The organism is Erwinia sp. Leaf53 (assembly GCF_001422605.1).
GTDB lineage: Bacteria > Pseudomonadota > Gammaproteobacteria > Enterobacterales > Enterobacteriaceae > Erwinia.
The window spans coordinates 340,863-456,205 of sequence record NZ_LMLK01000012.1 but is presented as its reverse complement, the minus strand read 5'-3'; the positions used below and the strand labels follow the sequence as shown (position 1 = coordinate 456,205).

Genomic DNA, 115,343 nt, shown 5'->3' with positions numbered 1-115,343 from the left:
GTGATGGAAGTCGGCTTCCCGGTCTCTTCGCCGGGCGACTTCGAATCGGTGCAGACCATCGCCCGCCAGATTAAAAACAGCCGGGTGTGTGGCCTGGCACGCTGTGTGGAAAAAGATATCGACGCCGCCTATGAAGCGCTGCGCGTGGCGGAGGCTTACCGCATCCACACTTTCCTGGCGACCTCGCCGATGCATATCGCCACCAAACTGCGCAGCACCCTGCCCGAGGTAATCGAGCGTGCCGTGAAGATGGTAAAACGCGCGCGTAACTACACTGACGATGTGGAGTTCTCCTGCGAAGACGGCGGCCGTACCCCGATTGACGATCTGTGCCGCGTCGTGGAAGCGGCGATCAACGCCGGTGCCACCACCATCAATATCCCTGATACCGTCGGTTATACCCTGCCTTACGAGTACGCCAACATCTTCAGCGCCCTGCGCGACCGCGTGCCGAACATCGATAAAGCGATTCTGTCCGTGCATACCCATGATGACCTGGGCATGGCGGTTGGTAACGCGCTGGCCGCGGTCAACGCCGGTGCCCGCCAGATTGAAGGGGCAATGAACGGTCTGGGCGAGCGCGCCGGTAACTGTGCGCTGGAAGAGACCATCATGGCGATTAAAACCCGTGGTCAGCTGATGAACGTGCACACCCGCATTAACCATCAGGAGATCTACCGCACCTGCCAGACCGTCAGCCAGATCTGCAATATGCCTATCCCGGCGCACAAGGCGATTATCGGCTCCAACGCTTTCGCACACTCTTCCGGTATCCACCAGGACGGCGTGCTGAAGAACCGTGAAAACTACGAAATCCTGACCCCGGAATCGATCGGCCTGAAGCAGGTGCAGCTGAACCTGACCTCCCGCTCCGGCCGTGCGGCGGTAAAACACCGTATGGAAGAGATGGGCTACGACGAGTCTGAATACAATATGGACGCGCTGTATGAGGCGTTCAAAGCGCTGGCCGACAAGAAAGGCCAGGTGTTTGATTATGACCTGGAAGCGCTGGCCTTTATCAACAAACAGTCGGAAGAGCCGGAATACTTCAAGCTGGACACCTTTAACGTGCAGTCCGGCTCCAGCGTCATCGCCACCGCCACCGTTCAGCTGGGCTGCGGCGATGAGCAGAAAACCGAAGCCGCCACCGGTAACGGCCCGGTCGACGCCGTCTACCAGGCGATCAACCGCATCACCGACTTTGACGCCGAGCTGGTCAGCTATCAGCTGACGGCCAAAGGCCACGGTAAAGACGCGCTGGGCCAGGTCGATATCGTGGTGCAGTACAACGACCGTAAGTTCCACGGCGTAGGTCTGGCGACCGATATCGTCGAATCCTCGGCTAAAGCCATGGTTCACGCACTGAACAATATCTGGCGCGCACGTCAGGTCGAGCAGGAACTGCAGCGTAAATCGACTCAACAGGATCAGAAGGAAGCGGTGGAATAATGTCCAGGACTTATCATCTCGCAGTATTACCCGGTGACGGCATCGGCCCGGAAGTGATGGCGCAGGCCAGTAAAGTACTGGACGCGGTTCGCCAGCGCTTCGGTATGCGCATCTCCACCAGCGAATATGACGTTGGCGGCATCGCCATCGACCGTCACGGCGAGCCGCTGCCGGCAGCCACCGTTAAGGGCTGTGAGCAGGCAGATGCAATTCTGTTTGGTTCCGTCGGTGGCCCGAAGTGGGAACACCTGCCGCCGGCAGAGCAGCCGGAGCGCGGCGCGCTGCTGCCGCTGCGTAAGCACTTCCAGCTGTTCAGCAACCTGCGCCCGGCCAGCCTGTATAAAGGGCTGGAAGATTTCTGCCCGCTGCGCCGCGATATCGCCGATAAGGGCTTCGATATCCTGGTGGTGCGTGAACTGACCGGCGGCATCTACTTCGGCCAGCCGAAGGGCCGTGAAGGCAGCGGCATGCACGAGCGCGCCTTCGACACCGAGGTCTATCACCGTTTTGAGATCGAGCGGATTGCGCGTATCGCCTTTGAGTCGGCACGCAAGCGCCGCAATAAAGTGACCTCGATCGATAAAGCCAACGTGCTGCAATCCTCGATCCTCTGGCGTCAGATCGTCACCGAAATCGCGAAGGATTACCCGGACGTGGCGCTGGAGCATATGTATATCGACAACGCCACCATGCAGATGATCAAGGCACCGTCGCAGTTTGACGTGGTGCTGTGCTCGAACCTGTTTGGTGACATTCTGTCTGACGAGTGTGCGATGATCACCGGCTCGATGGGCATGCTGCCGTCTGCAAGCCTGAACGAGCAGGGCTTTGGCCTGTTCGAACCGGCAGGTGGCTCCGCGCCAGATATCGCCGGTAAAAATATCGCTAACCCGATTGCCCAGATCCTGTCGCTGGCACTGCTGCTGCGCTACAGCCTGAATGCTGCCGACGCCGCGGACGCCATTGAGCAGGCGATTAACCGCGCGCTGGCAGAGGGCTACCGTACCGGCGATCTGGCCGGCGGTGGCACGGCGATCGGCACCGATGAAATGGGCGATGTGATTGCCCGGTTTATTCGCGAAGCATAATTATGAAAACACTGTACGAGAAGCTGTTTGACGCGCATGTCGTGCACGAAGCACCCAGTGAAACGCCGCTGATTTATATCGATCGTCACCTCGTTCATGAGGTGACTTCAGCACAGGCGTTTGACGGCCTGCGCGCGCACGGACGCCCGGTGCGTCAGCCGTCTAAAACCTTTGCCACCATGGATCACAACGTCTCCACCCAGTCGCGGGATATCAACGCCAGCGGCGAGATGGCGCGGATCCAGATGTCGATGCTGATCAAAAACTGCGAGGCCTTTGGCGTACAGCTGTTTGACCTCAGCCATCAGTTTCAGGGCATCGTCCACGTAATGGGCCCCGAACAGGGGCTGTCACTGCCCGGCATGACCATCGTCTGCGGCGATTCCCACACCTCGACCCACGGCGCGCTGGGCGCGCTGGCGTTCGGCATCGGCACCTCGGAAGTGGAGCACGTGCTGGCCACCCAGACGCTGAAACAGGCGCGGGCGAAAACCATGAAGGTGGAAGTGCGCGGACAAACGGCGCCCGGCATCACCGCGAAAGATATCGCGCTGGCGATTATCGGCAAAACCGGCAGCGGCGGCGGCAACGGCCACGTGGTCGAATTCTGCGGTGAGGCGGTGGCCGCCCTGAGCATGGAAGGCCGCATGACGCTGTGCAATATGGCGATTGAGCTGGGCGCGAAGGCGGGCCTGGTGGCGCCGGATGACACCACCTTTAACTATGTTAAAGGACGTCGTTTTGCGCCGAAAGAGACGGAGTGGGAGCAGGCGGTGGCGTACTGGCGTACGCTCAGGACCGACGAGGGTGCAACGTTTGATAAGGTGGTCACGCTGGATGCCGCCGGCATCGCGCCGCAGGTTACCTGGGGTACTAATCCAGGCCAGGTGATCGCCGTCAGCGATCCGATCCCCGATCCGGCCTCGTTCAGCGATCCGGTGGAACGCGCTTCCGCTGAGAAGGCGCTGGCCTATATGGATCTGCAGCCCGGCGTGCGCCTGACCGAAGTGAAGATCGATAAGGTCTTTATCGGATCCTGCACTAACTCACGCATTGAAGATCTGCGCGCCGCGGCGGCGGTGGTCAAAGGACATAAGATCGCCGGCGGCGTTCAGGGTTACGTGGTGCCGGGTTCCGGCCCGGTAAAAGCGCAGGCGGAAGCCGAAGGGCTGGATAAGATCTTTATCGACGCCGGCTTTGAGTGGCGTCTGCCGGGCTGCTCAATGTGCCTGGCGATGAACAACGATCGCCTCAATCCGGGCGAGCGTTGCGCCTCCACCAGCAACCGCAACTTTGAAGGACGCCAGGGGCGCGGCGGCCGTACTCATCTGGTCAGCCCGGCGATGGCCGCGGCAGCAGCGGTGGCCGGCCACTTTGCTGATATTCGCGAACTGGCGTAAGGACAAAACATGGCGAAAAAATTTACTCAGCACACCGGCGTGGTGCTGCCGATGGACCTGGCCAACGTTGATACCGACGCGATTATCCCCAAGCAGTTTCTGCAGATGGTGACCCGCACCGGCTTTGGCCGCAACCTGTTCTTTGACTGGCGCTACAGCGATGCCGAAGGCCAGGTGCCCAACCCGGACTTCATTCTGAACCAGCCGGCGTTCAGCGGTGCCAGCATCATGCTGACCCGCGAAAACTTTGGCTGCGGATCGTCACGCGAACACGCGCCCTGGGCGCTGACCGACTACGGCATTCAGGCGATCGTCGGTTCTGGCTTTGCCGATATCTTTGCCAACAACTCGTTCAATAACCAGCTGCTGCTGGTGACGCTGAGCGAAGCCGAGGTCGACGAACTGTTTCAGATGGTTGCCGCGCAGCCGGGCGTACAGTTTACCGTCGACCTGGAAAACCAGCAGGTGCTGGCCGGTGACAGGGCTTATCGCTTTGAAATCGACAGCTTCCGCCGCCACTGCCTGCTGCACGGGCTGGATGCAATTGGCCTGACGCTGCAGCACGATGATGCCATCGCCCGCTACGAGCAAAACCAGCCGGCGTTTCTGCGTTAAGTCCGCCCGTTGCTCTGCCGCCCGCCCCGGGCAGCAGATTGCGCCATAAAAAAGCCAGCGGGCCGTCAGGCCCGCTGGCTGGTGAAAAGCACCATACTCAGAAAAAACCCGATTCCTGCTGCAGGCCGGTACCGGGCGATCTAGCGGATGTCAGAGCGCCATTCATCAGAATGCCTCCCGCTCTTCCATCTGTCGCCATTATCGCCATAATACAGGGAACAAAAAACAGACGGCTTTCAACCCGGAGTTCCCCTTTTATGTCCTCACCGCGTTTGCAGCAGCAGTTTATTCGCCTGTGGCAGAGCTGCGACGGCCAGTCGCAGGAGACCACCCTCAGCGATCTGGCCGTGCAGCTCAGCTGTTCCCGCCGCCATATGCGTAACCTGCTCAACGCCATGCAGGCGGCCGGCTGGCTGGAGTGGCAGGCGGAGGCCGGGCGCGGCAAGCGCTCCAGGCTGAACTTCCTCTATACCGGGCTGGCGCTGCAGCAGCAGCGGGCGGAAGATCTGCTGGAACAGGATCGCATCGACCAGCTGGTACAGCTGGTGGGGGATAAAAACCGTGTGCGCCAGATGCTGCTGTCGCATCTCGGCCGCAGCTTCCGCCAGGGGAAACATATCCTGCGCGTCCTTTACTATCGCCCGCTGCTCAATCTGCTGCCCGGCACGCCGCTCAGGCGCTCGGAAACCCACCTCGCCCGGCAGATCTTCAGCGGGCTGACCAAAATAAACGAGGAAAACGGGGAAATCGAGCCGGACGTGGCGCACCACTGGCAGCAGCTGGCACCGCTGCACTGGCGTTTCTACCTGCGCCCGGCGATCCACTTCCACCACGGCCGCGAACTGCAGATGGAGGACGTCACCAGCACGCTGGAACGGCTGCTGAACCAGCCGCTCTTCAGCCATCTGGCACGCATTGAGTCCGGCACGCCATGGACGCTGGATATCCATCTGCATCAGCCGGACCGCTGGCTGCCCTGGCTGCTGGGCAGCGTCAGCGCGATGATCCTGCCGAAAGAGTGGCCGTTTATGCGCAACTTCGCCCGCCAGCCGGTGGGTACCGGTGCCTACGCGGTGGAACGCAACCAGCACAGCCAGCTGCGCATTGCCGCCTTTGACGACTACTTTGGCTACCGGGCGCTGATTGACGAGGTCAACATCTGGGTGCTGCCGGAGATCAGCGACGAGCTGGTCTACTCCGGCGTCAAGCTGCAGAGCGACGGCGAGGATCAGAAATCGGCGGAAGAGAGCCGGCTGGAAGAGGGCTGCTATTTTCTGCTGTTTGACCAGCGTTCAGCGTGGGGGCAGAACGAACAGCTGCGCCGCTGGATCGGCACCATCTTCAACCCGATCGCGCTGCTCAGTCAGAACAGCATCGGCTATCAGCGCTACTGGTTCCCGGCCTATGGTCTGCTGCCGCGCTGGCACCACCGCCTTGACATGGCCACGGCGGAAAAACCCGAAGGGCTGACCTCGCTGACTATCACCTGGTACAGCGATCATATCGAACATCTGGGGATCGCCAGCGCGCTGCGACCGATCCTGGCATCCCACGGCGTGGATCTGATCACGCGGGAGATCGGTTACGAGGCGTGGCATAACGGCGAGGCGGAGAGCGATCTGTGGCTGGGCAGCGCCAACTTCACCCTGCCGCTGGAATTTTCGGTCTTCTCCCTGCTGTATGAGATCCCGCTGCTGCAGCACTGCGTGCCCCGCGACTGGCAGCAGGACGCACGGCAGTGGCGCGATAAGCAACTCGATCTGGCCGACTGGAGCCGACAGCTGGTCGCCGATAACTATATTCATCCGCTGTTCCACCACTGGCTGCTGCTGCACGGTCAGCGCAGCATGCGCGGGGTGCGGATGAACACCCTCGGCTGGTTTGACTTTAAGTCCGCCTGGTTTGCGCCACCTGACGCATAATCGCGCTTTCGTTACCTGGCTGAAGTCACTACACTCTGCGGTCTGCGGGCAGACCGCCACACATAAAGGAACCTCTGGTGCTGAAAAAAATCTTACCTCTGCTGGCGCTGTTCTCCCTGCCCGCCCTTGCGGCAAAACCGACCCTGACGGTTTACACCTACGACTCGTTTGCCGCAGAGTGGGGCCCGGGACCCGCGGTGAAGAAAAATTTTGAAGCGGAGTGCGGCTGCGAGCTGAAATTTGTTGCGCTGGAGGATGGCGTCTCGCTGCTTAACCGCCTGCGCATGGAAGGAAAGAACAGCAGGGCCGACGTGGTGCTGGGGCTGGATAACAACCTGCTGGAAGCGGCGCAAAAGACCGGCCTGTTTACCGCCAGCAACGTGGATACCGCCGCCAGTACCGTGCCCGGCGGCTGGCACGACGACACCTTTGTACCATTCGACTACGGCTGGTTCGCTTTTGTCTATGACAAAACCAGACTGCAAAATCCGCCGAAGAGCCTGAAAGAGCTGGTGGAGAGCGATCGGCCGCTGAAGGTGATCTACGAAGATCCGCGCACCAGCACGCCAGGCCTTGGCCTGCTGCTGTGGATGCAAAAGGTATATGGCAACGACGCCCCCGCCGCCTGGCAGAAGCTGGCGCAGAAAACCGTCACCGTCACCAAGGGCTGGAACGAAGCCTACGGCCTGTTCCTGAAAGGGGAAGCCGATATGGTGCTCAGCTACACCACCTCTCCGGCTTACCACCTGATCGAAGAGAAGAAAACCCAGTATGCGGCGGCGAACTTCAGTGAAGGGCACTATCTGCAGGTTGAAGTGGCCGGTCAGCTGAAGGCCAGCCCGCAGCCGAAGCTGGCGCAGCAGTTTATGCAGTTTATCCTGACGCCGGGCTTCCAGCAGACCATCGCCACCGGCAACTGGATGTACCCGGCGGCGCAGACCGCACTGCCGGACGCCTTCAAAACGTTGCCGGTACCGGAAACCTCACTGCAGTACAGCCCGCAGGACGTTGCCAGCCAGCGCAGCGGCTGGATTAGCGCATGGCAACGCGCCGTCAGCCGCTGATCCCCGGCTGGCTGCTGCCCGGCGGCCTGGCGGCCACGCTGCTGGTTGCCGTGGCGCTGCTGGCCTTTGGCGCGCTGTGGTTCAGCGCTCCGGCCACCGACTGGCGGGGCATGCTGCAGGACCGCTATCTGTGGCACGTGCTCGGTTTCTCCTTCTGGCAGGCGCTGCTATCGGCCCTGCTGTCGGCGCTGCCCGCCGTTCCGCTGGCCCGCGCCCTCTACCGCCGCCGTTTCCCCGGGCGCAGCAGCCTGCTGCGGCTGTGCGCCATGACCCTGGTGCTGCCGGTGCTGGTGGCGGTGTTCGGCATCCTTACCGTTTACGGCCGCAGCGGCTGGCTGGCGCAGCTCTGTGCGCTGCTCGGCATTCCGTGGACCTTCACCCCCTACGGACTGCAGGGCATCCTGCTCGCGCACGTCTTTTTCAACCTGCCGCTGGCCACCCGGCTGCTGCTGCAGGCGCTCGAGCAGATCCCCGGCGAACAGCGCCAGCTGGCGGCGCAGCTCGGCCTGCGCGGCTGGGCACACTTTCGCATCGTCGAGTGGCCGTGGCTGAAGCGGCAGCTGCTGCCGGCTGCCGCGCTAATCTTCATGCTGTGCTTTGCCAGCTTTGCCACCGTGCTTTCGCTGGGCGGCGGCCCGCAGGCCACCACTATTGAGCTGGCGATCTTCCAGGCATTGAGCTTTGACTACGATCCCGGCCGTGCCGCGCTGCTGGCGCTGCTGCAGATGGTCTGCTGCCTCGGGCTGGTACTGCTCAGCCAGCGGCTGAACAGGGCGCTGCCCGCAGGCAGCAGGCAGATCGGCGGCTGGCGTAATCCGCAGGACAGCCTGCGCGCCCGCCTGCTGGATGCGGTGCTTATCGCCGCCGCGCTGCTGCTGATCCTGCCGCCACTGCTGGCGGTTGGCGTCAGCGGCATTAACCAGGGGGTCAGCGGCGTTTTGCAGCAACCCGCCCTGTGGCAGGCCACCTTTACCTCGCTGCGCATTGCGCTGGCCGCCGGGCTGCTCAGCGTGATACTGACCGTGATGCTGTTGTGGAGCAGCCGCGAGCTGCGCCTGCGCCAGCGACCGAAAAGCGGGCAGCTGCTGGAGCTGAGCGGCATGCTGATCCTGGCGATGCCGGGTATCGTGCTGGCCACCGGCTTTTTCCTGCTGCTGAATGCCACCACCGGCCTGCCCGCATCGGCGGACGGCGTGGTGATTTTCACCAATGCGCTGATGGCCATACCCTATGCGATCAAGGTGCTGGAAAACCCGCTGCGTGATATCGCCGAGCGTTACAACCGCCTGTGCCTGTCGCTGGATATTCGCGGCTGGAACCGCCTGCGGCTGATTGAGCTGCGCGCGCTGCGGCGGCCGCTGGCGCAGGCGCTGGCCTTTGCCTGCGTGCTGTCGATCGGTGATTTTGGCGCGGTGGCGCTGTTCGGCAATGAGGATTTCCGCACCCTGCCTTTCTATCTCTACCAGCAGATCGGCTCTTACCGCAGCAGCGACGGCGCGGTCACCGCCCTGCTGCTGCTGCTGCTCTGCTTCCTGCTGTTCACCCTGATTGAAAAGCTTCCGGGACGCCATGCTAAACCTGACTAACCTCACCTGGCTCTATCAGCACCTGCCGATGCGCTTTACCTTCAGCGCGCAGGCCGGCGAAAGGCTGGCGATCCTCGGCCCCAGCGGCGCGGGTAAAAGCACCCTGCTCAGCCTGATCGCCGGCTTTCTCAACGTCGAAAGCGGCAGCCTGCAGCTGAACGGCGCTGAGCACCGCCACACGCCGCCCGCGCAGCGCCCGGTGTCGATGCTGTTCCAGGAAAATAACCTGTTTCCCCACCTGACGGTGGCGGAGAATATCGGCCTCGGCCTGCATCCGGGGCTGAAGCTGAACCCGCAGCAGAAGCAGCAGATGCAGGAGATCGCCCGCCGCGTCGGGCTGGCAGAGCATCTGCCCCGGCTGCCGCATCAGCTCTCCGGCGGCCAGCGTCAGCGCGCCGCGCTCGCCCGCTGCCTGGTGCGGCAGCAGCCGATCCTGCTGCTGGACGAGCCGTTCTCAGCGCTGGACCCGGCACTGCGTAAGGAGATGCTGGCACTGGTCGATAAGGTGTGCCGCGAGCGCAATATCACCCTGCTGATGGTATCGCACAGCGTCGAGGATGCCGCACAGATCGCGCCACGCAGCCTGCTCATCGTAGACGGGCGGGTTTACTGGGACGGCAGCACCGCACAGCTGCAGCGCGGTGAGGTGAGTGCCGCGGCGGTGCTGGGCATCGCTTACCGGCCCGGATAAACCGTCTCGCTTATCCGGCGGCGCACAGGGAACGGTGTAGCCCAGGTTCCATCAGTAAACGATATCAGACGCGCCCGCAGCAGCGGATTGTGGAGGCAGTCGATAAACGGCGCGAGCAGGCCGCCGGGTTTAACCGGCAGGAACTCGCGCCACCTCGCTGCATGATCAGAAAAAGACCTGCCACAGCAGGTGCCGGAACATCGGCATCATCGGGTGGAACTGAATGGCGGTAAAGCTGCCAACGGCGACCAGCAGCCCGAGCGGCCCCAGCCAGCGCAGCCGCGCCGCCGGCAGGTACGCCGTCGCCCAGTCCTGCTGCTTACCGCTGCGCAGCCAGCGCCAGCCGAGCCAGACGCCCAGCCAGACCAGGATCGCCACCGCTAACAGCAGCCATTTAAACAGGCCGCTGCTGGCGTCCTTCGGCACGTCGATCGCCACCCCGGCCAGAATGCCCGGCAGGAAGTAGAGCGGCGGCCAGAGGATGCAGCCGATGATATTCGGCGGAATAAACTTGCGTACCGGCAGCTCCAGCATCCCCGCCACCAGCGGGATCAGCGGGCGGGTCGGCCCGACAAAGCGGCCTACCATAATGGTCAGCATGCTGTGCTGGTGCAGCGCATGCTCGGTTTTGCTCATCAGCGAGTGGTGCTTTTTAATAAACGACCAGCGGTGCAGCGGCCCTTTAAATTTCCAGCCCAGCAGGTAGGAGATCCAGTCGCCCAGCAGGCAGCCAATGGTGCCCACCAGCCACGCCGGATAGAGCCCCATCTGGCCGCTGCCGATTAACGCCCCCAGCGAGGCCATCATCACCGTGCCGGGCAGCAGCAGCCCAACCAGCGCCAGCGACTCCAGAAAAGCCACCAGCCCCACGGCCAGCAGCGCATACGCCAGCGATTGCGTAATTAAGTGTTCCAGCCAGGCTTCCATAAGTATCCAACAGAGTTGACAGAACCGGCGATTTTCCCGGCCCGCCCGGCGGGCGTCAAGACGATATTTGTATGGGAACGTATGACCGCATTAGCCAGGTGATACAGGGAAATAACCACTGTATATATAAACATGCTATTATTACAGCATTATGCGTCCCGGAGGCAGTGTGAACGACCCACGCGCAGGATTTCTGTTAACCCGCCACTGGCGGGACACGCCGGCCGGCAGCGAAGTGACGCTGTGGCTGGCTACCGACGCCGGTCCGCAGCAGGTGGTGCTGCCGCCGCAGGAGTCGGTGGCCTTTGTGCCGGTGGAACAGCAGGCCGCTGCCGAACGCCTGCTGGCCAGCGAGCGCGACTGGCGTTTTGCCCCGCTAACCTTGAAAGACTTCCGCCAGCGGCCGGTGGCTGGCCTCTACTGCCGCCAGCAACGCCAGCTGCAGAAGCTGGAGAAGCTGCTGCGCGAAAATGATATCAGCGTGTATGAGGCCGATATCCGCCCGCCGGAGCGCTACCTGATGGAGCGCTTTATCACCGCGCCGGTGTGGTTCAGCGGCACGCCGGACGGCAACCGCCTTACCAACGCACGCCTGAAACCCCACCCCGACTACCGCCCGCCGCTGAAGTGGGTGTCGCTGGATATTGAAACCACCCGTCACGGCGAACTTTACTGCATTGGCCTGGAGGGCTGCGGGCGGCGCGATGTCTTTATGCTCGGGCCGCCGAACGGCGATGCCAGCCGGCTGGACTTTAATCTTGAGTACCAGAGCAGCCGCCCCGCCCTGCTGGAGCGCCTCAACGCCTGGTTTGCCGAACACGATCCGGACGTGCTGATCGGCTGGAACGTAGTGCAGTTCGACTTAAGGGTGCTGCAGAAGCACGCCGACCGCTACGGCATCCCGCTGCGGCTGGGGCGCGGCCATCATCCGGCGCTGGAGTGGCGCGAGCACGGCTTTAAGCCCGGCGTGTTCTTCGCTCAGGCCAGCGGTCGGCTGATTATCGACGGCATTGAAGCGCTAAAGTCGGCGTTCTGGAACTTTGACTCCTTCAGCCTGGAAGCGGTGTCCCGCGAGCTGCTGGGGGAAGGCAAGGCGATCGGCAACCCGTGGCAGCGCATGGAGGAGATCAACCAGCGCTTCGCCGAAGATAAACCGGCGCTCGCGCACTACAACCTGAAAGACTGCGAGCTGGTGACGCGCATTTTTCAGCACACCGAGCTGATGCCGTTTCTGCTGGAGCGCGCCTCGGTCAACGGCCTGGCGGTGGATCGCCACGGCGGTTCGGTGGCGGCGTTCAGCCACCTTTATTTGCCGCGCATGCACCGCGCCGGCTACGTCGCGCCGAATATGGGCGAGCTGGCGTCGGAAGCCAGCCCCGGCGGCTACGTGATGGACTCGCGCCCCGGCCTGTACGACTCGGTGCTGGTGCTCGACTACAAGAGCCTGTATCCGGCGATTATTCGCACCTTCCTGATCGACCCGGTCGGCCTGGTGGAGGGGCTGGCGCACCCGGACGACGCCGATTCGGTGGCCGGTTTCCGCCACGCGCGCTTCTCGCGCAGCCGCCACTGCCTGCCGGAGATCGTCAGCCAGATCTGGCTGGGGCGCGACGCGGCCAAGCGCGCCGGCAACAAACCGCTGTCGCAGGCGCTGAAGATCATTATGAACGCCTTCTACGGCGTGCTCGGCACCAGCGCCTGCCGCTTCTTCGATCCGCGCCTCGCCTCGTCGATCACCCTGCGCGGCCACGAGATCATGCTGCAGACCCGCGAACTGATCGAGGCGGAAGGCTATGACGTGATTTACGGCGATACCGACTCCACCTTTGTCTGGCTGAAGTCGCCCCACGACGAGGCGACGGCGGCGGCGATCGGCCAGCGGCTGGTGGCGAAGGTTAACGACTGGTGGCGGCAGCATCTGAAAGCCGAATTCGCTCTTGAGAGCGCGCTGGAGCTGGAATATGAAACTCATTTCAGCCGCTTTCTGATGCCAACCATCCGCGGTGCCGAACAGGGCAGCAAGAAACGCTACGCCGGACTGATCCGCACCGACGGCGGTGAACGTATGGTGTTTAAAGGGCTGGAGACGGTCCGCACCGACTGGACCCCGCTGGCGCAACAGTTCCAGCAGGCGCTGTACCTGAAAATTTTTACCGGCCAGCCCTGGCAGGACTATATCCGCGACACCGTGGCACGGCTGCTGAACGGCGAACTGGACGACCAGCTGGTGTACAGCAAGCGGCTGCGTCGCCCGCTCGGCGACTACCAGCGTAACGTACCACCGCACGTGCGCGCCGCGCGCATCGCCGATGAGTATCATCAGAAGCTCGAAAGGCCGCTGCTCTACCAGAACGGCGGCAAAATCCGCTACGTGATGGCCACCTCCGGCCCCGAACCGCTGGAGGTGCGCAGCACGCCGCTGGACTACGATCACTATGTCTCCCGCCAGCTGCAGCCGGTGGCGGATGGCATCCTGCCCTTTGTGCAGGATGACTTTGCCAGACTGATAACCGGACAGCTGGGCCTGTTTTGACAGGTGACGAAAGGGCCGCCTTCCAGTACCATAGCGCCCTTCCTTAAAATAAACGTTCTGAAACGACTACCGGGCAGCCTCTGCCGGGTCGTAACACTATTGCCTGCAATAAACTGACGACAATCGAGCCGAATATTATATGCCTTTTACACTTGGTCAACGCTGGATAAGCGATACGGAAAGCGAGCTGGGATTAGGAACCGTGGTTGCGGTGGATACCCGCATGGTCACGGTGATGTTCCCTGCCACCGGTGAAAACCGTCTCTACTCCAGAAATGATTCGCCGATCACCCGCGTGGTGTTTAACCCGGGCGATACCGTCACCAGCCACGAAGGCTGGCAGCTCATCGTTGACGAAGTACAAACCGACAACGGCGTGGTCAGCTATTTCGGCACCCGCACCGACACCGGCGAGACCGGGGTACGCCTGCGGGAAGTGATGCTCGACAGCAAGCTGGTGTTTGGCAAGCCGCAGGATCGCCTGTTCGCCGGCCAGCTCGACCGCATGGACCGTTTTGCGCTGCGTTTCCGCGCGCGCAAGTACCAGAGCGAGCAGTACCGCCTGCCGATCAGCGGCCTGCGCGGCATGCGCACCAGCCTGATCCCGCACCAGCTGCACATCGCACACGACGTTGGCCGCCGCCACGCGCCGCGCGTGCTGCTGGCCGATGAAGTGGGTCTGGGTAAAACCATTGAAGCCGGGATGATCATCCACCAGCAGCTGCTGGCCGGCCGCGCCGAGCGTATTCTGATCGTGGTGCCGGAAACCCTGCAGCACCAGTGGCTGGTTGAGATGCTGCGCCGCTTCAACCTGCGCTTTGCGCTGTTTGATGACGACCGCTACGCCGAAGCGCAGCACGACAGCGACAACCCGTTTGAAACCGAGCAGATGATTATCTGTTCGCTGGACTTCGTACGCCGCAACAAGCAGCGCCTGGAGAAGCTGGCCGACGCCGAGTGGGACCTGATGGTGGTCGATGAAGCCCACCACCTGGTGTGGTCGGAAGAGGCACCGAGCCGCGAGTATCAGGTGATTGAACAGCTGGCGGAAAATATTCCCGGCGTTCTGCTGCTGACCGCCACCCCGGAACAGCTGGGTCTGGAGAGCCACTTTGCCCGCCTGCGCCTGCTGGATCCGGACCGCTTCCACGATTTCGCGGCCTTTGTTGAAGAGCAGAAGCACTTCCAGCCGATCGCCGACGCGGTATCGATGCTGCTGGCCGATAAAACCATCAGCAACGACGAGCTGAACCTGCTTAACGACCTGATGGGCGAGCAGGATATCGAGCCGCTGCTGCAGGTAGCCAACAGCGATCGTGACGGCAAGCTGGAGGCACGTCAGGAGCTGATCAGCATGCTGATGGATCGTCACGGCACCAGCCGCGTGCTGTTCCGTAACACCCGCGGCGGCGTGAAGGGCTTCCCGAAACGTGAGCTGCACCAGATCCGCCTGCCGCTGCCGACCCAGTATCAGACCGCGATTAAGGTCTCCGGCATCATGAGCGCGCGTAAATCCGCCGACGAGCGCGCGCGCGATATGCTCTACCCGGAGCAGATCTACCAGGAGTTTGAGGGCGACAGCGGCACCTGGTGGAACTTCGACCCGCGCGTTGAGTGGCTGCTCGGCTTCCTGACCAGCAACCGCGATAAGAAAGTGCTGGTGATCTGCGCCAAGGCGGCCACCGCGCTGCAGCTGGAGCAGGTGCTGCGCGAGCGCGAAGCGATCCGTGCCGCCGTGTTCCATGAAGGGCTGTCGATTATCGAGCGCGACCGCGCCGCCGCGTGGTTCGCCTCTGAAGAGGATGGTGCCCAGGTGCTGCTCTGTTCGGAGATCGGCTCCGAAGGCCGCAACTTCCAGTTCGCCAGCCAGCTGGTGATGTTCGACCTGCCGTTTAACCCGGACCTGCTGGAACAGCGTATCGGCCGTCTGGACCGTATCGGCCAGATGCACGATATTCAGATCCACGTGCCGTATCTGGAACGTACCGCGCAGGCGGTGCTGGTGCAGTGGTTCCACGAAGGGCTGGACGCCTTCGAACACACCTGCCCGACCGGCCGTACCGTCTATGACAGCGTCTATACGCCGCTGATCGAATACCTCGCCGCGCCGGAAAACAGCGAAGGGCTGGCAGAGTTTATCGCCGGCTGCCGCAAACAGCATGACGGGCTGAAGGCGCAGCTGGAACAGGGCCGTGACCGCCTGCTGGAGCTGAATTCCAACGGCAGCGAGAAGGCGCAGGCGCTGGCCGCACAGATCGCCGAACAGGATAACGACATTGAGCTGGTCAACTTCGCGCTCAACCTGTTCGATATCGTCGGCATTAACCAGGAAGACCGCAGCGATAACCTGATCGTGCTGACTCCCGGCGACCATATGCTGGTGCCGGACTTCCCGGGCCTGCCGGAAGATGGCTGCACCATCACCTTCGATCGTAACCAGGCGCTGTCGCGTGAAGACGCGCAGTACGTCAGCTGGGAGCACCCGATCATCCGCAACGGTCTGGATCTGATCCTCTCCGGCGACACCGGCAGTTGCGCGCTGTCGCTGCTGAAAAACAAGGCGCTGCCGGCCGGCACGCTGCTGCTGGAGCTGGTCTGGGTGGTGGAAGCGCAGGCACCGAAGCACCTGCAGCTGACCCGCTTCCTGCCGCCAACCCCGGTGCGCATGCTGGTCGACCGTAACGGCAATAACCTGGCGGCCAAAGTGGAGTTTGAAAGCTTTAACCGCCAGCTGAACGCCATCAACCGCCACACCGGCAGCAAGCTGGTCAACGCGGTGCAGCAGGACGTGCATGAGATTATCAAGCTCTCCGAGGAGCCGGCGGCGGTGGAAGCGCGTAAGCTGATCGATGCCGCCCGTGCGGAAGCCAGCGATAAGCTGGGTGCGGAGCTTTCCCGCCTGCAGGCGCTGAGCGCCGTCAACCCGAACATCCGTCAGGATGAGATTGACGCGCTGGAAAGCAACCGCGAGCAGGTACTGGCCAGCCTGGATGATGCCGGCTGGCGCCTGGATGCGCTGCGCCTGATCGTGGTCGCTCACCAGTAATCCCCTCAGCAGGGTGCCTGCCATCGTCCCGCGATGGTCTGCGCCCTGCCCCTCTCCGGCACTTTGCGAGATGCTTATGATGGAACCTTACAACCCGCCGTCCGAACCCTGGCTGCATATTCTCTACCAGGATGAGCACATTATGGTGGTCAACAAACCCAGTGGGCTGCTCTCCGTACCCGGACGTCTGGAGGAGCACAAGGACAGCATAATGACCCGCGTCCAGCGTGACTTCCCGGCGGCGGAGTCGGTGCACAGGCTGGATATGGCGACCAGCGGCGTGATGGTGGTGGCGCTGACCAAAGCGGCAGAGCGCGAGCTTAAGCGTCAGTTCCGCGAACGTGAGCCGCAGAAAACCTACGTCGCCCGCGTATGGGGGGTGCCGCAGCCGGAAAAAGGGCTGGTGGATCTGCCGCTGATTTGTGACTGGCCGAACCGGCCAAAGCAGAAGGTCTGTTTTGAAACCGGTAAGTCGGCGCAGACGGAGTATCAGGTGCTGGAGGTGGCAGAGAACTGGGCGCGGGTGCAGCTGAAGCCGATCACCGGCCGCTCCCACCAGCTGCGCGTGCATATGCTGGCGCTGGGGCACCCGATCCTCGGCGATCGTTTCTATGCCCACGATGAGGCGTTAGCGATGGCGCCCCGTCTGCAGCTGCACGCCGAAAGCCTGAGCATCACCCATCCGCAGTACGGCACGCCGATGACCTTTCGCCAGCCGGCGGCGTTTTAGTCTGCTGTTCCCCCCGGCCGAAGGGCGCAGCGGGCGGAGGCAGGGTTGGCACCACGTCGCGATAACACGGGCTGACGGCACTCGCCGTAAGCCCGTTTTTTTTACTTAAAGCCCTTCTCGCGCTTGATCAGGTCGTAAGCGGCCTGAATCTCCTGCGCTTTCTGCTTGGCCATCTCCATCATCTGCGGCGGCAGGCCTTTCGCCACCAGCTTATCCGGATGGTGCTCGCTCATCAGCTTACGGTAGGCACGCTTGATGGTGGTGGCATCATCGCTGCTCTTCACCCCCAGTACGTTACAGGCATCATCAAGCGTTGGGCCGCGCTGCGCTCCGGTGTACCCGCCCTGTGAGGAGTGGCCGCCCTGATAACCGTACCCACCGCCGCCAAACTGCTGGCCGCCTTCCATCATGCGCAGGAACCGATCGAACTGATGACGGGAGATCCCCAGCTCTTCGGCAATCACATACAGCACCTGGCGCTCGTTGGGGTGCAGCGAGCCGTCGGCAAACGCCGCCTGAATCTGGATCTCCAGAAACATGCGAATCAGATCGAAGCGACCAAAGCAGGCGCTGCGCAGCTCACGCAATTTTTCGCGCAGCGGGTAGTCACCCTCTTTACCTTCACGGAACGCCTGCTGGGCTGCGGTACGGCTGGCGCCCTGCATCTGCATGCGGTCCATCAGCAGCGAGGCCATCTGGATATCGGCATCCGTGACCCGGCCTTTCGATTTTGTCAGATGCCCCATCACCTGGAAGGTGGTGCTGAAAAACAGCGCCTGACGGGTTTGCTGGTTGGCAAAATAACCCTGACGCCGCGTTGAACGCGCTTTATCAACCAGATGGCCGACCAGCAGGCCAAAAACTACGCCCCAGAAGCCCGCGCCGGACAATAAACCCAGCACAAGTCCCAATACTTTTCCCCAATAGCGCATATACTCCTCAATTCGCCATGCTCAAGGCTACAATTTGCATTATCATACCTGTCATTCATCTCATAGCCTATTGGCAACGCGGTCAAACAACCAGAAGATACCTCACCGGTTATAGCGGCCAGCAGCTGTAGCCTGAAATGTGGGTATACACTAAATCATTCACGCTGCATCAAGGCGGCAAACGAGTGAATCCCCGGGAGCAGAGATGGCTCTGTGACTGGGGTGAGCGAGAGCAGCCAGCGCAGAGGCAGCGTGAAGGATGACGTGTATATGACTGGCGCAACCTCCTTGAGTGCGTTAGTCTCTGACCGTTTGTCGGCATGATGCCAGTGATCACGGAATTTTCGATACCGCGTATGAAAAATAGACTACCTACGTTGCTGGCCACCCTGATCGGCTCAGCGCTGTACAGCCAGCAGGGCCTGGCCGATGACCTCGCATCCCAGTGTATGCTCGGGGTGCCTTCCTATAACCGTCCGCTGGTAGAAGGGAAAAACACCAACCAACTGCCGATAACCATCAATTCCGACAAATCACAGGGTAATTACCCGGATAATGCGGTCTTTAGCGGCGATGTGGATATCCGCCAGGGTAACAGCCGCCTGCAGTCCGACGAGGTGCAGCTGCATCAGAAGATGCTGCCGGGTAAAAGCGAACCCACCCGTACCGTCGACGCGCTGGGCAACGTCCACTACGACGATAACCAGGTGATACTGAAAGGGCCAAAAGCCTGGTCTAACCTGAACACCAAAGACACCAACGTGTGGAATGGCGACTATCAGATGGTCGGCCGCCAGGGGCGCGGTAACGCTGACCAGATGAAGCTGCGCGGTGATAACCGCTATACCATTCTGGAAAACGGCTCCTTCACCTCCTGCCTGCCAGGGCAGAACAGCTGGAGCGTGGTCGGTTCCGAAATTATTCACGATCGCCAGGAGCAGCTGGCCGAGATCTGGAACGCACGCTTTAAAATCGGCCCGGTGCCGGTGTTTTACAGCCCGTACCTGCAGCTGCCGGTCGGCGATAAGCGCCGCTCGGGCTTCCTGATCCCCAACGCCAAATACGGTAGCAACAGCGGCTTTGAGTTTATGCTGCCGTACTACTGGAACATTGCGCCGCAGGCCGACGCCACGCTGACGCCGCACTACATCAGCCGCCGCGGCATGCAGTGGCAGAACGAATTCCGCTATCTGACCGGCGTCGGTGCCGGCCTGATGGAGTTCGACTATATGGCATCGGATAAAGTGTATAACAACGAGCACGAGGACGATAAAGACTCCAACCGCTGGCTGTTCTACTGGAACCATTCGGGGATCTACGAGCAGCACTGGCGCTTCAATGCCGACTACACCAAAGTCAGCGATCCCTACTACTTTACCGACCTGGACTCGACCTACGGCTCGACCACCGACGGCTATGTGACGCAAAAATTCAGCATTGGCTATGCAGATACCAACTGGGACGCCACGCTGTCGACCAAGCAGTTCCAGATCTTCTCGACCAACGCCAATAACGACGTGTATCGCGCCGAACCGCAGCTGGATATCAACTGGTATCAGAACGATGTCGGCCCCTTTGACACCCATCTGTATGCGCAGGCGGTGAAGTTTACCAACGTCAACGAACGCCTGCCGGACGCCACCCGTCTCCACCTGGAGCCGACCATCAACCTGCCGGTGTCAAATGGCTGGGGCAGTCTGAACACCGAAGCGAAACTGCTAGCAACACACTACCAGCAGGACGGCATTGAGTACTACAACAGCACCTACGACACTGGCAAAATCAACCAGCTGAAAGACAACGTTAACCGCGTGATGCCGCAGTTGAAGGTTGACGGCAAGATGGTGTTTGACCGCGATATGAACTGGTCGCCGGGCTATACCCAGACGCTGGAGCCGCGCCTGCAGTACCTGTACGTGCCGTACCGCGATCAGAGTATGATCCGCGCCTATGACTCCACGCTGCTGCAGACCGACTATACCGGCCTGTTCCGCGACCGCACCTACAGCGGCCTGGATCGCATCGCCTCGGCTAATCAGCTGACCAGCGGCGTCACCACGCGCATTTTTGATAACGATCTGGTTGAACGTTTTAACGCTTCCGTGGGTCAAATCTACTCGTTCACGCCGGCTCGTACCGGCCTGAACACCACCGATGACGATGACCGTGGCAGCCTGGTATGGGCGGGCGATACCTACTGGAAGATTAGCGACAACTGGGCAGCACGTGGTGGCCTGCAGTATGACACCCGTCTGGACAACGTCTCGCAGGGTAACGCCGTGCTGGAGTGGCGCCGTGATGCAGACCGCATGGTGCAGTTGAACTACCGTTACACCAGTGAAGAGTACATTCAGCAGACGCTGACGCAGATCACTAATCCGCTGTATCAGAAGGGGATCTCGCAGGTGGGTGCCACCGCCAGCTGGCCTGTCGCCGACGCATGGTCAGTGGTCGGGGCCTGGTATTACGATACCAAAGCCAACCAGCCCGCTGACCAGCTGCTGGGCGTGCAGTACAGCTCCTGCTGTTATGCCATTCGCCTCGGTTATGAGCGTAAAATCACCGGCTGGGAAAACGATAACAGTAAGTACGACAACAAAGTCTCGTTCAACATTGAACTGCGTGGCCTCAGCCCGAGCTACGGCTTAGGGACCGGTCAAATGCTGCGCCAGGGCATTCTGCCTTACCAGCGCGGCTTCTGATGTTGGCACAGTTAACAGACCACTCCCGCAGTGCGGATAGGAAGAATGGAAAAAGTATGAAGAACTGGAGAATGCTGATCCTCGGTGCCGCCTTAACGGCCAACACCGCGTTCGCGGCCCCGCAGGTTGTTGATAAGGTCGCCGCCGTGGTAAATAACGGCGTGGTGCTGGAGAGTGACGTCGACGGCATGATGCAGTCGGTCAAAGGCCAGGCGCAGCAGTCCGGGCAGCAGCTGCCGGATGATAAAACGCTGCGTCACCAGATTGTCGAACGTCTGGTGATGGATAACATCATGCTGCAGATGGGCAGACAGGCCGGCATCCAGATTAGCGACGCGCAGCTGGATCAGGCGATCGGCAACATCGCCGCACAGAACAAAATGAGCGTCGATCAGCTGCGCAGCCGCCTGGCGTATGACGGCATGAACTACGCCACCTACCGCGAGCAGATCCGTAAAGAGATGCTGACCTCGGAAGTGCGTAATAATGAAGTGCGCCGCCGCGTCACCATCCTGCCGCAGGAAGTGGACTCCCTCTCAAACCAGATGGCCGCGCAGAACGATGCCGGTACCGAGCTGAACATCAGCCACATTCTGCTGCCGCTGTCGGAAAACCCAACGCAGCAGCAGGTTGACGACCAGGAAACCCTGGCCAAACAGCTGGTGCAGGAGAGCAAAAGCGGTGCCGATTTCGGCAAGCTGGCGATCACCTACTCCGCTGACCCACAGGCGCTGAAAGGCGGCAACATGGGCTGGGGCAAACTGCAGGAGCTGCCGTCGCTGTTTGCGCAGGCGCTGGTGACCGCCAAAAAAGGCGACATCGTAGGTCCGATCCGCTCCGGCGTTGGCTTCCATATCCTGAAAGTCAACGACGTGCGCGGCGAAAACCAGAGCGTTTCGGTTACCGAAGTGCACGCCCGCCATATCCTGCTAAAGCCGTCACCGATCATGACCGATGACCAGGCGCGCCAGAAACTGCTGGAAACCGCTGCCGATATTAAGAGCGGTCGGATCAGCTTTGCCGATGCGGCCAAACAGCTGTCGCAGGATCCGGGTTCCGCCAACCAGGGCGGCGACCTTGGCTGGAGCTCTCCGGAAGCCTACGATCCGGCGTTCCGCGATGCGTTGCTGCGCCTGAACAAGGGCCAGACCAGCGCACCGGTTCACTCCTCGTTCGGCTGGCACCTGATTCAGCTGCTGGATACCCGTCAGGTTGATAAGACCGACTCCGCGAAGAAAGAGCGCGCCTACCGCCTGCTGTTCAACCGTAAATTCTCGGAAGAAGCGCAGACCTGGATGCAGGAACAGCGTGCCGCCGCCTATGTGAAGATCCTCGATGGCAGCGCTCAGTAACCTGCGCGTGGTGGTCACTCCCGGCGAACCCGCCGGGATTGGCCCGGATCTGATCGTAGCACTGGCGCAACAGGCGTGGCCGGTTGAGCTGGTGGTCTGTGCCGATCCCGAGCTGCTGCGCACCCGCGCGGCAGCGCTGCGTTTGCCGCTCGCCTTACGCGAGTATGATGCCAGCGCGACGGCCCGCCCGCAGGAAGCCGGTTCACTGACCGTGCTGCCGCTGCCGCTGGCCAGCAACGCGGTGGCCGGTGAACTCAGCGTGGATAACAGTCACTACGTGCTGGCCTCGCTGGCGCGCGCCTGCGATGGTTGCCTGAACGGCGAATTTGCCGCGCTGGTCACCGGGCCGGTGCACAAAGGGGTGATCAACGACGCGGGCATTCCGTTCAGCGGCCACACCGAGTTCTTCGCCGAACGCGCCGGGTGCGAGCGCGTGGTGATGATGCTGGCCACGGAAGAGCTGCGGGTGGCGCTGGCCACCACCCATCTGCCGCTGAAAGACGTAGCCGACGCCATCACCCGTGACAGCCTGCATGAAGTGATTACCATCCTTAACGCCGACCTGCAGAGCAAGTTCGGCCTTGCACGCCCGCACATTCTGGTGTGTGGGCTGAACCCGCACGCGGGTGAAGGCGGCCATATGGGGCGGGAAGAGATTGATACCATTACCCCGGCGCTGGACGAACTGCGCCAGCAGGGCATCAACCTGACCGGGCCACTCCCCGCGGATACCCTGTTCCAGCCGAAATATCTGCAGCACGCCGATGCGGTGCTGGCGATGTATCACGATCAGGGCCTGCCGGTGCTAAAATATCAGGGCTTTGGCCGCGCGGTGAATATCACCCTCGGTCTGCCATTTATCCGCACGTCCGTCGACCACGGCACCGCCCTTGAACTGGCGGCTACGGGTCAGGCCGATGCGGGCAGCTTCAAAACGGCGCTTAACCTCGCCATCACCATGATTAAGAGCAGTAATGAATAATCGCGTTCACCAGGGCCACTTCGCCCGCAAACGTTTTGGACAGAACTTCCTTAACGATCAGTATATTATCGACAGTATTGTCAACGCCATTCACCCACAGCGCGGCGAGGCGATTGTTGAGATCGGCCCTGGCCTCGGTGCACTCACCGAGCCGGTGGGTGAGCGCATTGATGAAATGACGGTGGTCGAACTGGACCGCGATCTGGCAGCACGCCTGCAGACGCATCCGTTCCTCGGCCCGAAGCTGACCATTTTCCAGCAGGATGCGATGACCTTTGATTTTGCGGCGCTGTCTGCGGAAAAAGGCCAGCCGCTGCGCGTGTTCGGCAACCTGCCGTACAATATTTCGACCCCGCTGATGTTCCACCTGTTCAGCTACGTCGGCGCGATCAAAGATATGCACTTTATGCTGCAGAAAGAAGTGGTTAATCGTCTGGTCGCCGGCCCTGGCAGCAAAGCCTATGGCCGCCTGACCGTAATGGCACAGTACTACTGCCAGGTGATCCCGGTGCTGGAAGTACCGCCGGAGTCCTTCACCCCGGCACCGAAGGTCGATTCTGCGGTGGTGCGCCTGATGCCTTACGCGGAGATCCCGCACCCGGTACAGGATATCCGCGCGTTGAGCCGCATCACCACCGAAGCCTTTGGTAAACGCCGTAAAACCCTGCGTAACAGCCTCGGCCATCTGTTCTCTGCCGAAGCCCTGGCCGAAATGAACATTGACCCGACGCTGCGCGCTGAGAACATTACCGTGGCGCAGTACTGCCAGCTGGCGAACTGGCTGACCGCGCACCCTCAGCAGCAGCCTCCTCAGGAGAACTGAGCATGAACGATACGCCCCGTGTTTGTGTCCATGTACAAAGCGTCTACATTGCGTCGCAGTCTGCGCCCGAAGAAGACCGTTATGTGTTTGCGTACACCGTCACCATCCGTAATCTGGGGCGTATCCCGGTGCAGCTGATCGGCCGCTACTGGCTAATCACCAACGGCAACGGCCGTGAAACCGAAGTTCAGGGTGAAGGGGTGATCGGCGAACAGCCGCACATCGCCCCTGGCGATGAGTTCCAGTACACCAGCGGTGCGATTCTCGAAACCCCGATGGGCACCATGCAGGGGCATTACCGCATGGTTGATGCCGACGGCGAGACGCTGCTGGTGGACATTCCGGTGTTCCGGCTGGCGGTTGTCAGCCACATTCACTGAGTCACCCCTCATCCAGCGCTTTGCTCCTCACGGGCAAAGCGCATTTTTTTTTGCGCGCGCCAGGCGCGCCGCGGTTATCCTGACCCGGACCAGTGGCTAAGCAATCCTGAGCTGCCGGCCACGCGATCACGGTAACCCCCTTTTCAGGACAGAAGGCATGAGCACTTATCTTATCGGCGATATTCACGGTTGCTACGACGAGCTGAAAATGCTGCTGGCGCAGGTGGATTTCGATCCGGCGCAGGACGAGCTGTGGCTGACCGGCGATCTGGTGGCCCGTGGGCCGGCCTCGCTGGACGTGCTGCGTTATGTGCGTTCCCTCGGTGACAGCGTGCGCATCGTGCTGGGCAATCACGATCTGCATCTGCTGGCGGTGTACGCCGGCATCAGCCGCAATAAACCGAAGGATCGCCTGACGCCGCTGCTGGAGGCCGACGATGCCGACGAGCTGATCAACTGGCTGCGTCGCCAGCCGCTGCTGCAGGTGGATGAAGAGAAAAAACTGGTGATGGCGCACGCCGGTATCACCCCGCAGTGGGATATTGACACCGCAAAGCTGTGTGCCCGCGAAGTCGAGGCAGTACTGAGCAGCGACACCTATCCGCTGTTCCTGGATGCGATGTACGGCGATATGCCGAACAACTGGTCACCGGCGCTCAGCGGTCTGGCGCGCCTGCGCTTCAGCACCAACGCGCTGACCCGCATGCGCTTCTGCTTCCCCGCCGGACAGCTGGACATGATCAGCAAAGAGTCGCCGGAAAATGCGCCACCGCCGCTGAAGCCCTGGTTTAACGTGCCCGGCCTGTTACCCGCTGACTACACGGTGATCTTCGGTCACTGGGCGTCGCTGGAAGGGAAAGGCACGCCGGATAACGTCATCGGCCTCGATACCGGTTGTTGCTGGGGCGGCGCCCTGACCCTGCTGCGCTGGGAAGACAGGCAGGTCTTTGTTCAGCCCTCTAACCGGGAAGTCACCCCGGCACTGTGATCGTCTGCGGTGCCGTTCGCCGCCCGCTCTGCCGGTGTCAGGGTATCAAAGGGAATACTCCACAGCGCGCCCGGCTGGAACAGCACCGGCGGGTGGTTTTCTGAAAGAGAGAGTTCCCGGCGGGCCGGGTCACGCAGGCGATCGCGATTCAGTGCAGCAGAAACAGATATGGCGCGCTCCGTAGTGGATGTCGCGCCATGATAGAAGCCGAAGATGTCAGCAGCGTGACGACTTAGCGGCGATCGAGGATCTCAAAGCAGAAGCTGTGGGAGTTCTTGTCGTCGGCGTCGTGAAATTCGCTAAAGGTTGACTGCCACTCATCCGGCTCATAGTCCGGGAAATGGGTATCCCCTTCCACTTCCGCGTCAATGTGGGTCAGATAGAGACGATCGGCACGCGGCAGCAGCTGCTCGTAGATCCGTCCGCCGCCGATCACCATCAGTTCTTCCACGTCACCTGCTACCTGCAGCGCTTCGTCAATCGAGCTCACCCAGGTCACACCATCGGCATCGCCAGGTTTACTGCTAATTACAATATTCAGCCGTCCTGGCAGCGGGCGTCCAATCGACTCCCAGGTACGCCGCCCCATCACCACCGGCTTGTTCAGCGTCTGGCGTTTAAACCACGCCAGGTCAGCAGGCAGGTGCCATGGCATGGCGTTTTCCATCCCAATTACGCGATCGGCCGCCAGGGCCGCAATCAGGCTAATCATCATATCAAACTCAGCAGGGGGTAAAATTCGCGCCATCATACGGAAAGGCGAAACTTTCGTCGATAGGTAAGCGCTGCATATTCCGTAAAGGTTGTTCAGCGCGGCCTTTACGTGCTCTGCATCCCACCATTTCGGCCACCACACTCCCCCCTTCGTGCTAAACTTCGCCCTTTACACTCCCTGCAGAAACCGATCATGTTTGAAACTACGCTGTTCGTTGCCACCATCGCCACGCTGGGCATGCTCTCCCCCGGCCCCGATTTTTTCCTGGTGGTGAAAAATGCCGCCCGCTATCCGCGCCGCGCCGCGCTGATGACGGCGATGGGCGTTAACTGCGCGGTCGCCACCCATATGGCTTATTGTGTGGCCGGCCTGGCAGTGGTCATCACCACCACGCCGTGGCTGTTTATGCTGCTGAAATATGCCGGTGCAGCGTACCTGATCTGGATCGGTATTCAGGCGCTGCGGGCGCACGGCGGCAGCAGGCTGGATCTGAATAGCGTGGCGCAGGAACCGGTGACGCTGAGTAAAGCCTTCCTGCAGGGCTACCTGTGTAACCTGCTCAACCCGAAGGCGACGCTGTTTTTCCTGTCGGTATTCACCCAGGTGCTCAGCGTCGACTCCGGCGTCGGTGAAAAACTCTGGTACGCCGGCATCATCCTCGGCCTCTCCACGCTGTGGTGGCCGCTGCTGGTGTTTCTGATCCAGAGCGCACCGGTGCGTGCCGGGCTGACCAAGGCCCAGCGCATCATCGACAAACTGCTGGGCGGCGTGCTGATCGCGCTGGGCATCAAGGTGGCGCTCTCCTGAGAGATCCCCCTATAAAAAAACCCCGCTCGGAAGCGGGGTTTTTTACAGCTGTTGTCAGCGATTAACCGGCGATCTGCGCGTGCATTTCCTGCACTGAAATCACCCGGTCAGTCGCGCTGGAGTTCAGCGAGGTGGTGGTGGCGAAGGCACCGTTCAGCGTGGTGTCGTAGTGCACCTTGTACTGCAGGGCACTGCGGCGGATCAGCTTGGAATCCTCAATCGCCTGGCGGCCTGCGGTGGTGTTCACGATGTAGGCGTATTCACCGTTCTTCAGGCGATCCTGAATGTGCGGGCGGCCTTCGTGTACCTTGTTAACCCGGCGTACGACGATACCCGCGGCTTCCAGCACCGCAGCGGTGCCGGCGGTGGCGTCCAGCTCAAAGCCGTAGCTCTGCAGACGCTGTGCCAGCTCAACGATACGCTTCTTATCGCCTTCGCGAACCGACAGCAGCGCGCGGCCGCTCTTCTTCATGTTGCTCTGCGCGCCGAGCATCGCTTTGCAGAAGGCTTCCGCAAAGCTGCGACCGACGCCCATCACTTCACCGGTTGAACGCATTTCCGGGCCGAGGATCGGGTCAACGCCCTGGAACTTGTTAAACGGCAGCACCACTTCCTTCACCGAGTAGTACGGCGGGATAATTTCTTCGGTCACGCCCTGCTCGGCCAGCTTTTTGCCTGCCATCACGCGGGCAGCCACTTTCGCCAGCGGCACGCCGGTGGCCTTGGAGACGAACGGCACGGTACGGGCGGCACGCGGGTTCACCTCAATCAGGTACACCTCGTTATCCTTCACCGCGAACTGCACGTTCATCAGGCCGCGTACGCCCAGCTCGAAGGCCAGTTTCTCGACCTGCTGACGCATGACGTTCTGGATCTCTTCGCTCAGCGTGTAGGCCGGCAGAGAACAGGCGGAGTCACCGGAGTGCACGCCGGCCTGCTCAATGTGTTCCATGATGCCGCCGATCAGCACCTGGTCGCCGTCGCAGATGGCATCAACATCCACTTCCACCGCGTCATCAAGGAAGCGGTCCAGCAGCACCGGCGCATCGTTCGAGACGGACACCGCGGTGTTGAAGTAGCGCTTCAGGTCGATTTCGTCGTAGACGATCTCCATCGCGCGGCCGCCCAGCACGTAGGACGGGCGCACCACCAGCGGATAACCGATGATCGCCGCTTTCTCTACCGCCATATCGATGGCGGTCACCGTGGCGTTAGCCGGCTGTTTCAGGCCCAGGCGATCGACCGCCTGCTGGAAACGCTCGCGGTCTTCGGCACGGTCAATCGAATCCGGGCTGGTACCGATCACCGGTACGCCTGCTGCTTCCAGCGCGCGCGCCAGCTTCAGCGGGGTCTGGCCACCGTACTGCACGATCACGCCTTTCGGCTTCTCGATGCGCACGATTTCCAGCACGTCTTCAAAGGTCACCGGTTCGAAGTAGAGACGGTCAGAGGTGTCGTAGTCGGTTGACACGGTTTCCGGGTTACAGTTGACCATGATGGTTTCGAAGCCGTCTTCACGCAGCGCCAGCGCGGCGTGAACGCAGCAGTAGTCGAACTCAATACCCTGGCCGATACGGTTTGGACCGCCGCCCAGCACCATGATTTTGTCACGATCCTGGCTCGGGTTAGACTCGCACTCTTCTTCATAGGTGGAGTACATGTAAGCGGTATTGGTGGCGAATTCCGCCGCACAGGTGTCCACGCGTTTGTAGACCGGGTGCAGGTTATGCTGCTCGCGCAGCTTGCGGATTTCGGCTTCAGACACGCCGGCCAGCGCCGACAGGCGGGCATCGGCAAAGCCTTTACGTTTCAGGTTACGCAGGAAGTCGTAGTTCAGGCCGTTAACGCCCTCTTTCGCCACCTGCTGCTCCAGCTGCACCAGCTCTTCAATCTGCACCAGGAACCAGCGGTCAACGTTGGTCAGCGCGAAGATATCCTCCACGCTCAGGCCGGCACGGAAGGCGTCCGCGATGTACCAGATACGGTCTGAGCCGGCATCTTTCAGCTCGCGACGGATGGTGGTCAACGCTTCCGGGTCGTTAAGGTCGACTTTCGGGTCGAAACCGGTCGCGCCCACTTCCAGGCCACGCAGCGCTTTCTGCATCGATTCCTGCAGGGTGCGGCCAATCGCCATCACTTCACCGACCGACTTCATCTGGGTAGTCAGACGGTCATTAGCACCGGCGAACTTTTCAAAGTTGAAGCGTGGAATTTTAGTGACCACGTAGTCGATAGAGGGTTCAAACGAAGCCGGGGTCAGGCCACCGGTGATATCGTTGGTCAGTTCGTCGAGGGTGAAGCCTACTGCCAGCTTGGCGGCGATTTTAGCAATCGGGAAGCCGGTTGCTTTTGAGGCCAGCGCCGACGAGCGCGACACGCGCGGGTTCATCTCGATAACGATCAGACGGCCGTTCTCCGGATTCACCGAGAACTGAACGTTAGAGCCGCCGGTCTCCACGCCGATTTCACGCAGTACCGCCAGCGAGGCGTTACGCATGATCTGGTACTCTTTGTCGGTCAGCGTCTGGGCTGGCGCTACGGTAATCGAGTCACCGGTGTGGATGCCCATGGCATCGAAGTTTTCAATCGAGCAGACGATGATGCAGTTGTCGTTTTTATCACGCACCACTTCCATCTCGTACTCTTTCCAGCCAATCAGCGACTCGTCAATCAGCAGCTCGTTGGTTGGCGACAGATCCAGACCGCGTTCGCAGATCTCTTCGAACTCTTCACGGTTGTAAGCGATACCGCCGCCGGTGCCGCCCATGGTGAAGGAGGGACGGATGATGCACGGGAAGCCGACGTCAGCGGCAACCGCCAGCGCTTCTTCCATGGTGTGTGCGATACCGGAACGCGCGGTGTCCAGACCGATCTTCTTCATCGCCACGTCAAAGCGGCGACGGTCTTCGGCTTTATCAATCGCGTCGGCGGTGGCGCCGATCATGGTGACGCCGAACTCGGCCAGCACGCCCTGACGTTCCAGCTCCAGCGCACAGTTCAGCGCGGTCTGGCCGCCCATGGTCGGCAGAACCGCGTCCGGACGCTCTTTTTCGATGATCTTACGCACCACTTCCCAGTTGATAGGCTCGATGTAGGTGGCATCGGCCATTTCCGGGTCGGTCATGATGGTGGCCGGGTTAGAGTTCACCAGGATAACGCGGTAACCCTCTTCACGCAGGGCTTTACACGCCTGGGCGCCGGAGTAGTCAAATTCACAGGCCTGGCCGATAACGATCGGGCCAGCACCGAGGATCAGGATACTTTTTATGTCTGTACGTTTTGGCATTTTTTCGCTCCTGATTTATTTCGCGGCAGAACGGTAAGCGTTAATCAGTTCGATAAAGTGATCGAACAGCGGTGCAGCATCGTGCGGGCCAGGGCTGGCTTCAGGGTGCCCCTGGAAGCTGAACGCCGCTTTATCGGTGCGGTGAATACCCTGTACCGTGTGGTCAAACAGTGAGGTATGGGTCACGCGCAGGTTAGCCGGCAGGTTGCTGTCATCAACGGCAAAACCGTGGTTCTGCGCGGTGATCATCACGGTGTTGTTGTCGTGATCTTTCACCGGGTGGTTGCCGCCGTGGTGGCCGAGCTTCATCTTCACCGTTTTAGCTCCGCTGGCCAGCGCCAGCAGCTGGTGGCCGAGGCAGATGCCGAACACCGGGATGTCGGTTGCCAGCAGACGGGTGATGGCGTTAATCGCGTAGTCACACGGCTCCGGGTCGCCCGGTCCGTTTGAGAGGAACACGCCGTCCGGATTCAGGGCCAGCACCTCTTCTGCAGAGGTCTGCGCCGGCACTACGGTCAGGCGGCAGCCGCGATCCACCAGCATGCGCAGGATGTTGCGCTTCACGCCGTAGTCATAGGCCACCACGTGGAACGGCAGCTCCGCAGCGGTTTTCGCCGCCGGCAGTTCATCTTCCAGCGTCCAGCTGCCCTGTGCCCATTGATAGGCATCCGGGGTGGTGACTTCTTTTGCCAGGTCCATGCCTTTCAGGCCCGGGAAGGCTTTAGCCTTTTCCAGCGCCACCGCGGCGTCCAGCGCGTCACCGGCGATGATGCAACCGTTCTGTGCCCCTTTTTCGCGCAGCAGACGGGTCAGCTTACGCGTATCGATATCGGCAATAGCGACAATGTTGTGGCGAACCAGATACTCAGACAGCCCTTCTTCATTACGGTAGTTGCTGGCAATCAGTGGTAAATCACGAATAACCAGGCCCGCGGCATGTACCTGAGTGGATTCTGCATCAGCGGCGTTAGTGCCGACATTGCCGATATGGGGATAAGTAAGAGTAACGATCTGGCGGGAATAGGAAGGATCAGTGAGGATTTCTTGATAACCGGTCATTGAAGTGTTGAAAACAACTTCTCCCACTGCCGATCCGGTTGCCCCGATGGCCCGACCGTGGAATTGGGTTCCGTCTTCCAGAACCAAGAGCGCTGACTTAATCAAAACATCCTCCAGGGAATAAACAGTCACAATATCTGCATATTAATTCAGGATTGACCCTAAAATCAACGTCAAAACTGCCTGAATGCTCAGTTTTTGGCAAATTGCGCGCATTCTAATGATAGCCCCGCCTAATGTCTACCCTGAGAGCCACTTTTTCTTATTTTTTTAACTCACTGAACGGAAAATCAGTAGATTGGCGATAAAAAGGGAACATATCCTGGTGATAAAACCGTTTGCCTGACGGCTTACGCATAAAAACAGAGGGAAAAGTGTGAAAAACCAGACCAAATGGTCAAAATTATTATCTTTGGCGACCATTAAAATCAATAAAAAGCAAATTTCAGACCCCTGAAACAAAATCAACAGCAAAGGTCTTTTTTTTACAAAATAAAAAGGGCAATAAAAATTATTGCCCATTCAATCATAACCTTATGATTGTAATAACCACATCACGATGGTGCACAACACTTACAAACCTTCCAGATTAAGCACGCTTCTCATATCAAAAAGACCTGATTTATGCGAACTCAACCAACCAGCCGCACGAACCGCACCATTAGCGAAGGTCATCCGGCTTGAAGCCTTGTGGGTAATCTCTACCCGCTCACCGATATCCGCAAACATCGCGGTATGCTCACCGACGATATCGCCGGCGCGCACGGTGGCAAATCCGATAGTCTGCGCCTTGCGCTCGCCGGTAATGCCTTCACGGGCGTAAACCGCGTGCTCGTTCAGGTTCCAGTCCATCGCATCGGCAATCGCCTCACCCATCGCCAGCGCGGTGCCGGACGGCGCATCCACTTTATGACGGTGGTGGGCTTCAATAATTTCGATATCCGCGTAGTCGCCCATCACTTTGGCGGCTTTTTCCAGCAGCTTCAGTACCAGGTTAACGCCGACGCTAAAGTTAGCGGCAAACACGATGCCAATCTCTGCCGACGCGGCCTTAATCGCCGCCTTGCCCGCCTCATCAAAGCCGGTGGTACCAATCACCATCGCTTTGCCATGCTGGCGGCAAAAGGCCAGGTACTCCAGGCTGACTTCCGGGCGGGTAAAATCGATCAGCACGTCGAAGTCATTTACCACCGCGTTCAGGCTGTCGCTGATTTTCACCCCCAGCGTACCGCTGCCCGCCAGTTCACCGGCATCAGCCCCCACCAGCGATGACCCGGCACGCACCACGGCGGCCCCCAGACGAGCGCCTTCGGCCTGTACAGTGGCCTGAATCAGCTGACGTCCCATACGCCCGGCGGCTCCCACCACGGCGATACGGATTTCTGCGTTACTCATAATTATTCCCAGTCTTATTTCAATGCATGCAAAGCGCACACAGATTAACCACGCGTTAACTACTGTGCCACAATTAAAAGTGGATGATTAGAATTTTACGCCAGCGCGCAATCATTATCAGTAAAACGAATTTTTGTAAGGATTCAGGGAAGATGGCAGTGGCAATGCATCCCTCGCGATGCAACTGGATGCCAGGGTTCAGCTGCAAGTGCAAAGGCCAGGGGCGTAGCGGCAGGTTCAGTGGTCTGGGTCGGCCGTTGGTGACAGAACGCCGGGACGCCGTAAATACATCCGTGTAGGCTCGGACGGAGCATCCGTGCGCCGTACGCCCGGCTAACCTGTTCGCCAACGTCCTCCCTTCTTGCATTTGTGTGGCTGTTCTAAGGGCGTAGCTTCTCGTTCTGATGCCGGGTTCGGCCGTTGCATCGCTTTCTTAAAACCTAAATACGGTGAATGCTGAATGCTGAATGCTGAATGCTGAATGCTGAATGCTGAATGCTGAATGCTGAATGCTGAATGCTGAATGCTGAATGCTGAATGCTGAGGATTTTAGAGCAGCAACACAAATGATCAACGGCAATCGGGGTTATCCGGGTTAGCGGACCGTCGGCGCGCAGGGACGCGCGCCGCCGAGCGCACACGGACGTGTTCATAGCGTGTCCGCGATCCGGATAACCCCGATAAGCCAGGCACCTGCACCCACAGCGACCCGGCCACAAAGCCATTCCCCCGATAAGCCAGGCACCCGAACCCGAAGCGACCCGGCCCAAAAGCCATTCCCCGACAAACCAGACTCCTGAACCCGAAGCGACCCTGCCCAAAAGCCATGCACCGATAAGCCAGGCCCCCGAACCCGAAGCGACAAAGCCCCAAAAAAGAAAAAGGCAGCGTTGCCGCTGCCTGTATTTGTTCGGATGGTGCTAACCGGATGCTTTTACTCGACCTGACGCACGTCGACGCGCAGCTCTTTCGGTACTTCGAATACGATGTTCTCTTCGCGGCCGATCAGCTCAATCGCTTCCACGCCGCCCAGCTCGTTCAGACGCTGGATCACCTGCTGCACCAGCACGTCCGGTGCTGAAGCCCCGGCGGTGACGCCCACGCACTTCGCACCCCTGACCCACTCCTCCTGAATATCTTCAGCGGAGTCGATCAGCCGCGCCAGCTTACCGGCACGCTGTGCCAGCTCCGCCAGACGGTTAGAGTTAGAGGAGTTCTTCGAACCGACCACCAGCACCACGTCGGCATCCTTCGCCAGCACCCGCACCGCTTCCTGACGGTTGGTGGTGGCGTAACAGATATCGTCCTTACGTGGCCCGACAATCTTCGGGAAACGGGCGCGCAGAGCGTCGATCACCTCGTAGGTGTCGTCCACCGACAGCGTGGTCTGCGTCATAAAGCACAGGTTATTCTCATCCTTAACCTGCAGCTTCCACACGTCAGCCGGCTGCTCCACCAGATACATCCCCCCTTTCGGGTTATTGTACTGGCCCATGGTGCCCTCCACCTCCGGATGCCCGGCGTGACCGATCAGGATCGCTTCGGTCCCCTTACGGCTGGCGCGCGCCACCTCCATATGCACCTTGGTCACCAGCGGACAGGTGGCATCAAACAGCATGGTCAGATCGCGGGACCTGGCTTCGGCCCGTACCGCCTGCGACACGCCGTGTGCCGAAAAGATCAGGATCGAGCCGTCCGGTACTTCGCTAATCTCTTCGATAAAGATCGCCCCGCGCTCGCGCAGGCTGTTCACCACATAGCGGTTATGCACCACTTCATGGCGCACGTAGATCGGTGCGCCATACATCTCCAGCGCACGCTCCACGATGCTGATGGCACGATCGACCCCGGCGCAGAATCCGCGCGGGTTAGCCAGCATGATCTGCATGGGTGCCCTCCAGTACCGGATCGATCTCCAGCACTTCTATATCAAAGTGAATGGTCTGCCCGGCCAGCGGATGGTTGAAATCCACGGTGATGGAATCACCGGAGATTTCACGGATCACGCCCGGCATCTCGTTGCCATCCATGCCGCTGAACAGCATGATTGCACCGATCTCCGGTTCGCCGGCCTGGACAAAATCACGGCGCGAAAAATACTGGATCAGATCGGGGCTGATACCGCCAAACGCGTCCTCAGGCGGGAGTGCGAAGGCGTGCTTATCGCCCACCTTCATCCCCACCAGCTGGCTTTCCAGCCCGTCAGACAGGCTACCGTCGCCGAGGCGAAACAGCGCCGGTTTGCCGTTACTGCGCGTTGACTCTGCGGTCGAGCCATCCGCCAGCTTTAAGGTGAAATGCACCAGCACCGCGCTATCGCGCTGTACAGAATCGGTCATGCCTTACCCTTTGCTCTTCGCCGTTTTGCTGGCTGGGCTGATAAACCCCTCCAGCACGATTAATGCTGCACCAATACAGATAGCGCAGTCGGCAATGTTAAAGGTGGCAAAATGCCAGTCACCGACGTAAAAGTCGATAAAGTCCACCACAAAGCCATGATATGAGCGGTCAAACAGGTTGCCCGCCGCCCCGCCCACGATCAGCGCGTAGGCGATGTTGTTCAGCTTCTTGCTCGCCGGGCTGCGGTACATCATCACCAGCAGCACCACCACGATGGCAATGGCGATGCCGGCGAAGAACCAGCGCTGCCAGCCGCCGTGATCGGCAAGGAAACTGAATGCCGCACCGTAGTTGTGCGCATAGAAGAAGTTAAAGAACGGCATCACCGGCATCGACTCATGCAGCATCAGGGTATCCATAATCCACTGCTTGCTGCCGAGATCGATAACGATGACCAACAGCGCCAGCCACAGCCAGCGCAATCCGGTTGAGAGTACAGGTCGGCTCATTTATGCAAACTTACGTTGTTCGCCGCTGCCCGCGACGTTGGTGACACAGCGGCCACAGATATCGGCATGTTCAGCGTTCTGACCGATATCGGTGGTGTAATGCCAGCAGCGCGGACACTTGTCGCCTGCGGCTTTATGCAGACCAATTTTCAGGCCTTTAACCGTCTCACTCTGCTGAGCTTCAGCCGGCGCCTGCGCCAGTTCAGCTACCAGCGCACCCGAGGTCAGCAGCACAAAGCGCAGCTCGTCACCGAGGCTGTTCAGCTTCGCGGCCAGCTCCGCGTCGGCATACAGCGTGACGCTGGCTTCCAGCGCGCCGCCGATCTGTTTGTCGGCACGCGCCTGCTCCAGAACCTTGTTGACTTCGCCGCGCACCTTCAGCAGTTCGTCCCAGTAAGCATCGTTCATCGGCTCGCTGGCGTCCAGCGCGAACAGGCCGTCGAACCACTCTTCGGTAAACACGTACTGGCTGCGTTTGCCCGGCAGGTAGCCCCAGATTTCGTCAGCGGTGAAGGACATGATCGGTGCCATCCAGCGCACCAGCGCTTCAACGATATACCACAGCGCGCTCTGGCAGCTGCGACGCGCCAGGCCATCGGCCTTAGCGGTGTACTGACGGTCTTTAATCACGTCCAGATAGAAGGACCCCATCTCTACCGAGCAGAACTGCATCAGGCGCTGTACCACTTCGTGGAAATCATAGGCCTCGTAGGACGCCACGATATCCTGCTGCGCGGCCAGCGCGCGGCCCACCGCCCAGCGATCGACTACCACCATCTCTTCTGGTTTCACCAGGTCCGTTTCCGGATTAAAGCCGGCCAGGTTAGCCAGCAGGAAACGCGCGGTGTTACGGATACGGCGGTAGCTGTCGGCGGAGCGTTTGAGGATCTCGTCCGACACGGCGATCTCGCCGGAGTAGTCGGTGGATGCCACCCACAGGCGCAGAATGTCAGCACCCAGCTTGTTCATCACGTCCTGCGGCGACACGGTATTGCCGAGCGACTTGGACATTTTGCGGCCCTGACCATCGACGGTGAAACCGTGGGTCAGCACCTGGCGGTAAGGCGCTTTGCCTTTCATCGCCGTACCGATCATCAGTGAGGACATAAACCAGCCGCGGTGCTGATCGGAACCTTCCAGATACATATCCGGCGTATGCCCGCCAAACTCAGGACGCGCGTCCACCACCGAGAAGCTGGTAGAACCGGAGTCAAACCACACGTCCAGCGTATCCGGCACCTTAACGTAATGATCGGCGTCATCGCCCATCAGGTCGCGCGGGTCGAGATCCCACCACGCCTGAATGCCGTCCTGCTCAACGCGCTGGGCCACTTTCTCCATCAGCTCCAGGCTGTCCGGGTGCAGCTCTTCGCTCTCTTTGTGAACGAACAGAGCCATTGGCACGCCCCAGGTACGCTGGCGCGAGATACACCAGTCCGGGCGGTTGGCAACCATCGACTCAATACGCGCCTGGCCCCAGTCCGGGATCCACTGCACGCCTTTGATCTCTTTCAGCGACTGCGCACGCAGGCCCTTTTGATCCATGCTGATAAACCACTGCGGGGTGGCACGGAAGATGATCGGGGTTTTGTGACGCCAGCAGTGCGGATAGCTGTGGTGCAGTTTCTCAACGTGCAGCAGCGCGCCTTTTTCACGCAGCAGCTCAACGATCATATCGTTGGCTTTAAAGACGTTAACGCCATCCAGCGTCGGATAGGTACCCGGCAGATAGCTGCCGTCCGGGCCGACCGGGTTGGCCACTTCAATGCCGTATTTCTGGCCGATCACGTAGTCGTCCGGGCCGTGGCCTGGCGCGGTATGCACCGCACCGGTACCGGCATCCAGCGTGACGTGTTCGCCGAGTACCACCGGGGAGACGATCTGCTCCAGGAACGGGTGCTGGAAGCCCTGCAGCTCCAGCGCCGCGCCTTTGGCTTCGCCCAGCACCGTCCACTCGCTGACGCCGGCGCGCTTGAGTACGCTCTCCACCAGGTCTTTGGCGAGGATCAGCGCACGGCCGTCAATCTGCACCAGCTGGTAGTCAAATTCCGGGTGCAGGGAGATGGCGCGGTTCGCCGGCATGGTCCATGGGGTGGTGGTCCAGATCACCAGCGATACCGGGCCTGCGGCATCCGCCACGCCAAATTTCGCCAGCACCGCGGCTTTGTCCACGGCGTTAAACGCCACGTCGATCGACGGTGAAGTTTTGTCGTAATACTCAACTTCGGCTTCCGCCAGCGCAGAGCGGCAGTCGAGGCACCAGTGCACCGGCTTAGCGCCTTTATGCAGGTGGCCATTACCGATGATTTTACCCAGCGCACGGATGATGTTGGCTTCGGTTTTGAAGTTCATCGTCAGGTACGGGCGATCCCAGTCACCCAGCACGCCGAGGCGGATAAAGTCGGCTTTCTGCCCTTCCACCTGCTCGGCGGCGTATTTACGGCAGGCGGCGCGGAATTCGGCCGGGGTGACTTTCTCACCCGGTTTGCCGATCGTCTGCTCCACTTTGTGCTCAATCGGCAGGCCGTGGCAGTCCCAGCCTGGGACGTACGGCGAGTCATAGCCCGCCATGCCTTTCGACTTAACGATAATGTCTTTCAGAATCTTGTTAACCGAGTGACCAATATGAATGCTGCCGTTCGCGTACGGAGGGCCATCATGCAGGATAAAGGTTTTTTTCCCTTTTTTGGCTTCGCGGATGATGCCGTACAGCTTGTCATCATACCAACGTTGCAGCATTCCCGGTTCGCGTTTGGCCAGATCGCCACGCATCGGGAACCCCGTTTCCGGCAAGTTCAGGGTAGATTTATAGTCACTCATCAGATTCTCGATTCCGTATTTCGGTTCTTTAAACCGGTGTTTGCAGCCCAAAAAAAGTTCGGGCAGTCACCACATCGTTAGCAATTTGCTCTTTCAGCGCGTCAAGCGAGGCAAAACGCTGCTCATTACGTATTTTTTTGCGCAGCACCACTTCAATGTGGCGCCCGTAAAGATCGGCCGTTACGTCCAGAAGATGCACTTCCAGCTGCTGGCGGATACCGGCCACCGTCGGCCGGGTACCAATATTGGCCACGCCGGGCAGCGGGCGGCCGCCAAGGCCACGGACTTCAACGGCATACACCCCTTTCACCGGGGAGACTGAACGCCGCATCGGCAGGTTGGCGGTGGGGAAACCGATAGTACGCCCCAGCGCATCACCGTGCACCACGCGGCCAGAAATGCTGAAGGGGTGCCCCAGCAGCGCACTGGCCTGTGGCAGGTCGTCTTCCGCCAGCGCCTGACGCACGGCGGTGCTGCTGATGCGTTGCCCGTTGTCGCAAAAGGTCTGGGTGCTGATGACACTGAAGCCATATTCGGCACCAGCCCTCTGTAATAACAGGAAATCCCCCTGGCGACCAGCGCCAAAACGGAAATCATCCCCCACCACCAGAAACTGCACGCCGAGTTTCCCGACCAGCAGGTCGGAGACAAAACTCTCGGCGGTGTTGGCAGCAAAGCGGTGGTCAAAACGCACGCACAGCACGATGTCGACGCCGGCCTGCTCAAGGTAGCAGAGTTTTTCCCGTAGACGGGTCAGGCGGGCGGGCGCACTGCCTGGCGCAAACAACTCCAGCGGCTGGGGTTCGAACAGCATGACCATCACCGGCAGGTTGCGTTGCTTCCCTTCTTCGCTCAGACGCGCCAGCAGCGCCTGATGCCCGCGGTGCACGCCGTCAAAATTACCGATGGCCAGCACGCAGCCGCGATGGTGTTCTCTCAGATTGTGTATGCCGCGGATAAACTTCATGGCTGGCTCAAATTTGTGGAAATCGGCGGATTATACCTTGTACAGCCCGTAAGGTTAACCCGCGAATGCGCGCTTTCGCGCTTTCTTGCTGCCATTTACTGCCGCAGGTCGCTGACCGGGCAGGGGATGTGATTTTTATTGTGAATAAGCTGTATTCGCCTGGACGAAGCTGGTAGAATCTTGCGCCATCGAAACGTAATGAAGTGCCATCGTTCCATCGGCGCTTATTTGCACAAATCCATTGACAACCAAAGGCGAAAAGGGCATATTCCTCGGCCTTTGAATTGTCCTCATAGAACTATTTGGGAGTTGTACCTTGGCTAATATCAAATCAGCTAAGAAACGCGCCGTAACGTCTGAGAAGCGTCGTAAGCACAACGCTAGCCGTCGTTCAATGATGCGTACCTTTGTTAAGAAAGTATACGCTGCTATCGCTTCTGGCGACAAAGCTGCGGCGCAGAATGCATTCAATGAAATGCAACCAATTGTGGACCGTCAGGCAGCTAAAGGCCTGATCCACAAAAACAAAGCTGCACGCCATAAAGCAAACCTGGCTGCACAGATCAGCAAACTGGCTTAATGCCTGCTTGTTAGTCGAGCTTTGATAAAGAAACCGCCCTTACGGCGGTTTTTTTATTTTCTGGGTTTGCTGCCGTTTGCTGCACTGCGGTCATGCTGCGTTAAAGGCCGCCTCAAAATGTTCACCTGCCCTCAGTAAAGTGCGCTTTTTCGGCGGCCTTTGCCCGCTACACTGCCTCCGGCAGCCTGTCTGAAAAAAGATAATCCGTTGCTGTTTCTTTTAGTTAAGCCTTGCACAGACCGTCTGTTGTCAGCACGGCCTGTCTGTCACTCACTTAGCGCAGCTTCACCCGCAGCAGCAGATACCCCACTACCGCCGACACCACCGATCCGGTCAGAATACCGATCTTAGCCAGCGTCACCAGCTCCTCGTGCGCCGCATCAAAGGCCAGCGAAGCGATGAAGATCGACATGGTAAAGCCAATCCCACACAGCACGCCGACCGCGGCGATATCGATCATGCGGGTTTTTTCCGGCAGTGCTGCCAGCTTCAGCTTCACCGCCAGCCAGCAGATCAGCGTAATGCCCAGCGGCTTGCCGATAAACAGACCGAGCACGATGCCCAGCGGCACCGCCGAGAACAGCCCACCCGCCGGTACGCCAGCCAGCGAGACGCCAGCGTTGGCAAAGGCGAACAGCGGCAGGATCAGCCAGCTGACCCACGGCTGCAGGCCGTGCGCCAGCTCAACCGCCGGTGACGGGCCGTCCGGGTTCTTCAACGGAATAAAGAAACCAACGACCACCCCGGCCAGCGTAGCGTGCACCCCCGACTTCAGCACCGCCACCCACAGCACCATTCCCACCAGCAGATAGAGCGACGTCTTGCGCACGCCGCACAGGTTAAGCAGCGCCAGCGCCACGATGGCGGCAGCGGCAACGCCGAGCGAGGCCAGCGACAGGTTGCTGGTGTAGAAGAAGGCAATAATTACGATGGCGCCGAGATCGTCGATCACCGCCAGCGCCATCAGGAAGATCTTCAGCTGCACCGGCACCCGGCTACCGAGCAGCGCCAGAATCCCCAGTGCAAAGGCGATATCGGTAGCGGTGGGGATCGCCCAGCCGTGGATCGCCAGCCCGTCGGCGTGGTTAAACGCCGCGTAGATCAGCGCCGGGGCCAGCATCCCGCCCAGTGCGGCGATCAGCGGGAACACCGCCCGCTGGCGGCTGTTCAGCGAGCCGGTGATCAGCTCGCGTTTGACTTCCAGACCAATCAGCAGGAAGAACAGCGCCATCAGCGCATCGTTAATCCACAGCAGCAGGTCCTTATTGATGTCGAGGCTGCCAAAGCGGAACTGCACCGGGGTGGCCAGGAGCGCCTGATAGGCGTCGCGGGTGCCATCGTGGTTAGCCAGAAACATGGCGATCGCCGCCGCGATAATCAGTACGACGCCACCGGTCGCATCATTGTTAAACAGTTTTTTTAGCATGCTTTTCAATTCCAGGCTCCGCTGAATGTGACAAGAGTTGTCAGAATGGCGTCTAGCATACGTCTTTAACGCGCGGGGAAAAACGGCTTTTACCGGCATTTACCGGCTTCCAGAAACCAGCGAAGTGAGCGCGCGCGCCACGGGGGCCAGTAACACCGGTAAAAAGAACGGGGATGACCGTTCAGAGGGTCAGAAAAGAAGGGAAGCTTTTAAGGGCTTAAGGCTGACAAAGCATACTTAATCTGCACGGCGAATAAGGGCGGCGCGGAAAACAAAAAAGCGGAGGATTTCCCCTCCGCTTTTAGCGTTGACCGTTTACAGGCGCGGTTAGCGCGTCAGGTCGTCAAAGAACTTCTTCACGCCGTCAAAGAAGCTTTTTGAACGCGGGCTGTTGTTGTGCTCGCCGCTCGGCCCGCCAAAACTCTCTTCCAGCTCGCGCAGCAGCGCTTTCTGCTTGTCATTAAGGCTGACCGGGGTTTCCACCACCACGCGGCACAGCAGGTCGCCCTGCGCGCCACCACGGACGGATTTAACGCCCTTGCCGCGCATGCGGAACAGTTTGCCGGTCTGGGTTTCCGCCGGCACCTTCAGCTTCACCCGGCCATCGAGGGTCGGCACTTCAATTTCGCCGCCGAGCGCCGCCATCACAAAGTTGATCGGCACTTCGCAGTAGAGGTTGTTCTCTTCACGTTCGAAGATATGGTGCTTGCGCACCTGCACCTGAACGTAGAGATCGCCCGCCGGCGCGCCCTGCTCGCCGGCTTCACCTTCACCGGTAAGGCGAATGCGGTCGCCGGTGTCCACGCCCGCCGGAATTTTCACCGACAGGGTTTTAGATTTCTCTACCCGGCCGTGGCCGCGGCAGGCGTTGCACGGATCTTTAATGATCGAGCCGCGCCCCTGGCAGGTCGGGCACGCCTGCTGCACGGTAAAGAAGCCCTGGCGCATCTGCACCTGGCCGGCACCGTGACAGGTGGAACAGGTTTGTGGCTTGGTTCCCACCTTCGCCCCGCTGCCGTGGCAGACGTCACACTCTTCCAGCGTAGGGATACGGATCTCTTTGGTCACGCCGCGTACCGCTTCTTCCAGCGACAGCTCCATGTTGTAGCGTAAATCAGCACCGCGCGCGGCGCGCTGCTGACGGCGGCCTCCGCCGAAGATATCGCCGAATACGTCGCCAAAGATATCACTGAAGTCTGCGCCGCCGCCGCCAAAGCCGCCGTGACCGCCGCCCATACCGCCCTGCTCGAAGGCCGCGTGACCGTACTGATCGTAGGCCGCACGCTTCTGCGCATCGGTCAGAATTTCGTAGGCTTCTTTAATCTCTTTAAACTTGCCTTCGGCTTCTTTATCGCCCTGGTTACGGTCCGGGTGATACTTCATCGCCAGGCGCTTATAGGCCTTTTTGATCTCACGCTCTTCCGCTGATTTGGAAACGCCTAAAATCTCGTAATAATCTTGCTTCGCCATGGTAATTTTCAGCCCTTAACATGCGTGCACGGGCGAGGAGATCTCTCCACGCCCGTGCTGGTTAAATCCGCCACTACGATACATCATGCTTCAGGCTGCCTCTGCGTTGGCTGCTCTCGCTAACCCCAGTCACACAGATCTCTGTGCTGCCGGGGATTCACGCGTTTACCGCCTTGATGCACCCAGGGTAGCCCCCACGAAGGGACCTGAATGGTTGTATGTATCAGTAGTGACGAGCCCGCTCAAGGGCGATTATTTTTTGTCTTTAACTTCTTCGAATTCGGCGTCAACCACGTCGTCATCTTTCTTCGTTGCGTCGGTGGCGTCAGCTGCACCGCCGGCGGCCTGCTGCTGCTGAGCGAACTCCATCAGCTTGCCGGACACTTCCATCAGCGCCTGAATCTTAGCTTCGATTTCCGCTTTGTCTTCGCCTTTCAGCGCGGTGTTCAGCTCGGCCAGCGCCGCTTCGATCGGTGCTTTGTCTTCTGCTGGCAGTTTATCGCCGGCTTCGTCCAGCTGCTTACGGGTGCTGTGCGCAGCCTGATCACCCTGGTTACGGGTCTGCACCAGCTCTTCAAACTTGCGGTCAGATTCTGCGTTCGCTTCCGCGTCACGCACCATTTTTGCGATCTCTTCTTCGTTCAGACCGGAAGAGGCCTTGATGGTGATCTTCTGCTCTTTACCGCTGTTTTTGTCCTTGGCAGACACGTGCAGGATACCGTCGGCATCGATATCGAAGGTCACTTCGATCTGCGGCATGCCGCGCGGCGCTGACTGAATACCGTCGAGGTTAAACTGACCCAGCGATTTGTTATCCGCCGCACGTTTACGCTCGCCCTGCACCACATGGATGGTCACCGCAGACTGGTTGTCTTCTGCCGTTGAGAACACCTGGCTGTGTTTAGTCGGAATAGTGGTGTTCTTGGTGATCAGCGAGGTCATCACGCCGCCCATGGTTTCAATACCCAGCGACAGCGGGGTAACGTCCAGCAGCAGAACGTCTTTGACTTCACCGGCCAGCACGCCACCCTGCACCGCAGCACCTACGGCGACGGCTTCGTCCGGGTTAACGTCTTTACGCGGCTCTTTACCGAAGAACTCGGCCACTTTCGCCTGCACCATTGGCATACGAGTCTGACCACCGACCAGGATCACGTCGTTGATGTCAGAAACCGACAGGCCGGCATCCTGCAGCGCAACTTTCAGCGGATCGATAGAGCGCGCGACCAGGTCTTCTACCAGTGATTCCAGTTTCGCACGGGTCACTTTGATGTTCAGGTGCTTAGGACCGGTGGCATCTGCAGTGATGTACGGCAGGTTAACGTCGGTCTGCTGCGCAGAAGAGAGCTCGATTTTCGCTTTCTCTGCCGCTTCTTTCAGACGCTGCATTGCCAGCGGGTCGTTGTGCAGATCGATGCCCTGATCTTTCTTAAATTCAGCCACGAGGTAGTTGATCATACGGCTGTCGAAGTCTTCACCACCCAGGTGGGTATCACCGTTGGTTGCCAGTACTTCGAAGGTTTTTTCGCCGTCAACTTCGTCGATTTCGATAATGGAGATATCGAAAGTACCGCCGCCCAGGTCATATACCGCGATGGTGCGGTTGCCCTGGCCTTTGTCCAGACCGTAAGCCAGCGCGGCGGCGGTCGGTTCGTTGATGATACGTTTTACTTCCAGACCCGCGATACGGCCGGCGTCTTTGGTTGCCTGGCGCTGCGCATCGTTGAAGTAGGCCGGAACGGTAATTACCGCTTCAGTTACCGGCTCACCCAGGTAATCTTCTGCCGTTTTCTTCATTTTTTTCAGCACTTCGGCTGAAATCTGTGGCGGCGCCACGCGCTGGCCTTTCACGTCCAGCCAGGCATCGCCGTTGTCGGCACCGACGATTTTGAACGGCATGATTTTGATATCACGCTGTACTTCTTCGTCCTGGAAGCGACGGCCAATCAGGCGCTTGATCGCAAACAGGGTGTTCTGCGGGTTAGTCACCGCCTGACGTTTAGCAGGCTGACCGACCAGCGTTTCACCGTCCTGGGTATACGCGATGATCGATGGCGTGGTGCGATCGCCTTCGGCGTTCTCCAGCACACGCGCTTTACCGCCATCCATAATAGCCACACAAGAGTTGGTGGTGCCCAGGTCAATACCAATAATCTTACCCATCTAAACGTCTCCCACTTAAATTTGTTTCAAATCAGGTTATGAACCTTAAATGCGGGCGTTTCCGGCAGTTTCAACTGCGCGCCCTGCGCTTTTTTTCCAGGTTCCTCGCCTCGGATGCCAGATAAGATGGGGCCGAGTGCCCCGGCATCAAGGGGGATGACGAAAAAAATTTCACTTTCGCTATAAAAAAACCCGCTGCGCGGCGGCGGAGCGGGTTTTCAGGAGATGGCGATGCCTTTTAGCGGGCGTCGGCCTGCTTCAGTGACGTACGCTGGCCCGCGTCCCGCAGCAGCCAGCAACCGAGCAGCAGCCCGATCGCCGCCAGCCCGACCACATAATAAGCCGGTGCCATCGGCGTCCACTTCATCAGCAGGGTGATGGTGACCGGCGTCAGGCCGCCAAAAATCGCGTAGGAGAGATTATACGAGAAGGAGAAGCCGGTAAAACGCACCTCGGCCGGGAACGCCCCGACCATCACGAACGGCACCACCCCCACCACGCCCACGCACAGGCCGGCGATGGCATAGGCCACCATCAGCTGCTCCGGCGCCAGCGCCGCTACCTGGAAAAACGACCAGCAGGAGATCGCCAGCAGCAGGCTACCGACAATCAGCACCACCGCCGCACCGAACCTGTCCACCAGCGCCCCGGCGACGATACAGCCGATAATCAGCATCACGGTCGCCACGCTGTTAGCCTGCAGCGCCGCCGTGGCCGGAATGCCGTGCACCTTCTGCAGCAGGGTCGGTGCCATCAGCAGCACCACCATAATACAGGCCGATAGCATCCAGGTGAGCAGCATCGACAGCACCACGCTGCCCTTATGATCGCGCAGCACGGTTTTCAGCGGCAGCCCGGCGGCCAGCGCCTTGCGCTGCTGCATGGCGGTAAACACCGGGGTTTCATGCAGCCAGCGGCGCAGATACATCGCCCCAAGGCCAAAAATGCCGCCCAGCAGGAACGGAATGCGCCAGCCGCCGTCGAGGATCGCCTGCGGGGTCAGCGTGCTGGTCAGCAGCGTGGCGACCAGCGATCCCAGCAGAATACCGAAGGTCAGCCCGGCGGTCAGCGTGCCGCAGGCAAAACCGACGCGCTTTTGCGGCACGTGCTCGGCGACAAACACCCAGGCACCCGGTACCTCACCGCCGATCGCCGCCCCCTGCAGCACGCGCAGCAGCAACAGCGCCACCGGTGCGGCAATACCAATGGTGGCGTAGGTCGGCATCAGCCCCATCGCCAGCGTCGGCAGCGCCATCATCAGAATACTCAGGCTGAACATTTTCTTGCGGCCGCGGCTGTCGCCGAAGTGCGCCATAATCAGCCCACCCAGCGGCCGCGCCAGATAGCCGGCGGCAAAGATCGCAAAGGTCTGCAGCTGGCGCAGCCACTCGGGAATATCCGCCGGGAAGAACAGCTGGCCGATGGTGGCGGCAAAGAAGACGAAGATGATGAAGTCGTAGAACTCCAGCGCACCACCGAGGGCGGCCAGAGATAACGTTTTATAGTCCTGCCCGGTAAGGCGATGCGCGGTTTCGGATGCCATTGCTGATAAGTCCAGTGTCAGATGAAATTCATATAGTCCGTTGTGTAAAGCTAAACGTACTATATCGTCAATTTACTGACACACCATTGCAAGCTGGATCTTATCCGTGAAATAGCAGATTTTTAGCCGTTTGTTTCACGTCTGGCACTTTTAGGCCGAAAAGCTGCTACCACCTGCGGATCTGTCTCGACGTATGGGCCCTCCAGCAGCTGGATGCAGTACGGCACGCTGGCAAAAATGCCCGCCACCAGCGCTTTGCCGTCGGCATCTTTCAGCCCTTCCAGCGTCTCCTGAATCGACTTCGGCTGGCCGGGCAGGTTGATCACTAAAGACTGTTTGCGGATCACCCCCACCTGGCGGGAGAGGATCGCGGTGGGTACAAAGTTAAGGCTAATCTGGCGCATCTGCTCGCCAAAACCGGGCATCTCGCGATCGGCAATCGCCAGCGTGGCGTCCGGCGTCACGTCGCGCCGCGCCGGGCCGGTGCCGCCGGTGGTGAGCACCAGATGACAGAACAGCTCGTCGACCAGTTCACAGATCGCCTGCTCAATCATCGGCTGCTCATCGGGCACCAGACGCGTTTCTATTTCGAACGGCGTGGTCAGCGCGCGTCTCAGCCAGGCTTCCAGCGCCGGCAGCCCCAGGTCGGGATAGATGCCGTTAGCGGCGCGGTCGGAAACGGAGATCAGTCCTATGCGGAGTGTGTTCATATTGGGTTCGCCGTCAGCAAAGAAGAGAGGCAGGCAGTATAACCGCAAAGCACCATGAGTGGCAGGCGCAGAGAGCAGGAAGGCGGGGAGAGGTTCGTGTTGCCGGGGACAGCTGCCTGAGAGACGCCAGGTCTGCACAGAGGCCTTAGCGGGCCAGAGCGGGTGGAGGCAGTGGAGGCAGTGGAGGCAGTGGAGGCAGTGGAGGCAGTGGAGGCAGTGCGGCCGGTGACCCGGCCGCGCTTAACGATTACAGCAGGTCGGCAATCATTTTATCCAGTTTGCCCTGGTCGATGGCAAAGTTACGGATGCCTTCAGCCAGTTTCTGTACCGCCATTGGATCCTGGTTGTGCTGCCACAGGAACTCAGCCTCGGTCATTTTAGCCGGACGCGCTTTCACTTCACCGGTGTAAGACAGCTTGCGCTCAACGGTGCCTTCGGTCTCCGCCAGCTCTTTCAGCAGGCCCGGGGAGATGGTCAGACGGTCACAGCCGGCCAGTTCGATGATCTCACCGACGTTACGGAAGCTGGCGCCCATCACCACGGTCTCGTAACCGTGCTGCTTGTAGTATTCGTAGATTTCGGTCACTGACACCACGCCTGGATCTTCATTCGGCGCGTACTCTTTCTTGTCGGTGTTGGCTTTGTACCAGTCGAGGATACGGCCCACGAACGGAGAGATCAGGAACACACCCGCTTCTGCGCAGGAACGCGCCTGAGCGAAGGAGAACAGCAGGGTCAAGTTACAGTTGATGCCTTCTTTTTCCAGCTGCTCGGCGGCACGGATGCCCTGCCAGGTGGACGCCAGCTTGATCAGGATGCGGTCGTTGCTGATGCCGGCATCGTTGTACAGTTTGATCAGGCTGCGTGCCTTGGCTACGCTGCCTTCGGTGTCGTAAGACAGACGCGCATCAACTTCGGTAGAGATGCGGCCCGGAACCAGCTTCAGGATCTCCAGACCGATGTTCACCGCCAGCTTGTCAGCGGCGTAAGCGACCTGCTCTGCTTTATCGCTGCTCTGCTCGCGCGCCCAGACGACAGCTTCGTCGATCAGCTTACGGTATTCTGGGATCTGCGCTGCGCTCAGGATCAGCGACGGGTTAGTGGTCGCGTCCTGAGGTTTGTAGAGTTTCATTGCCGCGATATCGCCGGTGTCGGCAACTACGGTAGTGACTTGACGCAGGGAGGTTAATTTGTCCGTCATGTTTGTCATTCTCATCGAGGTTGATTTGATAGGGTGTTGAAAATGTCTGCCCCGGATGATAGCACGCGCAACTCACCATGCAAGCAGCAGCGTTCCCCGTAACACCAGTGACGAACATCGCAGCACAAATGGCTATTTATCCACTATTTTATGCGGGTAATACCCCTGGCCTATGGCAGTGATTTACCCGTCCGGCGAGCTTTTTTGGTAAAGTAAGCGCTGAGGTTTATCGCAACGAGTCATCACAAGGAAACGACGATGTTAATGGTAATTTCCCCGGCTAAAACGCTGGACTATGAAAGCCCGTTGGCGACGGCGCGTTTCACGCAACCGGCGCTGCTGGATCAGTCGCAGCAGCTGATTGAGGTGGCACGCCAGCTCTCCCCGGCGCAGGTGGGTACGCTGATGCACATCAGCGACAAGCTGGCGCTGCTTAACGCAGAGCGCTTCAACGACTGGCAGCCGGATTTCACCCCGGACAACGCCCGTCAGGCGATTCTGGCCTTTAAGGGCGACGTTTACACCGGCCTGCAGGCGGAAACCTTCAGCGAGGCGGATTTTGACTTTGCCCAGAGCCACCTGCGGATGCTCTCCGGGCTGTACGGCCTGCTGCGCCCGCTGGATCTGATGATGCCCTACCGCCTTGAGATGGGCATCAGGCTGGAGAACCCGCGCGCGAAGGACCTTTACGGCTTCTGGGGCGATCGCATTACTACGGCACTGAACGCCGCGCTGGCGGAACAGGGCGACAGCGTGCTGATTAATCTCGCCTCCGACGAATACTTTAAATCGGTTAAGCCGAAGCAACTTAACGCCGACATTATCAAGCCGGTGTTCCTCGATGAGAAGAACGGCAAGTTCAAGGTGATCAGCTTCTACGCCAAGAAGGCGCGCGGCCTGATGAGCCGCTATATCATCCAGAACCGCCTGACGCAGCCGGAACAGCTGAAGAAATTCAACATCGACGGCTACGTCTATGACGCCGACGGCAGCAGCGGTAACGAGCTGGTGTTTAAGCGCCGCGAAGCGTAATGCCACGCCGGGCAGCGCCCCTGCCCGGCCCCCTTTCACCTGCTGTTCGTTAACCCGCTCACAAATTTTGCATCACCACTCGCGCGCCCGGCAACGGTTGTCCAGGCTTGTCATCATTCAGTCCCCGACAGGAAGCCTGTCTGATGCACACGCTCTGTATGGAAAAATACTTCAGCGCCGACAGCCAGCCGTTCGCGCTCTACGTCAGCGATCCGGAACGCAATAACTGCGAGCACAGCCATGAATTCGACGAACTGGTGTTTGTTGAAAGCGGGCACGGCCTGCACGTGCTCAACGGCCAGCCCGGCTTTGTCCAGCAGGGTGATGTGTTCTTCGTACACGGCCAGGAAAGCCATTTTTACGACCGGCTGGGCACGCTCAGATTAACCAACCTGCTGATCAACACCCGTCGGCCGTTACGCTATCTGAGCAATCTTCAGCCGCTGCTGAACGGTATTAACCGCCCCCCCGACCAGCAGCCGGGCTGGCTGACGCCACAGGAGCGTCTGGCCTGCCGTCAGACCATTGCCCGCCTGACCGCGCCCTCCAGCGACGCGCTGCTGGATGACGCCGCCCGGGAGGTGGTCTGGTTAGAGCTGCTACTCTCCCTTCATCGCTCCCTGAGCAGCGCCAGTCGCGGCCATACCCATTTTAAAGCCCATCGTCTGATCCACTGGCTGCAGGCCAACTGTTTTGAAGAGATCGACTGGGACACGCTGTGCAGCCATTTTCTGCTCAGTAAACGCACGCTGTATCGCCAGGTGAAAGAGATTACCGGGCTTTCTCCGCACCAGTTTATTCGTAAACAGCGCCTGCTCGCCGCGCGCGTCTGGTTGCGCAGCGGGGAAGCGAGCATTACGGACATCGCCTTCCGCTGCGGTTTTAGCAGCAGCAACCACTTCTCTTCCAGCTACAAAAATCTGTTCGGCTACGCTCCCTCACAGGAACCCCTTCAGCCATAAAGCCCGCACGCCATTTGTGAGCGGCAGCATGGCGATCTTTCCCTCAGTGCCACCCGCGGTACGCATTTGGCGACGCGGCGGTGGCCGCTGCAGTGGGCATTTTTATAATCAGAACGTTACCTGCTAACGGTGGCATCCGGGCGGTCAGCCCGCATAAACAGGCATCAGTGCCTCTGATAACAACAATACTTCCTGTACCCGAGGTCTTTATGCAGACGAAACCTGACATCAGTCTGGCGATGTGGTGGCGTGCCGGTGTCGCTGGCGATGATCGCCGAAGAAGCCCCGGACGGTGCGCGGGCGAAGCTGCTGCAGTTCAGCCATATGCTGCAGTGCCGCGAATGCCCGTCATGGCTCTACCAGGTGGATATGGGTGCCACCACCATCTGGGAGCGCTGGGACAGTATGCAGCCGGACGGCACGGTTAACAGCGGTGAGATGACCTCCTTTAATCACTACGCGCTCGGTGCGGTGGCCGACTGGCTGCACCGGGTGGTCGGGGGCATTGAGAATGCGGGCAGCGGCTACGATCGCATTCTGTTCCGTCCACGCCCCGGCGGCGGCGTCAGTCACGCGAAATGCGAGCTGGAGTCGCCTTATGGCCGTATTGCCTCAGGCTGGCAAATCACCGATGGCACCTTCTCAGTGACGGTGGAGGTGCCGCCAGGGGCCGGCGCGGAGCTGGTGATGCCGGACGGCACGCGCCACACGCTGACCAACGGAGAGCATCGTTATGCGTGTCGCTGGGCGGCTGACCGTTGAACTTCCCCGCTGCAGAGCATGACCGGACGTCATGGCGCTCTATTTATTGCTGCGCAAAACGGTGGCATGCCCGTTAATCAGCCGTAAACCGGCAGCAGAGGCGTAAAAAAAGGAGCCCCACCCCGGGACTCCTTTACGCATTAACATGCCCGCCGGCGGAGGGTTCCGTATCATCCCCCCCCGTTTCCCCGGCTGCAGGCAATCCTACTTCTTCAGCAGAAACGCCCGCAGTTCAGCAAAGTCCGCTTTCATGTTGTGCGACAGCAGATCCAGATCGGCACGTTCTGCCAGCGCTTCCGGTACCGGCAGCTTGCGCTCGAGGATCGCTTCCACGCTCTCGATAAACTTGGCCGGGTGTGCGGTGCCGAGGAACAGGCCGAATTCGCCCTCCTGCAGCTGATCGCGCAGCATACGGTAAGCGATCGCCGCGTGCGGCTCGGAGATATAGCCGAGATCCGCCAGCTCGCGCATGGTGGCTTTGGTGGTCTCATCACTCACCGCGCCGAAGCCAAGATCCTGCAGACGCCAGGTTTTGCGGCGGAAGATCTCTTCCACGCGCGGCCAGTTGTTCGGCTGCGATACGTCCATAGCGTTAGAGAGAGTGGCTACGGTCTGGTTTGGCGTCCACTGGCCGTCGGCAAGGAAGCGCGGTACGGTGTCGTTGGCGTTAGTCGCGGCGATAAAGCGCTTCACCGGCAGACCCAGTGATTTCGCCAGCAGGCCGGCGGTCAGGTCGCCGAAGTTGCCGCTCGGCACCGAGATCACCAGCTGGTTGCGTTTTTCCTGCGGCAGCTGCGCCACGGCTTCAAAGTAGTAGCAGATCTGCGCCAGCAGGCGGCTGATGTTGATTGAGTTAGCCGAGTTCAGGCCAATCGCCTTCTTCAGCTCTTCGTCATCAAACGACTGCTTGACCAGCGCCTGGCAGGCGTCGAAGTCGCCGTCGATGGCGATGGTTTCAATGTTGCCACCGAGGGTGCAGAACAGTTTTTCCTGCAGCGGGCTGATCTTGCCCTGCGGATAGAGGATCACCACGCGCACGTTTTCCATGCCGTAGAAGGCGTGGGCCACGGCGGCACCGGTATCACCGGAGGTCGCGGTCAGAATGGTGATCTGCTCGTCGGCACCGCTGACGTAAGCCAGCATCTGCGCCATAAAACGGCCGCCGAAGTCTTTAAATGCCAGCGTCGGTCCGTGGAACAGTTCCAGCGCGGCAACGTCGTCGGTCACGCTGACCACCGGTGCCGGGAAGGTAAAGGCGGTTTTCACGCGCTCATTCAGCTGATGTGCGGCAATTTCATCGCCGATAAAGGCCGAGAGAATTTTGCTGCTGCGGGTAACAAAATCCATCTCCAGCAGTGCATCGATGTCGGTCAGCTCAAATTCCGGCAGTTCCAGTGGAAAGAACAGGCCCTGCTGCTTGCCCAGCCCCTGCTTTACCGCCTGTGCAAAGCTGACCTGCTCGTTGTGATCCTTAAGGTTATACAGTTTCATGCGTTATCCCAGTTTACGTGCGCCAGCCGTGTCGAGGCGGCAAATATGAACGAAGCCTTCATCATTTTGCAGATAGTTCTGGCGAAGCCAGTCCGCCATCCGCTGGGCCGTCTCCGGCTGGTTGCACACGGCAAACAGCGTCGGCCCGGAGCCGGAGATACCACAGGCCAGCGCGCCGATATCGGCGGCAGCCTGGCGGGCTGCGGCAAAGCCCGGTAACAGTTGCGTGCGGTACGGTTCGGCAATCACGTCCTGCATCAGTTTCGCCGCCAGTTCCGGCTGCTGGCTGTGGCAGGCGTGAATAAAGCCGCCGAGGTAGCGCCCGTGACGAATAATGTCCTGTTTGCTGTAGCTGGCAGGCAGGATCGCGCGCGCTTCCGCGGTCGACACCTTAATGCCCGGATAGGCCATTACCCACAGCCAGTCAGCAAACCCTGGCACGGCCTGGCTGATAATGCCATTCTCTTCCAGCATCAGCTGAATGCCGCCGAGGAAGCAGGGTGCCACGTTGTCGTAGTGTACGCTGCCGGAAATCCGTCCTTCCAACTCGCCCATCAGTGCCAGCATTTCAGTGTCATTCAGCGGCCTGCCGCAGTGCTCGTTCATCGCCATCAGCCCGGCGACGACTGAACAGGCGCTGGAACCGAGGCCGGAGCCAATCGGCATGTTTTTTTCCAGCGTCATCGCCACCGGCACTTCGCGGCCAATGGCTTCGCAAAAGCGCTGCCAGCACTGGTAAACGATATTCTCTTTCGGGTCTGCCGGCAGCTTGCTGACGAAGCGGCCTTCATTGCGCAGGCTGAAGCTTTCCGCCGCCTCAACGCTGACGCAGTCACCCAGCAGCGTGCCGTCCACCGGCGACACCGCCGCCCCTAAGACGTCGAAGCCGACGCTGACGTTGCCAATTGAGGCAGGGGCATAAATTTTAACCATCTTCAAACTCCCAACTTCCAGGACAGGGTACGTAACAGGTCAGCAAACACGCCCGCGGCGGTCACATCGTTACCGGCGCCGTAGCCGCGCAGCACCAGCGGAATCGGCTGGTAGTAACGGCTGTAGAAGGCCAGCGCGTTTTCACCATTTTTCACTTTATACAGCGGGTCGTTGCCGTCTACCGCGTCAATCTTCACGCGGCAGCGGCCGCCCTCTTCAATCGCGCCGACAAAACGTAACACTTTTCCGGCGTCACGGGCAGTGGCCACCCGCGCGGCAAAGGCGTCATCCAGCTCCGGCAGACGATGCATAAACGCTTCCACGTCGCTGATGGCGGTAAACTCTTCCGGCAGCACCGCTTCAATCTCAATGTCGCTCAGCTCCAGCTGATGGCCTGCCTCACGGGCGAGGATCAGCAGCTTGCGCGCCACGTCCATGCCGGAGAGATCGTCACGCGGATCCGGCTCGGTAAAGCCCATCTCGCGCGCCATGCTGGTGGCGGCCGAGAGGGAAACGCCTTCGTCGAGCTTGCCGAAGATAAAGGAGAGCGAACCGGAGAGGATGCCGGAGAAGCGCAGCAGTTCGTCGCCGGCGTTCAGCAGGTTCTGCAGGTTTTCAATCACCGGCAGCCCGGCACCGACGTTGGTGTCGTAGAGGAACTTACGGCGGGATTTTGCCGCCGCCGCACGCATCTGCTGGTAGTAGCTCCAGGAAGAGGTGTTGGCCTTCTTGTTCGGCGTCACCACGTGGAAGCCGTCCGCCAGGAAGTCGGCGTACTGATCGGCTACCTGCTGGCTGGAGGTGCAGTCGACGATCACCGGGTTCAGCAGGTGATACTCCTTAACCAGCCGGTTCAGGCGCCTGAGATCGAACGGCTCCTGCGCCGCCTGCAGCTGCTCCTGCCAGTTTTCCAGCGCGATGCCGTGCACGCCGGTCAGCAGCGCGCGCGAGTTGGCGATGCCGCAGACGCGCAGGTCGATATGCTTGTTCTTCAGCCACGCCTGCTGGCGATGCAGCTGGTCGATCAGCGCGCCGCCGACGCCGCCGGTGCCGATCACAAACACTTCGATCACCTGGTCGGTGGCGAACAGCATCTGGTGCACCACGCGCACGCCGGTGATCGCTTCATCGTTATTCACCACCACCGAGATCGAACGCTCGGAAGATCCCTGCGCGATCGCCACGATATTGATATTGGCGCGGGCCAGCGCCGAGAAGAACTTGGCGGAGATACCGCGCAGGGTGCGCATACCGTCACCCACCACCGAGATCACCGCCAGGTGCTCCATCACGTCCAGCGGCTCCAGCAGGCCGTCCTTCAGCTCCAGGTGGAACTCATCTTCCAGCACCCGACGCGCACGCGCCAGGTCACTTTGCGGCACGCAGAAGCTGATGCTGTATTCCGAGGAGGACTGGGTGATCAGCACCACCGAGATGCCGCTGCGTGACAGCGCGCTGAACACCCGCGCGGCCATGCCGATCATCCCTTTCATTCCCGGACCGGAGACGTTGAACATCGCCATATTGTTCAGGTTGGTGATGCCCTTCACCGGGTTCTCTTCATCGCTGCCCTCGCCGCCGATCAGCGTGCCGGGGGCCTGCGGATTAGCGGTGTTTTTAATCAGACAAGGGATCTGGAACTGGGCAATGGGCGCGATAGTGCGGGGATGGAGGACTTTGGCACCGAAGTAAGAGAGCTCCATCGCCTCCTGGTAAGACATCGACTTCAGCAGCCGCGCGTCGGGCACCTGGCGCGGATCGCAGGTATAGACGCCGTCCACGTCGGTCCAGATCTCACAGCAGTCGGCGCGCAGGCAGGCGGCCAGCACGGCGGCAGAGTAATCGGAGCCGTTACGGCCCAGCACCACCAGCTCACCGCGGTCGTTGCCGGCGGTGAAACCGGCCATCAGGATCATATTGCCGGCCGGGATTTTTCCGGCGGCGATGCGGCGGGTGGATTCAGGGATATCGACGGTGGATTCAAGATAGTGGCCGACCGCCAGCAGGTTCTCAACCGGGTTGATCACGCTGACGCCCCAGCCGCGCGCCTGTAGCAGCGCTTCCATGATCGCGATCGACAGCTTCTCGCCACGGCAGATGATTGCCGCATTCACGCTGTCCGGGCACTGGCCCAGCAGGCTGATGCCGTGCAGCACCTGCTTCAGCTGAGCGAACTCCTGATCGACCAGCGTTTTTACCCGCTCCAGCGCAAAGCCCGGCTGGGCCTCAGCCAGTCCCTGCAGCAGGCTGGCAAAAATGTGCTCGGCGTCGCTGATATTCGGCGTGGCGTCCTGGTCGCTGATGGTTTTCTCAATCATCGCCACCAGATGGTTGGTAATTTTGGCCGGGGCGGACAATACGGTAGCGACCTGTCCCTGCTGTGCATTGCTCTCCAGAATGTCCGCCACCCGCAGAAAACGTTCCGCGTTGGCTACTGAGGTCCCACCGAATTTCAGCACTCGCATGTTAAAGCTCTCCTGAATTTTTGCCGAAAAAAAAGCCCGCACTGGTTAGGTGCGGGCTTATTTTTTTGTTTTTCCTGTATGCGTCAGCCCGCACCGTTACCTGTAGTAATGGTGGTGGTAATAATGATTGTGGTAATCAGGCTGTTTTTACGCATTTTAGATTTATCGTCTGTCTGTAAAATCTGTCGGCCTCCAGAAGTAAAGCAAACGGCCGGGTAAGTCAATTTTTTTATGTTTTACGGCCCGGACGGGGTGCGACAGCCCGAGGCGGGTTCTGCCGCAACGGCCTGGTGGTTCTGTGCCTGGTATAAATAATCGTAGTTATTCCCGCCGTGGATTGTCACTTAACCAGCGTTTTTATCTGCCAGCTTTTTTTCCACATCGTGCAGTAAACGGTGCAACATCGCCGTATCCCGCTGCTGCAACAGACCCAGCCGCTGCTGCAGCCAGTCGGCCAGTTTTTCATCCCCCGCCACCTCTAACTGCTGCAGCAGTGCCTGGCTGCGCTGTCGTAACGCGGCCAGCTGCGGGGCATCGGCCACCGGCGCAGACCCTGCGCTCACCTGCTGCAACGCCGACAGCTGATAGCAGTACACCATCACCGCCTGGCCGAGATTAAGCGAAGGGTAGTCATTCGCCATCGGGATGCCGGTCAGCAGGTCGACCTGCGCCAGTTCGTCGTTGGTCAGCCCGCTGTCTTCGCGGCCAAACACCAGCGCGGCGCTGTTGATCCACTGCACCTTCTCTTCCAGCACCGTCTGCACCTGCTGCGGGGTGGCGTAGTAGCGGAACTTCGCCCGGCTGCGCGCGGTGGTGGCAATGCTGAAATCAATATCCGCCAGCGCCTCTGCCAGCGAGTCCCAGTGGCTGGCCGCGTCGAGGATCTCGCCGGCCCCGTGCGCCACCCGCTGCGCCGCCGGCTCCAGATGCACCTGACTGTTAACGATACGTAACTCGCTAAACCCCATGGTTTTCATCGCGCGGGCGGCCGCACCGACGTTTTCAGCACGGGCGGGAGAGACAAGAATCAGTGGAAAACGCATAGCGGCCTTCAGAATCGTAAAATGGGCGCTTACTTTGCCATGTCAGCCGGGGAAATAACAGGTGCAGCACGGTACGACGATCCGCCCCACGGCGAATACAAATTACTGCTATCAGATGGTATACTCATCCTTTATTGAATAAGCCGCATAAGCCGCTGTCTCAATAATTAAAGTGTTTTTTATCAAATAATTAACAATTGTTAAAAACACTATCTACGGCTTATTAACTTTTCAGCCTGATGTGTCAATCGGCCCGGCTATTTGTGAGCTAACCCGGCATTATGGGAAGGGTTTTTCACAAAAGTGTTAACGTGCTACACTTGGTTTGATATAAGTCAACTAAGCGTTGTTTTGTTGCGTACGGGTTGTTGCCTGTGCTGTTATGTTGCTGTTAATGCAGTTAGGATACACGCCGTTGCGGCAGTAAAAACCCCTGTCGCCCCCCGTACAGGTAGCCATGTTGTTGACGGCCTTGAAGTGTGTATCAAGAACATCATTCTGTACTGCTGTTACGTTGTCAGCGTTACCGGTTTTTCGCCGGCGCCGCCGGTAACAGCCGTATGTCCTGTTTCGATTTTGTTGGCAATTAGGTAGCGAACACATGCAGACCCCGCACATACTTATCGTTGAAGACGAATTAGTCACTCGTAATACGCTCAAAAGTATTTTTGAAGCCGAAGGCTACATGGTTTTCGAAGCGACGGATGGTGCCGAAATGCATCAGATTCTGACGGATAACGACGTCAATCTGGTCATTATGGACATCAACCTGCCGGGCAAAAACGGACTGCTGCTGGCGCGTGAACTGCGCGAGCAGGCAAATGTTGCACTGATGTTCCTGACCGGTCGTGATAACGAAGTCGACAAGATCCTTGGCCTGGAAATTGGTGCGGATGACTATATTACCAAGCCCTTTAACCCACGCGAGCTGACCATCCGCGCACGTAACCTGCTGTCACGCACCATGAACCTGGCCGTCGTCAGTGAAGAGCGCAAACTGGTTGAAAGCTACCGCTTCAACGGCTGGGAACTGGATATCAACAGTCGATCGCTGGTCAGTCCGCAGGGCGAGCAGTACAAGCTGCCGCGCAGTGAATTCCGTGCCATGCTGCACTTCTGCGAAAACCCAGGTAAAATTCAGACCCGTGCCGACCTGCTGAAGAAAATGACCGGCCGCGAGCTGAAACCGCACGACCGCACCGTTGACGTCACCATTCGTCGCATCCGTAAGCATTTCGAGTCGACGCCGGACACCCCGGAAATTATCGCCACTATCCACGGTGAAGGTTATCGTTTCTGCGGCGATCTGCAGGACTAATTATTTCTGCGTTCAGGTTCAGGGCGAGGTTAACCTCGCCCTTTTGCATTACTTACCCCAGGGCATGATCGGCACCGCGCTCAGTGCATTCTTTGGCGACCCTTCCACCACTTTGTCCGAATAGCTCAGATAGATTAACGCGTGGCGTTTCTGGTCATAAAAACGCACCACCTGCAGCTTCTTAAACACCAGTGACGTGCGCTTGCGGAACACCACTTCGCCTTCGGCTTTGCCCTGCGCGATCTTATCGCTGAGCGCGATCGGGCCGACCTGCTGGCAAGAGATCGCCGCATCGGCCGTATCCTCTGCCAGCCCCAGCCCACCTTTGATGCCGCCGGTTTTCGAACGGCTCAGATAGCAGGTGACGTTCTGCACGTCCGGGTCATCAAACGCCTCAACCACAATTTTGTGATCGGGGCCGAACATTTTAAATACCGTGTCGACAGAACCCACTTCTTCAGCATGAGAAGCAAATGTTGCGCTCAGGATTGAAGCGACTATTAACACTTTTTTAATTGTCATGACGTTACCATTTCAATGAGAATAGATGACATTGTAAGCTATCTTGCAATACAGAGCGTTACGGCTGGTCACACAAAACGTCTGGTCAACGCGTAGTGATTAAGCACGTTTTTACAATAAACCCCCAATATTTTGCATTTGCATATAATGCTAACATTTGTCGACTTTGCAATTCATGCACTAACACCGAGTAGAATGAGGACGATTTATGGACAAAGCCGGTATCATTCGAGATTTGCTTGTCTGGCTGGAGAGCCATCTGGACCAGCCACTATCACTGGACAACGTGGCGGCCAAAGCAGGATATTCAAAATGGCATCTGCAAAGAATGTTCAAGGAAGTAACCGACCACGCTATCGGCGCCTATATTCGCGCCCGACGCCTGTCGAAGGCCGCTGTGGCTCTGCGCCTCACCAGCCGCCCGATCCTGGACATTGCTTTACAGTACCGGTTTGATTCCCAGCAGACCTTCACCCGGGCTTTCAAAAAGCAGTTTACCCAGACGCCAGCCTGGTATCGCCGGTCATCCGACTGGAATGCCTTTGGTTTACGGCCACCGATCCGCCTTGGCGACACCGCCCTGCCACAACCCGCATGGGTCACGCTGCCGGAGATGTTGCTGGCCGGTCAGACGCAGAGCTATACCTGTACCCTGGAACAGATCTCCCGTTTCCGCGATCAGATGCGCCTGCACTTCTGGCGTCAGTTCCTGACGGAAACCGACACGGTTCCCCCGGTGCTGTATGGCCTGCATCAGGCTCGACCGAGCCACGACAAAGACGACGAACAGGAGATCTTCTACACCACTGCAGTACCGATAGATCACCTGTCGGATCAGCTGCAGTCAACCCAGACCGTCCTGCTGGAGGGTGGAGAGTATGTCCAGTTCAACTATCAGGGCCTGCGGAGCGGACTGCAGGATTTTGTCCTGCTGCTGTACGGCACCTGTATGCCGTTGCTGAATCTGACCCGTCGTCACGGCCAGGATATCGAACGTTTCCACACCCACGGCGGCAAGAAACGGCCCGAACCGCCGATCGATATTCGCTGTGAATACCTGATCCCGATCCGGGCCAGACCGCTGTAATCCAGGCAACTCATCAGGGCCGGTCCTGCCGGCCCTTCAGGTTAACGCTGCAGTTCGTCCAGCGCCACGTCATGCAGATGCGACACGTCCCCTGCCGTCTCAACCACCCAGCCGGAAGCCAGCCACGGGCTCTGCTGATAATCGACGCGAGAGATGGAACAGTTACGCAGGCGCAGGCGACGCTCTGAACTGGCGGGCAGACCGAGAATGGTGCTGACCAGCACCCCGAGCGCCATACCGTGGCTGACGATCAGCGGCCGGCTCCCTTCAGGCAGCTGCAGGCAGGTGTTCAGCGCCTGATGCATACGTTCCGCCATTTCAGACATCGATTCACCCTGCGGAATGCGGCCCCCTTCGGTTCCGTCCACCAGCGTCTTACGCCAGCCTTCCTCTTCTGCGCTCAGTGAATCCAGCGGCCGCTGTTCCAGCACGCCCATATTCAGCTCACGCAGGCGCGGATCGAGTCTGACCTCGCAGCCGCAGGCGTCAGCGATAATTTCAGCGGTACGACGGGTACGCCCCAAATCGCTGGCGATCACGTGGGTAATGCCGAGATGTTTTACCCGGTCTCCCACCTGATGCGCCTGCTGTTCTCCTTTAGCCGTAAGGGCGCTGTCTGACTGCCCCTGAATGCGGCGTGCGGCATTCCAGAGGGTTTCTCCGTGGCGAACAAGATAGACTTGTAACATGCTATTTTCCGTTATACTGCAGCTAATTTGCGTAGAGGGTCCAAACAATTATGCACAATGTTGTCGCGGCTACCATGAATCCAGCCAAAATTAAGGCAATTTCCCAGGCGTTCAGCGATATCTTCGGCGAAGGATCCTGCCATATTCAGGGTGTGGAGGTCGACAGCGGCGTAGCGCCACAGCCGCTCAGCGATACAGAAACGCGAACTGGCGCACGTCAGCGCGTGATTAACGCCCGCGAAATCCGCCCGGATGCCGACTTCTGGGTGGCGATTGAAGCCGGCATTGAGGGTGACAGTGCGTTTGCGTGGATGGTGATTGAAGACGGCCAGCAGCGCGGCGAGTCCCGTTCGGCCAGCTTCACCCTGCCGGCGATCGTCATGCAGGGTATAAATCAGGGTCGGGAGCTGGGCGAAGAGATGTCACGTCTGACCGGGATTGAGAATATTAAACATAAAGGGGGCGCGATCGGTGCCTTTACCGCCGGCCAGCTGACGCGCAGCAGCGTCTATCATCAGGCGCTGATCCTGGCGCTGTGCCCGTTCCACAACCCGGTGTATCAGTTGCCCGCAGACTAGCGGCTCACACTTTATCTGGCCCATTCAGCAACTGCGCGTCCAGCCAGGCTTTTAAGGCAGGTGGCGCGCTTTTGAGGCTGTTTGAGCCGCGGGTAATGGTGGCAATACCGGCGCCGAGCTCGTTTTTCAGCTCGCGCTGGCTCATCTCGCCGCGCATCAACTCTTCAATAATCCGCAGCCGGGTGCCCAGCGCATCACGCTCGTCCGGGGTCAGCATCAGCTGCAGCAGCGGCAGGTGCAGTTCGCCTTCAAAAGCCCGCTGTAGCAGCGTGACAAAGCGCTGCCACTCCGCATTTGCAGGTTCAGCCGTTACGGGAACAGGGTGGTTATCGGTCATCGTAAGCCGCCATACTATTGAACTAGTACAGCAGCTTACCATTTTCGTTTAAGGACGTGAAGCCGCCCGCGCATCTGCGGCGCAGGCGGTCAGTAGCGCTGTTGCCATTCGCTGTCGGAGAACAGCCGGTCAGGTTTGTCGAGGAAGTAGCGGTAATAGGCGTCGTAGGCCAGTACGTTCTTCACGTAGCCACGCGTTTCCGAGAACGGAATGGTTTCAATGAACGCCACCACGTCCAGCTGCCCGGCGCTGTTGCCCTGCCAGGTGCGCACCCGGCCCGGCCCGGCATTGTAGGCCGCCGAGGCAAAGATGCGGTTCTGGCCGAACTGCTGATAGACCGACTCCAGATACTGAGTACCGATCTGAATATTGGTCTCGGCGTCCAGCAGCTGGCTGCTGTTGCTGTAGCCCGGGATGCCGAATTTGGTCACCGTATGCTGCGCGGTGGCCGGCATCACCTGCATCAGCCCGGAGGCCCCGACCGGTGAACGGGCTTTCGGGTTCCACGCGCTCTCCTGACGGGCGATGGCCATTGCGTAGCTCGGCGGGATGCTCTTATCGCTCACCGCACGAGTGAACTGCGGCTGCCAGGCCAGCGGGAAGCGCTCCTGCAGGCTGTTCCACAGCTTGCCGGTGATGGTGGTTTGTACGCTGAGATCCCACCAGTTCTGCTGACGGGCGTAGCTGGCCAGCATCTGCTGCTGCGCGGTCGGCCGGCTGGTCACCAGATAGCTCCACTCGCTGCGCGCCAGGTTATCCATCCCCCAGTACATCAGCTCGCGCACGCGGGCCATCTCCGGGCCGCCGGTCAGGCTGTTGTCAACAGCCGGCGCGCGGTCAATCTGCAACGGATAGTCGACACCGAGGCGCTGGGCGGCCACCATCGGATAGAAGCCGCGCTCTTTCATCAGTTTGCGCAGAATATCCCCGGCTTCCTCCTTGCGTCCGCGCTCCAGCAGCAGGTCGGCCTGCCAGTACTGCCACTCGTCTTTCGCTTTCGCTTCCAGCGGCAGGCGGGCGATCCAGGTGTTCAGGCCGCGGCGGTCGTTATTGCCCAGCGACATGCGCACCCGGCGCTCCAGCAGCGTGGTCGACTCGGTGCGCATCACCACGTCATCACGCCAGCGCGCCTGATCGCTGGTGACATCCTTGCCCATCAGCTGCCAGGCTACCGCCTCTTTAAACTCCTGCGCCTGCTGCTCATCGAGCTTTTGCAGCTGAATCAGCGACGGGACCATCTGGCGGGCGCTCTCCGCGTCCTTACGTGCCAGCGCGGTAAAGCCAATCAGCGTCGCCTGGCGGGTAAAGTCGGTCGGGCCGACGCTGCGGGCGAATCCTTCAACGTTGGCCGGATTATTTTGCAGATCCATCACCGCATTGGCGATAGTCTGGTAATCCTCCGGCAGCTGTTTAGCGAGGAAACTGACCAGGCTGCCGTTGCCGGCCTTCATCGCCAGCCGGATGCGTTCCAGAGTAGTGATCGGATTCTGCTGCCCCGCCTGCTGCCAGACGGTAAACAGCTTGTCGCAGCTGGCGGGCAGCGAACTGCCGGTCAGCCAGATCGATTTGGCTCCGTCCCAGGCGACCTGCTGCTGGCCGGTGGCCCATTTGGCGTAATACCAGTTACAGCGGGCGGCCACCGGTTTTGGCTCCTGCGGGCTGAACACCAGCAGCCCCTGCCAGTCTTCGCGGCGGGCCAGTTCATTCACAAATCGTGCCGGCAGCGAACGCACCGGCGGCAGCGTCGGATAACGCTGAATAAAGGCGTTGATCGCCAGCCCGGTCTCCTGCCCGAGATCCTGAGTGAGCTGGCGATATTCAAGATAGGGGTACAGCGGATAATCGCGCAGCGTCGGCATCAGCCGCTCAACGGTGTCCATCTGTTTACTGTCCCACGCCTGCTTAATCTGCAGATAACGCGCCCGCTGTTCATCCAGCGAATCCGCGCGGGCGCTGCCCACCGTTGCCGCTACACAGGCTGCCGCCAGCCACCACTGCCACTTGTCTGCCATGACGCTCCCCACTTTACCTGATTGATCCTGAATAACCCCTCTCATGCTAACGTGCCCTGGCAGCTTCTGCCATGCACTGCACAAATATTTACGGAATTGTCCCTGATAATCTGGCGAATGCGCCTGCCGCACCGGCGGCGTTCGGCTACCGAAAACGAAATAATCCCAGGTTAACCGCGTCCTGATAATTCTCATTTTTTAATTTTAATTAAACTGAAATCTCATTATGAGACTTAAATCTCATAACGAAAAATATTATCCCGCATGGAAACTGAAAAATGCTCATAACGAAATAAACTAATTTCATTTCATATTTCAGAAATATTCCTATACTACTTTCCCGTACTGTAGCGATAAAAAATTACCGATCCTTTAATGGAGGCCCCCGCGTGTCTAATTATCCGTTAACCAGCGTACAACAGGCCGTCTGGTTCGACCAGTTGCTGACCCCGGAAACACCCTGCTATAACGTCGGCACACTGTGGCGAATTGAGAGAGATATTGATATCCAACTGTTTAATAAGGCAATAAATCAAACCCTTGCCGAGCATGATGCGCTGAGGACCCGGCTGGAAGAGAGTGAGTCCGGCATTGTGCAGACGACAGTACCAACAAAAGACATTCATCTTGAATACCACAACTTTAGTCAGGAAAAAGAGGCTGCCGCGAAAGCCCGTTATTTCCTGAAAGAACGATTTAATTCTCCCTTCAAACTGTACGATGAATTACTTTGGCGCTGCCTGATGATTAAAACAGATGAGAACCACCACTTGTGGTTAATCAGCGCTCATCATCTGATTGCCGACGGCACGTCTATATCATTGCTGAGCGCAACCATCGTGGAGCGTTATAAAAAATTAAAAAGCGGAGTGCAGGCGGACGATGGCCCGATCGTGGGTTACGGTGAATTTATCGCCAACGATTGCGCCTACCAGACCTCCACCCGCTATGAACGGGACCGCGCCTTCTGGCTGAGCCGCTTCAGCGACGTACAGCTTCACCCGCTGGAACGCCGTCCGGGGTATGAAACGGCGGGTCCCTGCCCCAGCCAGCAGATCAACCGTCACCTGTCGCTGGCCGCTTTCGCCCGGCTCAGCGCGCTGTCTGCCGCCCACGGCTGTTCGCCGATGCATCTGATGGTCGCGCTGCTGGCCTGCTGGTCGGCGCGCCTGAAGCAGGTGGATGAGGCGATCATCGGCATCCCGGTGCACAACCGCAGCGGAGCGCAGCACAAGCAGACGCTGGGCATGTTCTCGTCGATGATCCCGCTGCGCCTGCAGATCGACCACCGCCAGCCGTTCAGCGCCCTGATGCAACAGATCGCTGCCGAGCTGCGCCGCTGCTACCGCCACCAGCGTTTCCCTGTCGCCGAACTTAACCGTCACCTGAAACTCGGCCAGCAGGGCCGCCGCCAGCTGTTCGACCTGAGTTTTTCGCTGGAGGTGTTTCCTACCGATATTGAGCTGGAGGGCAGCCGTCTGAAGGTGGAAATTATGCACCACGGCTTTGAGCAACTGCCGCTGGGCGTCTATCTGCGCCACTACCATCCGCAGGATGAGCCGCTGGTCGAGTTCAACTTCAACCAGGCCTGGTTCAGCGCCGAACAGGCAGAGCGCAGCGCCAACCGCCTGATGCAGATGCTGACCCACGTTCTGGACAGCAACGCAGAGGTGCCGCTGGCGACCATTCCGCTGCTGCTGCCGGACGAACAGCAACGGGTCTTCGGCCAGTGGAACCAGACGGATCGCCGCTGGCTGCTGCCCGGCGGCATCCACCGCTGGTTTGAACAGCAGGTGCTGCGCACGCCAGACGCCCCCGCACTGTGCGGCGAAGGGCTGGCGCTCAGCTACCTGTCGCTTAACCAGCAGGCTAATCAGCTGGCCGCGCAGCTGCGCGTCAGCGGCGTCGTACCCGACCAGCGCGTAGCGCTGTGTGCCGCCCGCAGCGCTGAGATGGTGGTGGCGCTGCTGGCTATCCTGAAAGCCGGTGGCGCTTACGTACCGCTGGATCCTGACTACCCGGCCGACCGTCTGCGCCATATGATCGGCGACTGCGGTGCCCGGCTGGCGCTGCTGGATAATGCCGGCGAGCAGGCGCTGTTGCCGCTGCTACCCGCCGATATCCACCACTATCATCTGCAGCGCGACGCGCACCGCTGGCAGACTCTGCCGCAGGACAACCTGCCTGACGTTGCGGAGCAGCCACAGCGCTCGCTGGCCTATGTCATCTATACCTCCGGCTCTACCGGCAAACCCAAGGGGGTGATGAACGAGCACCTCGGGGTGATGAACCGGCTGCAGTGGATGCAACAGCAGTATCAGCTGACCGCCGCCGATACCGTACTGCAGAAAACCCCGTTCAGCTTTGACGTCTCGGTGTGGGAGTTCTTCTGGCCGTTGATGGTCGGCGCCCGGCTGGCGATCGCCCGCCCCGGCGGCCATCAGGATCCGGACTATCTGAGCGCCTTTATCGCCGAACAGCGGGTCACCACGCTGCATTTTGTGCCGTCAATGCTGCAGCTGTTTTTACGCCATGCGGAGATGGCTCAGTGTGCCAGCCTGAAAAAAGTGATGTGCAGCGGCGAAGCCCTGCCGCTGACGGTGGTACAGCGTTTCTATCAGCTGCTGCCGGCGGCAGAGTTGCATAACCTCTATGGCCCCACCGAAGCCGCCGTCGACGTTTCATACTGGCACTGCCGCGCGGACGATGCGCAGGTGCCGATCGGCAGGCCGGTCGCCAACACCCGCCTCTATATTCTCGATCGCCAGCTGCAACCGCTGCCCCCCGGCACCCACGGAGAGCTGCACATTGGCGGCGTGCAGGTAGCGCGCGGCTACCTGAACCGCGCGGAGCTGAACGCCGAGCGTTTTATTGCCGATCCGTTCAGCAACGACCCCGCTGCCCGGCTGTACAAAACCGGCGACCTGGCGCGCCGCCTGCCCGACGGCAGCATTGAGTACCTGGGCCGCAACGACTTTCAGGTCAAGATCCACGGCGTGCGCATCGAGCTGGGGGAAATTGAACAGCAGCTGATCGCGCTGGAGGGCGTAGAGGATGCGGTGGTCAGCGCCTGCGACGACGGCCACGGCGATAAGCGTCTGGTGGCGTGGCTGGTGGCCGCGGAGCAGCACGTACAGGCGGAGTCGCTGCGGCAGCAGCTGAAAAAGGTGATGCCGGAGTCAATGATCCCGGCGCTGTTTATCCCCCTGCAGGCGCTACCGTTGTCGCCCAACGGCAAGCTGGATCGTAACGCGCTGCCGCAGCCGACCCTGCAGCCGCTGCAGCGCGCATGGCAGGCGCCGGAGGGGGAAGACGAATGTCAGCTGGCCGCGTTGTGGCAGGAAATTTTACAGGTTGATCGGGTTGGCCGCGACGATGACTTCTTCGCGCTGGGCGGCCACTCGCTGCACGCTATTCAGCTGATGGTACGGCTGAAACGCGACGGGGTGGCGCTGCAGATGAAAAACCTGTTTGCCCACGCTACGCTGAGCGCGCAGGCGGAGATGATTACGCAACGGCGTATACAGCCCACGACGGATGCCAGCGCCGCCACGCCGCTGCCGCTGCAAAAACTCCTGCTGCAGCTCAATCAGCCGCCGCAGGCCTTTCGCCTGACACAGCGGCTCAATCCGCCGACCGCCGGCGGTGAAGTCTGGATGGTGCATCCGGCGGTGGTTGGCTGTGAAATCTACCGCGAGCTGGCCGACGCCCTGACGGGGCAGCTCAACGCCATCGGCGTTAACAATTACAACCTGTTCCACCAGCCACCGATCGCCAGCCTGTCGGCGCTGGCGGGCTACTATCTGCAGCATTTGCTTACGGAGGGGACGCCGCCGGACCAGCCGATCCGCCTGCTCGGCTGGTCTCTGGGTGGAGTCATCGCGCTGGAGATGGCGTCACAGCTGGAGCAGCGCGGCTACCGGAATATCCACCTGTGCCTGCTGGACAGTCTTTACCAGACCCCGCTGCAGCAGCGTATCGTTCCCGGCATGCTGGCGCCGATCCTGGCGATGCTCGGTATTGAAGGCGAAGCCGCAGAACGGGCGCTGCGGGCCGAGGCCACCGAACTGGCGATGAACAACCAGCCGCTCAGCGCTCCGCTGTGCCACAGCCGCGTCACGCTGTTTAAAGCCACCGAGTTTGCCGACCTCAGCCTGGAGGGCATGGACGGCGCTGAACTACTGGCCATCACTGACAACGGTCTGGGTCAGATCTGCTCGCAGCTGCAGGTGATCCCGCTGGCCGCCAGCCATCACTCGATCATCCTCTGCCATGAGGCGATCCGCGCCACGCTGCTGCCCCCCCGCCCGCTCACACGCACTACGGCGGCCTAAGCCAACAGGGCGGCCCGCCGCCCTGTTCCTCACCACCTTTCTTCCCCGACGGTTTACGCCACTCTCTCTCTGCGGGTAAACTGCAGGCTGGCTGTTGCTCACAACAATCGTTCACCTTCACTTCTCAGCGGCGACAATGGAAATTAAAAGCACAATGGAAACCCGGCGCGACGAGCGTATCTCAAAGCTGGCTCAGCTGCTGAAACGCACCGATAAACTGCATCTGCGGGAGGCCGCCCGCCAGCTGGGCGTCTCGGAGATGACCATTCGCCGCGATCTCAGCGATGGCCAGGCACCGGTGGTGCTGCTGGGCGGCTATGTGGTCGGCGATCCGCTGCGTAACCAGGTGCACTATTTTGTCTCCGATCAGCAGGGGCAGCATATCGCAGAGAAAAAAGCGCTCGGCGAACTGGCCGCCAGCCTGATTGTCGCCAGTGAAACGGTGTGGTTTGACTGTGGCACCACCGTACCCTGGATTATTGAAGCGATTGACGACGCGCTGCCCTTCACCGCCGTCTGCTGTGCGATGAACACCTTTCTGGCGCTGAAGGAGAAAGCGGCCTGCCGGGTGATCCTTTGCGGCGGCGAGTTCCACCCGGATAACGCCATCTTTACTCCGCTGGGGCAGCCGCAGGTGATGGACAGCCTGTGCCCGGATAAGGCCTTTATTTCAGCGGCGGGCATCGACCCGCAGCAGGGTGCCAGCTGCTACAACCTTAACGAACTGCCGATTAAACACCTGGCGCTTCAACGCGCCCGCATCAAATACCTGGTGGCCGACAGCAGCAAGTTTGGCAAGGTTCTGCCCGCCCGCATCGCCGAACTCGGTGCCTTTGACACGCTGATAAGCGACAGCGTACCGGCGTGGGATGCGGGCATTCCGGTGCTGACACCTTAACCGCCTCGCCGGAGAGTGACCCACACAGGGATCTCAACGCCGGCCTGGCTCTCCGCCGCGTTCACCCCCCCATCGATATCACCATGATCTGTAAGTCAATAAAAGCGGCATAGTGGCAGGTGTTTATCCCTCAAACCCTCGCCGCTGAATTCAGGATATTCCACCGTCATCCGGCTGTGATTAAGCGGGGAAAACAGCTAAACTCCGTGGTTTGAACGGGCAACCAGAAAAGAGGCTCTCCCTACCGTGGCTCAATTCGTCTACAGCATGCATCGCGTCGGCAAAGTCGTTCCGCCGAAGCGTCATATTTTAAAAAACATCTCCCTCAGCTTCTTCCCGGGTGCCAAGATCGGCGTACTGGGTCTGAACGGTGCGGGTAAATCCACCCTGCTGCGCATCATGGCCGGCATCGATAAAGATATCGAAGGCGAAGCACGTCCGCAGCCGGGCCTGAAAATCGGCTATCTGCCGCAGGAACCCCAGCTGAATCTTGAACACACCGTGCGCGAGTCGGTGGAAGAGGCGGTAGCCGAAGTGGTCGGTGCGCTGAAGCGTCTGGATGAAGTGTACGCACTGTACGCGGAAGAAGACGCCGACTTCGACAAACTGGCCAAAGAGCAGGGCGTACTGGAAGAGATTATCCAGGCCCACGACGGCCACAACCTGAATACTCAGCTGGAGCGTGCTGCCGATGCGCTGCGCCTGCCGGACTGGGATGCGAAAGTGGCTAACCTGTCAGGTGGTGAACGCCGCCGCGTGGCGCTGTGCCGCCTGCTGCTGGAAAAACCGGACATGCTGCTGCTGGACGAACCTACCAACCACCTGGATGCAGAATCCGTGGCCTGGCTGGAACGCTTCCTGCACGACTTCGAGGGCACCGTGGTGGCGATCACCCACGACCGTTACTTCCTCGACAATGTAGCCGGCTGGATCCTCGAGCTGGACCGCGGCGAAGGCATCCCGTGGGAAGGTAACTACTCCTCCTGGCTGGAGCAGAAAGACGCACGTCTGGCGCAGGAAGCCTCTTCCGAAGCCGCCCGCCGCAAATCGATTGAGAAAGAGCTGGAGTGGGTGCGTAAAGGTGCCAAAGGCCAGCAGTCGAAAGGTAAGGCGCGTCTGGCCCGCTTTGAAGAGCTGAACAACACCGAATACCAGAAGCGTAACGAAACCAACGAACTGTTTATTCCGCCGGGTGCCCGTCTGGGTGACAAAGTGCTGGAAGTCAGCAACCTGCGTAAATCCTACGGCGACCGCCTGCTGATTGACGATCTCTCCTTCTCTGTACCGAAGGGCGCGATTGTCGGCATCATCGGCCCGAACGGCGCGGGTAAATCCACCCTGTTCCGCATGATGTCCGGTCAGGAGCAGCCTGACTCCGGCGATATCGTGCTGGGTGAAACCGTTAAGCTGGCTTCCGTCGATCAGTTCCGCGACAGTATGGATAACAGCAAAACCGTGTGGGAAGAAGTCTCCGGTGGACAGGATATTATGCGTATCGGCAACACCGAGATGCCAAGCCGCGCCTACGTCGGCCGCTTTAACTTTAAAGGCGTCGACCAGGGCAAACGCGTCGGTGAACTCTCCGGTGGTGAGCGCGGTCGTCTGCACCTGGCGAAGCTGCTGCAGGTTGGCGGCAACATGCTGCTGCTGGATGAACCAACCAACGACCTGGACATCGAAACCCTGCGCGCGCTGGAAAACGCCCTGCTGGAGTTCCCGGGCTGCGCGATGGTGATCTCGCATGACCGCTGGTTCCTTGACCGTATCGCCACCCACATTCTGGACTACCAGGATGAAGGTAAGATCGAGTTCTTCGAAGGTAACTTTACCGAGTACGAAGAGTACAAGAAACGCACGCTGGGCGCCGAAGCGCTGGAGCCGAAGCGTATCAAGTATAAGCGTATGACCAAGTAATGAAAAAAGCGGGGAAACCCGCTTTTTTTTTACTGAAAACGCGCAGGGTGAGAATTACTCTACTCTGATTTTTAAGATGCCACTGCCATTAAATTTTCCCGCTACCGGACTGCTGCCAGGGTGGTAACTGGACTTAACGTTGATGGTTTCATGACCATTAACATCAATTTTTTCGTTCCACACGTCATTTTTTATTGATGTATCAAATGTCAGTTCACAATTCCCACCCTCGCCACAGGGCGTGAAGTTCTCCGTTTTACCAGGTACCAGGCTGTTGCCAACAATGGACACGTTAACAGTGGTCGTTCCGTTCTTACATTTAATTTGCAACGGATAGTTGTTGGAAGGATAGGAAGTAGTATGGCCATCAAGAGTTATCGATCCATGGGACAGATTAATATCGTTCATATTATAACTGCATTGAGACTGCAGCGTAAATGTTGTCTGCGCCATAACCATGGTGCCTTCATTGAGTGCTCCCCCAATCCTTTGCCAAACCTTGCCGCTGTCACCACCCGAAATTTTATTTTCTTCATAACCCCAGGACAGCGGTATAACCAGGTTATAAACACCAGGCCGAGCCTGAGCCTCATCAAAACTCAGCGTACCGGTTAGTATCCCACCAGAAGATATCGTCCAGCTGACTATACCCCCTGTTTTTATGCAAGACTGATTTTTATAAGGTTCTGTTTTTTGTGCAAAAGGCATGAATTTGTAGTCATTTGTTCCACCGACCTCGTTCCCAGGATAAGGTCCACCGGCTCCAGCTGGATTTAACGTTAACGACCACTTTAGACCACCCGGTAACTCACCGCTATTAGGATATTTTATCCATTGGGTCGACATTTTAGTGCCGTTCTTTGAAAAACTGACGCACTCAGCATCCACGGCCTTCATTTGCGCATAGCCAGAGAACGGCTTAATCGAAATCATTTTTGTTAAATTACTACTCTGGTTATCAGATAAGGTTACCTGAGGAATGATATCCTTACTGACCGGCACCCACAGGATATTGTTATAGCCGGCAACGGCTGCTGAACTGATAACAGACATCAAAGGAACCAGGACATTTAAAAAACCTGGTGTTTTTAAAATTCTCATTATAAACCCACTAATTTAATGTACAGACACGGATAAATCACAGATACTTTACTGTCATCACAGCCGTTGCCCTGAAATTTCCGCTAAAGGGTTTGGTGCTATTTTTAAAGGGAACAGCGGTGAGCGTAAATCCTTTAATAGCGCCATTCTGCAGGGGAAAGCCTGAGGTCAGGCCAGTAATATTAATAGCACGATCTTTAGCTACCCCCTCCCCCTCGTAAAGTGCAATACCCATACTAACTGCACTGTCGACATCTTTATCTGCTTTAAGAACATTGTTCGGGGCACCAGGCAGCACCGCCCCCATGAAGGTGACATAAGGAGCAGGTTCATAATAAGTGCAGCTAACCGGGATATCTACTGATTTGGCATTATTAATTCCATTGATGTCATCATAGTTGATGCTACCTAAATCGACATCAATTGCCTTGCCGTTATTAATAACACACGGAGGAAAAAAAACCTCACCACTGACATTAACCTTTAAATCAACCGCAAACACAGGCAAAGTAAAAATTGAAATTGAGAGCGCGGTTAAAATCTTCATCATAATAAAAAAACCCAAATAACCAGATAGTAAAGCATAATTACAATCAGATACTATCAGCCTGGTAGAATTCAGACCAGGATGATGAGGGTTAATATATTAATGACATCAGTATTAAATATCGCATTTCAACAATAGAACTGGCGCAACTGGGGTGACTGCAGCGCAAAGTCGATAAAACAGGCCAGCGCCGGCGAATTCAGCTTGCGGCTCGGGTAGACCAGCCACAGTTCGTTGCCCTCCATCTGCCACGCCGGCAGCACCTGCACCAGACGACCCGCCTGCACCGACTCTTCGCTGAGAAAGCGCGGCAGCAGGGTAATACCGGCGTCGTGCAGCGCGCACTCGCGGGCATACACCAGGTTGTCGGTCATATGCGCCGGCGGCAGCAACCAGCGATAGTAGTCGTCTTCACGCTTTAACAGCCACTCATTCCACGCCTGATGGGCAATACAGCGGTGTTCTGCCAGCTGGCGCGGATGCAGCAACGGTCCATGCGCGGCCAGATAATCCGGCGAGGCCACCAGCAGCCGGTCGCAGTAGCCAACCCGTCGTCCGATCAGCGATGAATCCTGCGGCTGCCCGGTGCGCAGGGCGATATCAAAGCCCTCCTGCACCAGATCGCGGATCGTATCTGAGACAAACACCTCCAGCGTCACGTCCGGGTATTCACGCTGAAAAGCGGCATTCACCCGCGCCAGCAGCGTGGCACCGATCCCTGCGGGAGAGGTGATGCGCAGGCGGCCGCTGGGATTATCGCGCAGCCGCTCAATCGCCTGCCCGGCCCGCTCGCTGGCCTGCAGCATCTCCTGGCAGTGTACCAGGTAGCGCTCGCCGGCGAAGGTCAGATTCAGCTGGCGGGTGGTGCGGTTAATCAGACGTAGCCCCAGCGACTGTTCCAGCTGACCGATCCGCTGGCTGACGCTGGACTTCGGCAGGCCTGCGCGCGCGGCGGCGGCGGTGAAACTGCCGCATTCGGCGACCAGCGCGAACAGCGCCATATCCTGCAGCTGCTTAAACATGATTGTTCACCCTGAAAGAACAGTGTTTGCGTTATTGTCCATATTATCATCCAGCCGTGCAGCTTCTACACTCTGTGTATCAATCAAGGAGAATCAGAATGACTGTTAAAGCTATTGCCATTGACCCGAAAAACCCACAGCAGTTTATCGCCATTGAACAACCACTGCCGCAGCCGGGCGAGTACGACCTGCTGGTGGAAGTAAAAGCCGCCTCCGTTAACCCGGTGGATACCAAGGTACATAAGGGCTCGCAGAAAAACGGCCTGCAGCAGCCGCGCGTGCTGGGCTGGGATGCCAGCGGCGTGGTACTGGCCGTCGGCAGCAAAGTGAGCGGCTTTAAGGCCGGCGATGAGGTGTATTATGCCGGGGATATCACCCGCCCCGGCAGCAACGCCACGCAACAGCTGGTCGATGCGCGCATCACCGGCCACAAACCTGAAACGCTTAACTGGGCAGAGTCGGCGGCCATTCCGCTGACCGCGCTGACCGCCTGGGAAGGGCTGTTTGACCGCCTGCATATAGATCGCGATGGCGAAGGCAAAACCCTGCTGATTATCGGCGGTGCGGGCGGCGTCGGCTCACTGGCCATTCCTTTCGCGAAGCTGCACAGTCAGGTGAAAGTGATTGCCACCGCCTCGCGCCCCGATTCGGCGCAGTGGTGCCGCGATCGCGGTGCCGACCTGGTGATCGACTATAAAGATATGGCAGGCGAGCTGGAGAAACACGGCATTAAGCAGGTCGACTATATCTTCTGCCTGAACGACACCGACGGTCACTGGCCGGCGATCGGCCAGCTGATTGCGCCACAGGGGCAGATCTGCACCATCGTTGAGAACGAAAAGCCGCTGGCGATGGATCAGCTGAAGCTGAAAAGCGCCGCGCTGCACTTCGAATTTATGTACACCCGCAGCATGTTCACCACGCCGGATATCGCCCGTCAGGGAGAGATCCTCGACGCTACCGCAAAACTGCTGGATGGAGGCAAAATCAGCACCTCGCTGAGCACCACCCTGCACGGCCTGAGCGTTGAGACGCTGACCGAGGCCCACCGGCTGGTGCTGGAAGGCCATATGCGTGGGAAAGTGGTGATGGTCTACTAGCCGGCTGACATTGCGCCAGACCGCCACCAGGCCCCGCACGACGTGAACGCAGCGGGCAGCGCTCCGGCCTGCCCGCTGCAGGGGCTTACGCCCCCAGCATCTCGCGCACCAGTTCCACGCAGCGCAGGAAGCGCTCGTCGTAGTTATCCTGCTCGACGCGTACAAAACTGATGTCGTTCTCGTTGAGCATGGCGATCAGCAGCTCCTGGAACTCTTTGCGATCCACCGAGCTGCCGAGGCTGCGCAGGCCGTCGGCCACCCAGGGCACGTTGTTCTCTACCAGAATCACCAGGTCAAAGCGGTATTCGTCGATCAGCGCCTGCACGAACGGGTGCTCACGTCCCTCGTACTTTTTGCAGAATGCCTGAGTGGTGACAAAGTCGGTGTCGATAAACGCCACCTTGTTAGCGTACTTGACCGCGAAGTCGATGTACTGCGCCTGGCCCAGCGCGATTTTATCGTAGTCGGAGTACTGCAGCGCCATCTCGTCGCCACCCAGGTGCGAGAAGACGTAATCGCGGCCAAACTCCCACGCGCTGGTGGTGTTGAAGATGTTTGCCAGCTTGTTGACCAGCGTCGACTTGCCGCTCGACTCGCCGCCGAGGATCGCCACGGTGCGCACAAAGAACGGCTTCACTTCGGTAGGAATATACTCCCAGTAGCGGAACGGGTCCTGACGGATCTGCCCGCCGCTGATGCTCATAAAGGTGCGCTTTGGGTCGATGACTACCGTCTCTACGCCCAGATGGGCGCTGAACTGTTCGGCGTCCCCCTCTTCGCTGGTGTAGATACGGTCGGGCACGATGCCGCGATCGTCGAGAAACGCCTTCACGCCGCGGCTCCAGACGTCCCAGCCGTGGGGATAGGGCTCCATCCCCTCTTCGTTAAACGAGTGGATGCGGATATTTTTCTGGTACTTAAAGGTCTGCAGCAGCCAGCGCAGGCGATCGCTGACCGTCGGCTGCTGCGACATCGCGCTGTCTTCAAACAGCTGGCGGTCACGCGGCTCGTCATAGCCCATGATGATATGCAGCTCGTCCACCTGGCTGCAGGCGCGCTGGATCAGGTAAATATGGCCGGTATGCAGCGGGTAAAACTTGCCGAACACTACGCCGATGGTCTTCTCACGACGCGGAAACTCCAGCCCGAGAAACCGGTGCAGGGCTTCCAGCTTCTGCGCGCTGGGGCTTTTAATCTTGGCGTTCAACAGCTGGCTGAGGTAGCCCTTGGTCATACCGCTGGCATCCGCCACCTGCTGCAGCGTGCAGCCCTGCTGACGAATAGCCGTTTTCAGATAGTCAAATGACGACACAACAAGCCTCCTGCGGGGGATGGCGGGCGATCACAGCCCGCCGTTGAGTATAGTCTGCCGGTCACCGGCGGCACATCAGTCTGTCATTACCGATCGCCGGGGCCCGACAGCGCATCCGCGTGTAATCACAGGTCGTCGGGGCTCAACAGCGCGTCCGCGTATGATTACAGGTCGTCAAGGATCGACAGCGCATCCGCCAGTTTTTTTACGCCGTACACCTTCATGTTTTCCGGCATCTTCTTCGGCACGTTGGCCGCGGGCACGATCGCCCGGCGGAAGCCGTGCTTGGCCGCCTCAGAGATGCGCTCCTGGCCGCTCGGCACCGGGCGGATTTCTCCGGCCAGCCCCACTTCACCGAACACCACCAGATCCTGCGGCAGCGGACGATCGCGCAGGCTGGAGACCATCGACAGCATCAGCGCCAGGTCGGCGCTGGTCTCGGTGACCTTGACGCCGCCAACCACGTTAACGAACACGTCCTGGTCGGCCATCTGCAGGCCGCCGTGACGGTGCAGCACCGCCAGCAGGATCGCCAGCCGGTTCTGCTCCAGCCCCACCGCCACGCGCCGGGGGTTACCCATCATCGAGTGATCGACCAGCGCCTGGATCTCAACCAGCAGCGGCCGCGTGCCCTCCCACAGCACCATCACCGAGCTGCCGGAGGTTACTTCGTCGCCGCGGCTTAAGAAGATCGCCGACGGATTGCTGACCTCGCGCAGCCCCTGCTCGGTCATGGCAAACACCCCCAGCTCATTCACCGCGCCGAAGCGGTTTTTATGGCTGCGCAGGGTGCGGTAACGCGAGTCCGCGTCGCCGTCCAGCAGCACCGAACAGTCGATGCAGTGCTCCAGCACCTTGGGCCCGGCCAGCGAGCCGTCTTTGGTGACGTGACCGACCATCACGATCGCCACGCCGGTGGTTTTGGCAAAACGGGTGAGATAGGCGGCGGTTTCGCGCACCTGCGCCACGCTGCCCGGCGACGACTGGATGTCGGCCATATGCATCACCTGGATCGAGTCGATCACCATCAGCTTCGGCTGCTCCTGTTCGGCGATCAGGCAGATCTGCTCGATGCTGGTTTCCGACAGCATATAGAGGTTTTCGGTCGGCAGCCCCAGCCGGTGGGCGCGCATCGCCACCTGCTGCAGCGACTCTTCACCGGTGACGTAGAGGGTTTTCATCGACTCAGAGAGCCTGCACAGCGTCTGCAGCAGCAGGGTACTTTTCCCCGCGCCGGGGTTACCGCCGATCAGAATGGCGCTGCCGGGCACCACGCCGCCGCCGAGCACGCGGTCAAACTCTTTAAAACCGGTGCTGAAGCGCGGTAGCGCTTCGAGGCTGATTTCGGAGAGTTTCTGCACCCGGCTCGGGCCGGCGACGCTGCCCGCATAGCCGGAGAGGCGCTCGTTACGCGCCGCGGCAGGTGAGGCGGCAAGCCGCATCTCGGTGATGGTGTTCCAGGCCTGGCAGGCGCTGCACTGCCCCTGCCAGCGTGGGTAGTCTGCACCGCATTCGTTGCAGACAAAGGCACGTTTTACCGCTTTGGCCAAAGCTTCCCCTTAACGTTCTTCGTGGATCAGGCTGCCGCTGAGGATGCAGAACACCCCCATCAGATCGGCATGGCGAATGGTCACTTCAGTTTGTTCGTTCACTTTTGGCTTGGCATGGTAGGCAATGCCCAGCCCGGAGGCTTTGATCATCGGCAGATCGTTAGCGCCATCACCCACGGCCACGGTCTGCTCCGGCGCGATGCCGAAACGTTCAGCCAGCTGGCGCAGGGTGTTCGCTTTGTACTGTGCATCAACGATATCGCCCAGCACTTCACCGGTCAGTTTGCCATCGCGGATCTCCAGCACGTTGGCGGCAATCGCCGACAGGTGCAGGCTGTCACGCAGGTATTCGGCAAAGTAGGTGAAGCCGCCGGAGGCGATCGCCACCTGCCAGCCCAGCGCCTGCAGCTTGTGCACCAGCGAGGTCAGCCCCGGCATCAGCGGCAGCTCGTCGCGCACCTGCTTCAGAATATTGGCGTCCGCCCCTTTCAGGGTGGCGACGCGCTGGCGCAGGCTGGCAGCAAAGTCCAGCTCGCCGCGCATGGCCCGTTCGGTCACTTCTGCCACCAGCTCGCCGCTGCCGGCCAGCTTAGCGATCTCGTCGATGCACTCGATCTCAATCGCGGTGGAGTCCATATCCATCACCAGCAGGCCCGGCGTTTTCAGGTGCGGAATTTTACCCAGCGGCGCCACGTCCAGCCCGGCGTCGTGGGCCAGCTGCGCGGCAAACGGCGTCAGTGAGCCGGCCAGGCGTACCACGTGATAATCCTCAATGCTCCACGCGCTGACGATCACCATCGCGGCACCCAGGCGATGCTGGTAGGCGGTCAGCGCCGCTTTATCCAGCTGGCGTCCGTACAGTAACCAACCGGTGCGCCCGGCACGGTAGTCCAGCGGCATCACTTCATCGCCGCTCAGGGAAAGGGGTAAACCCGGCCATTCGGAAACATCGGCGGGCAGATCGCACCAGGTCAGACTATTCGGCATTACGGCTCCTGCAGGGACTGATTAAGCATTGTTATGCGGTGGATGAGCGTGCAGAGCGCCTCGCGCCTCGCCGCCCGCTCACCGGACCAGTATAAAACCTGGCGAAAGGCTACCTTGTCAGGCCGCCTTCTGGCAACATAAAGCGAGGATCGTTCCACCATTTTTGAAGGGTTGTGATGGCTAAAGCCAAACTGAAATTTCGCCTGCACCGCACGGTGATCGTACTGATCAGCCTGGCGCTGCTGGTGGTGCTGATGCAGGGTGCCTCCTGGTTCAGCCTCGGCCACCAGATGGCGCGCTCGGAGCAGGTGGAAGAGCTGGCGCACACTCTGACGCGCCAGGTGGCGTGGAGCCTGACGCCGCTGATGGATAACAGCGACGATAACCACCAGAAAATCGTCGATACCCTCGACCAGCTGACCCACGACAGCCGCATTCTTGACGCCTCGGTCTACGACGATGAAGGCTCGCTGCTGGCGCACAGCGGCGAGAGCATCAACGTGCGCGACAGGCTGGCGCTGGACGGTCAGCGGGCCGGCAGCTACTTCAACCATCAGATTGTGCAGCCGCTGGCCAGCAAAGAGGGGCCGCGCGGCTTTCTGCGCGTGACGCTGGATACCCACGTGCTGGTCACCGAATCCCGCCAGGTGGATAACACCACCAATATTCTGCGCCTGATGCTGCTGCTGGCGCTGGCCATCGGCATTATTCTCACCCGTACCCTGCTGCGCGACCGCCGCACCCGCTGGCAGCAGTCACCGTTCCTGTTAACCGCCAATAATCCGGTCAGAGAGGATGATGAAGAGGAGCCGGACAATGCCAGCCAGGGCAGCGGCCTGACCATTCGCATCCATGATGGCGACCCGCAGGACGACCAGGCTGAAGAGACCAGCATCAGCGCCGGGAGCAGCGGCGGCGGCAATAAAGAGAGCATCGGTGCCATCCTCAACAAAGAGGGCAACAATGCCGTCAGCTTCGACGGCGTCAGCGCAGAGAACGATAAAGGAAACGCCGGCAGCGCTAAAGGCCGCGATGACGACATGAATAAGCGCGGCAGCGGGCACAGCCGTTAAGACATCCACAAAGGCTGAGGGTACGGCCCTGTGCCGAAACCCCATCAGCAACGACTAAAGCTTTGGCAACGCCATCCGTCGCCAGCGGAGTGCCCGCATGGCCCCGCCCGGCCATCCGGGCGGTAGCACCCTCAGGCCATCCGCGCGATCTGCCCCGTAAGCTCTGACAGTTTTTCCCGCATCTCCGCCGCCAGCCGCTGAAAATCAGCGCTGCAGGCGGCCTCTTCACTCAACTGCTGCCAGTAGCTATCCGCCATCTGCCAGGCCGTCTGCCAGCAGGCGCGGTTGAGGCTGAGATCCAGCTTCAGCTCCGGCGCGCTGTCGCGCATCTGCCCGGTAGCGCCCGGCGCGAAGCTCATCGGCAGCATGTCATAGGCCGGCGTCAGCGTCAGACGCCCGTCCCGCAGGAAAAATGACAGGTTGCCGGCGTGCATATCACCGTTGGCAATCAGCCGTCCGAAGGCCCATTGCAGCGTGCCGCGTTCGGCATCAGCAGCGCCGAGCCGCTTCTGCCGGACCAGCTCCGCCAGCGCCTCCGGCCAGTGGCGCTGGCTGCCGGTAAACTCCGCCTGCACCGCTTCCAGCGAAACCATATCGTCACGGCCGCGGCTGCCCTGCCGGTCAAAGCGCACCACCTCCAGAAAGCGCTGGCCGTTATCCGCGTCCAGCAGCGTCGCCGCCGCCGCCGCCAGCCCGTACTCATTCATCAGCCGCAGCGCCAGCGCTTCCGCATACAGCAGATCGCGCCAGCGCTGGCTGTTCTCATTGCTGCGCGCCGGGGTAAATTTGACCAGCAGATGGGCCGCGCCGCCGTGCTCCCCCCCGGCGTAGCAGGTGAATTTTGGCTGTTCCCCCCCGGCGGATGAGCCGGGCTCCTCACCCGCCAGCGCCCGGCTGGCCAGCTGCGGATACGCAGCGGCTTTTTCCGCCTGCCGAAGCGCTAGCGGTGATGAAGCCTGCAGCCACCGCCGGTAGCTGTCATCGCCCACCAGCCAGTTGCCCGGAATATCGCTGCCGGCGTGGCTGAGCGCCAGCAGGCACTCATCCTCCCCCCACTGACGGATATCTTCCGTCAGCCCCAGCCGCTGCGCGCAGTCGCGCCCCCAGGCCCGCCCGAGAAACCCCTGCGGCCGCATATCGCTGAGATACCAGGGCAGACCGGCAAAGTGCTGCCAGCCGCCTGCCGCCGACTCAACCACGCAGTGGCCCACCGGCCACACCGTATACAGCGTGCCGCTGCTCTGCGCCTGGCCGGCGGCGTTCACTTGCCACAGCGGAAAGGCGCTCTCGCCGCGCAGCGGGCGCAGCAGCAGATAGCGCGTGGCGCGGGCGCGGCCGGTTTTCAGCACCTGCGGCTCCGCCTGGATTAGCCGTGACAGCGTCGCCTGGCTGACGTCCAGCCTGGCCTGCAGGGTGGCCGCATCCAGCGGCCCGCCTAACAGCAGTGCAGTGAGATCGGACACAATGAATAGATTCCTGAATAGATTTATGAATAGATAAAATTAAACTAAAAAATTGTTTTTTAACAAAAAATTTAAATAAAAAATGATTATCTGTGAATAGATAATAGCGGACATTACCCCGCCAGAAAAGCACAAAAAACAACCAGGAAAAAGCGTATCGCCGCTCAGTTGCTGAACGCTGAGCTGCGCAGCAGCGTGGTACGGAAAAGGCGAGCTGCCCGCGATCGTAGCTGAACAGCCTGAGGCCGCGACTGAAAGGCAGAGTGGATCAAAAAACGCGTGCTGACCGGCGATCCGGCTGAAAAACCGAGGGGATTGCTGAAAGAAAGGGGGGTACGGCGAATTACCCGGCGGCAGCCCGCCGAACGAGTGAGCCGGGTGAACGGTGAGGCCGGGGGCCGGCCTCACCGGTTTATCAGGCGTTGTCGCCCAGCAGTACCGACTCCAGCGCGATCTTAATCATATCGTTGAAGGTGGTCTGGCGTTCGGCAGCGGTGGTCTGCTCGTGGGTGCGGATATGGTCCGACACGGTGCAGATGGTCAGCGCTTTCGCACCGAACTCTGCCGCCACGCCGTAGATACCGGCCGCTTCCATCTCCACGCCGAGGATGCCGTACTTCTCCATCACGTCGAACATCTGCGGATCCGGGCTGTAAAACAGGTCGGCGGAGAAGATGTTGCCGACGCGCGCGTCCACGCCCAGCGCTTTGGCCGCGTCAACCGCGTTACGCACCATGTCGAAGTCGGCAATCGCCGCAAAATCGTGGTCTTTGAAGCGCATGCGGTTCACTTTGGAATCGGTGCAGGCACCCATCCCGATCACCACGTCACGCAGCTTCACGTCTTCACGCACCGCGCCGCAGGAACCCACGCGGATGATCTTCTTCACGCCGAAGTCGGTGATCAGCTCTTTGGCGTAGATCGAGCAGGACGGGATGCCCATACCGTGACCCATCACCGAGATCTTACGGCCTTTATAGGTGCCGGTGTAACCGAGCATGCCGCGCACGTTGTTCACTTCAACCGCGCCATCCAGGAAGGTTTCCGCGATGTGCTTAGCGCGCAGCGGATCGCCCGGCATCAGTACCACGTCGGCGAAATCACCCAGTTCAGCGTTAATATGAGGCGTAGCCATGTTGTTATCCTTTTAAAGTCATGCCGGGGCTTTCGCCCCGGTTACAGAATGAGGTGCGCTGTTTTACAGCATTGATTTGCCGTAATCCATATCGGAGAGGCCAAAATAGCGTGCCACGGTCTGGCCGATATCGGCGAAGGTATCGCGGTAGCCCAGATAACCCGGCTTGACGCCCGGGCCGTAGATCAGCACCGGAATATGTTCGCGGGTGTGTTCAGTACCCGGCCAGCTTGGATCGCAGCCGTGGTCAGCGGTGAGGATCAGGATATCACCCTCTTTCACCTGCGCCATCAGCTCCGGCAGGCGGCGGTCAAACAGCTCCAGCCCGCCGGCATAGCCCGGAATATCGCGACGGTGGCCCCAGGTGGAGTCAAAGTCAACGAAGTTGGTGAACACGATGCTGTTATCCGGCGCAATCGCCATCTCTTTCACCGTTGCGTCAAACAGCGCGTCCAGCCCGGTGGCCTTCACCTTTTTGGTGATGCCGACGTGGGCATAGATATCGGCGATTTTACCGACGGACACCACCTCACCGCCCTGCTCGTCCACCAGCTTTTTCAGCACGGTGGCGGACGGCGGCTCTACCGCCAGGTCGTGACGGTTGCCGGTGCGTTCAAAGCTGCCGGCCTTGTCGCCGACGAACGGACGGGCGATCACCCGGCCAATGTTGTAGCCGCCTTCGGTGAGGACTTCACGGGCGATTTCACAGAGTTCGTACAGACGATCCAGCCCGAAAGTCTCTTCATGGCAGGCAATCTGGAACACCGAATCCGCGGAGGTATAGAAAATCGGCTTGCCGCTTTTCATATGCTCTTCGCCCAGCCTGTCGAGGATCACCGTCCCCGAGGCGTGGCAGTTACCGAGATAGCCCGGCAGCTGCGCCTTTTCCACCAGCTCGTCGAGCAGCGCCTGCGGGAAGCTGTTCTCGACGTCGCTGAAGTAGCCCCAGTCGAACAGCACCGGCACGCCGGCAATTTCCCAGTGGCCGGACGGCGTATCTTTGCCGGACGACAGCTCGCTGGCGTAAGCATAAGCGCCGGTAATTTCAGCGTCTTTATCCAGCCCCGGCGGGAAGCGACCGGTGGAGGCCTCCGCCGCTTTACCCAGCCCCAGCGCCGTCAGATTCGGCAAATGCAGCGGCCCCTGACGTCCTTTATCCGCTTCCCCGTTGAAGCACGCCTCGGCGATGTGGCCAAGGGTATCCGAGCCTGCATCGCCAAAGCGATCGGCGTCTTTACTGGAGCCGATTCCAAACGAATCCAGCACCATGATAAATACACGTTTCATCCTGGTCTCCTGCGCGATTGTCGCGGTGAGCATTAAAAAAATGCGATCAGAACAGAATACCGCTTATTGCGTAATTCTGCGATAGATAACTGGCGTCGCAGCCGGTGCGGTATCGCCGACCTGCACGGCATGCTGCACCGCCAGCGCCGCTTCCTGCCAGCTGGCTTCGCTCGACGCGTGGATAATCGCCAGCGGACGTTCAGCATCTACCGAATCCCCCAGCTGCACCATCTCGCTGAAGCCGACGCTGTAATCGATGCTGTCGCTGGCCTGGCGGCGGCCGCCGCCCATCGCGACCACCGCCATTCCCAGCGCGCGGGTGTCCATTGCGCCGACCACGCCGGCACGCTGCGCGTAAACCGCTTTGCTCAGCGTTGGCGCAGGCAGATAGCTGTCCATGCGTTCAATAAAGTCAGCCGGGCCGTTCTGCGCCGCCACCATGCGGGCAAACACTTCGGCCGCGCGGCCGTTATCCAGCACCGTCATCAGCTGCTGCTGTGCGTCTGCCGCTGAGGTCGCCAGCCCGCCGGAGATCAGCATTTCGCTGCACAGGGCGAGGGTCACTTCCAGCAGGCGCGGGTTACGGTAGCTGCCGGTGAGGAACTGCACCGCTTCCCGCACCTCCAGCGCGTTACCGGCGCTGGAGGCCAGCACCTGGTTCATATCGGTCAGCAGCGCGGTGGTTTTACAGCCGCCGCCGTTAGCCACGCCGACGATCGATTCCGCCAGCGCCAGCGACAGCTCAAAGGTCGGCATAAAGGCGCCGGACCCGACTTTAACGTCCATCACCAGCGCATCCAGCCCTTCGGCCAGCTTCTTGGCGAGGATCGAGGCGGTGATCAGCGGGATCGAATCCACGGTGGCGGTGATATCACGGGTGGCGTAGAAACGCTTATCCGCCGGGGCCAGCGACTGGGTCTGGCCGATAATCGCCACGCCCACCTGCTTAATAATCTGACGGAAGCGATCGTCCTGCGGGAAGATATCGAACCCGGGGATCGCTTCCAGCTTGTCGAGGGTGCCGCCGGTGTGCCCCAGCCCGCGGCCGGAGATCATCGGCACATAACCGCCGCAGGCGGCAATCATCGGGCCAAGCATCAGCGAGGTCACGTCGCCGACGCCGCCGGTGGAGTGCTTATCCACCACCGGTCCGTTCAGCCCCAGCCCCTGCCAGTTCAGCACCGAGCCGGAGTCGCGCATCGCCATGGTCAGCGCCACCCGCTCGGGCAGCGACATATCATGGAAGAAGATGGTCATCGCCAGCGCGGCGATCTGCCCCTCTGACACCGTATTGTCACGTACGCCGTTGATGAAGAAACGGATCTCCTCTTCACTCAGCGCCTGACCATCACGTTTTTTACGAATAATTTCCTGCGGCAGAAACACGGTCACCCCCGGTTAATATCAGTACTTGCTGTCGCTTTTGGCACCGCTGAAACCGGCCGCGTTCAGCAGGCTGGCCAGCAGGCTTGAAGCACCAAAGCGGAAGTGGCGCGCGTCGGCCCACTCGCTGCCGAGAATGTCGTCGGCCAGCTTCAGGTAAACTGCCGCGTCGTCGGCGGTGCGCACGCCGCCGGCAGGTTTAAAACCAACCTGCTGCTGCACGCCTTTTTCGGCGATAACGCGCATCATGATCTCCGCCACTTCCGGCGTGGCGTTCACCGGTACTTTACCGGTAGAGGTCTTGATAAAGTCGGCACCGGCGTTGATGGCGATCTCTGACGCCTGGCGGATCAGCGCCTCGGTTTTCAGCTCACCGGTTTCGATAATCACTTTTAACAGCACACCGGCGTCTGCGCAGGCGGCTTTACAGGCTTTTACCAGCTCAAAGCCAACCGTCTCGTTACCGGCGATCAGCGCGCGGTACGGGAACACCACGTCCACCTCATCGGCACCGTAGGCGATCGCCGCGCGGGTTTCGGCCAGCGCAATGTCGATATCATCGTTACCGTGCGGGAAGTTAGTGACGGTGGCAATGCGCACGTCCGGGGTGCCCTGCTCGCGCAGCGTTTTGCGGGCGATCGGGATAAAGCGCGGATAGATGCAGATCGCCGCGGTATTGCCCGCCGGGGATTTGGCCTGGTGGCACAGCGCGATCACCTTCTCGTCGGTATCGTCATCGTTGAGGGTGGTCAGATCCATCAGCTTCAGCGCGCGTACCGCGGCCTGGGTTACATCAGTCATCATTTTCTCCAAAAGCGGATTACGTTGGCGTGGCGTTGTCGCCGCCCTCCCGGAGCGGGAATGTTATAATTATAACAATTCACCCAGGGTGGTTTTGCGACGAAAGTCACGATTGAAAGAAAGCGTTTTCATAAGCGTTACAGTTAAAGTGATCTTCATCACAATAACCACCCAGCTGCAGCCGCAGACAGCGCGATCACCGGCGGCAGCCCGCAATGTTAATATAATAACATTTTGTAAGGGTGTCTGCGCCACCCAGGCGCATTTTTTAACAGGCGAGTTTTACAGGCGGAAGATCAGGCGGGTATTTTCACGGATCGCTTCCGCGATCTGCTGCGGGGATTCCGGGCGCAGCTCACACAACACCTGCCACACCTCGCGCAGCCGCTCCGGGCGGTTGGGCTGCCCCTGCCAGCCCTGCAGCGGCATATCCGGCGAGTCGGTTTCCAGCAGCAGCGCGCTCAGCGGCAGGCGGGCGATAGCGTTACGCGTTTTGCTGGCTCGCGGGTAGGTAATGGTGCCGCCGACGCCGATGGCATAACCGGCGCGGATAAACGCCAGCGCCTGCTGTTCGCTGCCGGCAAAGCCGTGCACCACGCCGCGCCGCGGCACGTCGATGCGCCGCAGATGCTGCGCCAGCGTGTCGTGGGTACGCCGCGAATGCAGGATCACCGGCAGATCGTAATCGCGCGCCAGGCGCAGCTGATCGTCCAGCAGCGCCTGCTGGCGATCGAACTGCGGATCGTCGATGTAGCGATCGAGGCCGATCTCACCGATCGCCACCAGCTTCGGGTCACGCAGCTCCAGCTGCTGGCGCAGTGCCGCCAGCCCCTGTTCGCTATGATCGGCGATGGCCATCGGATGCATGCCCAGCGCGGCGTACACCGGCGGGTGCGCGTGCGCCAGCGCCATCACGCCCGCAAAGCGATCGGCGGCCACGCCGACGGCGATCAGCTTCTCCACCCCGGCCTGCTGCGCCAGCCGCAGGCTCTCCGCCTCATCGCCGACAAACGGCGGGAAATCAAAATGACAGTGGGTATCCACAAACACAGGCTGCATGCCAGCACTCCTCTATCTTCAGAGTTTTAAACTATCAGGAGCCACTCTCCCGTCTGCGCTGACCGGAGTAAACGTATCCTCCGCGATCGTCCGTCCCGACAGCGCATCTGCATCAGCAACAGGCGCGGCAGCAGACTCCATAACGTCAGTTATGGCCGGATTGAGCAATGGATCCGTCACGGCAGCCAGGGCCGGGTTAAGCAACGGATCCGCCACGGCAGTCGTGGCCGGGTTGAACAACGGATCCGCCACGGCAGCCGTGGCTGGTTGCTGCATTGTACGCCTTGTTGTCCGTTCCGGCATAACCACGACATCTGCCGGATTCAGCACGCTGTCTGCGCCCGTGCCCGGCGCAACTGGCGCCGTGCCAGCCACCGCACTAACGAGAGCGGGCCTGGCAGAGACGGGCATGACACCCTTGCCACCGCCCAGCCACTGGCCCAGCGTCGCAAGGAAGTAACGCCCGCAGCGGCGGCCCAGATGATAATCCTGATTCAGCGCCGTCACCCGGCTGCCCAGCGCATTGCTGGCCAGCGGGCGCGGCGGGTAGATCTCAACGATCCGCAGGCCGCCCGGCGGTGCATCGATAAACTGCTGGGTTTCGCTGTAGCTCTGCTCGTGCAGCTGTAAAATATTGATTAACGGGCGCAACGCCCCGTCACTCAGCCAGCGCTCCAGCCGTTTGATCCACTGCGGTGTATAGGTCATCTGTGAGGGGACGGTGCGGATCACCACGATAGTATCAGCACCGCGCCGCGCCGCCTCGCGCACCGGAATAGCATCGCTGATTCCGCCGTCCAGCCAGAACTCGCCGCTGAGGTCGACACCATTGCGGTACAAACCCGGAATGGCGCTGGACGCCTTAATGATGTCATGCCAGTTATCTGCCGTGGGGGTAAAATAAGAGGGGCTGTAATCGTCGCTGCGACAGGCGCACATATAGAATTCGCGGCCGGCCTTAAACAGCTTATCCCCGGCCGCCAGCGCCAGCGGCAGTTCAGCACGGGTAATGTCCACCAGCCAGTCCAGGTCGATCAGGTGCCCGCCGCGCACAAAGCGCAGCGGATCGAAAAACTGTTTGCTGGTGGTATAACGGGTGATCACCCGGCGGGCATAACCTGGCTGGCCGCAGACGTAAGCGGATAAGTTCTGTGCCCCGGCGGAAGTGCCGATCAGCAGATCGAAGGGATTAAAGCGCGCCCGCTGAAATTCATCCAGCACGCCGGCGGTAAAAATGCCGCGTTGCCCGCCGCCCTCGCATACTAAGGCGAGATTTCCGGGGGAAAAAGGGGACAAATTCAGGGGATCGATATTACCGAGAGTAATCGGGATGCGGCTGCCCAAGTCAGGTATCCTCCACACAAAGTGAGTGCAGAGGATACCCGTTCTCAGCAGCGCCGGTGAGGCGCTTGTTGCTGTTTTGCTACGCTGTGTGACAGCAGTCGCTAAAGTTTCTTACGGCCGGTGAACAGGCTGACCAGGAAGATAATAATACCGACCACGAAGACGATTTTTGCTGCCCACGCTGCCGTACCCGCCAGACCACCGAAGCCTAATGCCGCAGCGATCAGTGCAATAATCAGAAAGATAATACCCCAACGAAACATACGCCTCTCCTTACCATAGTGAAAATCGAACGTCTTTATCATTCACGTAAGCGCAGTCATCGCGCCGGAATGTTGCTCTTAGCGGACTTGTCCGGTGACGGCAGCCGCCGTCACCGGTTTTCTACCGTTACTTAACGGTGAGATCGTTTTTGACGCTTTTCACGCCATCAATGGCTTTGGCAATGCCTTCAGCGCGTTCAGACTGCGCCTCAGTTTTTACCGAACCGGAAAGCTGCACCACGCCGTTGGTGGTCTCCACCTTCACGTTACGCGACGGTACGATGTCATCCGCTAACAGTTTAGCTTTGATTTCGGTGGTGGTTGCCGCATCACCGGCATAACCGCTGGCCGTCGCTTTGGTGCTGTCTTTCACGTGCAGTTTGTCGCTAACCGACTTCACGCCTTCGACCTTTTTGGCCGCTGCAACCGCCAGTTCAGCCTGATCCTGTGAGGTCACAAAACCGCTCAGGGTCACCACGCCATCGTGGGTTTTCACGGAAATATCGGTACTTTTAATCGCTTCATTGTCGACCAGCGCGGCTTTCACCTTGGCGGTTACGCCGCTGTCGTCCATGTAGTTACCTACTGACTTCATTGAGCTATCGATTTTTGAACCCGCACTGTCGGCAGCTGATTCCGCTTTACCGGTCATCGTCTGTTCTGCCATCGCGGTTCCGCTTAACAGAGCTGAACCGACTACCAGTGCCATCAGGGTTTTCGTCATTGTGGTCTTCATCGATTTGTTCCTTTTGTTTGCGTCCTGACAATAAATATAGTCGCAGATAGCGTTTTTACCGGACAGGAAGGTGAAAAAGAGGAAAAAATCAGCAGAAATACGAGGTTTTAAGAGTAGTCTGTAATATCAGTGAAAAAAAAAAGGGTGGGACGCGTTAACGTCCCACCCTCAAGTGTAGTCGCGGAATTAATGTTCGCGAGTTTTGCGGAATACCACGTCAGGATAACGTTCCTGAGTGATATTCAGGTTGACCATGGTAGGAGCGATGTAGGTCAGGTTATCACCGCCATCAAGCGCCAGGTTCACTTCGTTCTTGCGCTGGAACTCGTCAAATTTCTTCACGTCATTACACTCCACCCAGCGGGCGGTCGAGACGTTGATCGCCTCATAAATAGCTTCGACGTTGTATTCGCTTTTCAGGCGCGAGACCACCACGTCAAACTGCAGCACGCCCACCGCACCGACGATCAGGTCGTTGTTGTGTACCGGGCGGAACACCTGCACTGCGCCCTCTTCCGACAGCTGCACCAGCCCTTTCAGCAGCTGCTTCTGCTTCAGCGGGTCACGCAGGCGGATACGACGGAACAGTTCCGGCGCGAAGTTCGGAATACCGGTGAACTTCATATTTTCACCCTGGGTAAAGGTGTCGCCGATCTGGATAGTACCGTGGTTATGCAGGCCGATAATATCGCCCGGATACGCCTCTTCCACGTGGGAACGGTCACCGGCCATAAAGGTCAGCGCGTCCGAGATCACCACGTCTTTGCCGGTGCGCACCTGGCGCAGCTTCATACCCTTCTCATACCTGCCGGAGACCACGCGCATAAAGGCCACGCGGTCGCGGTGTTTCGGATCCATATTGGCCTGGATCTTAAACACGAAGCCGGTGAACTTCTCGTCGGCGGCGGTGACGGTGCGCAGATCGGTGTTACGCGGCATCGGTGCCGGTGCCCACTCAACCAGGCCATCCAGCATATGGTCAACGCCGAAGTTACCCAGCGCGGTGCCGAAGAACACCGGCGTCAGCTGGCCTGCCAGGAACAGCTCGTGGTCAAATTCGTGAGAGGCACCCTGCACCAGCTCCAGCTCATCGCGCAGCTGCGCCGCGAGATCTTCACCAATTGCCGCGTCCAGTTCCGGGTTATCCAGCCCCTTAACGATGCGCACTTCCTGAATGGTATGGCCCTTACCGGTCTGATAGAGGTAGGTTTCATTCTTATACAGGTGGTACACGCCCTTAAACAGCTTGCCGCAGCCGATTGGCCAGGTGATCGGCGCACAGGCGATCTTCAGCTCGCTCTCCACTTCATCCATGACCTCCATCGGGTCACGGATATCGCGGTCCAGCTTGTTCATAAAGGTCAGGATCGGCGTGTCGCGCAGACGGGTCACTTCCATCAGCTTGCGGGTACGATCCTCAACGCCTTTCGCGGCGTCGATCACCATCAGGCAGCAGTCGACCGCCGTCAGGGTGCGGTAGGTATCTTCGGAGAAGTCTTCGTGCCCCGGCGTGTCCAGCAGGTTGACCAGGCTGTCGCGGTACGGGAACTGCATCACCGAGGTGGTGATCGAGATGCCACGCTGCTTCTCCATCTCCATCCAGTCCGATTTGGCGTGCTGGTTAGAGCCACGGCCTTTTACCGTACCGGCGGTCTGGATAGCCTGTCCGAACAGCAGAACCTTCTCGGTAATAGTGGTTTTACCGGCATCCGGGTGAGAAATAATGGCAAAAGTGCGGCGGCGTGCCACCTCTTGCATAAAGGGCGCATTTGACATGAAAATTCTTCTGGTTTGGCGCCGTACCGCCGGGTTACGCCTTTCGCGCAACGGCTGGCACAGCCGGTTCTTCGTTAGATGGCGGGCATTTTCGCTGATTGTGCCCTCAGAAACAATGCAGAACGGCGCTTAATCACGCAAAAGGGGGGCGCAGCCCCGGCAGGCGGAGTTCGCTGCCGAACCGTTTAACCTGCAAATACGGGACTCAGGCTGAGGGATCGTCCCGTCATCCGTAAAGCGATCCGCGCAGGCTCAGCCCGGACGCATTAACTGCGACCGTTCGGCTTCACACTCAACACGGCGACAGCAGCCGTCGAGATGATCGTTAACCAGCCCCAGCGCCTGCATCAGCGAATACGCGGTCACCGGCCCAACCCAGCTCCAGCCGCGCTTTTTCAGCGCCTTCGACATCGCTTCGGCCTGCGGTGAGGTTTTCACCTGCTGCCAGTAGTGCAGATCGACGCTGGCCGGCCGCTGCTGCGCCGTCGGCTCAAATTGCCAGAACCAGGCGGCCAGCGATCCGGCTTCCTCCTGCAGTTCGATCGCCCGTTGCGCATTGTTGATCGCCGAGAGGATCTTGGCCCGATTACGCACGATGCCGCTGTCCGCCAGCAGCCGCGCCACCTCCGGCTCGCCGTAAGCCGCTACGCGGTGGAAATTAAAGCCCTCAAACGCGCGGCGGAAGTTGTCGCGCTTGTTATAGATAAGCTGCCAGGACATGCCGGAGTGAAACCCCTCCAGACACACCTTCTCAAACAGCAGCCGATCGTCCACCACCGGGCGTCCCCACTCGTGGTCGTGATAGTCCGGCATCTGCGCCTGCCAGGCACAGCACGGGCGGCCATCGGCAGTTGTAATCAGCCCCTGCTCCGCTCTATCAACGGCGCTCTCGCCGCCCCTCTCTGAGCCATTTTGTAGCGACATAGTCACCTGCTTCCTGTCGGTTATCTCATGCCGGGTATAGCAGACTCATCTGCTTCGGCAAATCCGGCACTTAAAAACAACGGTACCCTGCGTTAGAGAATCCGTGCTTTAGCCCTGTCGCACAGCGTGTTTTTCTCGTACTTCGTCTCAAATGATGCATAAACCCACCGCAGAACGATCGATTGATGATGAAGGGCGTCGCTTTTGTGAATACTGTGACGAGACAGGCCCGGCGAGAGGGAATGGGATGGTAGTGGCCAGCCTGCTAAACAGAAACACCGGGACCATAACGCAAAAACCCCGGCTTAAGCCGGGGCGAAGATCTACGGTATTTGCGAGAGGTCTTACACCCGAAGGCCATTGGTTCCTCTCACCAACCTGAACCTGATGCTACAGAGGACCAAAAGCAGTGTCAAGGCAACCTCTGGCAGACCCTACGATAAGGATTGAGCTATGCCACATACGGTCAAATACCGGCCCGAGCTAATGGAAAGGATACCTGAGGATGGCCCGTAAACTGACCAAAACGGTCAGAGAGTATCGAAATCGTCTGGCTCACAATGAACCTTTATGGAAAGCATACCCGGTCAGCACCCCCGCAGATGCCGTGGCTTATATCAGCGGAAAAATTGATGCGGTTGAGCAACTGATTGGTTTGCTATCGCCTGAGAAACTGGATTTGCTCACTAAGCACGGACTTTTTTCCGATGCCCGCCGGCTTAATTCTTTAGCCGGAATAGCGAGTTTCAGCACGTCGCAGCTCACTGGCCCTTTAGCCACTGCTCGTTGCGGACAAGTGATCCCGCGTTAGCAGTGCTATACCTAAGCATCCGACAATCGGGCATTTGGATTTCCGTGCGGCCATCCGCTATTTTTACCGCATTGCTGGCGACATCCGCCGGTACTCTTCGACGAAAAGGGCCTGTACAGCTATGAGCAATAACGATTATCAGCCAGCAAAAGTCTGGAGCGAAAACAAAGGCACCGGCGGCACCTGGGGCAGCATCAACCGCCCGACCGCCGGCGCGCGTCACGACGCCACGTTGCCGCAGGGCAGGCACCCGCTGCAGCTCTACTCGCTGGGCACGCCAAACGGCCAGAAGGTGACCATCCTGCTGGAGGAGCTGCTGGCGCTGAACGTTAACGGTGCGGAGTATGACGCGCACCTGGTGCGTATTGGTGAAAGCGAGCAGTTCTCGTCGGGCTTTGTGGCGGTCAACCCTAACTCGAAGATCCCGGCGCTGCTGGACACCAGCGCACAGCCGGCAATCCGCGTGTTTGAATCTGGCGCGATCCTGCTCTATCTGGCGGAGAAATTCGGCCATTTCCTGCCAAAAGACGCGGCGAAGCGCACCGAAACGCTGAACTGGCTGTTCTGGCTGCAGGGCGCGGCCCCTTACGTCGGCGGCGGCTTCGGCCACTTCTATCACTATGCGCCGGTGAAGATCGAGTACGCCATTGACCGCTTTACCCTGGAGGCCAAGCGCCAGCTGGACCTGCTGGACAAACAGCTGGCTGAACACCGCTATATTGCCGGCGATGAGTACACCATAGCCGATATCGCCATCTGGCCGTGGTACGGCGCGCTGGTGCAGGGTCTGCTGTACGAGGCCGGTGAGTTTATTGATGCCGCCTCGTATAAAAACCTGCTGCGCTGGGCGGATGAGATTGCGCAGCGCCCGGCGGTCAAACGCGGGCGCATCGTCAACCGTACCTGGGGAGACGTGCAGCTGGCCGAACGCCACGCTGCGTCCGATTTCGACGCGCTGGGGCTGTAAAATCTACGCGAGCAGCTTCTCCTGCAGCTCGCTCAGTGAAGCAACCTGCCAGGTCGGCGCGATGGTGTCCCGCGCCGGCTTGCCGTCAGCGTTCAGCCAGCAGGTGGCAAGGCCGGCGTTGATGCCGCCGAGAATGTCCGAATCCGGATTATCACCGACCATCAGCACGCGATCGCGCGGCGGGTTGCCCATTTCACTGAGCGCGTAGTCGAAAATCGCCGGATGCGGCTTGGCCACGCCCACTTCTTCAGACACCACCAGCAGATCGAAGAAATCCGCAAAACCGGTCTGCTCCAGGCGCACCTGCTGCATAGCGGTAAAGCCGTTGGTGATAATACCCATCTTCACCCGCCCTTTAAGCGCGGTTAACAGCTCAACCGCCCCCGGCAGCGGCACGCAGATCTGCCCCATGGTCAGCAGGAAGCGGTGGTTGAGATCGGCGGCGGTGACGTTCAGCCGGGCCGCCCAGCCCTCAAAGCGCTGATGCTGCAGCTGCAGGGCGTTGATCACACCGTTCTGGTAGTCCACCCACAGCGGCTTGTTGATCGCCTGATAGGCGTCGTAGTCCGCCTGGCTGAAGGCGACGTCGTAGTGCTGAAACAGATGCTGTAAACCGGCAAATGCGTCGAAGTGAAACAGCGTGTCGTCCGCGTCAAATAAAATCCAGTCCCAGTCTTTAAGCATCGTTGTTCAGGTTCCCTGTTAAATAGTGAGTGCCATCATCACGGCATCTTCTTTACCGTCCGCCGTGGGATAGTAATTACGGCGGATCGACACTTCATTAAAATTAAGCCGCTCATACAGCGCGATCGCCCCACGATTCGAGGCGCGAACCTCCAGCCACAGCGTCATCACGCCTCGGGCTTCCAGCTCGGCGATCAGGTGCTGCAACAGCTGCAGCCCCAGGCCACGGCGCTGGAAGGCCGGGTCCACCGCCAGATTAAACAGCGTCGCCTCATCCAGCACCAGCTGGGTGATGGCAAATGCCGCCAGCACGCCGTCCACCCGCAGCTGATAGTTGAGATAGCGCTCCCCCTGATTGCTGGCGAAGGTTTTTTCTGACCAGGGAAAAGCGTGGCTGCGCTGCTCAATGGCAAACGCGGCGTCAAGATCGTGCGGAGTGAGTAAAGAAATCAGATTCATAGTGGCAAATTTGCTGCCAGAACGCCCGTTTGGCGTCGGCGTTGTTGTAAAGGTCCGCCAGCGGCGGCGTGATCAGCTGCGGGCCGTTCAGCGCGCCGGGATCCGCCAGCCCCAGCTGCCAGCTGGCGCAGCGGGCATCATCCGGCAGCATCGCCAGCTGGTCTGGCGTCAGCACCAGCACCTGTGGCTCATGCAGCGCCAGCGTACGCAGCACGTCCGCCACCAGCGGCTCATGCAGGTCAGGCGGCACCGCCGCCACAATCACCAGGCGAGTCTCTGCGGGTAAGGTCACCGCAATCTCCCCCTTCAGCGCGCGCGGCCGCCGCAGCTGATACTGCGTCACGCCCATCTGCTGTAATAACCAGTCACGTCTGGAAGACATCATTAATTCCCGTCTGGTCGCCTGATTGCGCGCCTATGCTAGCAAACCCGGTGATTCTGCGCCAACAAACGACTATAATCGCCGCTCAATTTTTGAGGAGTTACCGATGTCCGCATTTACCCCGGCCAGTGAAGTGATACTGCGCCACAGTGATGAATTTACTCAACGCCGCGTGCTGTTTGCTGGCGACCTGCAGGATGACCTGCCCGCCCAACTGGACACCGCGCTGAGCCGGGTGCACACCCAGCAGTATCATCACTGGCAGAACCTGAGCCGTTCGCTGGGTGACAATGCGCACTTCGGGCTGGTAGCCAGCGCCGGTATGGTCGCCGACTGTGACACGCTGGTCTACTACTGGCCGAAGAACAAGCCGGAAGCGCAGTTCCAGCTGCAGAACCTGCTGTCGCTGCTGCCGGTCGGCAGCGATATCTTCGTGATCGGTGAAAACCGCAGCGGCGTGCGCAGCGCCGATACCATGCTGGAGAGCTGGGCGAAGCTTGAAAAGATCGACAGCGCCCGCCGCTGCGGTCTCTATCACGGCCGTCTGGATACGCAGCCGACGTTCGACGCTGACAGCTTCCGCGACGCCTATCAGCTGGGTGAATTCACCATCAAGACCCTGCCGGGCGTGTTCAGCCGTGACGCCCTGGATATCGGTAGCCAGCTGCTGCTCTCCACCTTTACTCCGCATACCAAAGGCAAGATCCTCGACGTCGGCTGTGGTGCCGGGGTGCTCTCCACCGTGCTGGCCAGCCACTCGCCGAAGGTGCGTCTGACCCTGACCGACGTCAGCGCGGCGGCGATTGAAGCCAGTAAAGCCACGCTGGCGGCGAACGGCCTGGAAGGGGAAGTCTTTGCGAGTAACGTCTACTCCGACGTCACCAGCCGCTATGACATGATTATCTCTAACCCGCCGTTCCACGACGGTATGCAGACCAGCCTGGATGCGGCTCAGACGCTGATCCGCGGCGCGGTTAAGCACCTGAACACCGGCGGCGAGCTGCGCATTGTAGCCAACGCCTTCCTGCCGTACCCGCAGGTGCTGGATGAAACCTTCGGCAGCCATGAAGTGCTGCTGCAGAACGGCCGCTTTAAAGTCTATCGCGCCGTGAAGGGCCGCCCGCCGAAAGGCAAGTAAATCCCGCGTTCAGGCGGACTTCATACCGCCTGAACGGGCATAATCGCAGCAGGATGGCGGTTTTTGCAGCGATCGTTTCAGGTTGATGAAATAACTGTTGACCTGTTGCTGAAAATCTCTAGAATGCGCCTCCGTGGTAGCGATACAACGCAAGTTGTGTTGCTGGTATGCGAAGGTGGCGGAATTGGTAGACGCGCTAGCTTCAGGTGTTAGTGTTCTTACGGACGTGAGGGTTCAAGTCCCTCTCTTCGCACCATAAATACCACGAGATTCATATTACGCAGCATCTGCGCGAAGGTGGCGGAATTGGTAGACGCGCTAGCTTCAGGTGTTAGTGTTCTTACGGACGTGAGGGTTCAAGTCCCTCTCTTCGCACCAAATGCGGTGATATGAATTGATTCAACAGGACGCGAAGGTGGCGGAATTGGTAGACGCGCTAGCTTCAGGTGTTAGTGTTCTTACGGACGTGAGGGTTCAAGTCCCTCTCTTCGCACCATGTTGAATACTCTTTCTGGTCAGTGATGACCAGCCAGTACTCCCCGTAACACCCGCTTTACGCTTCCCTGCACTGACCGACTCTGATTTCCCCTGATGTGATTTCTTAACGACCTGCTCTGTACTGTTATATCTTCAGCGATATTTTTCTCCGATCGTACTTCCGCTTTATCGCACTTCCGTCTGGATGTTGCTGGCGTTGCTTCACGCATGCTGGTTTTATGCCGATCGTCTTTTTGCTACCGCCTGCCGCGGCTTTATTCCGCCGCATGATAAGCACGGCCTGATGCAGACGCCACACGGCGGGCTGACGTTCGGGGTGGCCGCAGAAGCGACTACAGGGTACTGAAATTAAGCGAGGCCGCCGCTACGCCGCCGGCGAGCGCAAGGCACGACGGCAGCAGCAGATAGTGACGCAGGCGCTTGTGACAGAGCATCACTACCGTCGCCAGCAGCGCCACCACCATCAGCCACCGCCACTCGCTAAAAGAGAGTTCCATCATCGTCATTAACGGCATCAGTGCGCAGGGCAACAGCACGCCCCAGCCGCTATCCAGTCGTTTACCCAACATCGCGATCCCCTCTGTCTTGCCAGACGCGGCCACCGTTGCCGCCAGCAGCCGGGTGTCCACACAAATTCAAATGATAATGATAATGATTACCAATAGCATATGATAGTTCTTATCATTTTGCAGCAACATTGTTGAAACTTTATGCCGTGGGATGACAGTCCAGTGTTGAAGTGGTAGATTGAAGGCGATCTCTATTCAGTAAAATCCAAAAATAACAGCTCTACACTATTCCAGATGATAAGTTTCCATCCGTTAATTCGGGAGGGGCTTTGCTATTTCAGGGCAGTCACGAGTAAATATAATGACCATCCAAAGTTACGATGAATTGCTGCATAGCAAGCATCGGCTGTCGCTGATGCTATTTTTATTTTTAAACACGGTTACCGCCTCTTTTTTCACGCTACGTATTAACGGTTCGGTTGTCCCTTTAGCGCTGGCCCTGACGCTGGCGGTAATATTGCTCAGCCTGACGATCATTTTGCGGATGTTTTTAAGGCCTTTAGCCAAATTGCCGCGATTAAATAGCGTGGCGCTGCTGACCGGCCTGCTGTGGGCCGGTTATATTCTGGTTAAATATCAGCTGAGCGCCTCGTTCAGCGACAGCTATCTGCTGGTGGCGCTGGTCAGCGTCTACTTTATCAGCGCGATTGCGCTGGGCGATCATCTGCTGGCGTTCTGCCTGCATACCGCCCCGGCATCGCTGACGGTGATTGTGCTGGACGGCGGCCGTAACATCGCGCTGATCCTGTTTACCATGGCCCTGCCGCTGCTGGGGTTTACCCTGCACCACCTGATGCTGCAGCGGCGTGACCGCTTTACCCGTCACCTGGTCAGCCGACTCGCCGCCGAAAAAGAGACCTACAGCGACCTGAGCATGCTCGATCCGCTCACCGGCCTGTACAACCGCCGCGGGCTGAAAAACCGGCTGGAGAACACGCTGGAAAATCACGTCGGTAGCCACTTTCTGCTGCTGATGGATATTGATAACTTCAAGGCCTACAACGACAACTACGGCCACACCATGGGCGATCAGGCGCTGGCGCGGGTCTCTTACGCCATTCGGGACGCCGTGCGCTCGCGCGATATCGTCACCCGCTACGGCGGCGAAGAGTTCCTGGTGCTGCTGACCAACGTCAATGAAAATATTGCCATGAAGCTGGCCGAGCGTATTCGCCAGTGCGTCCTCGATCTTGAAATCCCCCACCACTTTAACGCCAGCGTGGCCACCCACGTCACCATCAGCGCCGGTATTGCCCCGTTGATGAACGATGATTTTGACAGCGCGCTGAGTAACGCTGACCGCGCCCTTTATCTGGCCAAAAGCCACGGTCGTAATACCTTCTATTCGTACCAGGATATTATTGCCAGCGAAGCGCCGGTGGCGGAGACGGCTTAAAATAATCTGGCCCGCTAAGCGGGCCATTATTGTCGACCGGCACGGCATTATTTATTTTTACGCGGGCGTTGCGGCTACCCCTGGCCGGAAATTTTTACACCACGCGTCTCACGAACAAAGGCGACCAGAATGCAGATCAGCACCGCAACGGTGCCGGCGACAATCGCCATCGCCAGGCCATAATTATTGCCGTGCGCTTCGGCAATTTTTGACTGCAGCGTGGCGTTGACCGAGGCGATCAGGTTACCCAGCTGGTAAACAAAACCCGGTAATACCGCCCGCGCGTTGGCCGGCACCAGCTCGTTGAGGTAAGTGGGCACCACGCCCCACGCGCCCTGCACCATAAACTGCATCAGAAACGCGCCGATCCCCACCGCCCACGAACCGCTGGAGAACGCCCACAGCGGCAGCACCGGCAGCGCGAGGAACGCCGCCACCATCATGGTTTTTTTACGCCCCACCCTCTCAGAAATCGCACCGAACAGCACGCCGCCGAGCATGGCGGCGATGTTATAGCCGATGGCGATAATGCTGATCAGGTGGGGGCTGAAGCCGTGCTGCACCTTCAGGAAGGTCGGGTAGAGATCCTGGGTGCCGTGGCTGAAGAAGTTAAAGCAGGCCATCAGCAGCACCAGGTAAACGCACAGCCGCCAGTGGCTTTTCAGCACCGGCAGCAGCGCGGTGCTCTCCTGACGGGCGCGGGCGGCCAGCCACACCGGCGACTCAGGCACCTTAAACCAGATAAACGGCAGCAGCAGGATCGGCAGCGCGCCGATCAGGAACATCCCGCGCCAGCCGACCAGGCTGTAGAACAGGCCGAAGATCACCGATGCCAGCAGGTAACCACAGGGGTAACCGGCCTGAAACACGCCGGACATCAGCCCGCGCGAGCGGTCAGGGATGGTCTCCATCGCCAGCGACGACGCCACGCCCCACACGCCGCCCATCGCCACGCCGTAAATAACCCGGAAGGCGAGGAACCAGGCCAGCGACGGCGACCACGCCGACAGCACTTCAAACAGCGCGAAGGTGACGATATTGACCATCAGAATCGGTCGGCGGCCATATTTTTCCGCCAGCCGGCCAAACAGCAGCGCACCGATCGGCCTGACCGCCAGCGTCAGCATAATGGCGATCGACACGTCGGAGACGGAGGTGTGGAAGTTATCGGCGATATCGCTGAGCACAAAGACCAGAATGAAAAAATCGAAGGCGTCCAGCATCCAGCTGGCCACGCTGGCGAAGGCCACGTTGCGCTGGGTCGGGGTCCAGTTGAGCATAGTCGGGTATCCTGTCTGGATGTGGGTACAAAGGGGCGGCGCTGCTTAAATGTTAAGGATTTGTTTATAGCATGTAAGACAGGCGTATTTGCGGCAGCTTTTGTCAGGCGAAGGGTCAGTGTGTAAGGGTGAGTTTCATTCTGTTACCGTGCTAATAATTAGCCCGATATGCTTTTAGCGATAACGATGTGCTTCCGGGCACGGCAGCCGCTGCCAGGGCGACAGCGGCCAGATCGGCAACGGCCAGAACGACAGCTGCCAGATCGGCAACGGCGATTTGTGCCGCGGTCAGATGAACGGAGGATGGTGCCGTTTTTTCACCGGTCAGATCCCGGGCTTCTCACGATAAGACATCCTGCGCCAGTCACCGTTTTCAGTGGCATCGTATTTCCCGCCCCAGGTGACGCCCTGCAGATCCTCCAGCCGCCAGTTGCCCTGCGCATCCTTTTTCAGCTCATAGGCGAGGCCACGGCACTGATAGAGCCGCAGATCGACCTGCAGGCTGAACTGGTAGTAGTGGCCTTTTTTCGGCGTAAAGGTGATGCCGCTGACGCAGGAATTTTTCCCGTCATCATAGACCTGGCCGATATGGGTCGAACGGCCGGCAATCACCGGCGTTTCATAGTAATCCCCCCAGGCGGACTTGTTCTGCCGGCTGTCAACCGGCATGCCGCCGTCACGGGTATGGGTGAGGATCCATTCGCTGCTGCGCACCATGCCGCCCTGCGTTTTGCCGTTTACCTGCTGCTGGATCGAGGCGGACTCGGTGCCGCCGACGATGCGCACCCAGGCGGTATTATCCCCGGCCTCGGGCGGCACGAAAAACGCATGATGAGGAAACTGGCTGCAGCCGGTAGTCACCAGCAGCAGCGTGCTGAGCATAAGGGGATAACGCATGTTGATTGCTCCTGTATAAATTAGTCGCGCAGCAGCGCCAGCAGTTCAGCCGCCAGCTCAGCCGCATCCTGCTGATAGTTCGCCTGCCAGCAGGCCGACCAGTCGCCCGGCCGCCCCTGCTCTTCCCACTCGGCCAGCGCCAGGCCGTTGACTATCTCCAGCTCAAACCACAGGCTCTGCCAGGCATCGGCGTCGCTGACCAGCGCGTCGTCCTGCCACAGCGTTTCGGTCTGCGCCACAAACTGCACCCAGCTAAACAGATCGGCGGGCGCTGCCGCGCCCCACGCCACTAACTGCGCCTTACTTACCATATTTCACCGTTACCACTTTTCCGGAACTGTTGGTCACCACCGACACGTTATTGGTCGCATCGTAATACACCGTGGTGTTCCCCCGACTGGAGGTCGCGGCGCCGGTTTTAATGGTGTTTTCCACCACCGAAGGCATGATGCCGCGATCCTGCATTCTATCTAAAGCGTGGCCGGAATACTCCCGGTTACCCACGGTGCTGGTCTGGTTACGCACCGGCTGATAGGACGGATTTTTCGGCTGGTTCATCTGGTTGTTCTTGCCACCGAGCGGCAGCGCGGCTTCGCTGGTCGCCGGCGTTGCTGGCGTGCCCCCGGTGCTGCTGCCGTTACTGCCGCCGCCGTTGCCCGCCGTGCCGCTGCCGGAACTGCCGGTAGCACCGCTGCCGGTTGTAGTCCCTTTGCCGCTGCCGGTGGCAGTGCTGGCTCCCTTACCGCCGCTGCTGACGGCCGCCGGACTGCGCCCGCCGAGCTTAATACCACCGCTCATTGCGCTCAGCGCCGCACCGGCCAGCAGCTGCGCCCGTTGCTCATCGATGCCGTAACGGCTCTGCAGCTGTCTGGCGAACTCGGTGCTGGAGACCACGCCTTCGGCCTCAATCTGCTGGGCATAGAGCGCCGACATATCGCTCTTCATCTGCCACGGCACGTCGTCGTTGCCCAGCACCCGGTCGATCGCTTCGCGTACCAGCATGCCGTTGGCGGCCACGTCGCCGAAGTTGGCCTTACAGGCCGTCGGATCGGTGGCGCAGACTGCCACCAGCTGGTCCTGCTGCTTCAGGCTCAGCGTCTGCATCTCTTTCCTGACCGCGTCGCAGTCACCGCGCTGCTTACAGCCCTGCGCTTTGGCGGCAAACTTATCCAGCTGATCGGCGCGCAGATAGTTGTTCTCCACCGCGTTTTTGCCGGTGTTATAGGCATCCACCGCCCCGGCCGTGTCATCACTGACCAGCGCGCCACTCAGGCTGGCGGCGATCAGCGCCAGGTTCTTAATGGTCTTCTCCTGCTGGCCGCTCAGGTCGGCCACCTTCACGTCCGGATACAGCGCCTGATGGATGGCGCGGATCGCCAGCTCGCTGCCCCCCGCTCCGATCGCCCCGGCCGTCGCGTTCTGGCCGCTCATCTGCGCCACCACGCCGCCCAGAATGGCGTGGGCGAAGGCGTTGGTGGCGATCTCCTGCGCGGTCGGGTTTTTCGGATCGTTATAGGTCAGATCTTTGATCTTACCGGCCAGGTAAGGCGCGGAAGCCTGCGCCAGCGCCTTCGCCGGGTCACCTTCCGCCAGGCCGCCAATCGCCGTCACCGCCGCGTTGGCCGCCATTTTATAGGTGCCGTCGGCCTCGTAGCCGTCCATGTTTTTCTTGTACGCCGAAGTAGCCTGCACCGCGTCCCAGTACGCTTTGTGCGCTTCATGGGTCGCGCCCCAGCCCGGTGCATCCTCGCCCAGCTCCGCAATGCCCTGACGCTGCGCGTAGAGCTCATGTTCGGTCAGCACGGTGTTCACCGCCGAACTGGCGACCGAACCGATCAGCTGCACTTTCTGCAGGCGCTTCTGCTCAGCAGCTTTGTCGAAGATTGGGCTGAGGGTCTGGTTGGCGTGTTCCACATCGCGGCTCAGTGTGCTGACGTCCTGCTGCTGCTGGCCGGCGTTACGCACGATCAGCGTGCCGTCAGAAACGGCCGAGTAGGTGGTGCTGGAGCCGTCGCCGGATCGCTGAGACGCTGACATGGCGTCCGGTGCCACGTTCTGCCCCAGCTGGGTGAGGATCGGCGTGACCGGTTTGGTTTCGGCAATCTGATCCTTCGGCGCGGCGCCGTCGTTCTTGTTATCCTTCGGCAGGCCGAAGCTGCTGCTCAGCCCGACGCCGACGCTGGAGGTGCTGAAGTCGGCCTGGTTAATCAGATCGCTAAAGCCCAGCGTGCCGGTATCCAGCCGGTTATTTTCCGCAGCGGCCGTGCTGCCAATCACCGCGCCGTTCAGCTGGGTGTGGTTGCCAACGGTGACGTCGTAGCCGCCGTCCCCGGCGAAGATGCCGCTCTGCTCCTGCACGCTCTGGTAGTTGCTGTCCAGCTTGCTGTTGTTCACCGACAGATTGCCGCTGACGGTCATCGAGCCGAAGGTGAACTTCAGCCCGCCGCTGACGTTTTTCTGCTTCGAGTCGACGTTGTTGCTGTCCTGCTCGCTGGTGAGGGTCAGATCGCGGCCCACGTCGGCCACCACCCGATCGGCGCTGACCTGTGCCCCGGTCAGGGTGGTATCGCGGCCGCTGAGCAGCGTCACCTGGTTACCGGCGTCCAGCGTGGTTTCGTTATGGGTCACGCCGTCGCCGTGCTCTTTGCCGCTGCCTTTGCTGCCGCTGAGCGACACCGAAATGCCCCAGCCGTCGCTGCCAACGCCGATGCCGACGCCAACTTCGCCGCTGCTGCTGCTGTTTTTGCTGCTGCTCAACTGGCTGTCCTGCGATGAGCGCAGACTGATATCGCGCGCCGCCGACAGCAGCATCGCATTACCGGCCTGCAGCTGGCTGCCCTGCACGCTGATATCGCCGTCGGCGGCGGTGCCGTCGCTGCCGGTGGCGAAGATATTCAGGTCATGCGCCGCCTGGATGGCGCTGGCCGCCGAGGTGATCGCGTCGCTCTGGCTTTCGCTGTGGCTCTGGCTGGCCCCCAGCTTCAGCTCAATGCCGACAAAGCTCTGGTTCATCGGATCCTGCAGCGCGCTGCGCACTCCCTGCACCGCCTGGTAACCGTCCAGCCCGGCTTTCACCTGCTGCAGCTGCGCCACGCGCTTATCCTGCTTGTCGGTCTCCAGCTCGGAGATGGTTTTCGCGGTGTTCAGCGCAGTGCCCACCGCGCCGGAGAGCGCCAGCGTCAGGCCGCTGGAGCGCTGTTCGCTGGTGCCGCGTTTGCTGGCGCTATTCTCTGCCGATTCGATGGTGACGTTTTTTCCCACCAGACTGATATCGTTGCCGGCGATCAGCTGCGAACCCTGCACGCGAAGATCGTTCCCGGCGGTCAGCGTCGCGTCACCGTTAACTGCACCGACGGTGCTGCCGCGCGCGGTGGTGCCGGTGCTCTCTTCGGTGACCTTATTCAGGGTCGAGCCGAGGGTAAAGCCGATGCCGCCGCTGCTCATCAGCCCGGATTTGGTCTTCTGCGTCATCGACCAGGCATCACGCTCCTGTTCCGCGGTAGTGACGTTAAGATCGTTACCGGCACGCAGCGTCAGCGCGTCATCTGCCGCCACGTCGCTGCCGCGCACGGTCAGGTCATGGCCGGCACCGGCGGTAAGGGTCGCGCCGCCGAGGCTGCTGCCTGCGGCGGTCTGCTCATCGTACCCGGCGCGGGTGGTGGTGGTATTTTTCGACAGGAAGCCGGAGCCTTTCACCTTCGAGGCCATATCCAGCGAAGCGCTGTTGCGCGCGCTGTCGATCAGCAGATCGTTGCCCGCCGTCAGGGTCAGCGCGCTGGCGGCATTCACCGTCGCCCCTTCGCTGGTCAGGTTACGCCCGGCCTGCATTGCCACATCACCGTTGCCGGTGACGTCGCTGACCACCCGGGTGCTGCTCGCCTGGCTGACATGGTTGTCTTTGTCCCACACCAGCGTATCGCTGCGGGCGGTGCCGACGCTGGCGAGGGTGATATCGCGCCCGGCGAGCACCGTGGTCTGGCTGCCGCTGTTATTCAGGGTCGCGCCCTGCAGGGTAACGTCGCGCCCGGCCTGCAGCGCCAGCGTGCCGTCCTCCTGCTGCACGTACATGCCAGCCGCCCGCGACACGCTGTCGCGGCTGAAGCTGTTGCTGCCGTTAGTGCTTTCCGCATGGGTGGTCGGCGAGGCCAGGGTGATATCGCGCCCGGCGCTGGCGGTCAGCGCGGTCTGCGCCTGGATCAGGCCGCCGTTGTTGACCAGATCGTTACCGGCCAGCAGCTGCACCTTGCCGCCGCTGATAATGCCGCCGACGTTGGTGATGGTGTCACCGCTGATGTCCAGCAGCTGGCTGGCGTTAATTTTGCCCTGGTTAAGCATGCCACCGCTGACGCCGATCGCCACGTTGCGCCCGGCCAGCAGCGCGCCGCTGCCGTCAATATCGCCCTGCTGTACCTGAGCGTAGACCTGCGGTGCCAGCACCTGCTGGCGGCTGCCGTCGGCCAGCGTGACTTCGCGGGAGACCAGCCACACCATATCGCTGGTCACCTGCGCCATCTGATCGGCGGTCAGCGCCACGCCCGGCGTCAGGCCGAACTGTTTCGCAAAGGCGACGCCGGACTCCATCAGCGCCTTGTACTGCTCTTCATCACTGTCGTAACCCGCGAGGTAGCGATCGCCGGTCAGTTCGACGATCTGCTCGCGCACCAGCCGCTGCTCGTAGAAACCGTCGCCAAGGCGCTTCTGCGTGGCGCCCGGATCGCTGGCCAGCTGCGCCAGCATATAGTCGGAGCTGAGCCAGGTTTTCTGGTTGGTAAAGCGCGGATCGGTTTCGATCAGGTAGCCGCTGTCGGTTGCGGGCCGGGTACTGAACAGGCTGCCCTCCGGCACCGAGGCATCAGGGATCTGCGAGCGCACCACCAGGTTATCTTTACCCGCGATTTCAATCCGCTGGCCGCCCGGCAGCGAGGAGAGATCGCCGCTGTTAACCGGCACCGCGCCGGCCTGGCTGGCGGTAAAGCCGTCTGCCACCGGGCCGGAGAGGTTCACCTGGGTGTTGCCCTGCACCACGTTCGGCTTCAGGGTGATCTGCTGGATAACATCCGGCGGCGTGTAGGGCGAGGCCGACGCCTTCTGGCTGTCTTTGCCCTTCTTATGGATGCGATCCCACTCGATCACCTGGCCGACCTGCGAAATAATCTGCTGGCCGGGCACGTCGGCGTTCTGCAGCCCGGCGCTGGCCAGCAGCAGATCGCCACCGGCGATAATCCGGCTCTTGTCGTTCAGCGTCTGGTCGGCGTTGATCGCCAGGCTACCGCCGGCGAGGATCTGGCCCGGATCGCTTTCCACGATCTGATCCTGCCAGATGCTCTGGGTGTAGCTGTACTGGTAATAGTGATCCTGATTACACACCACCCCGGCGATGCAGATATGCTGCACCTCATCCTTGTAGAAGGTAATGTCGTAGTCCGCGTCGTCGTAGTGCACGCCGTTGTTCAGCGCCACCACCATATACTCGTTTTTCTGCTGGTCGGAGACGTGCATCAGCCGGGTACTGAAGCGATCGTTGATGTTGTTAAGCCGGGTGGTATTGATCAGCATATTGCCCGCTGACTCAATGGTGGCGCTGTGGTTGTTAATCACCCCGGCGCGGCCGCCGGCGGCGAAGTTCTCGTCCAGCCAGCCGCCGATCGACATATCGCCGTCGCTGTAGATCAGGCTGTGTTCGCTGTTGTTCAGCGTGCCGACGCCCAGATCCAGGCGCTGGCGCGCGGCAATCGTTGCGCTGCTGCCGCCTTCGGCGAGGTTATTCAGTTCAGCCGCCTGGATCGACAGCTGGTCACCGTAAAGCCGGCCGCTGCCGATATTGCTGACGCTGGCGGCACGCAGCACCGTCTCCACGCCGTCGATCAGGCCACGGTTGGTCAGCGCCCCGGCCACGTTAACCAGCGTGCGCAGGCCGCTGATTTCACCGCTCTGCCGGTTGTTCAGCGCAGCACTGCTGAGGTTCAGCTGCTGACCGGCGGCGACTTCGCCGCCGTTATCCAGCGTGCCCTGTACGTTCAGATCGAGATTGCCGTTGGCGATGGTGCTGCCGCCGCTGGCGAAGTCGCCGCGCACGCCGAGCCGCAGATCGCCCAGCGAGAGAATATCGCCGCTGCCGCTAAGGCTCTGCGCGTCGGCGGTCAGGGATTTGCCGGCAATCAGCGTGCCGCCGTCGTTGGCGATGGCCATGCCGCTGTCGCCGTTCTGCAGGTGCAGCGCGTTATCGGCTGAGATCTGGCCCTGCTGGTTGTTAAGCACCGCGCTGTTCACCGTCAGATTACTGCCGGCAACGCGTCCCTGCTGGTTATTCAGCTGCGCGGTATTAAGGGTAAAGTCCTGCTGGCTGAGCAGCGTGCCGCTGCGGTTATCGACGCCGGCGGCGTTGAGGTTCAGAGATCCGGTCGCCATCAGCGTACCGCCCTGGTTGGCCAGCGACGCCGCGTTCAGCGTCAGCCCTTTGGCGGCCACCGCGATGCCCGCCTGATTATTCAGCGTATTGTCGCCGCCGTTCAGGGTGAGCTGCTGGCCGACGATAATGCCGCCGGCGTTATTCAGACTGCCGCTGTTAACGGTGACGTCCCCGGCGGACTCCAGGCGTCCGCTGCGGTTGGTCAGGGTTGCACTGCTGACGGAGAGATCGCCGCCGGTGGCAGAGATCAGCCCGCCGTCGTTGTTCAGCCCGGCGGTGCCGTTAGCGTCGGTACTGGCTGCTGCAGATGTGTTGTTACGGTTTACCGCGTTAGCGCCTGAAGTCTGCTGGTCGCTGGTCAGCGCCAGCGCACCGCCGCTGACCAGCTTGCCGTTGCGGTTATCCACGCCGCCCTGCGCGCTGAGTTCCATCCTGCCGCTGCTCTGCAACACCGCGTTGCGGCTGGCCAGCGTGCCGTGGGTGGCCTGCACGCTGACGTCGCTGCCCGCGCTCTGGCTGCCGCTGAGATCCACCGCCGCCGCCTGCACGCTGAGCCTGCCCGGCGCGAGGTTCTGCCCGTTGCTGGTCAGCTGGCCGCTGGCGGTCAGCGAGAGATCGCCGCTTTTGCCGAGGCTGCCGTCGCTGTTCACGCCAGCGGAAAATACCGAACCGCTGCTGCCGCTAATCTGCCGCGCGCTGGCGCGGGCGTTACGCTGCGCCGCTACCGTGCCGCTGTTGCTCAGGCTGCCGCTGACTTTCGCCTCCACGTCGCGCTGGCCGTACAGCGTGCCGCTGTTGGCCAGGCTTTTGCCGTTAAGCTGCACGTCCTGGCTGGCGCCGATCGCGCCGCTGTTCTCAATATGTCCGTCGGCGCTGATGGTGACGCTGCCCGCCTGGGCACCGATCGACCCGGCGTTACGCACGCCGACGCCGTTTTCGGTACCGACCAGGCGAATTTTTCCGGCGTACATGCCGCCCAGCTGTGCCACGTCCAGCGATACGCCCGGCCGCGCGGCGTCATCCGCCGCGCTGTCGGCGGTGGCGCTGGTTTTCGTGGCGCTGCCGCTTTCGGCATCCACCCGGTTCCTGCCGGTGGTCACCTTCAGATCGTTGGCCCACACGCCGCTGTTGACCTTCACCGTGCGGGCAATCAGATCGGTGTAGTCCTGGCGGCTGCTGTCCATGCCCGCGCCCTGCACCACGATCTCGCCGCCGTCGACCTGATAGCCGCGCAGCTGCTGGCCGTCAAACACCGGTTTACCGGTGGTCAGCGTTGAGCGGCTGGCGTTGATAAAGCCGCAGCCGTCGCAGCCGATCCCCGCCGGGTTGGCGATCACCACCTGCGCCTTCTGCCCGGCCACTTCGATATAGCCGTTAAGCTTGCTCGGATCGCGCGAGTTGACCTCATTGAGGATGATCTTCGCCTCGCCCTTTGCCAGCCACGGGTTGGCCGCCACCCAGCCGCCCTGCTGGGTCTGCACGTTGCGGTGGGAGTTATTGAGGATCGCCCCTTTCTTATCAACGTCAAACTGGCTGTAGGTATTGCGCGACACGCCCGCCGCGCTCGGGGTCTGGATATTGACCTGCGGCGTGCCGTTAGCCGACTGCACCACCGTCGGCTGCTGATTCCCCGGTGCCCGGCCGTCGGCGACGATGCCGGCGGCGCTGGCGGCAGGCAGCAGCGCCACCATCCCCAGCGCGCTGAGCGTCACCCACGCCACCGGTGACAATTTGCCGATCAGCTGGCTGAGGGTATGGCCTTCGCCGCTGGCCGGGCCCTTACCGTGCCCGCGGCCGTTTTCTGCCACTACCATCAGCAGACCGCGCGCCTTATTGAAAATAACGCGATAAAGTTTGTTGTTCACCGGGGGATCCCCTTCAGTTAACGGCTGGCCAGCGGCGTCTCGCGCTGCCAGCGGTCAAAGTCCTGATGCGATACCGCATCGCCACGAAAATGGTTAACGCGCAGGCCGCGCTGGTCACCTTTGTGATCCAGCGCGCGGGCGCAGAGGTGGGGAAACAGCGTGCCGCCCACCAGACGGCGCAGGGCAAACATCTCGCCAAACGGTGCGATCCAGTCGCGGAACCACAGCCGGTCGCCGCTGTGCCAGTCGCGCTCCTGCACGTGAATGCCGGACTGGGTCAGGTAACGATGCTCCGCTTCCTCGTCCTTCCACGCCCAGCTGAGGAAGAACAGCGGCTGCTCGTCACGCAGCGCCAGCGCAAACTGGCGGTGCTTGATGGCCGGCAGCAGCAGCGTCGGCAGCGCGCTGAGCGGGATATGCCGGTGCCGCTCTGAGTGCATCCACAGCCAGCTGCTGGCCCCCAGCACCTCCGCCTCGCTGAAATTCCCGCCGAGCAGCGGGCAGATCACCCGCAACTCGTTAACCGGTACGCGCATAGTCAGTACTCCCAGCTCAGGTTAAAGCCGAGGCTGACCGGGCTGGTGTCGAAGTCGTCGGATTTGGAGAACGGCACCCCGGCGAACAGGTCATAGCCGGTGTTGAAGGCGTTGCCGCGCAGGCCAATCACCCCGCCTGCCAGGTGCTGGCCCGGCAGCAGCTCGCGGCTGTTTTTCACTTCGCCGTAGTCGGCACCCAGGTACAGCTCCTGGTTCGGCAGCGGCGTGCGCCAGGCGATATCGTTACGCACGAACCAGCCCTCATCGCCGTTCAGCGTGCGGTAGCCGTCGAAGCCACGCACCGTCCAGCGGTTGCCCAGCGCCAGCTGATCCTGCGGGGTCAGCGCGTCGTGGGTCATCTGGCGCTGATACTGCACGTTGTAGCGGAAGGTCTGGTCGCCGAGGTGGAACGGCAGATTGTACTGCGCGGAGAGCTGGACGATTTTCGCCAGCGCGGTGGCCTCACCAAAGCTCTCTTCCGGGGCCGGCATCGCGCCGAACCAGCGTGTGCCGCGCTGATAGCTGGCCGCCAGGTCGAGCGTCGACTCGCCAATGTAGTGGCGGTGCTGCAGCCCAAGCCGCCAGGCGGCGGTGCGGCGGCGCTGCACTTCGATTTCGGTGTCTTCCAGGTAGTTGCGGGTTTCGCGGGTCAGCACCTCGTAGCTGAACGAGGTTTTCTGGCTGCCGCTGCGGTGCAGCACGCGGCTGAGCTGGAAATTGAGCGACTTGCTCTTGCCGCGATAGCTGATGTCACCGTTAAGGCCGGCGAGGGTCTGCCGGTAGTCGTAGTCGCTGGCGGTGACGCCCGCCATCCAGTAGCCAAACGGCACCGAGTAGTGAGCGAGGTAATTCTTGCTGCTCTTGCCGCCGCCGGACTGCAGGTCGTGGCCGCCGGAGACGTAAAACAGGTCGCTCAGGGAGAACGGGTTATCCACCGACAGCGTTAACGACCCCTGGTAGCGGCCGGTGGTTTTGTCACCGGCGTCATCCAGCGAGGCGCCAAGCCGCCAGTGGCGATCCTGCTGCCACTTAACGTTGATATCGCTCTCGCCGGGCTGCTCACCGGGGACGATCTGCATATCCGCCTTTACCGTCGGCAGCCGCTGCAGGTTCTCCAGCCCCTGCTCGATATCACGCAGGTCCAGCAGCTCGCCTTCACGCGCCGGCAGCGCGCTGTAAAGCTGCACATAGCGGTCGCTGTCCGGCGTCAGGGCGATTTTTCGCACCTTACCCGGCACCAGCAGCAGCTTCAGCGTGCCCTTATTCAGATCCTGCGGCGGTGCCAGCACCCGGGCGGTAACGTAGCCGTGATCCACCAGCCGGTTCTGCAGCGCGCTCATCAGCAGGTTAATGCCCTTGCCGCCGAGGCACTGGCCGCGCGCCTGGTCAGCCAGCTTCTGCAGCGGCAGCCAGTGCGGGAATGCGTCGGTGCCGCTCAGCTCAACGCGCTGCAGCGCGAAGCACGGTTGCTCGCTGGGGAAGGTCAGCGTACTGAAGAAGCTGCCAGGCGCCTGCAGGCGCACGTCGGGCGCTGTCGGGGCCAGCTGGCGTTCGGCCGCGCGCTGGCGCTCCTGCTGGTTAATCTGCTGCTGATTACCCAGGTTGCGATCCACGTCGGCCGCGGCAGAGGCGGCGGTGTGAAATAATAACAGTGCAGCCAGCTGGCTAAGGCGGACAGGGGGTATCCGCAACTTGACAGACGCATTCCGTAGCATAGTGATGCCCTGAGTCTAATTATTAACGGGTATGGGTGTTTGCCGGATACCTTATCGCCTCGCTTACCAGGAATGTTCTTAAACTTACGTTTTATTGACAATTTACTGACAATTCAGCGGCGGGCGGATGGGAGGGAGAGCGCAACAGTCATAAGATCGATAAATAAAAAAAACAAATAAAAACAATTTACTGGTAAAAATTCGCAGCAAAAAAAATGATACCCCTGAACGCTCGTTCATAACCTGAGCTAAACTGTAATATACAGAAATATCTTAAAACATGCCCTTAACCTGCTGAACGGGCCGCGCCGAATCACCGGCACAACCGCCCCTGACCGGCAATGTTGCAGCGCAGACGTTAATATTGCCGCTTATTATCCGTGGTTATTTCACGCGAATAATAATGCCCGGCGGTGATTATTTCCTCCGCCGCAGTCCCGGCGTTTTTACCTCTTTAAGCCCCTTTAAACGGCAGACGTTATGCGGATTTGCTGTAACCCTTGCCGGAAGCTTTCGGGTACAATCCCCCGGCATTTGCTACTGAAGGGACTGGCGTGTCACTGATCTCATTTTCGGCCACCCGCAGCCGCGCAGCCGCCTGGCTGGCGCTGATGGCCGTACTGCTGCTGTTTGTTGCCCCGGTGATTTCCAAATCACTGGCACAGCTGCGTGGCGATGAGATGACGATGAACGACGATCGCGCTGCGTCGTCAGCCACGGTCACTGGCACGGTCACTGGCGCTGGCGGCCATGCCAGCGGACCACATCGACCGGATACGGATCACGATAGTAAGCCGGCGCATCTGATATCCGCCAGTCAGCACAACGCGGCTTCACACCCGATGACTGCCGCTGAGTACCACGTTTCTTCACACCCAATACCTGCTGAGAACAGCTCTTCCGGGCACAGTAGCGCAACACATCAGGCATCTGACGCTGAGCCCCGTAGCCCCGCGCATCAGATGTCCGCAGCAGAACACCGTGCGATGATGGCGATGGGCATGATGATGCCGTTCCATCACCCGATGTCGATGATGGATGACAGCGCCTGCGGCTACTGCGTGCTGCTGATCCACCTGGCACTGACGCTGACCGTTCTCTCCCTGCTGTGGTGCCTGCGGCAGAGCGCCGCCCCCCCGGCCGTGCCGCTGGTTCAGGCCGTGGTCGCCCGTTTTGTTCCCCGCTTCTTCCATCCGCGCGCCCCGCCCGCCGTTCACTAATCCGATCTGAATCGCGCTTTTTTGCGTCGTGGCCCTGCCACGGCCGGGGTTTTATGCCTGTTATCCGGGCGGAAGGAATAATCATGTCTGAACAACACGGGCCAGCCATCGCGCTGGCCACCCGCAGCCAGAGCAGCGTGCTGCCGCTGCTGCGCCGTCTGCACTTTTATATCGGGCTGTTTATCGCCCCCTTTATCTTTATGGCGGCGCTGACCGGCACCCTCTACGTGCTGACGCCGCAGCTGGAAAACATGCTCTACCGCGACCAGCTGTTTACCACCGCCAGCGGCCCCGACCACCCGCTGGCCGATCAGGTGGCGCAGGCGACCCGGCTGATGGGGCCGGATGCGCGCATCGCCGCGGTGCGCCCCGCACCACACGACGGTGACACCACCCGGGTCATGTTCTCGCGCCCCGAACTGAACGCGTCAGAGACGCTGGCGGTGTTTATCGACCCGAAAACCCTGGCGATCAAAGGCACGCTGACGGTGTACGGCACCAGCGGCATCCTGCCGCTGCGCACCACGCTGGATAACCTGCACCGCAGCCTGCTGCTGGGCGATTTTGGCCGCCACTACAGCGAACTGGCGGCAAGCTGGCTATGGATTGCCGCGCTGGGCGGCGCGCTGCTGTGGGCCACCAGCCGCACGCCGCGGCTCAGAGCGACGCAGGGTAAACCCACCCGCGCACAGCAGACCGCCCGCCAGCGCCGCCGCCACGTTACCCTCGGCCTGCTGCTGCTGGCCGGGATGCTGTTTACCTCGGCCACCGGCCTCACCTGGTCACGCTGGGCGGGGGACAATATTTCACAGATGCGCGCCCACTTCGGCTGGCTGACCCCGTCGGTCAACACCGCGCTGCAGCCCACCGCAGCGATGATGAATATGAGCGACGATGAACACGCCGCGCACAACGGCCACGTGATGAACATGCCAGCCGGGGTTAAGGCTGCGCGCGTGGAGCCGGCCCAGTTTGACAGCGTGCTGGCCGCCGCCCGCGCCGCCGGCATTGACGCCGCGAAGCTGGAGATCCGCCCATCCTACACCGCCGACAAAGGCTGGAAGGTCGGCGAGATCGACCACCGCTGGCCGGTACAGGTCGACAGCGTGGCGGTCGACCCGAACAGCAACCGGGTGCTGGATAAGGTGGAGTTTAAGGATTTCGGCCTGCTGGCCAGACTGACGCGCTGGGGGGTGGACGCCCATATGGGGGTGCTGTTTGGCCTGGCAAACCAGCTGGCGATGGCGGCCTTTGGCCTTGGGCTCTGCCTGATGATTATCATCGGTTACCGCATGTGGTGGCTTAAGCGTCCGCAGAGCGGGCGCCTGTCGCCGCTGGATACGCTGGCTGGCTGCTGGCAGCCGCTGTCGACCGGCACCCGCTTCCTGCTGCTGGTGGTTACCGCGATCGTCGCGTTCAGCCTGCCGGTGATGGGCATCAGCCTGCTGGTGCTGCTGGTGATTGACGGGTGGCGCTGGCGCAGGGCGACGGCAAAATAATCTGCCGACCGCACCAGCCATAAAAAAGGGCGGCGCATTTATGATGCGCCGCCCTTTTTGTTACCGCGATGAACGGCGATTTACGTGTGCTGGTCAGCCTGGCGGCTTTGCCAGATAGCGTTCCAGCATCGCCACCAGCAGCTGGTTATCCACCGTCTGCAGCACGTGGATCAGCCCGCCGGTCGGTGGCGTAATGCCCACGTCCAGCCGCAGCGGCGGGCGGAAACGCCATGACTTGCCGCGCGTCATCCCCGGACGCAGCTCCACCTCAACGTAGAAATCGGCGGCGGTGGCGACCTGCTGATTGAGAAGCCAGGCCACCACCAGCGCGTCGTGGATCCAGCTGCCGGGCAGCTGCCGCACCTGGATCGAGTAATCAATCCACGGCCGCAGCGTCTCGGTCACGAAGCGCGCCAGCGGCGTGTCGATGGTCGCGATGCGGTTGAGATCCTGATGGGTCAGCAGCGTCTGGCTGGTCACGTCCATCGGCACCAGGGTGATATTCGCCCCGCTGCTCAGCACCCGTTGCGCCGCCTCCGGATCGATGCCGAAGTTGGTGTCCTTGATATAGTCGTCCAGCGCAAACACCCCGCCCATTATGGCGATCTCCTGCACCGATTCGGCCATCTCCGGATAACGCTCCAGCGCCAGCGCCACGTTGGTCAGCGGTCCGATCGCCACCAGGGTAATTTTTCCCGGATTGCCACAGATCAGCTGGCCGATGGCATCGGCGGCGTCAATATCCGGCGCGCTGAACGGCTGCGGCTGGCGTACGCCGCGCCACAGTTCTGCCTGCGGGGTGTTATCCACCCGCCCGTCCAGCGCCTGACGCCAGGGTTCGACGGGCTCCGCCAGCGCGGCGTCCGCGCCCTTCACCACCGGCACCGGCAGCCCAAGGCGCTCGATCAGATCTTTCGCCACGTTGAACCCCTGCTGGCTGGGCGTATTGCCCGCCACCGTGGTGATCAACTCCAGCTTCACCTCCGGCGCGGCGAGCGCCAGCGCGATGGCCAGCCCGTCGTCGACGTTAGCGCCGGCAATACCATTTCCTGGGTCACAATCAATAATTATGCGTTTCATTTATCGTTATCATCTTTTCGGGTTGACTGGCAGCCACAGGATTCACCAGGCTCCAGCCGGTGAGAGAACTCACGCAGCGTGGGCTTACCTTTCCAGCCGCGCAGCATGCTGATAGCGGCTTTGGCCATCTCTTCCACCGGCTGACGCGCGCAGGTCAGGGACGGTACCTGGAAGGCGGCCAGCCCGGTACCGTTAAAACAGACCAGCGCCACGTCCTCCGGTACCCGCAGGCCCTGCTCGGCCAGCCCGCGAATAAGCCCAATCGCCTGCGCTTCGTTGGAGGTAAACAGCGCCCGTGGCCGGGTCTGCCCCTGCAGCATCTGCTGCGCCGCCTGATAACCGCCTTCGCGGGTAAAGGGGGCGGTATACATCCACGCAGGGTTCTCCTGCAGACCCACATCGGCCAGCGCTTCACGCCAGCCGGTCAGCCGCTCCTGCGTATTCAGCATCTCCTGCGGGCCGGTGACGATGCCCACCTGCCGATAGCCGTGGCTGAG

The 115,343-nt window shown here is 60.1% G+C and carries 90 protein-coding genes, 3 tRNA genes, 1 pseudogene and 1 other annotated feature (2 of these 95 cut by a window edge); of the genes and pseudogenes, 39 read left to right on the top strand and 55 right to left on the bottom strand.

Annotation, left to right across the window (positions count from 1 at the left end):
- From leuA to thiQ, 8 genes are all read left to right on the top strand, one after another.
- On the top strand, positions 1 to 1,449 hold the 3' portion of the coding sequence (gene leuA, locus ASF13_RS10810; RefSeq protein ID WP_056235966.1) for a 2-isopropylmalate synthase. It extends 123 nt beyond the left edge of the window; 1,449 of the gene's 1,572 nt are visible here — the last part of the coding sequence; the start codon falls outside the window, past its left edge; the stop codon is at positions 1,447 to 1,449.
- Positions 1,449 to 2,537, top strand: coding sequence for a 3-isopropylmalate dehydrogenase (leuB, locus tag ASF13_RS10805; protein WP_056235964.1), 1,089 nt, complete (start codon positions 1,449 to 1,451; stop codon positions 2,535 to 2,537). The genes leuA and leuB overlap by 1 nt, the downstream gene beginning before the upstream one ends.
- The gene (leuC, locus tag ASF13_RS10800) at positions 2,537 to 3,937 is read left to right on the top strand and encodes a 3-isopropylmalate dehydratase large subunit (RefSeq protein WP_056235961.1); all 1,401 of its coding nucleotides are present in this window, start codon (positions 2,537 to 2,539) and stop codon (positions 3,935 to 3,937) included. The genes leuB and leuC overlap by 1 nt, the downstream gene beginning before the upstream one ends.
- A 9-nt stretch (positions 3,938 to 3,946) precedes the next feature.
- Positions 3,947 to 4,552: a 3-isopropylmalate dehydratase small subunit gene (leuD, locus tag ASF13_RS10795; RefSeq protein WP_056235959.1), complete on the top strand. Its 606-nt coding sequence runs from the start codon at positions 3,947 to 3,949 to the stop codon at positions 4,550 to 4,552.
- A gap of 257 nt (positions 4,553 to 4,809) precedes the next feature.
- Positions 4,810 to 6,474 carry an HTH-type transcriptional regulator SgrR gene (sgrR, locus tag ASF13_RS10790; RefSeq protein ID WP_056235956.1) on the top strand — a complete coding sequence of 555 codons (1,665 nt, stop codon included), beginning with the start codon at positions 4,810 to 4,812 and terminating at the stop codon, positions 6,472 to 6,474.
- A gap of 77 nt (positions 6,475 to 6,551) precedes the next feature.
- A complete protein-coding gene (gene thiB, locus ASF13_RS10785) occupies positions 6,552 to 7,538 on the top strand; it encodes a thiamine ABC transporter substrate binding subunit (RefSeq protein WP_056235953.1) in 987 nt (328 codons plus the stop codon).
- Positions 7,514 to 9,124 (top strand): thiamine/thiamine pyrophosphate ABC transporter permease ThiP, encoded by a 1,611-nt coding sequence (gene thiP / locus ASF13_RS10780; protein ID WP_056235949.1) that lies wholly within the window; start codon positions 7,514 to 7,516, stop codon positions 9,122 to 9,124. The genes thiB and thiP overlap by 25 nt, the downstream gene beginning before the upstream one ends.
- Complete coding sequence (gene thiQ / locus ASF13_RS10775; protein WP_056235946.1) at positions 9,108 to 9,815, top strand: thiamine ABC transporter ATP-binding protein ThiQ; 708 nt, start codon at positions 9,108 to 9,110, stop codon at positions 9,813 to 9,815. The genes thiP and thiQ overlap by 17 nt, the downstream gene beginning before the upstream one ends.
- Before the next feature lie 165 nt (positions 9,816 to 9,980).
- Here the strand turns inward: thiQ and ASF13_RS10770 are convergent, their stop codons facing one another.
- Positions 9,981 to 10,742 (bottom strand): DedA family protein, encoded by a 762-nt coding sequence (locus ASF13_RS10770; RefSeq protein WP_056235945.1) that lies wholly within the window; start codon positions 10,740 to 10,742, stop codon positions 9,981 to 9,983.
- Positions 10,743 to 10,911: 169 nt separating this feature from the next.
- Between ASF13_RS10770 and polB the strand changes: the two genes are divergently transcribed.
- From polB to rluA, 3 genes are all read left to right on the top strand, one after another.
- Positions 10,912 to 13,275, top strand: a complete 2,364-nt coding sequence (gene polB / locus ASF13_RS10765) for a DNA polymerase II (protein ID WP_056235941.1) — start codon at positions 10,912 to 10,914, stop codon at positions 13,273 to 13,275.
- A 139-nt stretch (positions 13,276 to 13,414) separates the two neighbouring features.
- On the top strand, positions 13,415 to 16,321 hold the full coding sequence (gene rapA / locus ASF13_RS10760; protein ID WP_056235938.1) for an RNA polymerase-associated protein RapA: 2,907 nt from the start codon (positions 13,415 to 13,417) through the stop codon (positions 16,319 to 16,321).
- Positions 16,322 to 16,391: 70 nt separating this feature from the next.
- A complete protein-coding gene (gene rluA, locus ASF13_RS10755; protein ID WP_199177619.1) occupies positions 16,392 to 17,051 on the top strand; it encodes a bifunctional tRNA pseudouridine(32) synthase/23S rRNA pseudouridine(746) synthase RluA in 660 nt (219 codons plus the stop codon).
- Between the two features lie 101 nt (positions 17,052 to 17,152).
- Here rluA and djlA read toward each other — a convergent pair whose 3' ends face one another.
- Positions 17,153 to 17,983 (bottom strand): co-chaperone DjlA, encoded by an 831-nt coding sequence (djlA, locus tag ASF13_RS10750; protein WP_056235936.1) that lies wholly within the window; start codon positions 17,981 to 17,983, stop codon positions 17,153 to 17,155.
- Positions 17,984 to 18,303: 320 nt separating this feature from the next.
- On the opposite strand from djlA, the gene lptD reads away from it, so the two are divergent.
- The 6 genes from lptD to apaH all read left to right on the top strand — a co-directional run bounded on the left by lptD (position 18,304) and on the right by apaH (position 25,210).
- Complete coding sequence (gene lptD, locus ASF13_RS10745; RefSeq protein WP_056235933.1) at positions 18,304 to 20,685, top strand: LPS assembly protein LptD; 2,382 nt, start codon at positions 18,304 to 18,306, stop codon at positions 20,683 to 20,685.
- Positions 20,686 to 20,741: 56 nt separating this feature from the next.
- Complete coding sequence (surA, locus tag ASF13_RS10740) at positions 20,742 to 22,037, top strand: peptidylprolyl isomerase SurA (protein WP_056235930.1); 1,296 nt, start codon at positions 20,742 to 20,744, stop codon at positions 22,035 to 22,037.
- Positions 22,021 to 23,019 (top strand): 4-hydroxythreonine-4-phosphate dehydrogenase PdxA, encoded by a 999-nt coding sequence (gene pdxA / locus ASF13_RS10735; RefSeq protein ID WP_056235927.1) that lies wholly within the window; start codon positions 22,021 to 22,023, stop codon positions 23,017 to 23,019. The genes surA and pdxA overlap by 17 nt, the downstream gene beginning before the upstream one ends.
- Entirely contained in the window at positions 23,012 to 23,842 is an 831-nt protein-coding gene (gene rsmA, locus ASF13_RS10730) for a 16S rRNA (adenine(1518)-N(6)/adenine(1519)-N(6))-dimethyltransferase RsmA (protein WP_056235925.1), read from the top strand. Before pdxA ends, rsmA begins: the two co-directional genes overlap by 8 nt.
- A 2-nt stretch (positions 23,843 to 23,844) precedes the next feature.
- Positions 23,845 to 24,222, top strand: a complete 378-nt coding sequence (gene apaG / locus ASF13_RS10725; RefSeq protein WP_056235922.1) for a Co2+/Mg2+ efflux protein ApaG — start codon at positions 23,845 to 23,847, stop codon at positions 24,220 to 24,222.
- Positions 24,223 to 24,379: 157 nt separating this feature from the next.
- The gene (apaH, locus tag ASF13_RS10720; protein ID WP_056235919.1) at positions 24,380 to 25,210 is read left to right on the top strand and encodes a bis(5'-nucleosyl)-tetraphosphatase (symmetrical) ApaH; all 831 of its coding nucleotides are present in this window, start codon (positions 24,380 to 24,382) and stop codon (positions 25,208 to 25,210) included.
- A 232-nt stretch (positions 25,211 to 25,442) separates the two neighbouring features.
- On the opposite strand, the gene folA is transcribed toward apaH, so the two are convergent.
- On the bottom strand, positions 25,443 to 25,925 hold the full coding sequence (gene folA, locus ASF13_RS10715) for a type 3 dihydrofolate reductase (RefSeq protein ID WP_056235916.1): 483 nt from the start codon (positions 25,923 to 25,925) through the stop codon (positions 25,443 to 25,445).
- 192 nt (positions 25,926 to 26,117) lie between these two features.
- On the opposite strand from folA, the gene ASF13_RS10710 reads away from it, so the two are divergent.
- Positions 26,118 to 26,732, top strand: coding sequence for a LysE family translocator (locus ASF13_RS10710; RefSeq protein WP_056235912.1), 615 nt, complete (start codon positions 26,118 to 26,120; stop codon positions 26,730 to 26,732).
- A gap of 61 nt (positions 26,733 to 26,793) precedes the next feature.
- Here ASF13_RS10710 and carB read toward each other — a convergent pair whose 3' ends face one another.
- From carB to ribF, 8 genes are all read right to left on the bottom strand, one after another.
- Positions 26,794 to 30,018 (bottom strand): carbamoyl-phosphate synthase large subunit, encoded by a 3,225-nt coding sequence (gene carB, locus ASF13_RS10705; RefSeq protein ID WP_056235909.1) that lies wholly within the window; start codon positions 30,016 to 30,018, stop codon positions 26,794 to 26,796.
- A 15-nt stretch (positions 30,019 to 30,033) separates the two neighbouring features.
- Complete coding sequence (gene carA / locus ASF13_RS10700; RefSeq protein WP_369814372.1) at positions 30,034 to 31,182, bottom strand: glutamine-hydrolyzing carbamoyl-phosphate synthase small subunit; 1,149 nt, start codon at positions 31,180 to 31,182, stop codon at positions 30,034 to 30,036.
- A gap of 468 nt (positions 31,183 to 31,650) precedes the next feature.
- Positions 31,651 to 32,472, bottom strand: a complete 822-nt coding sequence (gene dapB, locus ASF13_RS10695) for a 4-hydroxy-tetrahydrodipicolinate reductase (protein ID WP_056235903.1) — start codon at positions 32,470 to 32,472, stop codon at positions 31,651 to 31,653.
- Positions 32,473 to 33,406: 934 nt separating this feature from the next.
- Entirely contained in the window at positions 33,407 to 34,360 is a 954-nt protein-coding gene (gene ispH, locus ASF13_RS10690) for a 4-hydroxy-3-methylbut-2-enyl diphosphate reductase (RefSeq protein WP_056235901.1), read from the bottom strand.
- Entirely contained in the window at positions 34,341 to 34,811 is a 471-nt protein-coding gene (gene fkpB / locus ASF13_RS10685; protein ID WP_056235899.1) for an FKBP-type peptidyl-prolyl cis-trans isomerase, read from the bottom strand. Before fkpB ends, ispH begins: the two co-directional genes overlap by 20 nt.
- Positions 34,812 to 34,814: 3 nt before the next feature.
- A complete protein-coding gene (gene lspA, locus ASF13_RS10680) occupies positions 34,815 to 35,321 on the bottom strand; it encodes a signal peptidase II (RefSeq protein ID WP_056235896.1) in 507 nt (168 codons plus the stop codon).
- Positions 35,322 to 38,141 (bottom strand): isoleucine--tRNA ligase, encoded by a 2,820-nt coding sequence (gene ileS, locus ASF13_RS10675; protein ID WP_056235893.1) that lies wholly within the window; start codon positions 38,139 to 38,141, stop codon positions 35,322 to 35,324.
- A gap of 28 nt (positions 38,142 to 38,169) precedes the next feature.
- A complete protein-coding gene (gene ribF / locus ASF13_RS10670) occupies positions 38,170 to 39,108 on the bottom strand; it encodes a bifunctional riboflavin kinase/FAD synthetase (RefSeq protein WP_056235891.1) in 939 nt (312 codons plus the stop codon).
- A gap of 316 nt (positions 39,109 to 39,424) precedes the next feature.
- Between ribF and rpsT the strand changes: the two genes are divergently transcribed.
- Positions 39,425 to 39,688 (top strand): 30S ribosomal protein S20, encoded by a 264-nt coding sequence (rpsT, locus tag ASF13_RS10665; protein WP_056235887.1) that lies wholly within the window; start codon positions 39,425 to 39,427, stop codon positions 39,686 to 39,688.
- Positions 39,689 to 39,962: 274 nt separating this feature from the next.
- Here rpsT and nhaA read toward each other — a convergent pair whose 3' ends face one another.
- From nhaA to tal, 6 genes are all read right to left on the bottom strand, one after another.
- Positions 39,963 to 41,123: a Na+/H+ antiporter NhaA gene (nhaA, locus tag ASF13_RS10660; protein ID WP_200929782.1), complete on the bottom strand. Its 1,161-nt coding sequence runs from the start codon at positions 41,121 to 41,123 to the stop codon at positions 39,963 to 39,965.
- A 318-nt stretch (positions 41,124 to 41,441) separates the two neighbouring features.
- Positions 41,442 to 42,584, bottom strand: coding sequence for a molecular chaperone DnaJ (dnaJ, locus tag ASF13_RS10655; RefSeq protein ID WP_056235881.1), 1,143 nt, complete (start codon positions 42,582 to 42,584; stop codon positions 41,442 to 41,444).
- 252 nt (positions 42,585 to 42,836) lie between these two features.
- Positions 42,837 to 44,747, bottom strand: coding sequence for a molecular chaperone DnaK (gene dnaK, locus ASF13_RS10650; RefSeq protein ID WP_056235878.1), 1,911 nt, complete (start codon positions 44,745 to 44,747; stop codon positions 42,837 to 42,839).
- Between the two features lie 238 nt (positions 44,748 to 44,985).
- The gene (locus ASF13_RS10645) at positions 44,986 to 46,290 is read right to left on the bottom strand and encodes an MFS transporter (RefSeq protein ID WP_056235876.1); all 1,305 of its coding nucleotides are present in this window, start codon (positions 46,288 to 46,290) and stop codon (positions 44,986 to 44,988) included.
- Between the two features lie 122 nt (positions 46,291 to 46,412).
- The gene (gene mog / locus ASF13_RS10640) at positions 46,413 to 47,000 is read right to left on the bottom strand and encodes a molybdopterin adenylyltransferase (RefSeq protein ID WP_056235874.1); all 588 of its coding nucleotides are present in this window, start codon (positions 46,998 to 47,000) and stop codon (positions 46,413 to 46,415) included.
- A 247-nt stretch (positions 47,001 to 47,247) separates the two neighbouring features.
- On the bottom strand, positions 47,248 to 48,201 hold the full coding sequence (gene tal / locus ASF13_RS10635) for a transaldolase (RefSeq protein WP_056235871.1): 954 nt from the start codon (positions 48,199 to 48,201) through the stop codon (positions 47,248 to 47,250).
- A 258-nt stretch (positions 48,202 to 48,459) separates the two neighbouring features.
- Here tal and yaaA point away from each other — a divergent pair, with 258 nt between their 5' ends.
- The 3 genes from yaaA (at position 48,460) to ASF13_RS10620 (ending at position 50,957) form a co-directional block, all read left to right on the top strand.
- A complete protein-coding gene (gene yaaA, locus ASF13_RS10630) occupies positions 48,460 to 49,233 on the top strand; it encodes a peroxide stress protein YaaA (protein WP_056235869.1) in 774 nt (257 codons plus the stop codon).
- A gap of 143 nt (positions 49,234 to 49,376) precedes the next feature.
- Positions 49,377 to 50,195, top strand: coding sequence for a helix-turn-helix domain-containing protein (locus ASF13_RS10625; protein ID WP_056235866.1), 819 nt, complete (start codon positions 49,377 to 49,379; stop codon positions 50,193 to 50,195).
- Positions 50,196 to 50,444: 249 nt separating this feature from the next.
- Positions 50,445 to 50,957, top strand: a complete 513-nt coding sequence (locus ASF13_RS10620; RefSeq protein ID WP_056235863.1) for an alpha-L-rhamnosidase C-terminal domain-containing protein — start codon at positions 50,445 to 50,447, stop codon at positions 50,955 to 50,957.
- Between the two features lie 204 nt (positions 50,958 to 51,161).
- Here the strand turns inward: ASF13_RS10620 and thrC are convergent, their stop codons facing one another.
- The 5 genes from thrC to ASF13_RS10600 form a co-directional block, all read right to left on the bottom strand.
- Complete coding sequence (gene thrC / locus ASF13_RS10615; protein ID WP_056235860.1) at positions 51,162 to 52,448, bottom strand: threonine synthase; 1,287 nt, start codon at positions 52,446 to 52,448, stop codon at positions 51,162 to 51,164.
- A gap of 3 nt (positions 52,449 to 52,451) precedes the next feature.
- Complete coding sequence (gene thrB / locus ASF13_RS10610) at positions 52,452 to 53,381, bottom strand: homoserine kinase (protein WP_056235857.1); 930 nt, start codon at positions 53,379 to 53,381, stop codon at positions 52,452 to 52,454.
- 2 nt (positions 53,382 to 53,383) lie between these two features.
- The gene (gene thrA / locus ASF13_RS10605) at positions 53,384 to 55,846 is read right to left on the bottom strand and encodes a bifunctional aspartate kinase/homoserine dehydrogenase I (protein WP_056236386.1); all 2,463 of its coding nucleotides are present in this window, start codon (positions 55,844 to 55,846) and stop codon (positions 53,384 to 53,386) included.
- A gap of 25 nt (positions 55,847 to 55,871) precedes the next feature.
- Positions 55,872 to 55,994: a sequence feature (Thr leader region), on the bottom strand.
- Entirely contained in the window at positions 55,930 to 56,001 is a 72-nt protein-coding gene (thrL, locus tag ASF13_RS24780; protein WP_105594825.1) for a thr operon leader peptide, read from the bottom strand. (Overlaps the previous feature by 65 nt.)
- A 189-nt stretch (positions 56,002 to 56,190) precedes the next feature.
- Entirely contained in the window at positions 56,191 to 56,889 is a 699-nt protein-coding gene (locus tag ASF13_RS10600) for a tRNA/rRNA methyltransferase (protein ID WP_056235853.1), read from the bottom strand.
- A gap of 601 nt (positions 56,890 to 57,490) precedes the next feature.
- Between ASF13_RS10600 and arcA the strand changes: the two genes are divergently transcribed.
- Positions 57,491 to 58,207 carry a two-component system response regulator ArcA gene (arcA, locus tag ASF13_RS10595; RefSeq protein ID WP_056235850.1) on the top strand — a complete coding sequence of 239 codons (717 nt, stop codon included), beginning with the start codon at positions 57,491 to 57,493 and terminating at the stop codon, positions 58,205 to 58,207.
- A 48-nt stretch (positions 58,208 to 58,255) separates the two neighbouring features.
- On the opposite strand, the gene creA is transcribed toward arcA, so the two are convergent.
- Positions 58,256 to 58,729: a protein CreA gene (gene creA, locus ASF13_RS10590; protein ID WP_056235849.1), complete on the bottom strand. Its 474-nt coding sequence runs from the start codon at positions 58,727 to 58,729 to the stop codon at positions 58,256 to 58,258.
- A 208-nt stretch (positions 58,730 to 58,937) separates the two neighbouring features.
- On the opposite strand from creA, the gene robA reads away from it, so the two are divergent.
- The gene (robA, locus tag ASF13_RS10585; RefSeq protein WP_056235846.1) at positions 58,938 to 59,816 is read left to right on the top strand and encodes an MDR efflux pump AcrAB transcriptional activator RobA; all 879 of its coding nucleotides are present in this window, start codon (positions 58,938 to 58,940) and stop codon (positions 59,814 to 59,816) included.
- A 41-nt stretch (positions 59,817 to 59,857) separates the two neighbouring features.
- Here the strand turns inward: robA and gpmB are convergent, their stop codons facing one another.
- Positions 59,858 to 60,505 carry a 2,3-diphosphoglycerate-dependent phosphoglycerate mutase GpmB gene (gpmB, locus tag ASF13_RS10580; RefSeq protein WP_056235842.1) on the bottom strand — a complete coding sequence of 216 codons (648 nt, stop codon included), beginning with the start codon at positions 60,503 to 60,505 and terminating at the stop codon, positions 59,858 to 59,860.
- A 50-nt stretch (positions 60,506 to 60,555) separates the two neighbouring features.
- Between gpmB and yjjX the strand changes: the two genes are divergently transcribed.
- Positions 60,556 to 61,083 carry an inosine/xanthosine triphosphatase gene (gene yjjX, locus ASF13_RS10575; RefSeq protein WP_056235839.1) on the top strand — a complete coding sequence of 176 codons (528 nt, stop codon included), beginning with the start codon at positions 60,556 to 60,558 and terminating at the stop codon, positions 61,081 to 61,083.
- Between the two features lie 4 nt (positions 61,084 to 61,087).
- Here yjjX and trpR read toward each other — a convergent pair whose 3' ends face one another.
- Both trpR and sltY read right to left on the bottom strand, forming a co-directional pair.
- The gene (trpR, locus tag ASF13_RS10570) at positions 61,088 to 61,420 is read right to left on the bottom strand and encodes a trp operon repressor (protein WP_056235836.1); all 333 of its coding nucleotides are present in this window, start codon (positions 61,418 to 61,420) and stop codon (positions 61,088 to 61,090) included.
- A gap of 89 nt (positions 61,421 to 61,509) precedes the next feature.
- Positions 61,510 to 63,432, bottom strand: coding sequence for a murein transglycosylase (gene sltY / locus ASF13_RS10565; protein WP_056235834.1), 1,923 nt, complete (start codon positions 63,430 to 63,432; stop codon positions 61,510 to 61,512).
- Positions 63,433 to 63,821: 389 nt separating this feature from the next.
- On the opposite strand from sltY, the gene ASF13_RS10560 reads away from it, so the two are divergent.
- The 3 genes from ASF13_RS10560 (at position 63,822) to ettA (ending at position 70,578) form a co-directional block, all read left to right on the top strand.
- Positions 63,822 to 67,766: a non-ribosomal peptide synthetase gene (locus ASF13_RS10560; protein WP_056235831.1), complete on the top strand. Its 3,945-nt coding sequence runs from the start codon at positions 63,822 to 63,824 to the stop codon at positions 67,764 to 67,766.
- Positions 67,767 to 67,920: 154 nt separating this feature from the next.
- Positions 67,921 to 68,664, top strand: a complete 744-nt coding sequence (gene deoR, locus ASF13_RS10555; RefSeq protein ID WP_056236384.1) for a DNA-binding transcriptional repressor DeoR — start codon at positions 67,921 to 67,923, stop codon at positions 68,662 to 68,664.
- Between the two features lie 246 nt (positions 68,665 to 68,910).
- The gene (ettA, locus tag ASF13_RS10550; RefSeq protein WP_072166348.1) at positions 68,911 to 70,578 is read left to right on the top strand and encodes an energy-dependent translational throttle protein EttA; all 1,668 of its coding nucleotides are present in this window, start codon (positions 68,911 to 68,913) and stop codon (positions 70,576 to 70,578) included.
- Positions 70,579 to 70,632: 54 nt separating this feature from the next.
- Here ettA and ASF13_RS24300 read toward each other — a convergent pair whose 3' ends face one another.
- The 3 genes from ASF13_RS24300 to ASF13_RS10540 form a co-directional block, all read right to left on the bottom strand.
- Positions 70,633 to 71,679 (bottom strand): hypothetical protein, encoded by a 1,047-nt coding sequence (locus tag ASF13_RS24300; RefSeq protein ID WP_146005446.1) that lies wholly within the window; start codon positions 71,677 to 71,679, stop codon positions 70,633 to 70,635.
- A 37-nt stretch (positions 71,680 to 71,716) separates the two neighbouring features.
- Complete coding sequence (locus ASF13_RS10545) at positions 71,717 to 72,229, bottom strand: fimbrial protein (protein ID WP_056235827.1); 513 nt, start codon at positions 72,227 to 72,229, stop codon at positions 71,717 to 71,719.
- A gap of 125 nt (positions 72,230 to 72,354) precedes the next feature.
- Positions 72,355 to 73,251, bottom strand: coding sequence for a LysR family transcriptional regulator (locus tag ASF13_RS10540; RefSeq protein ID WP_056235825.1), 897 nt, complete (start codon positions 73,249 to 73,251; stop codon positions 72,355 to 72,357).
- A gap of 95 nt (positions 73,252 to 73,346) precedes the next feature.
- Here ASF13_RS10540 and ASF13_RS10535 point away from each other — a divergent pair, with 95 nt between their 5' ends.
- Positions 73,347 to 74,348, top strand: a complete 1,002-nt coding sequence (locus ASF13_RS10535; protein WP_056235822.1) for a zinc-binding alcohol dehydrogenase family protein — start codon at positions 73,347 to 73,349, stop codon at positions 74,346 to 74,348.
- A gap of 85 nt (positions 74,349 to 74,433) precedes the next feature.
- Here the strand turns inward: ASF13_RS10535 and nadR are convergent, their stop codons facing one another.
- From nadR to serB, 3 genes are all read right to left on the bottom strand, one after another.
- Positions 74,434 to 75,660: a multifunctional transcriptional regulator/nicotinamide-nucleotide adenylyltransferase/ribosylnicotinamide kinase NadR gene (nadR, locus tag ASF13_RS10530; protein ID WP_056235819.1), complete on the bottom strand. Its 1,227-nt coding sequence runs from the start codon at positions 75,658 to 75,660 to the stop codon at positions 74,434 to 74,436.
- Between the two features lie 164 nt (positions 75,661 to 75,824).
- Positions 75,825 to 77,210, bottom strand: coding sequence for a DNA repair protein RadA (gene radA, locus ASF13_RS10525; protein ID WP_056235818.1), 1,386 nt, complete (start codon positions 77,208 to 77,210; stop codon positions 75,825 to 75,827).
- A 9-nt stretch (positions 77,211 to 77,219) separates the two neighbouring features.
- A complete protein-coding gene (gene serB, locus ASF13_RS10520) occupies positions 77,220 to 78,197 on the bottom strand; it encodes a phosphoserine phosphatase (RefSeq protein ID WP_056235817.1) in 978 nt (325 codons plus the stop codon).
- 176 nt (positions 78,198 to 78,373) lie between these two features.
- On the opposite strand from serB, the pseudogene ASF13_RS10515 reads away from it, so the two are divergent.
- Positions 78,374 to 79,018 (top strand): annotated as a pseudogene (locus ASF13_RS10515) (YtjB family periplasmic protein); the annotation flags it as partial.
- Positions 79,019 to 79,401: 383 nt separating this feature from the next.
- On the opposite strand, the gene yjjJ reads toward ASF13_RS10515, so the two are convergent.
- From yjjJ to ASF13_RS10465, 11 genes are all read right to left on the bottom strand, one after another.
- Complete coding sequence (gene yjjJ / locus ASF13_RS10510) at positions 79,402 to 80,733, bottom strand: type II toxin-antitoxin system HipA family toxin YjjJ (RefSeq protein WP_056235814.1); 1,332 nt, start codon at positions 80,731 to 80,733, stop codon at positions 79,402 to 79,404.
- Between the two features lie 415 nt (positions 80,734 to 81,148).
- Positions 81,149 to 81,868, bottom strand: a complete 720-nt coding sequence (gene deoD / locus ASF13_RS10505; protein ID WP_056235810.1) for a purine-nucleoside phosphorylase — start codon at positions 81,866 to 81,868, stop codon at positions 81,149 to 81,151.
- Positions 81,869 to 81,931: 63 nt separating this feature from the next.
- On the bottom strand, positions 81,932 to 83,155 hold the full coding sequence (deoB, locus tag ASF13_RS10500; protein ID WP_056235805.1) for a phosphopentomutase: 1,224 nt from the start codon (positions 83,153 to 83,155) through the stop codon (positions 81,932 to 81,934).
- A 63-nt stretch (positions 83,156 to 83,218) separates the two neighbouring features.
- The gene (gene deoA, locus ASF13_RS10495) at positions 83,219 to 84,541 is read right to left on the bottom strand and encodes a thymidine phosphorylase (RefSeq protein ID WP_056236382.1); all 1,323 of its coding nucleotides are present in this window, start codon (positions 84,539 to 84,541) and stop codon (positions 83,219 to 83,221) included.
- An 18-nt stretch (positions 84,542 to 84,559) separates the two neighbouring features.
- The gene (gene deoC, locus ASF13_RS10490; RefSeq protein WP_056236381.1) at positions 84,560 to 85,339 is read right to left on the bottom strand and encodes a deoxyribose-phosphate aldolase; all 780 of its coding nucleotides are present in this window, start codon (positions 85,337 to 85,339) and stop codon (positions 84,560 to 84,562) included.
- 282 nt (positions 85,340 to 85,621) lie between these two features.
- Positions 85,622 to 86,398 carry a TatD family hydrolase gene (locus tag ASF13_RS10485; RefSeq protein WP_056235803.1) on the bottom strand — a complete coding sequence of 259 codons (777 nt, stop codon included), beginning with the start codon at positions 86,396 to 86,398 and terminating at the stop codon, positions 85,622 to 85,624.
- Between the two features lie 18 nt (positions 86,399 to 86,416).
- Positions 86,417 to 87,742 carry a patatin family protein gene (locus tag ASF13_RS10480; protein ID WP_082502336.1) on the bottom strand — a complete coding sequence of 442 codons (1,326 nt, stop codon included), beginning with the start codon at positions 87,740 to 87,742 and terminating at the stop codon, positions 86,417 to 86,419.
- A gap of 101 nt (positions 87,743 to 87,843) precedes the next feature.
- On the bottom strand, positions 87,844 to 88,005 hold the full coding sequence (locus ASF13_RS23470; RefSeq protein WP_072166347.1) for a DUF1328 domain-containing protein: 162 nt from the start codon (positions 88,003 to 88,005) through the stop codon (positions 87,844 to 87,846).
- Positions 88,006 to 88,132: 127 nt separating this feature from the next.
- Complete coding sequence (osmY, locus tag ASF13_RS10475; protein WP_056235800.1) at positions 88,133 to 88,741, bottom strand: molecular chaperone OsmY; 609 nt, start codon at positions 88,739 to 88,741, stop codon at positions 88,133 to 88,135.
- A gap of 186 nt (positions 88,742 to 88,927) precedes the next feature.
- Positions 88,928 to 90,517: a peptide chain release factor 3 gene (gene prfC / locus ASF13_RS10470; RefSeq protein ID WP_056235798.1), complete on the bottom strand. Its 1,590-nt coding sequence runs from the start codon at positions 90,515 to 90,517 to the stop codon at positions 88,928 to 88,930.
- A gap of 252 nt (positions 90,518 to 90,769) precedes the next feature.
- Positions 90,770 to 91,441, bottom strand: coding sequence for a DNA-3-methyladenine glycosylase I (locus ASF13_RS10465; protein WP_056235795.1), 672 nt, complete (start codon positions 91,439 to 91,441; stop codon positions 90,770 to 90,772).
- Positions 91,442 to 91,946: 505 nt separating this feature from the next.
- On the opposite strand from ASF13_RS10465, the gene ASF13_RS24295 reads away from it, so the two are divergent.
- Complete coding sequence (locus ASF13_RS24295) at positions 91,947 to 92,252, top strand: hypothetical protein (protein ID WP_146005447.1); 306 nt, start codon at positions 91,947 to 91,949, stop codon at positions 92,250 to 92,252.
- Between the two features lie 121 nt (positions 92,253 to 92,373).
- Positions 92,374 to 93,219, top strand: coding sequence for a glutathione-dependent disulfide-bond oxidoreductase (yghU, locus tag ASF13_RS10460; RefSeq protein ID WP_056235792.1), 846 nt, complete (start codon positions 92,374 to 92,376; stop codon positions 93,217 to 93,219).
- Between the two features lie 3 nt (positions 93,220 to 93,222).
- Here the strand turns inward: yghU and yjjG are convergent, their stop codons facing one another.
- The 3 genes from yjjG to ASF13_RS10445 are packed head-to-tail and all read right to left on the bottom strand — an operon-like array spanning position 93,223 to position 94,744.
- On the bottom strand, positions 93,223 to 93,903 hold the full coding sequence (gene yjjG / locus ASF13_RS10455) for a pyrimidine 5'-nucleotidase (RefSeq protein ID WP_056235789.1): 681 nt from the start codon (positions 93,901 to 93,903) through the stop codon (positions 93,223 to 93,225).
- 18 nt (positions 93,904 to 93,921) lie between these two features.
- On the bottom strand, positions 93,922 to 94,362 hold the full coding sequence (gene rimI / locus ASF13_RS10450) for a ribosomal protein S18-alanine N-acetyltransferase (RefSeq protein ID WP_056235786.1): 441 nt from the start codon (positions 94,360 to 94,362) through the stop codon (positions 93,922 to 93,924).
- The gene (locus ASF13_RS10445; RefSeq protein WP_056236379.1) at positions 94,325 to 94,744 is read right to left on the bottom strand and encodes a DNA polymerase III subunit psi; all 420 of its coding nucleotides are present in this window, start codon (positions 94,742 to 94,744) and stop codon (positions 94,325 to 94,327) included. The genes rimI and ASF13_RS10445 overlap by 38 nt, the downstream gene beginning before the upstream one ends.
- Positions 94,745 to 94,850: 106 nt before the next feature.
- Between ASF13_RS10445 and rsmC the strand changes: the two genes are divergently transcribed.
- The 4 genes from rsmC to ASF13_RS10425 all read left to right on the top strand — a co-directional run bounded on the left by rsmC (position 94,851) and on the right by ASF13_RS10425 (position 96,378).
- Complete coding sequence (gene rsmC, locus ASF13_RS10440) at positions 94,851 to 95,882, top strand: 16S rRNA (guanine(1207)-N(2))-methyltransferase RsmC (protein WP_056235782.1); 1,032 nt, start codon at positions 94,851 to 94,853, stop codon at positions 95,880 to 95,882.
- A 169-nt stretch (positions 95,883 to 96,051) separates the two neighbouring features.
- A tRNA-Leu gene (locus ASF13_RS10435) sits at positions 96,052 to 96,138 on the top strand.
- A gap of 35 nt (positions 96,139 to 96,173) precedes the next feature.
- A tRNA-Leu gene (locus ASF13_RS10430) sits at positions 96,174 to 96,260 on the top strand.
- 31 nt (positions 96,261 to 96,291) lie between these two features.
- Positions 96,292 to 96,378 (top strand) — tRNA-Leu (locus ASF13_RS10425).
- A 334-nt stretch (positions 96,379 to 96,712) separates the two neighbouring features.
- Here ASF13_RS10425 and ASF13_RS10420 read toward each other — a convergent pair.
- Positions 96,713 to 96,949, bottom strand: a complete 237-nt coding sequence (locus ASF13_RS10420) for a DUF1435 domain-containing protein (RefSeq protein ID WP_101505438.1) — start codon at positions 96,947 to 96,949, stop codon at positions 96,713 to 96,715.
- A 301-nt stretch (positions 96,950 to 97,250) separates the two neighbouring features.
- Here ASF13_RS10420 and ASF13_RS10415 point away from each other — a divergent pair, with 301 nt between their 5' ends.
- Positions 97,251 to 98,345: a diguanylate cyclase gene (locus tag ASF13_RS10415; protein ID WP_056235780.1), complete on the top strand. Its 1,095-nt coding sequence runs from the start codon at positions 97,251 to 97,253 to the stop codon at positions 98,343 to 98,345.
- Positions 98,346 to 98,419: 74 nt separating this feature from the next.
- Here ASF13_RS10415 and ASF13_RS10410 read toward each other — a convergent pair whose 3' ends face one another.
- The 6 genes from ASF13_RS10410 to ASF13_RS10385 form a co-directional block, all read right to left on the bottom strand.
- The gene (locus ASF13_RS10410) at positions 98,420 to 99,625 is read right to left on the bottom strand and encodes an MFS transporter (protein ID WP_056235777.1); all 1,206 of its coding nucleotides are present in this window, start codon (positions 99,623 to 99,625) and stop codon (positions 98,420 to 98,422) included.
- 324 nt (positions 99,626 to 99,949) lie between these two features.
- Positions 99,950 to 100,522, bottom strand: coding sequence for a hypothetical protein (locus tag ASF13_RS10405; RefSeq protein WP_056235774.1), 573 nt, complete (start codon positions 100,520 to 100,522; stop codon positions 99,950 to 99,952).
- Between the two features lie 20 nt (positions 100,523 to 100,542).
- Positions 100,543 to 100,833 (bottom strand): hypothetical protein, encoded by a 291-nt coding sequence (locus tag ASF13_RS10400; RefSeq protein WP_056235771.1) that lies wholly within the window; start codon positions 100,831 to 100,833, stop codon positions 100,543 to 100,545.
- On the bottom strand, positions 100,823 to 108,796 hold the full coding sequence (locus ASF13_RS10395; RefSeq protein WP_056235768.1) for a hemagglutinin repeat-containing protein: 7,974 nt from the start codon (positions 108,794 to 108,796) through the stop codon (positions 100,823 to 100,825). The genes ASF13_RS10400 and ASF13_RS10395 overlap by 11 nt, the downstream gene beginning before the upstream one ends.
- Before the next feature lie 17 nt (positions 108,797 to 108,813).
- Complete coding sequence (locus tag ASF13_RS10390) at positions 108,814 to 109,332, bottom strand: toxin-activating lysine-acyltransferase (RefSeq protein WP_056235765.1); 519 nt, start codon at positions 109,330 to 109,332, stop codon at positions 108,814 to 108,816.
- 2 nt (positions 109,333 to 109,334) lie between these two features.
- Positions 109,335 to 111,047, bottom strand: a complete 1,713-nt coding sequence (locus tag ASF13_RS10385) for a ShlB/FhaC/HecB family hemolysin secretion/activation protein (RefSeq protein ID WP_056235763.1) — start codon at positions 111,045 to 111,047, stop codon at positions 109,335 to 109,337.
- 554 nt (positions 111,048 to 111,601) lie between these two features.
- On the opposite strand from ASF13_RS10385, the gene ASF13_RS10380 reads away from it, so the two are divergent.
- Together ASF13_RS10380 and ASF13_RS10375 are read left to right on the top strand one after the other, a co-directional pair.
- Positions 111,602 to 112,267: a DUF2946 family protein gene (locus tag ASF13_RS10380; RefSeq protein ID WP_056235761.1), complete on the top strand. Its 666-nt coding sequence runs from the start codon at positions 111,602 to 111,604 to the stop codon at positions 112,265 to 112,267.
- An 83-nt stretch (positions 112,268 to 112,350) separates the two neighbouring features.
- Complete coding sequence (locus tag ASF13_RS10375) at positions 112,351 to 113,766, top strand: PepSY domain-containing protein (protein ID WP_056235759.1); 1,416 nt, start codon at positions 112,351 to 112,353, stop codon at positions 113,764 to 113,766.
- A gap of 93 nt (positions 113,767 to 113,859) precedes the next feature.
- Here the strand turns inward: ASF13_RS10375 and ASF13_RS10370 are convergent, their stop codons facing one another.
- Entirely contained in the window at positions 113,860 to 114,846 is a 987-nt protein-coding gene (locus tag ASF13_RS10370) for a nucleoside hydrolase (protein WP_056235756.1), read from the bottom strand.
- A protein-coding gene (locus ASF13_RS10365) for a LacI family DNA-binding transcriptional regulator (RefSeq protein WP_056235754.1) crosses the window boundary here: on the bottom strand, positions 114,843 to 115,343 show its 3' end. The gene runs 534 nt beyond the window's last position; 501 of the gene's 1,035 nt are visible here — the last part of the coding sequence; its start codon lies beyond the right edge, outside the window; the stop codon is at positions 114,843 to 114,845. Before ASF13_RS10365 ends, ASF13_RS10370 begins: the two co-directional genes overlap by 4 nt.

Coding starts and splice junctions, on each gene's coding strand:
- leuB (WP_056235964.1), top strand. CDS start 1,449: ATGTCCAGGACTTATCATCTCGCAGTATTACCCGGTGACGGCATCGGC.
- leuD (WP_056235959.1), top strand. CDS start 3,947: ATGGCGAAAAAATTTACTCAGCACACCGGCGTGGTGCTGCCGATGGAC.
- sgrR (WP_056235956.1), top strand. CDS start 4,810: ATGTCCTCACCGCGTTTGCAGCAGCAGTTTATTCGCCTGTGGCAGAGC.
- thiP (WP_056235949.1), top strand. CDS start 7,514: ATGGCAACGCGCCGTCAGCCGCTGATCCCCGGCTGGCTGCTGCCCGGC.
- thiQ (WP_056235946.1), top strand. CDS start 9,108: ATGCTAAACCTGACTAACCTCACCTGGCTCTATCAGCACCTGCCGATG.
- ASF13_RS10770 (WP_056235945.1), bottom strand. CDS start 10,742: ATGGAAGCCTGGCTGGAACACTTAATTACGCAATCGCTGGCGTATGCG.
- rapA (WP_056235938.1), top strand. CDS start 13,415: ATGCCTTTTACACTTGGTCAACGCTGGATAAGCGATACGGAAAGCGAG.
- rluA (WP_199177619.1), top strand. CDS start 16,392: ATGCTTATGATGGAACCTTACAACCCGCCGTCCGAACCCTGGCTGCAT.
- djlA (WP_056235936.1), bottom strand. CDS start 17,983: ATGCGCTATTGGGGAAAAGTATTGGGACTTGTGCTGGGTTTATTGTCC.
- lptD (WP_056235933.1), top strand. CDS start 18,304: ATGATGCCAGTGATCACGGAATTTTCGATACCGCGTATGAAAAATAGA.
- surA (WP_056235930.1), top strand. CDS start 20,742: ATGAAGAACTGGAGAATGCTGATCCTCGGTGCCGCCTTAACGGCCAAC.
- pdxA (WP_056235927.1), top strand. CDS start 22,021: ATGGCAGCGCTCAGTAACCTGCGCGTGGTGGTCACTCCCGGCGAACCC.
- rsmA (WP_056235925.1), top strand. CDS start 23,012: ATGAATAATCGCGTTCACCAGGGCCACTTCGCCCGCAAACGTTTTGGA.
- apaG (WP_056235922.1), top strand. CDS start 23,845: ATGAACGATACGCCCCGTGTTTGTGTCCATGTACAAAGCGTCTACATT.
- apaH (WP_056235919.1), top strand. CDS start 24,380: ATGAGCACTTATCTTATCGGCGATATTCACGGTTGCTACGACGAGCTG.
- folA (WP_056235916.1), bottom strand. CDS start 25,925: ATGATGATTAGCCTGATTGCGGCCCTGGCGGCCGATCGCGTAATTGGG.
- ASF13_RS10710 (WP_056235912.1), top strand. CDS start 26,118: ATGTTTGAAACTACGCTGTTCGTTGCCACCATCGCCACGCTGGGCATG.
- carB (WP_056235909.1), bottom strand. CDS start 30,018: ATGCCAAAACGTACAGACATAAAAAGTATCCTGATCCTCGGTGCTGGC.
- dapB (WP_056235903.1), bottom strand. CDS start 32,472: ATGAGTAACGCAGAAATCCGTATCGCCGTGGTGGGAGCCGCCGGGCGT.
- ispH (WP_056235901.1), bottom strand. CDS start 34,360: ATGCAGATCATGCTGGCTAACCCGCGCGGATTCTGCGCCGGGGTCGAT.
- fkpB (WP_056235899.1), bottom strand. CDS start 34,811: ATGACCGATTCTGTACAGCGCGATAGCGCGGTGCTGGTGCATTTCACC.
- lspA (WP_056235896.1), bottom strand. CDS start 35,321: ATGAGCCGACCTGTACTCTCAACCGGATTGCGCTGGCTGTGGCTGGCG.
- ileS (WP_056235893.1), bottom strand. CDS start 38,141: ATGAGTGACTATAAATCTACCCTGAACTTGCCGGAAACGGGGTTCCCG.
- ribF (WP_056235891.1), bottom strand. CDS start 39,108: ATGAAGTTTATCCGCGGCATACACAATCTGAGAGAACACCATCGCGGC.
- dnaJ (WP_056235881.1), bottom strand. CDS start 42,584: ATGGCGAAGCAAGATTATTACGAGATTTTAGGCGTTTCCAAATCAGCG.
- dnaK (WP_056235878.1), bottom strand. CDS start 44,747: ATGGGTAAGATTATTGGTATTGACCTGGGCACCACCAACTCTTGTGTG.
- ASF13_RS10645 (WP_056235876.1), bottom strand. CDS start 46,290: ATGGCATCCGAAACCGCGCATCGCCTTACCGGGCAGGACTATAAAACG.
- mog (WP_056235874.1), bottom strand. CDS start 47,000: ATGAACACACTCCGCATAGGACTGATCTCCGTTTCCGACCGCGCCGCT.
- tal (WP_056235871.1), bottom strand. CDS start 48,201: ATGACGGACAAATTAACCTCCCTGCGTCAAGTCACTACCGTAGTTGCC.
- yaaA (WP_056235869.1), top strand. CDS start 48,460: ATGTTAATGGTAATTTCCCCGGCTAAAACGCTGGACTATGAAAGCCCG.
- ASF13_RS10625 (WP_056235866.1), top strand. CDS start 49,377: ATGCACACGCTCTGTATGGAAAAATACTTCAGCGCCGACAGCCAGCCG.
- thrC (WP_056235860.1), bottom strand. CDS start 52,448: ATGAAACTGTATAACCTTAAGGATCACAACGAGCAGGTCAGCTTTGCA.
- thrB (WP_056235857.1), bottom strand. CDS start 53,381: ATGGTTAAAATTTATGCCCCTGCCTCAATTGGCAACGTCAGCGTCGGC.
- thrA (WP_056236386.1), bottom strand. CDS start 55,846: ATGCGAGTGCTGAAATTCGGTGGGACCTCAGTAGCCAACGCGGAACGT.
- ASF13_RS10600 (WP_056235853.1), bottom strand. CDS start 56,889: ATGCGTTTTCCACTGATTCTTGTCTCTCCCGCCCGTGCTGAAAACGTC.
- arcA (WP_056235850.1), top strand. CDS start 57,491: ATGCAGACCCCGCACATACTTATCGTTGAAGACGAATTAGTCACTCGT.
- creA (WP_056235849.1), bottom strand. CDS start 58,729: ATGACAATTAAAAAAGTGTTAATAGTCGCTTCAATCCTGAGCGCAACA.
- robA (WP_056235846.1), top strand. CDS start 58,938: ATGGACAAAGCCGGTATCATTCGAGATTTGCTTGTCTGGCTGGAGAGC.
- gpmB (WP_056235842.1), bottom strand. CDS start 60,505: ATGTTACAAGTCTATCTTGTTCGCCACGGAGAAACCCTCTGGAATGCC.
- yjjX (WP_056235839.1), top strand. CDS start 60,556: ATGCACAATGTTGTCGCGGCTACCATGAATCCAGCCAAAATTAAGGCA.
- trpR (WP_056235836.1), bottom strand. CDS start 61,420: ATGACCGATAACCACCCTGTTCCCGTAACGGCTGAACCTGCAAATGCG.
- sltY (WP_056235834.1), bottom strand. CDS start 63,432: ATGGCAGACAAGTGGCAGTGGTGGCTGGCGGCAGCCTGTGTAGCGGCA.
- deoR (WP_056236384.1), top strand. CDS start 67,921: ATGGAAACCCGGCGCGACGAGCGTATCTCAAAGCTGGCTCAGCTGCTG.
- ASF13_RS24300 (WP_146005446.1), bottom strand. CDS start 71,679: ATGAGAATTTTAAAAACACCAGGTTTTTTAAATGTCCTGGTTCCTTTG.
- ASF13_RS10545 (WP_056235827.1), bottom strand. CDS start 72,229: ATGATGAAGATTTTAACCGCGCTCTCAATTTCAATTTTTACTTTGCCT.
- ASF13_RS10535 (WP_056235822.1), top strand. CDS start 73,347: ATGACTGTTAAAGCTATTGCCATTGACCCGAAAAACCCACAGCAGTTT.
- serB (WP_056235817.1), bottom strand. CDS start 78,197: ATGCCGAATAGTCTGACCTGGTGCGATCTGCCCGCCGATGTTTCCGAA.
- deoD (WP_056235810.1), bottom strand. CDS start 81,868: ATGGCTACGCCTCATATTAACGCTGAACTGGGTGATTTCGCCGACGTG.
- deoB (WP_056235805.1), bottom strand. CDS start 83,155: ATGAAACGTGTATTTATCATGGTGCTGGATTCGTTTGGAATCGGCTCC.
- deoC (WP_056236381.1), bottom strand. CDS start 85,339: ATGACTGATGTAACCCAGGCCGCGGTACGCGCGCTGAAGCTGATGGAT.
- ASF13_RS10485 (WP_056235803.1), bottom strand. CDS start 86,398: ATGCAGCCTGTGTTTGTGGATACCCACTGTCATTTTGATTTCCCGCCG.
- ASF13_RS23470 (WP_072166347.1), bottom strand. CDS start 88,005: ATGTTTCGTTGGGGTATTATCTTTCTGATTATTGCACTGATCGCTGCG.
- osmY (WP_056235800.1), bottom strand. CDS start 88,741: ATGAAGACCACAATGACGAAAACCCTGATGGCACTGGTAGTCGGTTCA.
- prfC (WP_056235798.1), bottom strand. CDS start 90,517: ATGTCAAATGCGCCCTTTATGCAAGAGGTGGCACGCCGCCGCACTTTT.
- ASF13_RS10465 (WP_056235795.1), bottom strand. CDS start 91,441: ATGTCGCTACAAAATGGCTCAGAGAGGGGCGGCGAGAGCGCCGTTGAT.
- ASF13_RS24295 (WP_146005447.1), top strand. CDS start 91,947: ATGGCCCGTAAACTGACCAAAACGGTCAGAGAGTATCGAAATCGTCTG.
- yghU (WP_056235792.1), top strand. CDS start 92,374: ATGAGCAATAACGATTATCAGCCAGCAAAAGTCTGGAGCGAAAACAAA.
- yjjG (WP_056235789.1), bottom strand. CDS start 93,903: ATGCTTAAAGACTGGGACTGGATTTTATTTGACGCGGACGACACGCTG.
- rimI (WP_056235786.1), bottom strand. CDS start 94,362: ATGAATCTGATTTCTTTACTCACTCCGCACGATCTTGACGCCGCGTTT.
- ASF13_RS10445 (WP_056236379.1), bottom strand. CDS start 94,744: ATGTCTTCCAGACGTGACTGGTTATTACAGCAGATGGGCGTGACGCAG.
- rsmC (WP_056235782.1), top strand. CDS start 94,851: ATGTCCGCATTTACCCCGGCCAGTGAAGTGATACTGCGCCACAGTGAT.
- ASF13_RS10420 (WP_101505438.1), bottom strand. CDS start 96,949: ATGTTGGGTAAACGACTGGATAGCGGCTGGGGCGTGCTGTTGCCCTGC.
- ASF13_RS10415 (WP_056235780.1), top strand. CDS start 97,251: ATGACCATCCAAAGTTACGATGAATTGCTGCATAGCAAGCATCGGCTG.
- ASF13_RS10410 (WP_056235777.1), bottom strand. CDS start 99,625: ATGCTCAACTGGACCCCGACCCAGCGCAACGTGGCCTTCGCCAGCGTG.
- ASF13_RS10405 (WP_056235774.1), bottom strand. CDS start 100,522: ATGCGTTATCCCCTTATGCTCAGCACGCTGCTGCTGGTGACTACCGGC.
- ASF13_RS10400 (WP_056235771.1), bottom strand. CDS start 100,833: ATGGTAAGTAAGGCGCAGTTAGTGGCGTGGGGCGCGGCAGCGCCCGCC.
- ASF13_RS10390 (WP_056235765.1), bottom strand. CDS start 109,332: ATGCGCGTACCGGTTAACGAGTTGCGGGTGATCTGCCCGCTGCTCGGC.
- ASF13_RS10385 (WP_056235763.1), bottom strand. CDS start 111,047: ATGCTACGGAATGCGTCTGTCAAGTTGCGGATACCCCCTGTCCGCCTT.
- ASF13_RS10375 (WP_056235759.1), top strand. CDS start 112,351: ATGTCTGAACAACACGGGCCAGCCATCGCGCTGGCCACCCGCAGCCAG.
- ASF13_RS10370 (WP_056235756.1), bottom strand. CDS start 114,846: ATGAAACGCATAATTATTGATTGTGACCCAGGAAATGGTATTGCCGGC.